Origin of the sequence: Sphingomonas eleionomae, assembly GCF_049889035.1 — a bacterium.
Lineage (GTDB): Bacteria > Pseudomonadota > Alphaproteobacteria > Sphingomonadales > Sphingomonadaceae > Sphingomonas.
Window position 1 is genome coordinate 738517 of record NZ_JBLTWP010000001.1, and the last position, 111777, is coordinate 850293.

The 111777-nt window shown below is 64.9% G+C and carries 113 protein-coding genes and 1 tRNA gene (2 of these 114 cut by a window edge); 55 read left to right on the top strand and 59 right to left on the bottom strand.

Annotated features, from left to right (window positions below; all coding sequences use genetic code 11):
* Together ahcY and ACNI3Q_RS03320 are read right to left on the bottom strand one after the other, a co-directional pair.
* Positions 1 to 705, bottom strand: partial view of an adenosylhomocysteinase gene (gene ahcY, locus ACNI3Q_RS03315; protein ID WP_426274194.1) — the 5' portion only. Its footprint begins 690 nt before the window's first position; the window shows 705 of its 1395 coding nt (coding positions 1-705); it begins with the start codon at positions 703 to 705; its stop codon lies off the left edge, out of view.
* Between the two features lie 151 nt (positions 706 to 856).
* Positions 857 to 1417 carry a YqgE/AlgH family protein gene (locus ACNI3Q_RS03320; protein ID WP_426273993.1) on the bottom strand — a complete coding sequence of 187 codons (561 nt, stop codon included), beginning with the start codon at positions 1415 to 1417 and terminating at the stop codon, positions 857 to 859.
* Positions 1418 to 1440: 23 nt separating this feature from the next.
* On the opposite strand from ACNI3Q_RS03320, the gene ACNI3Q_RS03325 reads away from it, so the two are divergent.
* The 4 genes from ACNI3Q_RS03325 to ACNI3Q_RS03340 all read left to right on the top strand — a co-directional run bounded on the left by ACNI3Q_RS03325 (position 1441) and on the right by ACNI3Q_RS03340 (position 5037).
* Positions 1441 to 2394, top strand: coding sequence for a glycosyltransferase family 2 protein (locus tag ACNI3Q_RS03325; protein WP_426273994.1), 954 nt, complete (start codon positions 1441 to 1443; stop codon positions 2392 to 2394).
* Between the two features lie 74 nt (positions 2395 to 2468).
* Positions 2469 to 2951, top strand: coding sequence for a peroxiredoxin (locus tag ACNI3Q_RS03330; protein WP_426273995.1), 483 nt, complete (start codon positions 2469 to 2471; stop codon positions 2949 to 2951).
* A gap of 102 nt (positions 2952 to 3053) precedes the next feature.
* Entirely contained in the window at positions 3054 to 3506 is a 453-nt protein-coding gene (locus ACNI3Q_RS03335) for a hypothetical protein (protein WP_426273996.1), read from the top strand.
* Between the two features lie 91 nt (positions 3507 to 3597).
* Entirely contained in the window at positions 3598 to 5037 is a 1440-nt protein-coding gene (locus ACNI3Q_RS03340) for an AMP nucleosidase (RefSeq protein ID WP_426273997.1), read from the top strand.
* Positions 5038 to 5085: 48 nt separating this feature from the next.
* On the opposite strand, the gene ACNI3Q_RS03345 is transcribed toward ACNI3Q_RS03340, so the two are convergent.
* The 13 genes from ACNI3Q_RS03345 to ffh form a co-directional block, all read right to left on the bottom strand.
* Positions 5086 to 6945, bottom strand: a complete 1860-nt coding sequence (locus ACNI3Q_RS03345; protein ID WP_426273998.1) for a M2 family metallopeptidase — start codon at positions 6943 to 6945, stop codon at positions 5086 to 5088.
* Between the two features lie 64 nt (positions 6946 to 7009).
* Positions 7010 to 7771 (bottom strand): alpha/beta fold hydrolase, encoded by a 762-nt coding sequence (locus ACNI3Q_RS03350; protein ID WP_426273999.1) that lies wholly within the window; start codon positions 7769 to 7771, stop codon positions 7010 to 7012.
* An 11-nt stretch (positions 7772 to 7782) separates the two neighbouring features.
* A complete protein-coding gene (locus ACNI3Q_RS03355; protein ID WP_426274000.1) occupies positions 7783 to 8808 on the bottom strand; it encodes an aspartate-semialdehyde dehydrogenase in 1026 nt (341 codons plus the stop codon).
* A gap of 95 nt (positions 8809 to 8903) precedes the next feature.
* Positions 8904 to 10307, bottom strand: a complete 1404-nt coding sequence (locus ACNI3Q_RS03360; protein ID WP_426274001.1) for a DUF1501 domain-containing protein — start codon at positions 10305 to 10307, stop codon at positions 8904 to 8906.
* Positions 10308 to 10321: 14 nt separating this feature from the next.
* Complete coding sequence (locus ACNI3Q_RS03365) at positions 10322 to 11911, bottom strand: DUF1800 domain-containing protein (RefSeq protein WP_426274002.1); 1590 nt, start codon at positions 11909 to 11911, stop codon at positions 10322 to 10324.
* 58 nt (positions 11912 to 11969) lie between these two features.
* The gene (locus tag ACNI3Q_RS03370; protein WP_426274003.1) at positions 11970 to 13427 is read right to left on the bottom strand and encodes a helicase HerA domain-containing protein; all 1458 of its coding nucleotides are present in this window, start codon (positions 13425 to 13427) and stop codon (positions 11970 to 11972) included.
* A 49-nt stretch (positions 13428 to 13476) separates the two neighbouring features.
* Positions 13477 to 15702: a DPP IV N-terminal domain-containing protein gene (locus tag ACNI3Q_RS03375; RefSeq protein ID WP_426274004.1), complete on the bottom strand. Its 2226-nt coding sequence runs from the start codon at positions 15700 to 15702 to the stop codon at positions 13477 to 13479.
* Between the two features lie 262 nt (positions 15703 to 15964).
* Positions 15965 to 16354, bottom strand: a complete 390-nt coding sequence (gene rplS, locus ACNI3Q_RS03380; protein ID WP_260019467.1) for a 50S ribosomal protein L19 — start codon at positions 16352 to 16354, stop codon at positions 15965 to 15967.
* Position 16355: 1 nt separating this feature from the next.
* Positions 16356 to 17084, bottom strand: a complete 729-nt coding sequence (trmD, locus tag ACNI3Q_RS03385) for a tRNA (guanosine(37)-N1)-methyltransferase TrmD (protein WP_426274005.1) — start codon at positions 17082 to 17084, stop codon at positions 16356 to 16358.
* 41 nt (positions 17085 to 17125) lie between these two features.
* Complete coding sequence (locus ACNI3Q_RS03390; RefSeq protein WP_426274006.1) at positions 17126 to 18622, bottom strand: serine hydrolase domain-containing protein; 1497 nt, start codon at positions 18620 to 18622, stop codon at positions 17126 to 17128.
* A gap of 293 nt (positions 18623 to 18915) precedes the next feature.
* Entirely contained in the window at positions 18916 to 19395 is a 480-nt protein-coding gene (gene rimM / locus ACNI3Q_RS03395; RefSeq protein ID WP_426274007.1) for a ribosome maturation factor RimM, read from the bottom strand.
* Positions 19396 to 19399: 4 nt separating this feature from the next.
* Positions 19400 to 19870, bottom strand: a complete 471-nt coding sequence (rpsP, locus tag ACNI3Q_RS03400) for a 30S ribosomal protein S16 (RefSeq protein ID WP_426274008.1) — start codon at positions 19868 to 19870, stop codon at positions 19400 to 19402.
* A 27-nt stretch (positions 19871 to 19897) separates the two neighbouring features.
* The gene (gene ffh, locus ACNI3Q_RS03405; RefSeq protein WP_426274009.1) at positions 19898 to 21382 is read right to left on the bottom strand and encodes a signal recognition particle protein; all 1485 of its coding nucleotides are present in this window, start codon (positions 21380 to 21382) and stop codon (positions 19898 to 19900) included.
* A gap of 242 nt (positions 21383 to 21624) precedes the next feature.
* On the opposite strand from ffh, the gene ACNI3Q_RS03410 reads away from it, so the two are divergent.
* The gene (locus ACNI3Q_RS03410; RefSeq protein WP_426274010.1) at positions 21625 to 23244 is read left to right on the top strand and encodes a putative bifunctional diguanylate cyclase/phosphodiesterase; all 1620 of its coding nucleotides are present in this window, start codon (positions 21625 to 21627) and stop codon (positions 23242 to 23244) included.
* Here the strand turns inward: ACNI3Q_RS03410 and ACNI3Q_RS03415 are convergent.
* Positions 23219 to 23794 (bottom strand): DUF924 family protein, encoded by a 576-nt coding sequence (locus tag ACNI3Q_RS03415; protein ID WP_426274011.1) that lies wholly within the window; start codon positions 23792 to 23794, stop codon positions 23219 to 23221. The two genes, ACNI3Q_RS03410 and ACNI3Q_RS03415, sit on opposite strands and share 26 nt — an antisense overlap.
* Here ACNI3Q_RS03415 and mtaB point away from each other — a divergent pair.
* The 3 genes from mtaB to ACNI3Q_RS03430 are packed head-to-tail and all read left to right on the top strand — an operon-like array spanning position 23793 to position 26613.
* Positions 23793 to 25037: a tRNA (N(6)-L-threonylcarbamoyladenosine(37)-C(2))-methylthiotransferase MtaB gene (mtaB, locus tag ACNI3Q_RS03420; RefSeq protein WP_426274012.1), complete on the top strand. Its 1245-nt coding sequence runs from the start codon at positions 23793 to 23795 to the stop codon at positions 25035 to 25037. The genes ACNI3Q_RS03415 and mtaB overlap by 2 nt on opposite strands.
* Positions 25034 to 25957 (top strand): signal recognition particle-docking protein FtsY, encoded by a 924-nt coding sequence (ftsY, locus tag ACNI3Q_RS03425; RefSeq protein WP_426274013.1) that lies wholly within the window; start codon positions 25034 to 25036, stop codon positions 25955 to 25957. The genes mtaB and ftsY overlap by 4 nt, the downstream gene beginning before the upstream one ends.
* Positions 25958 to 25983: 26 nt before the next feature.
* The gene (locus ACNI3Q_RS03430; protein ID WP_426274014.1) at positions 25984 to 26613 is read left to right on the top strand and encodes a septation protein A; all 630 of its coding nucleotides are present in this window, start codon (positions 25984 to 25986) and stop codon (positions 26611 to 26613) included.
* A gap of 120 nt (positions 26614 to 26733) precedes the next feature.
* Here the strand turns inward: ACNI3Q_RS03430 and ACNI3Q_RS03435 are convergent, their stop codons facing one another.
* Positions 26734 to 27357 (bottom strand): superoxide dismutase, encoded by a 624-nt coding sequence (locus ACNI3Q_RS03435; RefSeq protein ID WP_260019456.1) that lies wholly within the window; start codon positions 27355 to 27357, stop codon positions 26734 to 26736.
* A 231-nt stretch (positions 27358 to 27588) separates the two neighbouring features.
* Here ACNI3Q_RS03435 and ACNI3Q_RS03440 point away from each other — a divergent pair, with 231 nt between their 5' ends.
* The 9 genes from ACNI3Q_RS03440 (at position 27589) to ACNI3Q_RS03480 (ending at position 35651) form a co-directional block, all read left to right on the top strand.
* On the top strand, positions 27589 to 28458 hold the full coding sequence (locus ACNI3Q_RS03440; RefSeq protein WP_426274015.1) for a DUF4349 domain-containing protein: 870 nt from the start codon (positions 27589 to 27591) through the stop codon (positions 28456 to 28458).
* Between the two features lie 109 nt (positions 28459 to 28567).
* Positions 28568 to 29347 carry a phosphoribosylaminoimidazolesuccinocarboxamide synthase gene (gene purC, locus ACNI3Q_RS03445; RefSeq protein ID WP_260019454.1) on the top strand — a complete coding sequence of 260 codons (780 nt, stop codon included), beginning with the start codon at positions 28568 to 28570 and terminating at the stop codon, positions 29345 to 29347.
* Between the two features lie 79 nt (positions 29348 to 29426).
* Positions 29427 to 29657 carry a phosphoribosylformylglycinamidine synthase subunit PurS gene (gene purS, locus ACNI3Q_RS03450; RefSeq protein WP_260019453.1) on the top strand — a complete coding sequence of 77 codons (231 nt, stop codon included), beginning with the start codon at positions 29427 to 29429 and terminating at the stop codon, positions 29655 to 29657.
* Complete coding sequence (gene purQ, locus ACNI3Q_RS03455; RefSeq protein ID WP_426274016.1) at positions 29654 to 30322, top strand: phosphoribosylformylglycinamidine synthase subunit PurQ; 669 nt, start codon at positions 29654 to 29656, stop codon at positions 30320 to 30322. The genes purS and purQ overlap by 4 nt, the downstream gene beginning before the upstream one ends.
* Before the next feature lie 358 nt (positions 30323 to 30680).
* Positions 30681 to 32060: a class II 3-deoxy-7-phosphoheptulonate synthase gene (locus ACNI3Q_RS03460; protein ID WP_426274196.1), complete on the top strand. Its 1380-nt coding sequence runs from the start codon at positions 30681 to 30683 to the stop codon at positions 32058 to 32060.
* A 98-nt stretch (positions 32061 to 32158) separates the two neighbouring features.
* Positions 32159 to 32683 carry a gamma carbonic anhydrase family protein gene (locus ACNI3Q_RS03465; protein WP_426274017.1) on the top strand — a complete coding sequence of 175 codons (525 nt, stop codon included), beginning with the start codon at positions 32159 to 32161 and terminating at the stop codon, positions 32681 to 32683.
* Between the two features lie 49 nt (positions 32684 to 32732).
* A complete protein-coding gene (locus ACNI3Q_RS03470; RefSeq protein ID WP_426274018.1) occupies positions 32733 to 33686 on the top strand; it encodes an NAD(P)H-dependent flavin oxidoreductase in 954 nt (317 codons plus the stop codon).
* A gap of 57 nt (positions 33687 to 33743) precedes the next feature.
* Positions 33744 to 35504 (top strand): single-stranded-DNA-specific exonuclease RecJ, encoded by a 1761-nt coding sequence (recJ, locus tag ACNI3Q_RS03475; protein WP_426274019.1) that lies wholly within the window; start codon positions 33744 to 33746, stop codon positions 35502 to 35504.
* 72 nt (positions 35505 to 35576) lie between these two features.
* Positions 35577 to 35651: transfer RNA gene (locus tag ACNI3Q_RS03480), tRNA-Glu, on the top strand.
* A 253-nt stretch (positions 35652 to 35904) separates the two neighbouring features.
* Here the strand turns inward: ACNI3Q_RS03480 and ACNI3Q_RS03485 are convergent.
* Positions 35905 to 37029: a glycoside hydrolase family 130 protein gene (locus ACNI3Q_RS03485; protein ID WP_426274020.1), complete on the bottom strand. Its 1125-nt coding sequence runs from the start codon at positions 37027 to 37029 to the stop codon at positions 35905 to 35907.
* Between the two features lie 258 nt (positions 37030 to 37287).
* Here ACNI3Q_RS03485 and ACNI3Q_RS03490 point away from each other — a divergent pair, with 258 nt between their 5' ends.
* Genes ACNI3Q_RS03490 through ACNI3Q_RS03505 form a run of 4 tightly spaced genes read left to right on the top strand, consistent with a single transcriptional unit; the run spans position 37288 to position 43654 of the window.
* Complete coding sequence (locus ACNI3Q_RS03490; RefSeq protein ID WP_426274021.1) at positions 37288 to 38490, top strand: efflux RND transporter periplasmic adaptor subunit; 1203 nt, start codon at positions 37288 to 37290, stop codon at positions 38488 to 38490.
* Between the two features lie 4 nt (positions 38491 to 38494).
* Positions 38495 to 41683 carry an efflux RND transporter permease subunit gene (locus ACNI3Q_RS03495; protein WP_426274022.1) on the top strand — a complete coding sequence of 1063 codons (3189 nt, stop codon included), beginning with the start codon at positions 38495 to 38497 and terminating at the stop codon, positions 41681 to 41683.
* Positions 41680 to 43140: an efflux transporter outer membrane subunit gene (locus ACNI3Q_RS03500; protein ID WP_426274023.1), complete on the top strand. Its 1461-nt coding sequence runs from the start codon at positions 41680 to 41682 to the stop codon at positions 43138 to 43140. The genes ACNI3Q_RS03495 and ACNI3Q_RS03500 overlap by 4 nt, the downstream gene beginning before the upstream one ends.
* A gap of 55 nt (positions 43141 to 43195) precedes the next feature.
* The gene (locus tag ACNI3Q_RS03505; RefSeq protein ID WP_426274198.1) at positions 43196 to 43654 is read left to right on the top strand and encodes a MaoC family dehydratase; all 459 of its coding nucleotides are present in this window, start codon (positions 43196 to 43198) and stop codon (positions 43652 to 43654) included.
* Here ACNI3Q_RS03505 and ACNI3Q_RS03510 read toward each other — a convergent pair.
* Together ACNI3Q_RS03510 and ACNI3Q_RS03515 are read right to left on the bottom strand one after the other, a co-directional pair.
* Entirely contained in the window at positions 43651 to 44112 is a 462-nt protein-coding gene (locus tag ACNI3Q_RS03510; protein WP_426274024.1) for a DUF1465 family protein, read from the bottom strand. The genes ACNI3Q_RS03505 and ACNI3Q_RS03510 overlap by 4 nt on opposite strands.
* Before the next feature lie 85 nt (positions 44113 to 44197).
* A complete protein-coding gene (locus tag ACNI3Q_RS03515; RefSeq protein WP_426274025.1) occupies positions 44198 to 44395 on the bottom strand; it encodes a YdcH family protein in 198 nt (65 codons plus the stop codon).
* A 142-nt stretch (positions 44396 to 44537) separates the two neighbouring features.
* Between ACNI3Q_RS03515 and ACNI3Q_RS03520 the strand changes: the two genes are divergently transcribed.
* The gene (locus ACNI3Q_RS03520) at positions 44538 to 44693 is read left to right on the top strand and encodes a YdcH family protein (RefSeq protein WP_260019323.1); all 156 of its coding nucleotides are present in this window, start codon (positions 44538 to 44540) and stop codon (positions 44691 to 44693) included.
* Between the two features lie 103 nt (positions 44694 to 44796).
* Here ACNI3Q_RS03520 and ACNI3Q_RS03525 read toward each other — a convergent pair whose 3' ends face one another.
* From ACNI3Q_RS03525 to ACNI3Q_RS03535, 3 genes are all read right to left on the bottom strand, one after another.
* Positions 44797 to 45186: a PilZ domain-containing protein gene (locus ACNI3Q_RS03525; protein ID WP_426274026.1), complete on the bottom strand. Its 390-nt coding sequence runs from the start codon at positions 45184 to 45186 to the stop codon at positions 44797 to 44799.
* Between the two features lie 54 nt (positions 45187 to 45240).
* On the bottom strand, positions 45241 to 45708 hold the full coding sequence (dksA, locus tag ACNI3Q_RS03530; RefSeq protein WP_426274027.1) for an RNA polymerase-binding protein DksA: 468 nt from the start codon (positions 45706 to 45708) through the stop codon (positions 45241 to 45243).
* 575 nt (positions 45709 to 46283) lie between these two features.
* Entirely contained in the window at positions 46284 to 46943 is a 660-nt protein-coding gene (locus tag ACNI3Q_RS03535; RefSeq protein WP_426274028.1) for a hypothetical protein, read from the bottom strand.
* A gap of 315 nt (positions 46944 to 47258) precedes the next feature.
* Here ACNI3Q_RS03535 and serS point away from each other — a divergent pair, with 315 nt between their 5' ends.
* The 5 genes from serS to ACNI3Q_RS03560 are packed head-to-tail and all read left to right on the top strand — an operon-like array spanning position 47259 to position 51833.
* Positions 47259 to 48539: a serine--tRNA ligase gene (gene serS / locus ACNI3Q_RS03540; protein ID WP_426274029.1), complete on the top strand. Its 1281-nt coding sequence runs from the start codon at positions 47259 to 47261 to the stop codon at positions 48537 to 48539.
* Positions 48539 to 49303: a 5'/3'-nucleotidase SurE gene (gene surE, locus ACNI3Q_RS03545; protein ID WP_426274030.1), complete on the top strand. Its 765-nt coding sequence runs from the start codon at positions 48539 to 48541 to the stop codon at positions 49301 to 49303. The genes serS and surE overlap by 1 nt, the downstream gene beginning before the upstream one ends.
* A 20-nt stretch (positions 49304 to 49323) precedes the next feature.
* Positions 49324 to 50448, top strand: a complete 1125-nt coding sequence (locus ACNI3Q_RS03550) for a peptidoglycan DD-metalloendopeptidase family protein (protein ID WP_426274031.1) — start codon at positions 49324 to 49326, stop codon at positions 50446 to 50448.
* 35 nt (positions 50449 to 50483) lie between these two features.
* A complete protein-coding gene (locus tag ACNI3Q_RS03555) occupies positions 50484 to 51467 on the top strand; it encodes a potassium channel family protein (RefSeq protein ID WP_426274032.1) in 984 nt (327 codons plus the stop codon).
* A 12-nt stretch (positions 51468 to 51479) separates the two neighbouring features.
* The gene (locus tag ACNI3Q_RS03560) at positions 51480 to 51833 is read left to right on the top strand and encodes a DMT family protein (protein ID WP_426274033.1); all 354 of its coding nucleotides are present in this window, start codon (positions 51480 to 51482) and stop codon (positions 51831 to 51833) included.
* Between the two features lie 6 nt (positions 51834 to 51839).
* On the opposite strand, the gene ACNI3Q_RS03565 is transcribed toward ACNI3Q_RS03560, so the two are convergent.
* The 3 genes from ACNI3Q_RS03565 to ACNI3Q_RS03575 form a co-directional block, all read right to left on the bottom strand.
* Positions 51840 to 52388 (bottom strand): hypothetical protein, encoded by a 549-nt coding sequence (locus tag ACNI3Q_RS03565; protein ID WP_426274034.1) that lies wholly within the window; start codon positions 52386 to 52388, stop codon positions 51840 to 51842.
* Between the two features lie 182 nt (positions 52389 to 52570).
* On the bottom strand, positions 52571 to 53194 hold the full coding sequence (locus ACNI3Q_RS03570; protein ID WP_426274035.1) for a response regulator transcription factor: 624 nt from the start codon (positions 53192 to 53194) through the stop codon (positions 52571 to 52573).
* A 56-nt stretch (positions 53195 to 53250) separates the two neighbouring features.
* A complete protein-coding gene (locus ACNI3Q_RS03575) occupies positions 53251 to 54021 on the bottom strand; it encodes an enoyl-CoA hydratase-related protein (protein WP_426274036.1) in 771 nt (256 codons plus the stop codon).
* 93 nt (positions 54022 to 54114) lie between these two features.
* Here ACNI3Q_RS03575 and ACNI3Q_RS03580 point away from each other — a divergent pair, with 93 nt between their 5' ends.
* The gene (locus tag ACNI3Q_RS03580) at positions 54115 to 54876 is read left to right on the top strand and encodes a class II aldolase/adducin family protein (protein ID WP_426274037.1); all 762 of its coding nucleotides are present in this window, start codon (positions 54115 to 54117) and stop codon (positions 54874 to 54876) included.
* A gap of 41 nt (positions 54877 to 54917) precedes the next feature.
* Positions 54918 to 55421, top strand: a complete 504-nt coding sequence (locus tag ACNI3Q_RS03585) for a (2Fe-2S)-binding protein (RefSeq protein ID WP_426274038.1) — start codon at positions 54918 to 54920, stop codon at positions 55419 to 55421.
* A 31-nt stretch (positions 55422 to 55452) separates the two neighbouring features.
* On the opposite strand, the gene ACNI3Q_RS03590 is transcribed toward ACNI3Q_RS03585, so the two are convergent.
* Positions 55453 to 56082 carry a hypothetical protein gene (locus ACNI3Q_RS03590; RefSeq protein WP_426274039.1) on the bottom strand — a complete coding sequence of 210 codons (630 nt, stop codon included), beginning with the start codon at positions 56080 to 56082 and terminating at the stop codon, positions 55453 to 55455.
* Positions 56083 to 56085: 3 nt separating this feature from the next.
* Here ACNI3Q_RS03590 and ACNI3Q_RS03595 point away from each other — a divergent pair, with 3 nt between their 5' ends.
* Positions 56086 to 56511 carry an RcnB family protein gene (locus ACNI3Q_RS03595; RefSeq protein ID WP_426274040.1) on the top strand — a complete coding sequence of 142 codons (426 nt, stop codon included), beginning with the start codon at positions 56086 to 56088 and terminating at the stop codon, positions 56509 to 56511.
* 83 nt (positions 56512 to 56594) lie between these two features.
* A complete protein-coding gene (locus ACNI3Q_RS03600) occupies positions 56595 to 57272 on the top strand; it encodes a prolyl hydroxylase family protein (protein WP_426274041.1) in 678 nt (225 codons plus the stop codon).
* Between the two features lie 51 nt (positions 57273 to 57323).
* Here the strand turns inward: ACNI3Q_RS03600 and ACNI3Q_RS03605 are convergent, their stop codons facing one another.
* Genes ACNI3Q_RS03605 through ACNI3Q_RS03630 form a run of 6 tightly spaced genes read right to left on the bottom strand, consistent with a single transcriptional unit; the run spans position 57324 to position 65446 of the window.
* Positions 57324 to 58709, bottom strand: a complete 1386-nt coding sequence (locus ACNI3Q_RS03605) for an alpha,alpha-trehalose-phosphate synthase (UDP-forming) (RefSeq protein ID WP_426274042.1) — start codon at positions 58707 to 58709, stop codon at positions 57324 to 57326.
* Positions 58706 to 60508 carry a glycoside hydrolase family 15 protein gene (locus tag ACNI3Q_RS03610; protein ID WP_426274043.1) on the bottom strand — a complete coding sequence of 601 codons (1803 nt, stop codon included), beginning with the start codon at positions 60506 to 60508 and terminating at the stop codon, positions 58706 to 58708. The genes ACNI3Q_RS03605 and ACNI3Q_RS03610 overlap by 4 nt, the downstream gene beginning before the upstream one ends.
* Positions 60505 to 61275, bottom strand: coding sequence for a trehalose-phosphatase (gene otsB, locus ACNI3Q_RS03615; RefSeq protein ID WP_426274044.1), 771 nt, complete (start codon positions 61273 to 61275; stop codon positions 60505 to 60507). The genes ACNI3Q_RS03610 and otsB overlap by 4 nt, the downstream gene beginning before the upstream one ends.
* Positions 61276 to 61332: 57 nt before the next feature.
* Positions 61333 to 62799, bottom strand: coding sequence for a flavin-containing monooxygenase (locus ACNI3Q_RS03620; RefSeq protein WP_426274045.1), 1467 nt, complete (start codon positions 62797 to 62799; stop codon positions 61333 to 61335).
* A 54-nt stretch (positions 62800 to 62853) separates the two neighbouring features.
* A complete protein-coding gene (locus ACNI3Q_RS03625; protein ID WP_426274046.1) occupies positions 62854 to 64950 on the bottom strand; it encodes a malate synthase G in 2097 nt (698 codons plus the stop codon).
* A gap of 43 nt (positions 64951 to 64993) precedes the next feature.
* Entirely contained in the window at positions 64994 to 65446 is a 453-nt protein-coding gene (locus ACNI3Q_RS03630) for a MarR family winged helix-turn-helix transcriptional regulator (protein WP_426274047.1), read from the bottom strand.
* 56 nt (positions 65447 to 65502) lie between these two features.
* Between ACNI3Q_RS03630 and hppD the strand changes: the two genes are divergently transcribed.
* The 4 genes from hppD to ACNI3Q_RS03650 are packed head-to-tail and all read left to right on the top strand — an operon-like array spanning position 65503 to position 69237.
* Positions 65503 to 66564 (top strand): 4-hydroxyphenylpyruvate dioxygenase, encoded by a 1062-nt coding sequence (gene hppD, locus ACNI3Q_RS03635; protein ID WP_426274048.1) that lies wholly within the window; start codon positions 65503 to 65505, stop codon positions 66562 to 66564.
* Between the two features lie 44 nt (positions 66565 to 66608).
* On the top strand, positions 66609 to 67895 hold the full coding sequence (gene hmgA / locus ACNI3Q_RS03640; RefSeq protein ID WP_426274049.1) for a homogentisate 1,2-dioxygenase: 1287 nt from the start codon (positions 66609 to 66611) through the stop codon (positions 67893 to 67895).
* A gap of 47 nt (positions 67896 to 67942) precedes the next feature.
* Positions 67943 to 68632 carry a guanitoxin biosynthesis heme-dependent pre-guanitoxin N-hydroxylase GntA gene (gene gntA / locus ACNI3Q_RS03645; RefSeq protein ID WP_426274050.1) on the top strand — a complete coding sequence of 230 codons (690 nt, stop codon included), beginning with the start codon at positions 67943 to 67945 and terminating at the stop codon, positions 68630 to 68632.
* A complete protein-coding gene (locus tag ACNI3Q_RS03650) occupies positions 68629 to 69237 on the top strand; it encodes a DUF1989 domain-containing protein (RefSeq protein ID WP_426274051.1) in 609 nt (202 codons plus the stop codon). The genes gntA and ACNI3Q_RS03650 overlap by 4 nt, the downstream gene beginning before the upstream one ends.
* Before the next feature lie 146 nt (positions 69238 to 69383).
* Here ACNI3Q_RS03650 and ACNI3Q_RS03655 read toward each other — a convergent pair whose 3' ends face one another.
* The 3 genes from ACNI3Q_RS03655 to ACNI3Q_RS03665 are packed head-to-tail and all read right to left on the bottom strand — an operon-like array spanning position 69384 to position 71841.
* Positions 69384 to 70799, bottom strand: a complete 1416-nt coding sequence (locus ACNI3Q_RS03655; protein ID WP_426274052.1) for a coniferyl aldehyde dehydrogenase — start codon at positions 70797 to 70799, stop codon at positions 69384 to 69386.
* A gap of 33 nt (positions 70800 to 70832) precedes the next feature.
* Positions 70833 to 71585, bottom strand: a complete 753-nt coding sequence (locus tag ACNI3Q_RS03660) for a prepilin peptidase (RefSeq protein WP_426274053.1) — start codon at positions 71583 to 71585, stop codon at positions 70833 to 70835.
* Positions 71578 to 71841: a hypothetical protein gene (locus ACNI3Q_RS03665; protein ID WP_426274054.1), complete on the bottom strand. Its 264-nt coding sequence runs from the start codon at positions 71839 to 71841 to the stop codon at positions 71578 to 71580. Before ACNI3Q_RS03665 ends, ACNI3Q_RS03660 begins: the two co-directional genes overlap by 8 nt.
* 121 nt (positions 71842 to 71962) lie before the next feature.
* Here ACNI3Q_RS03665 and ACNI3Q_RS03670 point away from each other — a divergent pair, with 121 nt between their 5' ends.
* Positions 71963 to 73150 (top strand): acetyl-CoA C-acyltransferase, encoded by a 1188-nt coding sequence (locus ACNI3Q_RS03670; protein ID WP_426274055.1) that lies wholly within the window; start codon positions 71963 to 71965, stop codon positions 73148 to 73150.
* Between the two features lie 42 nt (positions 73151 to 73192).
* Here ACNI3Q_RS03670 and ACNI3Q_RS03675 read toward each other — a convergent pair whose 3' ends face one another.
* The 4 genes from ACNI3Q_RS03675 to ACNI3Q_RS03690 all read right to left on the bottom strand — a co-directional run bounded on the left by ACNI3Q_RS03675 (position 73193) and on the right by ACNI3Q_RS03690 (position 77282).
* Positions 73193 to 73657 (bottom strand): SH3 domain-containing protein, encoded by a 465-nt coding sequence (locus ACNI3Q_RS03675; RefSeq protein WP_426274056.1) that lies wholly within the window; start codon positions 73655 to 73657, stop codon positions 73193 to 73195.
* A 53-nt stretch (positions 73658 to 73710) separates the two neighbouring features.
* Positions 73711 to 75114 carry an NAD(P)H-dependent flavin oxidoreductase gene (locus ACNI3Q_RS03680; protein ID WP_426274057.1) on the bottom strand — a complete coding sequence of 468 codons (1404 nt, stop codon included), beginning with the start codon at positions 75112 to 75114 and terminating at the stop codon, positions 73711 to 73713.
* A 111-nt stretch (positions 75115 to 75225) separates the two neighbouring features.
* A complete protein-coding gene (locus tag ACNI3Q_RS03685) occupies positions 75226 to 76365 on the bottom strand; it encodes a glycosyltransferase (RefSeq protein WP_426274058.1) in 1140 nt (379 codons plus the stop codon).
* An 8-nt stretch (positions 76366 to 76373) separates the two neighbouring features.
* Positions 76374 to 77282, bottom strand: a complete 909-nt coding sequence (locus tag ACNI3Q_RS03690) for an alpha/beta fold hydrolase (protein ID WP_426274059.1) — start codon at positions 77280 to 77282, stop codon at positions 76374 to 76376.
* A gap of 18 nt (positions 77283 to 77300) precedes the next feature.
* Here ACNI3Q_RS03690 and ACNI3Q_RS03695 point away from each other — a divergent pair, with 18 nt between their 5' ends.
* The 7 genes from ACNI3Q_RS03695 (at position 77301) to ACNI3Q_RS03725 (ending at position 84223) form a co-directional block, all read left to right on the top strand.
* Positions 77301 to 78695: a protein adenylyltransferase SelO family protein gene (locus ACNI3Q_RS03695; RefSeq protein WP_426274060.1), complete on the top strand. Its 1395-nt coding sequence runs from the start codon at positions 77301 to 77303 to the stop codon at positions 78693 to 78695.
* Between the two features lie 85 nt (positions 78696 to 78780).
* Positions 78781 to 80193, top strand: a complete 1413-nt coding sequence (astD, locus tag ACNI3Q_RS03700) for a succinylglutamate-semialdehyde dehydrogenase (RefSeq protein WP_426274061.1) — start codon at positions 78781 to 78783, stop codon at positions 80191 to 80193.
* A 73-nt stretch (positions 80194 to 80266) separates the two neighbouring features.
* The gene (gene cobA, locus ACNI3Q_RS03705; RefSeq protein ID WP_426274062.1) at positions 80267 to 81067 is read left to right on the top strand and encodes a uroporphyrinogen-III C-methyltransferase; all 801 of its coding nucleotides are present in this window, start codon (positions 80267 to 80269) and stop codon (positions 81065 to 81067) included.
* Entirely contained in the window at positions 81064 to 81357 is a 294-nt protein-coding gene (locus ACNI3Q_RS03710) for a DUF2849 domain-containing protein (RefSeq protein ID WP_426274063.1), read from the top strand. Before cobA ends, ACNI3Q_RS03710 begins: the two co-directional genes overlap by 4 nt.
* A gap of 41 nt (positions 81358 to 81398) precedes the next feature.
* The gene (locus ACNI3Q_RS03715; protein WP_426274064.1) at positions 81399 to 83030 is read left to right on the top strand and encodes a nitrite/sulfite reductase; all 1632 of its coding nucleotides are present in this window, start codon (positions 81399 to 81401) and stop codon (positions 83028 to 83030) included.
* The gene (locus tag ACNI3Q_RS03720) at positions 83023 to 83448 is read left to right on the top strand and encodes a DUF934 domain-containing protein (RefSeq protein WP_426274065.1); all 426 of its coding nucleotides are present in this window, start codon (positions 83023 to 83025) and stop codon (positions 83446 to 83448) included. Before ACNI3Q_RS03715 ends, ACNI3Q_RS03720 begins: the two co-directional genes overlap by 8 nt.
* Entirely contained in the window at positions 83441 to 84223 is a 783-nt protein-coding gene (locus tag ACNI3Q_RS03725; protein WP_426274066.1) for a phosphoadenylyl-sulfate reductase, read from the top strand. Before ACNI3Q_RS03720 ends, ACNI3Q_RS03725 begins: the two co-directional genes overlap by 8 nt.
* A 12-nt stretch (positions 84224 to 84235) precedes the next feature.
* Here the strand turns inward: ACNI3Q_RS03725 and ACNI3Q_RS03730 are convergent, their stop codons facing one another.
* Positions 84236 to 85726, bottom strand: a complete 1491-nt coding sequence (locus tag ACNI3Q_RS03730) for a replicative DNA helicase (RefSeq protein ID WP_426274067.1) — start codon at positions 85724 to 85726, stop codon at positions 84236 to 84238.
* 109 nt (positions 85727 to 85835) lie between these two features.
* Here ACNI3Q_RS03730 and ACNI3Q_RS03735 point away from each other — a divergent pair, with 109 nt between their 5' ends.
* The 4 genes from ACNI3Q_RS03735 to dcd are packed head-to-tail and all read left to right on the top strand — an operon-like array spanning position 85836 to position 88046.
* Positions 85836 to 86318, top strand: a complete 483-nt coding sequence (locus tag ACNI3Q_RS03735) for a UPF0262 family protein (RefSeq protein ID WP_426274068.1) — start codon at positions 85836 to 85838, stop codon at positions 86316 to 86318.
* A gap of 5 nt (positions 86319 to 86323) precedes the next feature.
* Positions 86324 to 87016, top strand: coding sequence for a GH25 family lysozyme (locus tag ACNI3Q_RS03740; RefSeq protein WP_426274069.1), 693 nt, complete (start codon positions 86324 to 86326; stop codon positions 87014 to 87016).
* Between the two features lie 8 nt (positions 87017 to 87024).
* Entirely contained in the window at positions 87025 to 87495 is a 471-nt protein-coding gene (locus ACNI3Q_RS03745) for a cytidine deaminase (RefSeq protein WP_426274070.1), read from the top strand.
* Positions 87492 to 88046, top strand: coding sequence for a dCTP deaminase (dcd, locus tag ACNI3Q_RS03750; protein ID WP_426274071.1), 555 nt, complete (start codon positions 87492 to 87494; stop codon positions 88044 to 88046). Before ACNI3Q_RS03745 ends, dcd begins: the two co-directional genes overlap by 4 nt.
* Positions 88047 to 88100: 54 nt before the next feature.
* On the opposite strand, the gene ACNI3Q_RS03755 is transcribed toward dcd, so the two are convergent.
* The 5 genes from ACNI3Q_RS03755 to ACNI3Q_RS03775 form a co-directional block, all read right to left on the bottom strand.
* Positions 88101 to 88475, bottom strand: coding sequence for a tetratricopeptide repeat protein (locus ACNI3Q_RS03755; RefSeq protein ID WP_426274072.1), 375 nt, complete (start codon positions 88473 to 88475; stop codon positions 88101 to 88103).
* Positions 88476 to 88771: 296 nt separating this feature from the next.
* A complete protein-coding gene (locus ACNI3Q_RS03760; RefSeq protein ID WP_260019276.1) occupies positions 88772 to 89203 on the bottom strand; it encodes an ExbD/TolR family protein in 432 nt (143 codons plus the stop codon).
* A gap of 12 nt (positions 89204 to 89215) precedes the next feature.
* Positions 89216 to 89695, bottom strand: coding sequence for an ExbD/TolR family protein (locus ACNI3Q_RS03765; RefSeq protein ID WP_260019275.1), 480 nt, complete (start codon positions 89693 to 89695; stop codon positions 89216 to 89218).
* A 91-nt stretch (positions 89696 to 89786) separates the two neighbouring features.
* The gene (locus tag ACNI3Q_RS03770; protein ID WP_260019274.1) at positions 89787 to 90548 is read right to left on the bottom strand and encodes a MotA/TolQ/ExbB proton channel family protein; all 762 of its coding nucleotides are present in this window, start codon (positions 90546 to 90548) and stop codon (positions 89787 to 89789) included.
* A 76-nt stretch (positions 90549 to 90624) separates the two neighbouring features.
* Entirely contained in the window at positions 90625 to 91266 is a 642-nt protein-coding gene (locus tag ACNI3Q_RS03775) for an energy transducer TonB (protein WP_426274073.1), read from the bottom strand.
* A 482-nt stretch (positions 91267 to 91748) separates the two neighbouring features.
* Between ACNI3Q_RS03775 and ACNI3Q_RS03780 the strand changes: the two genes are divergently transcribed.
* Positions 91749 to 92390: a hypothetical protein gene (locus tag ACNI3Q_RS03780; RefSeq protein WP_426274074.1), complete on the top strand. Its 642-nt coding sequence runs from the start codon at positions 91749 to 91751 to the stop codon at positions 92388 to 92390.
* A gap of 7 nt (positions 92391 to 92397) precedes the next feature.
* Here the strand turns inward: ACNI3Q_RS03780 and ACNI3Q_RS03785 are convergent, their stop codons facing one another.
* The 3 genes from ACNI3Q_RS03785 to ACNI3Q_RS03795 form a co-directional block, all read right to left on the bottom strand.
* Entirely contained in the window at positions 92398 to 93168 is a 771-nt protein-coding gene (locus tag ACNI3Q_RS03785; protein ID WP_426274075.1) for an SDR family oxidoreductase, read from the bottom strand.
* The gene (locus ACNI3Q_RS03790; RefSeq protein WP_260019270.1) at positions 93165 to 93533 is read right to left on the bottom strand and encodes a dihydroneopterin aldolase; all 369 of its coding nucleotides are present in this window, start codon (positions 93531 to 93533) and stop codon (positions 93165 to 93167) included. The genes ACNI3Q_RS03785 and ACNI3Q_RS03790 overlap by 4 nt, the downstream gene beginning before the upstream one ends.
* Positions 93534 to 93615: 82 nt before the next feature.
* Positions 93616 to 94248, bottom strand: coding sequence for a glutathione S-transferase family protein (locus ACNI3Q_RS03795; RefSeq protein WP_426274076.1), 633 nt, complete (start codon positions 94246 to 94248; stop codon positions 93616 to 93618).
* A gap of 98 nt (positions 94249 to 94346) precedes the next feature.
* Here ACNI3Q_RS03795 and ACNI3Q_RS03800 point away from each other — a divergent pair, with 98 nt between their 5' ends.
* Genes ACNI3Q_RS03800 through ACNI3Q_RS03815 form a run of 4 tightly spaced genes read left to right on the top strand, consistent with a single transcriptional unit; the run spans position 94347 to position 97314 of the window.
* Positions 94347 to 94871, top strand: a complete 525-nt coding sequence (locus ACNI3Q_RS03800; protein ID WP_426274077.1) for a GNAT family N-acetyltransferase — start codon at positions 94347 to 94349, stop codon at positions 94869 to 94871.
* Between the two features lie 39 nt (positions 94872 to 94910).
* Positions 94911 to 95474, top strand: coding sequence for a DUF1285 domain-containing protein (locus tag ACNI3Q_RS03805; protein WP_426274078.1), 564 nt, complete (start codon positions 94911 to 94913; stop codon positions 95472 to 95474).
* Complete coding sequence (locus ACNI3Q_RS03810; RefSeq protein WP_426274079.1) at positions 95471 to 96082, top strand: CoA pyrophosphatase; 612 nt, start codon at positions 95471 to 95473, stop codon at positions 96080 to 96082. The genes ACNI3Q_RS03805 and ACNI3Q_RS03810 overlap by 4 nt, the downstream gene beginning before the upstream one ends.
* Complete coding sequence (locus tag ACNI3Q_RS03815) at positions 96079 to 97314, top strand: CCA tRNA nucleotidyltransferase (protein WP_426274080.1); 1236 nt, start codon at positions 96079 to 96081, stop codon at positions 97312 to 97314. The genes ACNI3Q_RS03810 and ACNI3Q_RS03815 overlap by 4 nt, the downstream gene beginning before the upstream one ends.
* Here ACNI3Q_RS03815 and ACNI3Q_RS03820 read toward each other — a convergent pair.
* The 3 genes from ACNI3Q_RS03820 to ACNI3Q_RS03830 all read right to left on the bottom strand — a co-directional run bounded on the left by ACNI3Q_RS03820 (position 97254) and on the right by ACNI3Q_RS03830 (position 102499).
* Positions 97254 to 98879, bottom strand: a complete 1626-nt coding sequence (locus ACNI3Q_RS03820) for a putative bifunctional diguanylate cyclase/phosphodiesterase (RefSeq protein WP_426274081.1) — start codon at positions 98877 to 98879, stop codon at positions 97254 to 97256. The two genes, ACNI3Q_RS03815 and ACNI3Q_RS03820, sit on opposite strands and share 61 nt — an antisense overlap.
* A 135-nt stretch (positions 98880 to 99014) precedes the next feature.
* Positions 99015 to 101249 (bottom strand): DNA topoisomerase IV subunit A, encoded by a 2235-nt coding sequence (parC, locus tag ACNI3Q_RS03825; protein ID WP_426274082.1) that lies wholly within the window; start codon positions 101247 to 101249, stop codon positions 99015 to 99017.
* 53 nt (positions 101250 to 101302) lie between these two features.
* A complete protein-coding gene (locus ACNI3Q_RS03830; protein ID WP_426274083.1) occupies positions 101303 to 102499 on the bottom strand; it encodes a bifunctional alpha/beta hydrolase/OsmC family protein in 1197 nt (398 codons plus the stop codon).
* A 264-nt stretch (positions 102500 to 102763) separates the two neighbouring features.
* On the opposite strand from ACNI3Q_RS03830, the gene ACNI3Q_RS03835 reads away from it, so the two are divergent.
* From ACNI3Q_RS03835 to ACNI3Q_RS03845, 3 genes are read left to right on the top strand one after another with little or no spacing between them, the layout of a single operon-like run.
* Complete coding sequence (locus tag ACNI3Q_RS03835; protein WP_426274084.1) at positions 102764 to 102976, top strand: helix-turn-helix transcriptional regulator; 213 nt, start codon at positions 102764 to 102766, stop codon at positions 102974 to 102976.
* Entirely contained in the window at positions 102966 to 103403 is a 438-nt protein-coding gene (locus ACNI3Q_RS03840; protein WP_426274085.1) for a hypothetical protein, read from the top strand. Before ACNI3Q_RS03835 ends, ACNI3Q_RS03840 begins: the two co-directional genes overlap by 11 nt.
* A gap of 37 nt (positions 103404 to 103440) precedes the next feature.
* Positions 103441 to 104379 carry a TraB/GumN family protein gene (locus ACNI3Q_RS03845; protein ID WP_426274086.1) on the top strand — a complete coding sequence of 313 codons (939 nt, stop codon included), beginning with the start codon at positions 103441 to 103443 and terminating at the stop codon, positions 104377 to 104379.
* 56 nt (positions 104380 to 104435) lie between these two features.
* Here the strand turns inward: ACNI3Q_RS03845 and ACNI3Q_RS03850 are convergent, their stop codons facing one another.
* The 7 genes from ACNI3Q_RS03850 to ACNI3Q_RS03880 all read right to left on the bottom strand — a co-directional run.
* Positions 104436 to 105164, bottom strand: a complete 729-nt coding sequence (locus ACNI3Q_RS03850) for a metallophosphoesterase family protein (RefSeq protein WP_426274087.1) — start codon at positions 105162 to 105164, stop codon at positions 104436 to 104438.
* Positions 105161 to 106000, bottom strand: a complete 840-nt coding sequence (locus ACNI3Q_RS03855) for a diacylglycerol/lipid kinase family protein (RefSeq protein ID WP_426274088.1) — start codon at positions 105998 to 106000, stop codon at positions 105161 to 105163. Before ACNI3Q_RS03855 ends, ACNI3Q_RS03850 begins: the two co-directional genes overlap by 4 nt.
* Before the next feature lie 51 nt (positions 106001 to 106051).
* Complete coding sequence (locus ACNI3Q_RS03860; protein WP_426274089.1) at positions 106052 to 107296, bottom strand: NAD(P)/FAD-dependent oxidoreductase; 1245 nt, start codon at positions 107294 to 107296, stop codon at positions 106052 to 106054.
* 51 nt (positions 107297 to 107347) lie between these two features.
* On the bottom strand, positions 107348 to 109255 hold the full coding sequence (locus ACNI3Q_RS03865; protein WP_426274090.1) for an acetyl/propionyl/methylcrotonyl-CoA carboxylase subunit alpha: 1908 nt from the start codon (positions 109253 to 109255) through the stop codon (positions 107348 to 107350).
* Between the two features lie 169 nt (positions 109256 to 109424).
* The gene (locus tag ACNI3Q_RS03870) at positions 109425 to 109895 is read right to left on the bottom strand and encodes an endonuclease domain-containing protein (RefSeq protein WP_426274091.1); all 471 of its coding nucleotides are present in this window, start codon (positions 109893 to 109895) and stop codon (positions 109425 to 109427) included.
* Positions 109896 to 109900: 5 nt separating this feature from the next.
* Positions 109901 to 111514, bottom strand: a complete 1614-nt coding sequence (locus ACNI3Q_RS03875) for a carboxyl transferase domain-containing protein (protein WP_426274092.1) — start codon at positions 111512 to 111514, stop codon at positions 109901 to 109903.
* Positions 111511 to 111777, bottom strand: the 3' end of a protein-coding gene (locus ACNI3Q_RS03880) for an acyl-CoA dehydrogenase family protein (protein WP_426274200.1). 843 nt of this gene lie beyond the right edge of the window; 267 of the gene's 1110 nt are visible here — the last part of the coding sequence; its start codon lies off the right edge, out of view — the gene reads right to left on this strand; it ends in the stop codon at positions 111511 to 111513. Before ACNI3Q_RS03880 ends, ACNI3Q_RS03875 begins: the two co-directional genes overlap by 4 nt.

A 111777-nucleotide genomic window follows, 5' to 3' on the forward strand; every position in this document is an offset into this window, starting at 1 on the left:
GTCAACCAGCGATTCCTTGCAACCATACAGGTTGTCGAACTTAGACTTGGTGACGCTGTCGTTCACGTTGATCGCGGGGAAGGGCAGCTCGCCCTTCTTGGCGATGTGATACAGGCGATGGACGCCCGTAGTGGTCTCTTCCGACACGCCCTTAATGTTCTTCACCGTCTCGGTGAGGTAACCGGGCTTGCGAGCTATGAATTCCTTCACCGCGCGCTGCATCTCGACCTCTTCCTCATTTTCCGGTTCGCCGAAGCTGTGGCCGGCCTCAAGCTTGGCGCCCCACAGCGCGAACATGGTGGCATCGCCGCCATCGTCCAGGATCATGTTGCAGGTTTCGTCGCCCCAATCGAAGATGCGGCCGACATAGTCCCAGTAATCGGCCAGGCTCTCACCCTTGACCGCGAACACCGGGATGCCGGCGGCGGCAATGGCGGCGGCGGCGTGATCCTGCGTGGAAAAGATGTTGCAGGTTGCCCAGCGCACATCAGCGCCCAGCGCGGTCAGCGTCTCGATCAGCACGGCGGTCTGGATGGTCATGTGCAGCGAACCGACGATCTTCGCGCCCTTCAGCGGCTGCGAAGGACCGAATTCCTCGCGCAGCGCCATCAGGCCGGGCATTTCGGTTTCGGCGATGTCGATTTCCATCCGGCCCCAGTTGGCAAGGCCGATATCGGCAATCACATAATCCTTGGCGGCGTCGATCGTCGCGGTGGCCACAGTCAAATCTCCTGGTCGGCAAAAAGGGCACAGCGCCTCCGCCATGCCGTCTGCCAGCCCCGATACAGGGGGACGAGGGCGAACGCAATCGCCGTATAAAGAATCCTTTATATCCCCGTGATCCGACCGGCGGGAATCAGGCGTTGCCCCCGCCGGGCGCCAGCAGTCGCGGGTCGATCCCCGCCCGCTCGAACCCGTTCGTCCATCGGATTTCGGCCGGCATGTCGAACACGATTTCGGTATCGCCGCCGACATTGAACCAGCCATGGCGGGTCATCTCGTCCTCCAACTGCCCCTCGCCCCATCCGGCATAGCCAAGCGCGACCAGCCAGCGAGACGGCCCCCGCCCCTCTGCAATCGCCCGCAGCACATCAACGGTGCCCGACAGCGCCCAGTTGCCCGCAACATCGATCGTGTCCTGCCCGCTCCAGTCCAGGCTGTGCAGCACGAAACCGCGTCGCAGCTCGACCGGCCCGCCGAAATGGACGGGCCCGTCGGGGCAATCGCGCGCCTCGATCTCCAGCTGATCGAACAGGTCGTACAGCGACAGCCCCTCGATAATCGCGCCGATGCCGATGCCCAGCGCGCCTTCATCATTATGCGCGCACATGGCGATCACCGCCTGTTCGAAGCGGGGGTCGCCGATGCCCGGCAGGGCCAGCAGCAACTGGCCGACAAGATAGGGTGGCGCCTCCATGACGGCCGACTATAGTGCGCCGCATGGCAAACCCAAGCCCGCCCGCTGTTTCCGTGATCGTTCCGGCATATGGCGTTGCGGATATGGTCGGCGAAACGCTTGCCTCGCTGCAGGCGCAGACGCTGACCGATTGGGAGGCGATTGTGGTGGACGACGGCGCGCCGGACGATGTTGCCGGTGCCGTTGCCCCTTTTCTGGCCGATCCGCGCATTCGGCTGCTTCATACCGATAATGGCGGACTTGCCCTGGCCCGCAACCGGGCGATTGCGGCGGCGCGCGCGCCCATCCTGTCGTTGCTGGACGGCGACGACCTGTATGAGCCGGATTATCTGAGCGCGATGCACGCGGCGCTGATCGCCGACGATCGGCACGGTTTTGTCACCTGTGATGCGACCTATTTCGGAGACTCGCGGGACGGAGAGCGGTTCACGGATTATTTTCCGCAGGTCCTGCCGATCACGCTGGACCGAGTGCTGGCCCGGCAATTCTACGTCTTTGGCGCGGGGATGTTTCGACGTTCCGCTTTTGATGCGATCGGCGGGTTCGACGCTTCGCTTCGTTCGGCGGAGGATCTGGATTTCTGGGTTCGGATCCTGTCGGCCGGGTTCAGCGGCGGGTATGTGCCCCGGCCCCTGCACCGCTATCGTCGTCGATCCGCCTCCCTGTCGCGCAATTCGGCGACGCTGTTCCGGTATGAAGCTGCCGTGTATCGCAAGGCGCGGGCGGCGCTGACCGGGCGGCCGGAGGAAGCGACCGCGGCACGCATGGCGGCGTTGATCGAGCAACGGCTGGCCCGGGCGGAAGGGGAATCGCTGATCCTTTCGGGGGATACGTCCGCTGGGCTGGCCCGGCTGAACGACGGGCGCATGGCGGACGAGTCGCTGAAATGGCGGATTACCATGGCGCTGATGACGATGGTCCCCCCGCTCGCGCGGCCGATCCTTTCTGCCCGGGCACGCAACAATCAGCGGCCATGATGGTTCGCCTTTCAATGTCGCGCCATGCATCCTAGATCACGCGCGCATTCGCACCATCAGAGGAGGAACACGTCATGAGCATTCAACCCGGCGACAAGCTGCCCGACGTCACGCTGATCAAGGCGACCCCGGACGGCCCGGACGCCGTCCAGTCCAGCGACTTCTTTGCCGGACGCAAGGTTGCGCTGTTTGCCGTTCCCGGCGCGTTCACCCCGACCTGCTCGGCCAAGCACCTGCCCGGTTATCTGGAACAGGGCGATGCGTTGAAGGCCAAGGGCGTCGATGAAATCGCCTGTGTTTCCGTCAACGACCCGTTCGTCATGGGCGCCTGGGCCAAGGCGAACGAGGCGCAGGGCAAGGTAACCATGCTGGCCGACGGCAATGGCGAGTTTGCGAACGCAATCGGCCTGACCATGGACGGTTCGAAGTTCGGCCTGGGCATACGCAGCCAGCGTTATTCGATGATCGTCAATGACGGCGTCGTGGAAGCCCTTAATGTCGAAGCGCCCGGCGAGTTCAAGGTGAGCTCGGCAGAGCACCTGCTCGAAACATTGTAATTTCCCGGTCGCCCCCGCAACGACCCTTGCGGGGGCGCACCTTATGGTGGAACCATCGCCGCCTGACAGTCGTTCCTTGTCCCGAACTCACGGAGGATTGCGATGACGACAGATAGCGGCCCGGACGCGGCCACCAAGACCGCCAACGCCAGCGATATTGCCGTGCCCGCCAAAAAGGCACCGGCGCGCAAGCCCAGTGCAACCAAGACCGGCACCGCGGCGAAAACGGCGGCCACCAAGGCGCCGACGACGCGGAAGCCCGCCTCCAGCGGTACCGCGGCAAAGACCACGGCGTCATCTGCAAAGCCCAAGACCGCAACCAAGCCCAAGACGGCCGCTGCCAAGACCAGCCGCAAGAAGAGCGAATCCGCCGTCGAAAAGACGGTCAAGGCGGTGAAGGCCAACCCCGGCACGATCGCTGCCATCGCCACCGGCGCTGCAGCCGCGGTTGCCGGTGCAATCTTTGGCGCGACCAAGCTGCGCAGTAAGGGCGCGAAGACGGGCGGATCGTCGAAGGACGCATCGCCCGCAAAGGATAGCAAGTCGGACGTCTGACCACCGGCGCCCGGTTTGAAAATGCCACGGATGAAACGATCCCTCGGCGACGGTCTTGTCAGGTTCACATTGTCGGCCTAGCCCGGTCGGCATGAGACAGGCATCAGAGATCGTCGCCGAGCTGGAACGGCTGTACCAGCAATCCGTCCGCAATCTGAAGGAAGCGCTGACCCGCTACCTGGACGATGCGACCGTTCCGGCGCCCGGCGTGCGGACGGACGGCAGTTTTGCCTATCCCGAAATACGCTTGACCTATCACGGCGAGGATCAGCAGCGGCCGGCACCGCTCCGGTCCTTCGGCCGCCTGAGCGAATCCGGCGATTACCGCATCACGGTGACCAAGCCGGCGGTGTTTTCCGATTACCTGACCGAACAGCTCGATCTGCTGATCCAGGCGTATGACGTCGATATCGATGTGGGCCTCAGCCAGCAGGAAATCCCATTTCCCTATGTGCTTGACCCGGGCCATGCGCTGAGCCTGGATCAGGTGTCGGCCATCGAGCTTGCCCGCCATTTCCCGGCGACCGAACTGGCGCATATCGGGGACGAAATCGCCGACGGCATCTGGGACGACGGAACGGGCGTCCGCCCGCTTGCCCTGTTCGATGCGCTGCGCACGGATTTTTCGCTGGCCCGCCTGCGCCACTATACCGGGACGCCGGCCGAGCACGTTCAGCACTATATCCTGTTCACCAACTATCATCGCTATGTCGATGAATTCGTTCGCTGGGCCTGCGATCAGTTGGGACCGGACAGCCCCTATACCGGCGTATCCGCGGCCGGCGGGGTGATGATCCGGGCGGGGGATGATCCGGAACGACTGGTCAGTGACAGCGCATGGCGGCGACATCAGATGCCGGCCTATCACCTGATGGCCCCCGGCGGCACGGGCATCACGCTGGTCAATATCGGCGTCGGGCCATCCAATGCCAAGACGATCTGCGATCACCTGGCGGTGCTGCGTCCCCATGCGTGGCTGATGATCGGCCATTGCGGCGGCCTGCGCCCCAGTCAGCGCATCGGCGATTACGTGCTGGCCCATGCCTATCTGCGGGACGACCATGTGCTGGACGACGTGCTGCCGCCCGAAATTCCGGTTCCGGCGATTGCGGAGGTACAGCAGGCCCTGGCCCGCGCGGCACAAACCGTATCGGGCGAGGATGGCGAAGAGCTGAAGCGTCGCTTGCGCACCGGTACCATCGTCACGACCGACGATCGAAACTGGGAACTGCGCTTTTCGAAATCGGCTCTGCGCTTTTCATTGAGCCGCGCGGTCGGCATCGACATGGAGTCGGCAACCATTGCAGCGCAGGGTTTCCGCTTCCGCGTTCCCTATGGCACGCTGCTCTGCGTGTCGGACAAGCCACTGCATGGCGAACTGAAGCTGCCGGGCCAGGCGAACCGCTTTTACGAGCGCGCCATTGCCGAGCATCTCAAGATCGGCATCGAAACCTGCGAAGAGCTGAAGCGTGAGGGGTCAAAGCTGCACAGCCGCAAGCTGCGCGCATTCAACGAGCCGCCGTTCCGCTGACACCCGCCGCGCCCTCCCCGGACGGGAGGGCGCGTGCCGGCACCCCGGTTACCAGCCGTCGGCCTCCCCCTTGATCTGCTCATCCAGCCACGCCTTCAGCGGGGCGAAATATTCGGCCATCGCCTTGCCCGACATTTCACGGCTGCCGGTAAACGCTTCCAGCGCGTCAGGCCATGGTTTGGACGCGCCCATTTCCAGCATCGCATTCAGCTTCGCGCCGACTTCCTTGTTGCCATAAAAGGAACAGCGGTGGAGCGGCCCCTTCCACCCCGCCTGCTCACACGCCGCCTTGTAGAACTGGAACTGAAGCAGCCGCGCCAGGAAATAGCGAGTATAGGGTACGCTGGCGGGCACGTGATACTTCGCGCCCGGATCGAACTTGTCGCTGCCGCGCTCCTCGGGGGGCACCAGCCCCTGATATTGCAGGCGCAGCGCATCCCACGCCGCCTGATACCCGTCCGGCTTTACCGAACCCGAAAACACTGCCCAGCGCCATTTATCGATCAGCAGGCCGAACGGCAGGAACGCCACCTTGTCCATCGCCTGCCGCAGCAACAGGCCGATATCCTTGTCCTCGCTCGGCACCTTGGCCGGATCGAGCAGGCCGATCTGGACGAGATAGTCGGGCGTGATCGACAGCGCGACGAAATCGCCGATCGCCTCATGGAACCCGTCATTGGCGCCGTTCAGATACAGATAGCTCTGATCCTTGTACGCGCGCTGGTAATAATTGTGGCCCAGCTCATGATGGATCACGACGAAATCGTCGCCATTCACCTTGATGCACATCTTGATGCGGATATCGTCCTTCTGATCGATGTCCCAGGCGGAAGCGTGGCACACGACCTCCCGATCCGCAGGCTTGACGAACATCGATCGCTGCCAGAACGTTTCAGGCAATGGCGTGAAGCCCAGCGAGGAATAGAAGCCCTCGCCGATCTTCACCAAGCCGACCGGATCGGCCTTTTTCGCCTCCAGCAGTTTCGTGACGTCATACCCGATATCGCCCGCACCCTGCGGCGCGACGACGTCATAGATGTTGCCCCATTCCTGTGCCCACATATTGCCCAGCAGGTCGGCACGGATCGGCCCGGTGCGCGGCTGAACCGCATCGCCATATTTCTCATTCAGCTTCTTGCGGGTGTAGATGAAGAGCGAGCGGTACAGTGGCTCGACTTCCTTCCACAATTTGTCGGTCAGCCGGGCAAACTCGGCCGGGTCCATGTCATAATTGGAACGCCACATCGCGCCGACGTCGCGAAAGCCCAGTTCCTTGGCACCCAGATTGGCGATCTCGACGCTGCGTGCATAATCCTGGCCCATCGGCGCGCCGACATTGTCGTGCCAGCTCAGCCACATTTCCTTTAGCTTTGCCGGATTGCGTTCGGTGCCCATTGCGGCCTCGATATCCGATCCGTTGATCGGCTTGCCGTCCAGCGTGCCGCGACCCTTGCCATAGGCGGACGACATCTTGGTCACCAGGGTAGCCAGCTCGTCCGCCGCGCCCTGCGTCGTCGGCGCGGGCAAGGTCAGGCTGGAGCGCAGGATATCTAGCTTGCGCTTCGTATCGGGCGACAGGCCGTGGATTGCGGCATATTTCGCCGCCTCCAGCGCGTATTTCACGGCCATTTCCGTGCCCTCGGCACCACTCTGTGCAGCCAGCGCGTCGGTGTCGTCGGTGATGTAGGTGGCGTTCACCCACTGGATCCGGCTCGCTTCGACCGAAAAGTCGAACGCTGCCTTTTCCGCGGCCGCGACAAAGGCGTCGGCATCGGCGGGGGTCAGCGCCTTTTCCGGAGCAGGCTTGGCTTCGGCAGCAGGCTTGGCAGGCGCAGTTTTCTGCTGTGCCAGCGCGGGCGTCGCCAGCAGGCAGGCAAGGGCAAGGGCGGATACACCGGTACGGATCATGATGGCTGGTCCTTTGGACGCGACAGACGAATGCGCGTCTTGTGAGCCAGCGTATCGCAACCCGTCAAGCAGTCAGGAAATCCCGGATCGCCTCGCCCAGCTCCCGCTTGGTGACCGCGCTCATGTGATTGCCCGGCACCTCAACCAGCCGCGCATCGGGCAGGAGGTCGGCAAGCGCCGCGTGCGAGCCATTGTCGTCGTCGTCAACGCCCGCGGCAACCAGCACGGGCTGACCGATCCCGGCAATGGCATCGTGCGGCGTATCGACGAATGTGTCGAGGATGCCGAGCAGCGCGACCGGATCACCGCCGGTCGTCTTGAGGAACGCCTCAGCCATCCATTCGGGCGTGCCGCGAGCATGGCTGCCAAGACCGGTCAGCACGCGGCGAAAATGGCCAGCGCGCGCGCCGGTGTCCAGCAACCCCTCAAGGCCCATGCCCGACAGGATAACCCGGCGGGGCGCAGGGGCATGGCCGCGCGCCAGCACCCGCACCACGGTTCGCGCGCCAAGGGAATAGCCGCCAAGGTCGTAGCCGCCTGCATCAAGGTTCAGATGCGCGATCAGCGCCTCTGCATCCATCGCCAGCGCGTCGGCTGGATAGGCAGCGGCATCGTGCGGCCGCCCGCTTTGCCCATGCGCGCGCAGATCGGGCATGATCACCCGGAACCCCGCCTCTGCCAGAATGGCGGCATGGCCGTACTTGATCCAGTTCGTATTCGCGTCGCTGAAATAGCCATGGATCAGCACCAGCGGCCGCCCCTCGCCCAGCTCGTGCCAGACGATGGAGGTGCCGTCGAAACTGTCGAACCGCCGGGTGCCGTCCATGGCGATGCGCCTCAGCCCTTTTTCAGGTGGCGGCGGCCCAGCAGCTCCGCGATCTGCACCGCGTTCAGTGCCGCCCCCTTGCGCAGGTTGTCGCTGACGCACCACAGCGACAGGCCGTTGTCGACCGTCGAATCCTCACGGACGCGGCTGACGAAGGTCGCATAGTCGCCGACGCATTCGATCGGCGTCACGTATCCGCCGTCCTCACGCTTGTCGACCAGCATCACGCCGGGCGCTTCACGCAGGATATTCTGTGCCTGTTCGGCCGAAATCTCGTCCTCGAACTCGATATTGATCGCTTCCGAATGGCCGACGAACACCGGTACGCGAACGCAGGTCGCCGTCACCTTGACCTTGGGATCCAGGATCTTCTTGGTTTCGGCCACCATCTTCCATTCTTCCTTGGTCGACCCGTCGTCCAGGAAGCTGTCGATGTGCGGGATCACGTTGAACGCGATCTGCTTGGTGAACTTCTTCGGTTCGGCCTGATCACCGACAAAGATATTGCGGCTCTGTTCGAACAATTCGTCCATGCCCGCCTTGCCCGCGCCGGAAACCGACTGATAGGTGGCGACGACGACGCGCTTGATCCGGGCGGCATCATGCAGCGGCTTCAGCGCGACGACCATCTGGGCGGTCGAACAGTTGGGATTGGCGATGATGTTGCGCGCCTTGTACCCGTCGATCGCCTCCGGATTCACTTCCGGCACGATCAGCGGCACGTCCGGGTCCATGCGATAGAGCGAGGCATTGTCGATGACGACGCAGCCGGCAGCGGCAAAGCGCGGCGCGTGCAGCTTGCTGCCATCGCTGCCGATGGCGAACAGCGCCATGTCCCAGCCGGTGGGATCGAAATGCTCGATATTCTGGACTTTCAGTTTCCGGCCTGTCTCACCAAACTCGATCTCGTCGCCCTGGCTGCGTGCAGAGGCCAGTACAGCGATCTCGTCGATCGGGAATTCCCGCTCGGCGAGGATGTTCAGCATTTCGCGGCCCACATTGCCCGTGGCACCCGCGACGACAACCCGATAACCCATGATGACGTCCAGTTCCTTGAAAGCTCCCGCTCGGTGATTGAGCGCGGCTCCTTTAGCGCCTTTGCGCCGCGTTGAAACCCAAGAAAGCCTGTCCGTTACACGAAGCCAAGGTTGCGCGACGCAAAGTTGCCGAGATTGGGCAGGATCGCGCCCAGCTCCGCATCCGGCACCCCGAACCACCGCGCCAGCGTCGCCGCATATTGATCGGTCGCGGTCGAAGGCAACAACCGCCCCTGCCCCACCTGATCGTCCGTCTCGATCGAGATGTGCGGCGCCGTGCCGTAATAGCGCCCGCCCTTCACCGCCCCACCCATCACGAAATGATGGCTGCCCCAGCCATGGTCGGACCCGTCGCCGTTATTGACCAGCGTGCGACCGAAATCGGATGCGGTGAACGTCGTCACCTGTTGCTGCACGCCCAGTTCGACCAGCGCCATGTAGAATGCCGTCATGCCCTCATCCAGCTTGGCCATCAGATCGGCGTGCTTGGCCGACAGGTCGTTGTGATGATCGAACCCGTCCAGCGAGACAAAGAACACCTGACGCCTTGACCCCAGCTCGCCGCGCGCGCCGATCAGCCGGGCGACGATCCGCAGCTGATCGGCCAGCTTGTTCTCGCCCGGCACGACGTCGAAACTGGTTTTCAAATCCACCTTGGCCAGCGCCGAATTGACGATGCCCTCCATCCGCATCGACCGACGGGCAAGCATGGCCAGTTCGTTTTCCATCGCGTGGTCGCGCTGTGCCGTCATCAGCGTGTCGAGCGCGGCCGCGATGGCGGGCGAGCCATAGGCCGATTTGTGAATGGGCTGCACCTGGATCGCGCCCTTTGGGCTGATCTGATATTGCAGCGCCTTGTCGCCCGACACGAACACCGCATTGCCGCTGGCGGAAATGCAGGTGAGCAGCGAATGCTGGTTCCGCTCCATCGCCCAGTCGCCCAGCCGCCCGCCCCAGCCGACCACCGCCCCTTCACTGCCCAGCGCCTGCCACACCGATTGCTGGTCATTGTGGCTGAACAGCTTGGGCGGCAGTGGATGGCGCGACCGGTCGTTCCCGTCGAACTGCGCCCGGGTCAACGGCGTGATGAGGGGGCCGACGTTCAGCACCGGCGCGATCTTGCCGGCATCGAACAACAGCTTCACGCGCGGCATCTGCGGCGCGACGGCATAGGCGATGTCGTCGGTCAGCGTTTGAGCCACGCGCGGTTTGAGCGTCGTTGCCTCAAGATCCTTGCGGCCATAGCCGATCGTCCCGCGGATCTTCAGATACCGGCTGTGATTGACGGGATCGACCGGGATCAGCGTATTGCCGTGATCATTCCCGCCATATAGAAAGATGCAGACCAGCGCCCGATAATCGTCCGCCCCCGGCGCCGCCGCCTCCGCCATGTGGCCGAGGCTCATGGCCAGCGGCGCGCCCGCCCCGATCGCCGTCAGCTGCGATGCGCGGGCAAGCAGGGTCCGGCGGCTGACGGGCGTGGTGATGATGTGGGCCATGGACCGCCTCCCCCCTATTTCTCGACCAGATATTCGGGCGACGCCATCACGAGCAGACAGGCGCTGGCCAGCCGGTCGAGCTTGCGCTCCTCCGGCGCGTCGATCGTCAGCGGGGTGTCGGCCAGCGCATCGGCGATCAGCGTCACCGATGCGTCGGACAGTCGCCCGGCGGCCAGATGCAGATTGAGCCATTCGGTGACCGCCCGGGCGTCATGCGCCATCGGCAACAGTGCGGCATAGCTGGGGCGGATGCCCCGCGTGCCCCAGCGGATCGTCCATTGCAGAAAGTTCAGATAACCGGCGATGCTGGTTTCATTGGCAATCTGAAACTCCGGGGCCAGCTTGTCCGCCCGCGCAATCTCGGTCTGCGGCGGGCGATAGCCGGAGCGAAAGAAGTTGAACACCGATGGCGACCGCAACGGGCTTTGCGCCAGCGCCTCGTCATTGCGGCTGGTGTCGAACATCTCGAACGGTTCATCGACCTGTTTCAGGCCCACCGTGCGCGCCCAGCCGACATAGCGTAGGACCGGCTCCCTGACCTTTCCGGAAAGGCGGTCGTCGGGCCGGGGCGGCGCCATCGCCTCCGGGTCGGTCAGCACGGCGCGCCACACCGCTTTCAGATCACCGCGCAAGCCCTTGCCATTGTCGGCAAATGCTGCCGCGACGCGCCCGACATAGGCGGGGGTGGGATTGCTCGTCACCAGTCGCTGGATCATCTGCCGGCCAAAGAACGGGCCGACATTCGGATGGTTGAACAGATGGTCATGCGCCATGGTCAACGCCGTCTCGCCCGGCGTCCCTTCCGGGATGGTCAGGCCGAGGAAGGTGACCGCCAGCGTCGAATGCTTGGCGGAATCGAGCACCATCGGGTCAAGGCAGAACTCCTGACTGATCACCGGATAATCCTGCCACGCCACATCGGTCCGTTTCACCCGGCGCATGTCATGGTCGTACCCGGTAAAGACACGCGCCAGATTGGTGACATCGCTCTGCGTGTAGGTCTCGATCGGTTTGCCGGCCGCATCTAGCCGCTCGGTCCCGTCGGGGTTCAGTTCATACAGGCCGATGGTGAACAGCTGCATGATTTCCCGCGCGTAATTCTCGTCCGGCTGGCGGCCGGTGGCGGGGTCTTCCTTCAGATTGCCCTTGGTATTGAGGTACATCCCCATCGCGGCGTTCAGCGTCACCGCCTGCATCAGATCGCGGAAATTGCCAAAGGCATGGCGAGTCAGCACCGACCAGTAACCCGCCATCATGTACGGCGGCCAATATCCGTCGATCGGGTTCAGCGACACGACGAAGAATTGTGACAGGGCAAAGGCTAGCCGCTGTCGCATCTCGTCCGGCTGGGCGATCAGCTGGTTCCAGATCATGTGATCGCCCGCCTGGGGCCAGAAATATCGCGCCTCGCTGGTCACCGCGGCATGGCCGTTCGCCGTCAGCCATTCGGCCCCGCTCTGCCCAGGCGCGGCAGCGAAATGCCGGTCCAGCCAGCGGTCCGGCCCAATGCTCAGATAGTCGGCAATGTCATCGGGGGTGGCGGCGAACTTGGCGCGCTGAATGAACCGGGCCGCCAGTGCTGCATCGCTGGTCGCGGTCGCCACCAGGCTCCTCCCCCTGCTTTCGTTAGCGCAATCATACGCCAAGCAGTGGTCCGGTCAATCAGGCTGCCTCGCTGGGCATGGTGGTCCAGCCAAGCCGGGGAATGGCGATCGATCGCCGTCCCGAAAGGTCGGTGCGCACGACGAACAGATCGCGGCTTTCGATATAGCCGATCAGGCGGCGGACCCGGCCGAGCGATGCCGTGCCATAGACGCGGGCGAGTTCCTCATCGGCCGGACAGGCCACCCCTTCGCGCGCGGCACGGGCAATCAGCAGGAACGGCCCCAGCATCTCGTCGGGCAATTCCCTGGCCAGCCGGAATGCCGGTGCCCATTCAGCATCCAGCCCGTCAATGATCCCGGCGCGGGCAGCGGACAGGCGCCGCGAAAACGCCGCCAGATCGACGGGCGGCTGTTTCAGCCCCTGCATCCGGCACCGCACCTGGAAATCCTGAAACAGTACGGCCGCCGGGCGGGTCGCGGAATCCGCCTCCTCCACGATTGCCTTCAGCACATCAGCAATCACTGCCTCTGCATCCAGATCGGCAAACAAATCCGGCTCCGGCTCCGGCGCATCTTCGGGCCGGGGGGCCTCGATCACGGCGAGCACATCCTCGGCCGACGCGGGTTCCGGTTCCGGTGCGCGCACGATCTGGGGCGCGTGGTCGACCGGCGCGAACAGCAGGTCCTTCATATCGCCGGCGGGCGCATCGGGAAGCGGGACCAGCTTGGGGCTGCCGCTGCGGGCACTGGTTTCGACCGAGCCGATGGTGACCGCAACCGGGCGACGCGACACGGCCGGGCCAAGGGCAAGGAAATGCCCGCGCGCCAGATCGCGGATCGCCTCGGCCTGCCGCCGTTCCATGCCGAGCAGGTCGGCTGCGCGCGCCATGTCGATATCGAGAAAGGTGCGGCCCATCAGGAAATTGGACGCTTCTGCGGCGACATTCTTGGCCAGTTTGGCCAGCCGCTGGGTGGCGATCACCCCGGCCAGGCCGCGTTTGCGACCCCGGCACATCAGGTTTGTCATTGCCGACAGGCTGGCCCTGCGCACCTCTTCGGCCACTTCGCCGCCACCGGCCGGGGCAAAAAGCTGTGCCTCGTCCACCACCACCAGCGCGGGATACCAATGGTCGCGCGGTGCATCGAACAGGGCATTCAGGAACGTGGCGGCACAGCGCATCTGCCCCTCGGCCTCCAGCCCCTCAAGGCTGAGCACGACAGAGGCGCGATGCTGGCGGATGCGCTCCGCAAACCGCTCGATTTCACGCTCGGCATGGTCGGCGGCCTCGATCACCACATGGCCATAAGTATCGGACAGGGTGACGAAATCGCCCTCCGGGTCGATCACCACCTGTTGCACACGGCCGGCACTTTTTTCCAGCAACCGGCGCAGCAGATGCGATTTGCCCGAACCGGAATTGCCCTGAACCAGCAGGCGCGTCGCCAGCAATTCCTCAAGGTCCATCACCACCGGCCTGCCCGCCGGATCGACCCCCATGTCCACGCCAATCGTCATGCCGTCGGCCATGGCGGATCGAATCGGACTGCGGCAAGGGGGGAGTGGATCACTCCGGCTGTTTGGCAGCGGCGCGGCCCGTTACCCGGTCGGCAAAATCCAGAATGGTCGTCCACAAATGCTCGCTGATCCCCGGCCCCGCAACGCGGTGCGTCTGGCCGGGATAGAGCATCAGTTCGAACGGCACTGCCGCCTTCTGCATCTCTGCCATCATCACCGTGGAATGGTCCAGAACGACATTGTCGTCGGCCATGCCGTGGATCAGCAACAGCGGATCGGCGATCTTCCCCGCATTCACCACCGTGTTCGACGTCTTGTACGCCTCCGCCACCTGTCGCGGGTTGCCCATGTACCGCTCAGTATAATGAGTATCGTACAGTTCCCATTTGCTGACCGGCGCACCCGAAATGCCGCCGGCGAAAACATTCTGTCCCGCCTCCAGCATCTTCAGCGTCATATAGCCGCCATAGGACCAGCCATAGGTGACGATGGCGTCCGGATCGACGAATGCCTGCGTCTTCAGCCATTGCGCGGCGGTCAGCTGATCCTGCACCTCGACGCTGCCCATCGCCTGATACAGGTGATCCTCGAACGCCTTGCCGCGGTTGGCCGCGCCGCGATTGTCGATCTGGAAAAAGATATAGCCGCGCTTCACCAGGAACTGCTGCAGCGCGCCCGACCATTGCCGCGCCACCGTCTGGCTGTGCGGGCCGCCGTAGTGCTGAAAGAACACGGGGTAACGCTTGCCCGGCTCCAGCACCGGCGTGACCATTTCCCAATGCAGCGTGGTGCCGTCGGCCGCCTTCAGCGTGCCGAACCGCTTTGGCCGGTGGCTTGCAACATAGGGGAAATAGGGATGCGCAGCATCGAGCGCGTTTTCATTGACCCACGCAATGCGCTTGCCATTGGCATCGGCCAGCCAGGTCTGGGGCGGCTGATCGGGGTTGGATCGAGTGACGATCATCCGGCTGGCATCGCCATTGCCCGACGCACCATGCCACCAGCCCGCCTCGGTCAGGCGCACGGGTTCGCCGCCCGCCAGCGGCACTGTGTATAAATGCCGTTCCAGCACGCCATCCTTGTTGCCGGAAAACACGATCCGGCCTGCCCGTTCATCAACGCCGACCAGGCCAGATACCTCCCAGTCGCCGCGGGTCAGCTGTTTCCACTGTCCCCGGTCGAAGCGATAGAGATGGCCGTGACCGTCCCGCTCCGACCTCCAGACCAGTGTTCCGTCCTTGAGGAAGCGATAGGCGTTGGACAGGTTGACCCAACTGCGCTCGCCCGCCTTTTCCGTGAACAGCACGCTTGAAGCACCGGTCTGCGGATCGACCGCCAGCATATCCAGGACCTTCTGGTCGCGGCTCTGCCGCTGGACATACAGCGTCTTGCCATCGGGTGCCCAGTCGACCCGCGCCAGATAGATGTCGCGGTTTTCGCCCAGATCGACCTTTACCCGGCGCTTTCCGCCATCGTGCAGGACATAGAGGTCGACCAGCACATTGTCCGTGCCAGCCTTTGGATAGCGTTGGTCATAGACGCGGGTGCCGTCCGCACCGATCGCGGCGCGGCTGACGACGGCCACGGGTGCCTCGTCAAAGCGTTCCACCGCGATCATGCTGTCATCGGGCGACCACCAATAGCCCTGGGTCCGGTCCATTTCCTCCTGCGCGACGAACTCCGCCTCGCCCCAGTGAACCGTCTCGCTGGATTCCTCCGGCGTTGCCGCCACCGCCTTGCCGCTCGCCTGATCCAGCAGCATCAGGCGTCCGTTCTGGATATAGCTGACCACAGAGCCGCGCGGGCTGATTTCCGGGTTCAGTTTCGGACCCGTGCCGGCGGGAAGCTTTTCAGAGGTCCCATCCAGTCCCGCCCGGTACAACTCGCCATCCAGCGGTACGAGGATCGACTTGCCGTCCGGCGCCCAGTCATAGGCGACGATGCCGCGGGTGCCGCCGATGCGGGCACGCTCGCGCTGCATCTTTTCCGCCTCGGACAGTTCGCCGCCGCTCGACAGCTTGGCGGAATCGACCAGCATCCGCCATTCGCCGCCGCCGGTGTCCATGGCCCACAGGTCATAGCGATCCCGCTCTTCCGGGCGATTGCGCAGGAGCGTCAGCCATTTGCCATCGGGCGATAGGCGCGCGGTGCGCGGGGAACTGCCATTGAGGTCGGGGGAGGCAAAGACCCGTTTCAGGGTCAGGTCGGCGGGCGCTTGCGGGCTGGCCGGGGTCGCTTGCGGCTGGGCCGGGGTGGCCTGCGGCTCAATGGCCATGGCGGCTGTTCCCAGCGAAAGAGCGGCGATCGCGACGGCCCATTTGCCCATCCTTGTTACTCTCCAAAAACATCCCTGCACCGACGGCGGATACCGGCGCATTCAAAACGACAATTCAGGACCAAAGGCAACCCGAACCGGCAGATCGGCGGTGCGCAGGGATTTCCGCGGAGGAGCATGGCGCACCAAAGGCGCTGTAGGCAAGAAAGGCGCCCGACAGGGTCGGACGCCTTTCTGTTTACCAACCGATCCGGCCAGCCAATTATTCGGCGGCGGCGGTTTCCGTCGGACGCGGGTCGCGGCGTTCGGCGATACGAGCCGACTTGCCGGTGCGGCCGCGCAGATAATAGAGCTTGGCACGACGCACGACGCCGCGACGGACGACTTCGATGCTGTCGACATTGGGCGAATAGAGCGGGAAGACGCGCTCGACACCCTCACCGAACGAAATCTTGCGGACGGTGAAGTTGCTGCCCATGCCCTTGTTCGAGCGGGCGATGCAGACGCCTTCAAAGTTCTGAACGCGGGTGCGTTCGCCTTCGACCACCTTCACGCCGACGCGCAGGGTGTCGCCGGGGCGGAAATCGGGGATTTTCTTCGCTTCGTTGAACTTGGCGATGTTCTCGGCTTCGATCTGCTGGATGAGGTTCATCTCATTCTTCCTTCTGTCGCCGCGCGCCAGAGGGCGACTGGACCCGAGCGCCCTCATGGCGCTCCCACAGGTCCGGCCGCCTTAGCCGTGTATCGGTTTCGGCCATCGACTTTCGCCATGCCGAAATCCTCGCATGATCCCCCGATCGCAGCACTTCGGGGATCGTGCGCCCTTCCCATTCGACGGGTCGGGTATAATGCGGGTATTCCAGAAGGCCGCTTTCGAAGCTTTCCTCATCCCCGCTTTGGGTCGCGCCCATTACGCCGGGAATGAGCCGAATGCAAGCGTCCAGCGTGACCAGGGCGCCCATTTCCCCGCCGGAAAGCACATAGTCCCCGATGCTGACCGGTTCGATTGGCCGGGCATCGAACAGGCGTTCGTCAAACCCCTCAAACCGGCCGCACAGGATCGACACACCCGGCCCGGCGGCGAGTTCGCGGACGCGGGCCTGGGTCAGCGGACGACCGCGGGGGGACATGGCCAGCATCGGACGGTCATAGCCGACGCTGTCACAGGCGGCGGCAAGCACATCCGCCTTCAGCACCATGCCCGCCCCGCCCCCGGCCGGCGTGTCGTCGACGGTACGGTGCCGATCCGTGGCAAAGTCGCGGATCTGCACGGTTTCCAGCGCCCACTTCCCCTTCGTCAGCGCCCGTCCGGCGATGGAATGGCCAAGCGGCCCCGGAAACATGTCGGGGTAGAGGGTCAGAACGGTCGCGCGAAACGTCATGCCAGCCCCCCTATGCCAGTTCGCACCGAACGCCAATCCGATCAGGGCTGGCTGATCTGGCGCAGCTGTGGCTGGAACCGAAGTGCCTGGATGGTCAGCGGATCGGTGGGCGCGAGCAGCACCTGTCCATCCAGCAGACCGCGTTCACAATTCCAGCGGAAGCTGGCCTGCATCCGCGTCTGCACCGCCAGCGGCTCGGCGCTGGTGCAGGCACCGAGTTGCCGTTTGAGCCGGGCAAGCTCTAGCGCCCAGTTTTCGGACGATCGGTCCATCAGGAAGTTCATCGCCAGCTTGCCCTCAAGCGGTTTGAGGGTGCCGGCCGCATAGGCGGCGCGGGCGGCATCGACGAACCCGGCAAGGTGCGGCGCCTCAACCGGCGGCCCTGGCGGGGCGGCACCGTTGCGGGCCAGCGCATAGAGGCTTTGCCAGACGGCAACGGCCGGCGCCTGATAGGTGCGGCTGGCAAAGGCGAAGGCGGCGACGCCGCGTTCAGGGGCCAGCACGACGAAGCTGCCATAGCCCGGATAGCCGCCGCCATGGCTGAGCGTCAGGCCCAGGTCGCAATCGGGCGTCGTGCGCATCCCCATGCCATAGGCGATGGCGTGGACGCAGCGGTCGTCCGCCCCCTGTCCCGGTCGGGGAGAGATGCGGACGAAGTTCAGCCCCTGCGCCATTTCGCGCACCGTGGAGCGGCGGACCGGACCCGTTTCCGCGCCATCCCGTTCCGGCCAGGCGGACAGGAGGAAGGACAGCCATTTGGCATAATCGATGGCGGTGGTGTGCAACCCGCCCATTGCACCGAATGCGCCATCACGCATCGACGGTTCGGCGACCCAGCGGTCATTTTCCCAGCGATAGCCGACGGCCAGCTTTTCCGGCGGAACATCGGCGATTTCGTACCCCGACTGGTTCATGCCGAGCGGCGTCAGGATCGTGTCGCGGATATAGGCCTGATAGGGCTTGCCCGACGCGTTGGTGATGATCCGGCCGAGCAGCGCATAGCCGTAGTTGGAATATTCATGCGCCAGTTGCGGCGTGCGGCTGAACGGGACACCGCGGGCGATCATGGCGGTGAAATCCGGCTCGCTCAGCACCTGTTGCCGGTCGCCCCAGGGATCGTCGGTCACCATGCCGGTGGTGTGGGCCAGCAGGTCGCGGATGCGGATGCGCGGGGCATCGGTGGTGGGATAGGCCCATCCCTTCATTTCCGGGACATGGGTTTCAGCCAGATCGTCGAGGCGCAGCTTCCCCGCATCGCGCAGCGACAGGATGGCGAGCGCAGTGAAGGCCTTTGACATGGAGGCGATGCGGAACCGGGTGTCCGCTTCGACGGCACGCGGGCTGCCCCAGCGCTGCACCCCTTCGGCCCGAACCAGGTCGAGCCGGCCATTGCGGACGACGCCATAGACGAGGCCGGGCACCGGCGTTGCCTGTTGAAAGGCATCGAAGGCGGCATGGATCTGCGTTTCCGCGTCCGGCGGGATCGCCTGCTGCGCGGCCGCTGCTGATGCCCAAAAAAGCAGCAGAACACCGGTCAATCGGCTGACAGTTTTGACAGAATGGCTGTGTTTCATGCGCGGCGGTCGCGAGCGGTCAGGCGCGAAAAGGGCTGAAATCGGCATATCCGCAGCCAATCAGAAGTCAGGCGGTTAGGAAAGCGAAAAGCGAATCGCCCCGCTGCGCAACGTGCAGGGGAAATGGCCCGGAAACCGGCCCACGGATTTAGGCAGATCCGTGAAGCCGGAGCGTCGTTGCGAGCGATGTGACGCAATCCAGATGCGGATGCTGGATTGCTTCGCTGCGCTCGCAATGACGGAAACGCAAGGCGGTTTCAGGCGTCGATCCAGGCAGCGTTGATGACCAGCCGGTCGTCATTCCAGTCCGGCACGGCGGCGGGCGTCATGGGGATCATGAAGCGTTTGGCGTCGGGCCGTTCGATTTCGATGACATCGCCCGCGCCGAAATTGTCGATTGCCACCACCGATCCGACCGCGACGCCATCGTCAGTGACAACGGGCAGGCCGATCAGGTCGACATGGTAATATTCACCCTCGCCCAGCGGCGGGAGAGCGGCGCGCGGCACGGTGAGTTCCGTGCCGCGCATCGCCTCTGCGGTGTTGCGGTCGCGCACCTCAGCAAAGCGGGCGATGGCGCCATTGGGGCCATCGCGCAGCGCCTTCAGCGTCAATGCGCCGCCATTGAAGCTGGCGAAACCGGCCAGCGTATCGGCAAACACCTTTAACCGGACCTCGCCCGTCACGCCATGCGCGCCGATGATGACGGCCAGAGTGACGGGGCGGTCAGCCGGCAAGGGTTCAGCCCTCTGCCTGTTCCTCGGCGGCTTCGGCAGCCGGGGCTTCCTCGCCCGCAGCTTCTTCGGCCGGGGCTTCGGGTTCGGCGGCCTTGGCTTCGGCTTCCGCCTTGGCAGCGGCAGCGGCTTCTTCCGCGGCCTTCAGCTTTTCGGCACGCTCTTCGGCGCGCTCCTTGGCCTTTTCACCCGGCTCGGCCTTTTTCGGGTTGCTGCGGGCCGCGCGCTCCTTAATGCCGGCGGCGTCGAGGAAACGGGCAACGCGGTCGGTCGGCTGCGCGCCGACGCCCAGCCAATGCTTGGCGCGATCGGCGTCGAGCTTCACACGCTCCGGCGAATCCTTGGCGAGCAGCGGGTTGTAGGTCCCGATCTTTTCGATGAACTTGCCGTCGCGGGGCGAACGGGCGTCAGCGATGACGATCCGGTAATAGGGCCGCTTCTTGGAGCCGCCGCGCGACAAACGCATGGAAATTGCCATTTAACTTCGTCCTTCTATCTGAAACAGTTACTTCTTCTTGTTCAAAAGCCGTGCGAGCTCTGGCGGGATGTTCCCCCCGCCCGGCCCGCCGGGCAGACCGGGAAGCCCGCCGCCCATCTTGTCCATCATCGCGCCCATGTCCGGGCCGCCGAGCGCGTTGCCGACGCCGCCCATGCCGCCCTTGCCAAGCATGCCCAGCATCCCCTTGAGCCCACCCATCTTTTTCAGCCGCTTCATCGCGGTCTGCATCTCCTGATGCATCTTGATGAGCTTGTTCACGTCCTGAACCGTGACACCCGCGCCCTTGGCAATGCGGATCTTGCGCTTGGCATTGAGCAGTTCCGGCTTGGCGCGTTCCTTTGGCGTCATCGATCCGATGATCGCATCCATCCGCACCAGCACCTTGTCGCCGCCGACCTGATCGACCTGCGCCTGCGCCTTTTTAAGGCCGGGGATCATGCCGGCCAGCGCGCCAAGGCCGCCCATCTTGCGCATCTGCGACAACTGGCTGCGCAGATCGTTCATGTCGAACTGACCCTTGGCCAGCCGCGATGCCATGCGCTCGGCATCTTCCTGTTCGATCGAGGCCGCGGCCTTTTCGACCAGCGACACCACATCGCCCATGCCCAGGATGCGACCCGCCACCCGCTTGGGATGGAACGGTTCGATCTGGTCGAGCTTTTCGCCCATGCCGGCAAACTTGATCGGCTTGCCGGTAACGGCGCGCATCGACAGCGCAGCGCCGCCGCGGGCATCGCCGTCCATCCGGGTCAGGATCACGCCGGTCAGCGGCACCTGAGCCGAGAAATTCTCTGCGACGTTCACCGCATCCTGACCGGTCAGGCTGTCGACGACCAGCAGCGTTTCGGCGGGCATCGCCACGTCCGACACCGCCCGCATTTCGTCCATCAGCGCCTGATCGACGTGCAAACGGCCCGCGGTGTCAAGCATCAGGACGTCGAAACCCTGAAGCTTTGCCGCCTGAAGCGCGCGGCGGGCAATATCCACCGGCTGCTGACCCGGCACGATCGGCAGGGTCGCGATCTCTGTCTGCGTGCCCAGAACGGCCAGCTGTTCCTGCGCCGCCGGACGATTGACGTCGAGCGACGCCATCAGCACGCGCTTGCGCTCTGTCCTGGTGATCAGCTTAGCCAGCTTGGCCGTGGTCGTCGTCTTGCCCGACCCCTGAAGCCCGACCAGCATCACCACGGCGGGCGGCGTGACGCCAAGGTTCAGTTCGGCCGTATCCGCGCCCAGCATGTCGACGAGCGCGTCATTGACGATCTTGACGACCTGTTGCCCCGGCGTGACCGAGCGCAGCACCTGTTGCCCGATCGCCTGTTCGGTCACCTTTTCCACGAAATCGCGGGCAACCGGCAGCGCGACGTCCGCCTCCAGCAGCGCCACGCGAACCTCGCGCATCGCGGCGCGCACGTCGGCCTCGGTCAGGGCACCGCGGCCCCGCAGCCGATCGAAAACACCGCCAAGGCGATCGCTGAGACTTTCGAACATCATCACTCCAGACCAGCGTCGGGACGTCAATGCAAGAAACGCCGGCGGACGAAACCTCGTCGGCCAGCGTCACCCCGCAGGGTGTGCAAAGATGTCCGTTTCGCTGAAACGTCGCACGCCCCCTATGCCCGGCGGCACAAAAACGCAAGTCCCGCGCGCATTAACCCGATGGTTACCCCCGCTGCACCATGACCGGGCGTTGATCGATCGAATGGGGCATTGCGCGCATGGCGCTTGGGCGGATGGATATTGAGAGCATGATCGGCGCCGCACGGCGCAACGGCTGGATATCCTCTCTGGTCAGCCTGGCGGCGATCCTGTTGTTCGTCGGCATCGGCAGTTCGGTGCTGACATCCACCATCGGCCATTATCTGCGCGATGCCGCCCCGACGGAGCGGACGCTTGCCATCGCACTGATGCTGAACGTCGCGCTGATCCTGCTTGGCTGGCGGCGGCAATCGGCGCTGCGGCGCGAGGTGAAGGTGCGGGCCGAAGCGGAAGAGCGGGCGCATCTGCTGGCCAGCCGGGATCCGCTGACCGGGTTCCTGAACCGCCGGGCATTGGGCGAGGAAGGCGCGAACCTGCTGACCCAGGGCGAGCGGCGGCACAAGGCGATGGCGCTGATCCTGCTCGACCTCGATCATTTCAAGACGATCAACGACATGTACGGCCATTCGGTCGGCGATGCGTTGTTGCGGCAGGTGGCGTCGGAAATCCGCGATGCGATGCCGCACGTCGCGCTGACCGGGCGACTGGGCGGCGACGAATTCGCCTGCGGCTTCCTGTTCGACGGCGATCATCCCCAGCCGGTCGAGCGCGTGGCCGAACGGCTGGTCACCCGCATGGCCCAGCCATTCGACGCCGATGGCATCGTGTGCCACGTCAGCTGCTCCATCGGCATCGCCCGGTCGGACGTGGATTGCCGCAGCATGGACGCGATCCTGCGCCGCGCCGATATCGCCATGTACGCGGCGAAAAAGGCCGGGCGGAACCGGTTCGCCTGGTTCGACACGTCGATGGAGCGGGAACTGCACGCCCGCAACGACCTGGAACTCGGGCTGCGCAACGCGATCCCCGCCGGGCAGATCGTCCCGTATTTCGAGCAGCAGCGCGACCTGACCACCGGCGAACTGGTCGGGTTCGAGGTGCTGGCGCGGTGGGAGCATCCCCATCACGGCCTGATCAGCCCGGAACGGTTCATTCCGATTGCCGAGGAAACCGGGATGATCGCCGACCTGTCCATGTCGATCATGCGTCAGGCGTGCCTGGCCGCGCGCGACTGGGACCCGTCGCTGACGCTGTCGATCAATGTTTCGCCGTGGCAGCTGCGCGATGCGTGGCTGGCGCAGAAGATCATCAAGGTGCTGACCGAAACCGGCTTTCCGGCCGAACGGCTGGAGGTGGAGATCACCGAGACCGCGCTGTTCGACAATCTGGCGCTGGCGCAGTCCATTGTCGGCAGCCTGAAGAACCAGCGGATCCGGCTGGCGCTCGATGATTTCGGGACCGGCTATTCCTCGCTGGCGCACCTGCGCGCGCTGCCGTTCGACCGGATCAAGATCGACAAGAGTTTCGTCACCTCGCTGAACGAAAGCCTGGATTCAGTCGCCATCGTCAATGCGATCGTCGGCCTGGGCGAGAGCCTGAACCTGCCGATCACGGCCGAGGGGATCGAGAATGAGACGATCCTGGAGCGGCTGCGCGCGCTGGGCGTGGCAAAGGGTCAGGGCTGGACGTTCGGGATGCCGATTTCCGCGGGCGCGGTTCGCCGGATGCTGGCCGAACTGGACCTGATCGTCACGGCGATCCCGACGCCGGTCCATCCCGGCGAGCAGCCTACCACCCGGCATCAGGCCCGCTGAGCCACGCTTCCTCGGCCGGGGTGCTGGACCGGCCAAGTGCCGCATTGCGCGATGGAAAGCGGCCAAACCGTTCGATCACGGCCAGATGCGCCTGGCCGTAGCGCACCTGTTCCTCCAACCCGGCCGCCTGGAAACAGTCGATGGCGAAGCGTTGCAGCACAAGGTGTTCGGCGTGCATCAGCGGCATCAGCAGGAAGGTCGCCCGCATCCCCCGTTCCTGAGCATGCCAGCCGCGACGGATCGCCGACAGGCACAGTTCCAGCGCCAGATCATCGGCGGCAAATGCCTCTGCCCGCCCGCGATGGATGTTGCGCGAAAACTGATCGAGCAGGATGATCGCCGCCAGCAATGCGTCCCGATCGTCGCGCCAGCCCGCCGCATCGCTGGCCAGCACCCGGTCGCGCAGGGCACCGAAGCGTTCGGCAATTTCCCGGTCGAGCACCGGATCGACGGCGAATTGCCGTTCCTTTGGCTGATTCAGCCAGAAATCCAGCACCACGCGGGCGCCCGCGTGGACTTCATCCGTCACTGTCCCTAAGTCGCCGCTCATGTCCGTCCAAGGCTCCCCTGTGCCAGAGATCGTCAGTCTCGGCTGTCGGCTCAACATCGCGGAAAGCGAAACGATCCGTGCCATGGTGTCGGGCCGCGACATGATCGTCGTCAACAGCTGTGCCGTGACGAACGAAGCAGTGAAATCGACCCGCGCCGCCATCCGCCGCGCGCGGCGGGCACGGCCGGACGCGGAACTGGTCGTTACCGGATGCGCGGTGCAGGTCGATCCGGCGAGTTTCGCCGCGATGCCGGAGGTGGACCGCGTGATCGGCAATGCCGAAAAGCTGCTGCCCGCCGCCTGGGCCGGGACGGATGCTGTCCGGGTTTCGGACATGATGGCGGTGCGCGACACCGCGCCGCACCTGTCCGCCAGCTTTTCCGAACACGCCCGCGCGTTCGTGGAGGTGCAGAATGGCTGCGACCATCGCTGCACCTTCTGCATCATCCCCTATGGCCGGGGAAACAGCCGGTCCGTCCCGGCAGGCGCGGTGGTCGATCGCATCGCTGCGCTGGTCGATCAGGGGTATCGCGAGGTGGTGCTGACCGGCGTCGACCTGACCAGTTATGGCCCCGACCTGCCGGGATCGCCGACGTTGGGCGCGCTGGTCGAGCGCATCCTGACCCACACGCGCGTCGAGCGGCTGCGCCTGTCATCGCTGGATTCGGTGGAGATCGACGACCGGCTGTTTGCCCTGTTGACGCAGGAACAGCGGCTGTTGCCGCACGTCCATCTGTCGTTCCAGGCGGGCGACGACATGATCCTGAAGCGGATGAAGCGCCGCCACAGCCGGGCACAGGCCGTGGCGATCGTTCGGCGGCTGAAGTCCGCGCGGCCGGACATTGCGATCGGTGCGGACCTGATTGCCGGGTTTCCGACCGAGGATGACGTCATGGCGGCGAACACGCTGGCCCTGATTGATGATTGCGATATCGTTCATGCCCATATCTTTCCGTTCAGCCCGCGCGACGGCACGCCCGCCGCCCGGATGCCGCAGGTGCCGCACGCGATGATCCGCGAGCGCGCCGCCGCACTGCGCGCCCGCGCCGCCGAACGCCGCGCCGCATGGCTGCGATCGCTGATCGGGACGCGCCAGTCGCTGCTGGTCGAACGGCCCGGCGACCGGGGCCATGCCGGCAATTTCGCAGAAATCCGCCTTGCCTCTCCGCTGCCGATCGGACAGATCGAAGCGGTGACCATAACCGACGCCACCGACACCCATTTGATCGGAACCCCTGAATGAGCTGGTCCGACCGCCTGTTTGGCGGCTTTCGCAAGACATCCGACCGTCTGCTCGGCAACCTGGCCGGCCTGTCCGCCGCGCGGCTGGACGAGGATCGGCTGGAGGAAATCGAAGAGGCGCTGATCGCGTCCGACCTTGGCCCGGAAACGGCGGCGCGCGTGCGCACCCGGCTGGCCGACGGGCAATATGAGCGCAACCTGGAGGAGCTGGGCATCCGGCTGGTCGTGGCGGAGGAAATCCAGCGCGCGCTGGAACCGGTGGCCGAGCCCCTGCCCATTCGTACCGGCCTGAAGCCTCAGGTCGTGCTGGTGGTCGGCGTCAACGGGTCGGGCAAGACGACGACCATCGCCAAGCTGGCCAAGACGGTGAAGGATCAGGGGTTTTCCGTGATGCTGGCCGCGGGCGACACGTTCCGGGCGGCGGCCATCGGCCAGCTGAAAACCTGGGCCGAGCGGCTGGGCGTGCCCATCGTTGCGGGGGCAGAGGGCGGCGATGCCGCAGGCCTTGCCCATGATGCGGTGCGTCAGGCGATCGAGCGCGGTGTCGACATGCTGATCATCGACACGGCCGGGCGGCTGCAGAACCGCCGCGAACTGATGGACGAGCTGGCCAAGGTGAAGCGCGTGATCGGCAAGCAGTTGCCCGATGCGCCGCACGACGTGCTGCTCGTGCTGGATGCCACCACCGGCCAGAACGCGCTGTCGCAGATCGAGGTGTTCAAGGACGTGGCGGGCGTGACCGGCCTGGTCATGACCAAGCTGGACGGAACCGCGCGGGGCGGCGTGCTGGTGGCGGCGGCCGAGCGGTTCCGCCTGCCCATTCACGCCATCGGCGTCGGCGAGACGGCAGAGGATCTGCGCGCGTTCGATGCCAATGAAGTCGCCCGCGCCATCGCCGGTGTCGAGCGCATCAGTCGTTGAACGGACCAACCAGGATTGCCGCCCCGATGAACACCGCGTCCCCTGCCCGCGAGCCTATTTCGCCGCTGCTGCGCATGGCGATCGATTACGGGCCGCTGATCGTGTTTTTCGCGGCCAACAACCTGACGCGCGGGCCGGAGCTGGCGCGGCTGCTGTATGCGACCGCAGCGTTCATGGTGGCCACCGGCATTTCAATCACGTTTTCGTTCATCAAGACGCGCCATGTGTCGCCGATGCTCTGGATCTCGGGCGGCCTTGTCCTGATCCTGGGCGGTCTGACCCTTTGGCTGCAGAACGAGACGTTCATCAAGATGAAGCCGACCCTGGTCTATCTGACCTTTGCGGTCGTGCTTGGCTATGGTTTGATGACGGGTCGTCCGCTGCTCAAGCTGTTGCTGGAAAGCGCGTATCCCGGCCTTACGGAGCGCGGATGGCGTCAGCTGACGATCAACTGGGCACTGTTTTTCGTCGTGATGGCTGGCGTGAACGAAGCCGTATGGCGGACGCAATCGACCGATTTCTGGGTCAGCTTCAAACTGTTCGGCACGATCCCGCTGACCCTGATCTTTGCCGCGGCGAATATCCCCATGCTGCTGAAGCACGGTCTTCAGGCAGGCGAGGCGGCAAAGGATCCGCCGGTGCCGCCGGAGGGGTGAGCCAAAAGGAACGGCCCTCACCCTTCCCACCGCTACGCGGCGGGCCCCTTCCCTCTCCCGCAAGCGGGAGAGGGAGGGAGCGGCGTCAGCTGCGGAAGGGTGAGGGTTCCTTATCCGTGATCAGCCCTGATCGGCGCGGCTGACGCCTTCGCCGTCGAGGTTCTGAGCGACGAACGCCCAGTTGATCAGCTTGTTGGCCACGGCCTCGACATAGGCCGGGCGGGCATTGCGATAATCGACATAATAGGCGTGTTCCCACACGTCGATGGTCAGCAGCGGCTTCATGCCGTCATACGCAACCGGCGTGTCGGCATCGTGGAGCGACGTGACCTTGAGCTTGTCGCCGTCGAGGACCAGCCAGCCCCAGCCGCTGGCGAAATGGCCGACGCTTTCGGCGACCAGCTTGCTGACCAGCGCCTCGGTCGACCCGAATTCGTCAGCGATCATGTCGGCCAGCTTGCCGGTGGGCGCTTCGTAATCGGGGGTCAGGCACTGCCAGAAAAAGCTGTGGTTCCAGATCTGGGCCGTGTTGTTGAACAGGCCCTTGTTGCCCTTTTCCTTGGCGAACAGGATCGCGTCGGACAGCTTGGCCTCTGCCACTTCGGGGATGTCGGCAATCAGCTTGTTGGCGTTCACGACATAGGCATTGTGATGCTTGCCATGATGGAACTCAAAGGTTTCCGCCGACATATGCGGCGCCAGCGCGTCCTTTGCATAGGGCAGTTCGGGCAGGATATAGGCCATGTCGTCGCTCCTCTTCGCTGATGGCAGATCATTCCGCCGCTCCAACGCGCCAGTCGGACAAGAGGTGCACGTCCCCCTTGCACGGCCGGCGCATCGTTCCGGCACGCGGCGCATATCGGGCCGGACGCGGCCGGGCGCAACGCCTTGCCGCCACCGGACCGATGAAAATAGCGATTGCCAATTCCCATCGGGCAGATAGTCATATCCTGTCTTCCACGGAGGAGCGATGCCATGCGGACCGGCCGACTGCTGTTGATGACCGTCGCGATCCTGGCAATGGCAGGATGCTCGGCACCGGAGAGCGCCGAACCGTCCGGCAAGATGGAGGTTGCCGAACCACCGGCACAGGCACGGGCAAAGAGCGCGACGGGTGCGGCGCCGGTGGATGTCACACTGCCCAAGATCGCTTACGTCTATTCACTGGGATTCCGGGTTCCAGCGGGTGCGGTGGCAAAGGTGCAGGACGCCCATCTGGCGCTGTGCGACCGGCTTGGCCCCGCCCGGTGCGTGCTGAGCGGGATGAACCGCAGCGACGGCGAAGGAGAACGCGCCGAAGCGGCGATGACGCTGCGTGTGGCCACCCGCGATGCGCGGCCCTTTGCGCGGGCGCTGGAGCAAGCCGCGGCATCGGGCGGCGGGCGGATGGCGGAAACCGAGGTCGAGGCCGAGGATGTGTCCAAGGCCATGGTCGATGCCGATGCCCGCATTCGCCAGCGCGAATTGCTGGTGGCGCGGCTGACCGAAATCCTGCGGGCGAGGACGGGCAAGGTTGCCGAACTGGTCGAGGCCGAGCGCAGCGTGGCGCAGGCGCAGGAGGAACTGGATCAGGCGCGCGGCCTGCTGGCCGAATTGCGCCGCAGGGTTGCCTATTCGACCTTTACCCTGCGCTACACCGGCGCTGCTGCAGCGCCGGGCGGCGCGATGAGCGATGCGATTGTCGACAGTGCGGCGTCCTTTGGCGCGGCGATCCGCAGTATTGCCGTGGCACTGATCTATCTGTTCCCATGGCTTGTGATCGGCGGGCTGGCCTTTTTCGGGTGGCGGCGCTGGCTTGGCCCGCTGGTCCGGCGGCGGCAGAGAGAGGAGCGCTCGCCCGGCTGATTGCGCCCCCGCCCCCCTTTCGGTATAGGCCCGTGAAACGCCCCGGCTCTGGCGGTTGCTATGGCATCCGTTCGGGCCGGGGCCGATCGTTTTTGAAGGATATCCCGCCATGGCACGCCGCCGCCAGATTTATGAGGGCAAGGCCAAGATCCTGTACGAAGGGCCGGAACCCGGCACCTTGATCCAGTATTTCAAGGACGATGCGACCGCCTTCAACGCCCAGAAAAAGGGCACGATCAACGGCAAGGGCGTCCTGAACAACCGGATTTCCGAGCATGTGTTCACGCTGCTCGGCTCCATCGGCATTCCGACGCATTTCATCCGGCGGCTGAACATGCGCGAACAGCTGATCCGGCAGGTCGAGATCGTGCCGATCGAGGTCGTCGTGCGCAACGTCGTGGCCGGGTCGCTGGCCAAACGGTTGGGGATCGAGGAGGGGCAGCAGCTGCCCCGCACCATCGTCGAATATTATTACAAGGACGATGCGCTGGGCGACCCGATGGTCACCGACGAGCATATCCTGGCTTTCGGCTGGGCCGCGCAGGAGGAATTGCACGACATGGCCGACATGGCCATTCGCGTGAACGATTTCCTGACCGGACTGTTCGCTGGCATCGGCATCCGGCTGGTCGACTTCAAGCTGGAGTTCGGCCGCATCTGGGACAATGATTACAGCCGCATCATCCTGGCCGACGAGATCAGCCCGGACGGGTGCCGGTTGTGGGACGTGACCACCGGCGAAAAGCTGGACAAGGACCGGTTCCGCCGCGACCTGGGCGGTGAGGTGGAGGCGTATCAGGAAGTTGCGCGCCGCCTTGGCCTGTTGCCGGAAGGCGCGGATTCCGACGTGCTCGACCTGGACAGCCATCGCAAGAAGCTGGGCAAGTAAAGCGCGGGTTGCGGGGCAGGCCATCGCCCGCCATAGGCCGGGTGAAACCGACTCAATCGACAATGCCGGGGACCTGCCCATGAAACTTCGCATCATCGTCACGCTGAAGAACGGCGTGCTCGACCCGCAGGGTCGCGCGATCCAGCACGCGCTGGGATCGCTGGGGTTCGAGGGCGTGGACGATGTGCGCGCCGGCAAGCTGTTCGAACTGGAAGTCGCCGACAGCACCAGCGACGAGGCCATTGCCGGCATGTGCGAAAAGCTGCTGGCGAACACGGTCATCGAAAATTACCGGGTGGAAAAGCTGTGACCGCCGCCGTCATCGTCTTTCCCGGTTCCAACTGCGACCGCGACATGGCGGTGGCGCTGGAGGCCGTGACGGGCCGCAAGCCGAACATGGTGTGGCACCGCGAGAGCGAATTGCCCGCCGGTACGGATGTCATCGCCCTGCCCGGCGGTTTTTCCTATGGCGATTATCTGCGCTGCGGCGCGATTGCCGCGCGGTCGCCTGTCATCCAGGCGGTGATCGAGGCGGCAGAGCGCGGCGTGCCCGTGCTGGGCGTGTGCAACGGATTTCAGGTGCTGACCGAAACCGGCCTGCTGCCCGGCGCGCTGATGCGCAATGCCGGCCTGGATTTCGTATGCCGCGATGTCGCGCTGACCGTCGAGAACAGCCAGAACCTGTTCACCGGCAGCTATTCGGCGGGTGAGCGGATCACCATTCCCGTGGCGCACCATGACGGCAATTACTTCGCCGATGCCGAGACGCTGGACCGGATCGAAGGCGAAGGCCGCGTGGCATTCCGATATGCGGAGGACGTCAACGGTTCCGCGCGCCAGATTGCAGGCGTGCTGAACGCGGCCGGCAATGTGCTGGGCATGATGCCGCACCCCGAACGGCGGATCGAGGCGGCCCATGGCGGCACCGATGGTCGCCGGCTGTTCGAAGGGATGCTGGGACTGGTGGGGGCCTGAGCACCGCGTCATGGCGAGCCGCGCGGCGGCGCGGCAACCCATGGCGACCGGCTGATTTGCTTTGCTTCGCTCGGCATGACAGGCAATTTACCCTGATCGGGAAATAGCGGTTGCGGAGATTACCCGGCCCGGGTAAACGGGCCGGGCTATGACGACTCTTGCAGGACAAAAAATCCGCCGCTTTCGCGAGGAGCGCGCCCTATCCCGATCCGCATTCGGCGCGTGGTTCGGCACGCCCGGTTCCACGGTTCAGGGGTGGGAAGAGGATGGCAAGCGCGCGAACGCGGCCACCGTCAATCAGATCGCGGCAAACGGCATTGCCCATCATCAGGACTGGTACGTGCTGGCCCCCGAGCCGATGAGCGGCGCGGCATGGTCGCCGGACAGCTGGACCGGCGATGCGTTTCAGGCGCTGCAGCTGCCGATTTACCCCGATGCCGATGCGCTGAATGCGGCAACGACCCAGATCGCGTCGTTCCCCCCGCTGGTCTTCGCAGGCGAGGCGCGCAACCTGACCGCCGAATTGGCACGCGTGGCAGAGGGCAAGGCGTTCCTGTTGCAGGGCGGCGATTGCGCGGAAAGCTTTGCCGAGTTCCATCCGAACAACATCCGCGACACGTTCCGCGTCATCCTGCAGATGGCGGTCGTGCTGACCTTTGCCTCCAAGCTGCCGACGGTGAAGGTCGGGCGGATGGCAGGCCAGTTCGCCAAGCCGCGTTCGGCCAATACCGAGACGATCGATGGCGTCGAATTGCCCAGCTATCGCGGCGACAATGTCAACGACATTGCCTTTACCCCGGAAGCACGGATCCCCGATCCGCAGCGGATGATCCGCGGCTATTCGCAATCGGCGGCGACGCTGAACCTGCTGCGCGCCTTTGCCGGCGGCGGCTACGCCAATCTGCATCAGGTGAATCGGTGGACCCACGATTTCATGGGCAAGAGCCCCTGGGCCGAGCGGTACCGCGACGTTGCCGATCGGATCGGCGAGGCGCTGGAGTTCATGGCGGCGTGCGGCATCGATTCGGACAGCGTGCCGCAGCTGAAGGCCACCAGTTTCTACACCAGCCACGAGGCGCTGCTGCTCCCGTACGAACAGGCGATGACGCGGCAGGATTCGCTGACCGGCGACTGGTACGACACCAGCGCGCATATGCTGTGGATCGGCGACCGGACGCGGTTCGAGGGATCGGCCCATGTCGAGTTCCTGCGCGGGATCGGCAATCCCATTGGGATGAAGTGCGGACCGAGCCTGGAGCCGGACGCCCTGTTGCGGCTGCTCGACGTGCTGAACCCCGGCCGGGTGCCGGGCCGGATGACGCTGATCACGCGGTATGGCCATGACAGGATCGAGGCCGCCCTGCCCGCGCTGGTCCGCGCGGTGAAGCGCGAGGGGCATCCGGTCGTGTGGAGCTGCGATCCGATGCATGGCAACGTCATCAAGGCCGCCAACGGATACAAGACGCGGCCGTTCGACCGCATCCTGGCCGAAGTGCGCGGCTTTTTTGCCGTCCACCGGGCAGAAGGCACCCATGCCGGCGGCATTCACACCGAGATGACGGGACAGAATGTCACCGAATGCACGGGCGGCGGCGTGGAAATCACCGAACAGGGGCTGGCCGATCGCTATCACACCCATTGCGACCCGCGCCTGAACGCCGGACAGAGCCTGGAGCTGGCATTCCTGCTGGCCGAGATGCTGAACGACGAAATGGGCCAGCGGCGAAAGGCTGCCTGAGGGTGCCGTGTCGATCGTCATTGCGAGCGTAGTGAAGCAATCCGTTCCTGTCGCTGGATTGCCTCGCTGCGCTCGCAACGACGAAGGTTGGAGAGACCATGCCGCTATACGCTATTGACGGTAAGGCCCCGGTGCTGGGCGCGGACGCATGGGTTGCGCCGAGTGCGGACCTGATCGGCGATGTGCGGCTGGGCGACGGCGCGAGTTTCTGGTTCGGGGCGGTGGCGCGCGGCGACAACACGCCCATCCTGATCGGCGCGCGCAGCAATGTGCAGGAGGGCGCGATGCTGCACAGCGATCCGGGCGCGCCGCTGACCATCGGGCAGGATTGCACCATCGGGCATCACGCCGTGCTGCACGGCTGTACGATCGGCGACCGGGTGCTGATCGGCATGGGCGCCATCGTCCTGAACAACGCGCATATCCCCGATGATTGCATCGTGGGTGCAGGCGCACTGGTGACAGAGGGCAAGACGTTCGAGCCGGGCACGCTGATCGTCGGTTCCCCTGCCCGCCCCGTGCGGCCCCTGAACGATGCGGCGCGGGCCGGGCTAATCACGTCTGCTGCGCATTATGCTGCACGCGCGCGGCATTATGCGGCGGCGCTGACGCGGGTGGATTAGCTTGCCGTAACGGAGTCGACAGCCCCATCCGGTGCGCTATCCTTGCCCGATGGCTCTTCCCTCGATCTTCGCTCGCTTGCGGCTTCCGGTGATCGGTTCGCCGCTGTTCATCATTTCCGGACCCGACCTGGTCATCGCCCAGTGCAAGGCGGGGATCGTGGGGTCGTTTCCCGCGCTGAACGCCCGGCCGCAAAGCCTGCTGGACGAATGGCTGCACCGGATTACCGAGGAACTGGCGGCGTGGGACCGGGACCATCCCGATACGCCCGCCGCGCCGTTTGCGGTCAACCAGATCGTCCACCGGTCGAACGACCGGCTGGAGGCGGATCTGATGACCTGTGCCAAATGGAAGGTGCCGATCGTCATCACATCACTGGGCGCGCGCGAGGAATTGAACACGGCGGTCCATGGCTGGGGCGGCATCACGCTGCACGACGTGATCGACGACCGGTTCGCGCACAAGGCGGTGGAAAAGGGCGCGGATGGCCTGATCCTCGTCTGTACGGGTGCCGGCGGCCATGCCGGAAGGCTCAACCCCTTCGCCTTTACGCAGGAGGTGCGGCAATGGTTCGACGGGCCGGTCGCGCTGTCCGGTGCCATCGCCAATGGCGGCGCGGTGCTGGCGGCACAGGCGGCGGGCGCTGACCTTGCCTATATCGGATCGCCCTTCATCGCCACGACCGAGGCCAATGCGGTCGAGGCGTACAAGCAGGGCATCGTCGACGGCCGGGCGGCGGACATCGTCTATACCAACCTGTTCACCGGCGTTCATGGCAATTACCTGCGCCAGTCGATCGTTTCGGCGGGCCTGGACCCCGATGCGCTGCCCGAAAGCGACCCCAGCGCGATGAATTTCGGCGGCGGCGCGGCCAAGGCATGGCGGGATATCTGGGGTTCCGGACAGGGCATCGGCGCGGTGACGGCGGTGGAAAGCGTGGCGGACCGCGTTGCGCGCCTGTCGTCGGAATATCAGGCGGCGCGGGCGCGGGTGTGCGCGGGCTGACCGGTCGGCAAGACTACTGGCGCGGGCACCCGGCATGGGACTAAAGACCATGGGATCATGTCCATTGTCTGCAACGTCCATTCCTCCGTCCTTGGCCAGCCGTGGCGCTGGCGATCCCCGGCCAACGCAGCCGATCAGGGATTTTCGCCCGACGATCTGACCACGCGCCTGTTGATGGCGCGGGGATGCGCACGCGAGGATGTGGAGGCGCACAAGTCGCCGTCGATCCGCGGGTTCATGCCCGACCCCTCCATCTTTCGCGACATGGACCGGGCGGCCGAGCGGCTGGCCGATGCGGTCGAACGGCGCGAACAGGTGGCGGTATTCGGCGATTACGACGTGGATGGCGCAACATCGGCCGCGCTGCTGATCCGCCTGCTCCGCGATCTGGGGCTGGCTCCCCGCCCCTATATCCCCGACCGGCTGATGGAGGGATATGGCCCGTCGGGCGAGGCGCTGGTCCGGCTGAAGGGCGAAGGGGCAGACCTGATCGTCACGGTCGATTGCGGGGCACAGGCGTTCGACGCCCTGGCCATGGCGCGCGATGCGGGTGCAGAGGTGATCGTGGTCGATCATCACAAATGCGCGACCGAGCTGCCCGCCGCCTATGCACTGGTGAACCCCAACCGGCTGGACGAGGGCGAAGGGGCGGCGCATGGCCATCTGGCGGCGGTCGGTGTTGCGTTCCTGCTGGGCGCGGCGCTGGTCCGCGTTCTGCGCGCACGGGGATGGTTCAACGGGCGGGCGGAGCCGCGCCTCCTGGACCTGCTCGACATCGTGGCGCTGGGCACCGTAGCCGATGTCGCTGCGCTGCGCGGCCTCAACCGCGCATTCGTGGCACAGGGGCTGAAGGTGATGGCCGGTCGCCGCAACATCGGCCTGAACGCGCTGATCGAAGCATCGCGGCTGACACGGGCACCGACCTGTTCCGATCTGGGCTTTGCGCTGGGGCCGCGAATCAATGCGGGCGGGCGCGTCGGGCGCGCTGATCTGGGCGTGCGGCTGTTGACCACCACCGATGCTGCCGAGGCGCGCCGGATCGCCGAGGAGCTGAACCAGCTGAACGAGGAACGCCGCGCGATCGAGGCGATGGTTCAGGAAGGCGCAGAGGCAGAGGCCGCCCGGCACGGCAGCGGCGCAGTTGCCGTGATCGCGGGCAATGGATGGCACCCCGGCGTCATCGGGATCGTCGCCGGGCGGCTGAAGGAAAAGCTGAACCGGCCGGTCATCGTGATCGCGGTGGACGAATCGGGCATCGGCAAGGGGTCGGGACGCAGCATCGCGGGCGTCGACCTGGGCGCGGCCATCCTGGCGGCGAAGGATATGGGGATCCTGATCGCCGGCGGCGGGCACGCCATGGCGGCAGGCGTGACCATCGCGGCCGATCAGGTGCAGGCACTGGCCGATTTCCTGCACGAACGGCTGGCGGTGGCGGTGGAACGGGCGATGGGCGAGCGCGCGCTGCTGGTCGATGCGATGGTTTCGCCGCGCGGGCTGAACCCCGCGCTGGTCGATGCGATGGAGGCAGCGGGCCCCTATGGCATGGGCTGGCCGGCGCCGCGCGTCGCCACCGGGCCGGTCCGCATCGTGCGATGCGACGTCGTCGGCAACGGCCATGTCCGCGCCATCATCAGCGGCGAGGATGGCGCGAGCCTGAAGGCGATGGCGTTCCGGTCCGCGGACACCCCGCTTGGCCAGGCGCTGCTGGGGGCGCCGACGCACCGGCGGCTATGGCTGGCAGGACGGGCGAAAACCGACGATTGGGGCAGCCGACCGGCCGCAGAACTGCACGTGGACGATGCGGCATGGGCCGATTGAACGAAAATTTCGCAAGACCGCTTGACCCCCGCCCGCCCCTCGCATAGTGAGCGCCTCCGTCGTCATCGACACGGCCCCTTCGTCTAGCGGTTAGGACGCGGCCCTTTCACGGCTGAAACACGGGTTCGATTCCCGTAGGGGTCACCATCGTCAAACAGAAAATGGCGGAACTGCGCCATTTCCGACGATCGGGTGAAACGGGCTCCCACTTTTGCACCATCGTTTTTCGTCGCTCGAGGGGCATGGATTGAAATGCCCCCCGAACTCGTTACGATTTGCCACCAGGACCGACTTTGAAATAGTCGCGCACACCGGTGCACGGCCCATGGCAGGGTTACGTCACTGTGGAGATCAGGGGCACCTGCCTCCTCCCGTTGAGCGCAAGAAGCGGCACGATGTGTTAGCTCAGCCCGAACGTCGACTTTGGTATCGCCGTGATGCGACAGGCAAGGTCGGCCTCTCCCGATGCAACGATGAAATGATCGGCCGCATCCACGATGCCCGTGGTGAACACGATGTCGCGCAGATACATCCTGTCCTCCATCGGCGCGGTCAGCGCGGGCGCGGCCTCCAGCAGCGGCTGGTCGTCGCTGCGAACGATCAGCGACGGGTCGTGGCGGTCAAGGATTGACCAGTATGTCCGGTAAATGCCGACCTTTCCGCTCGGCTCGACACCATGCCACAGGGTCAGCCAGCCATCGTCCGTCAGGATCGGCGGCGCGCCGCCACCCATGCGTGCGGTTGCAAGGGTGGACGCGCCGGGCCGGATGCCGGGGCGGCAATGCGGTTTCCAGTGCCGCGCATCGGGGGACACCGCCAGATTGATGGACGGCCCCGGACGCCACGCGCTGCCCGGCGGATAGGCGAAATACAGGTCGCCAAGCGGCCGCGTCTGCGCCCAATAACGCCCGTCGATCTGCCCTTCAAAGATCAGCATATCCTTGTTCTGATGGTCGAGCACGATGTCCTCGAACGCGAAATCAAGACCGTTATCGGAACGGTACAGGGTCGTGCAGTGCCGTTCCGGGCTGACGGAACACGTCGTCATCAGCCAGTGATCCCCACAGCGCGATACCCGTGCATCCTCAATACCATAGCATTGAAAGCTCGCATGCGGCGCAATCGCCCGGTCATAATGAAAGGCGACGACGCGCTGCCCGTCGGCATCCAGTTCGACCGGCAGGATCCAGGACAGCGACGTCAGCGCCATGACCGTCCATTGCTCCCCCCGGATCAGGAACTTGCGCGGATCGGCCATATCGACGCCGTCCAGCGGCCAGGCATCAAGGACATAGCTGCCGTCGTTCCAGCGGATCGCATGGACATGACCATCGACGATCGGGTGGCGCAGCGCCTCTGCCACCCGAACGAACAACACAAGATTGCCATTGCGCAACCGGGTCAGCCCGGGATTGAACGCACCCAGCACATAGGTTTCGGCATCCAGCTTTCCGGCCAGGGGGGACCGGGACAGATCGACATCATCGGGGCCGAAGATCAGTCGGTCGGCAGGAAATCCGGTCATTCATCCTCCATGTCGATGCGGGCAACGGCGGACGCCCTTAAACCACTCTATCCCCTTGATTGGCACCGGTTCCAAGCGTTGCCACGGATCATCGGGAAAACCCCGCCGAACCGCGGCGCGCATAAAAAATGAACGGCATTGTTCAATAATTATTGCCACCGCCCCTTGAAGCTGCTTCTTCGCAGGTGCACCTAAGTGTGATCGCGTAGAAATGAGTCGCCCGGCCAGGGGGCGACCAGAGACAGGGATAAATGGGATATGAACGGGTTTGGCATCAGCCGGGCAGCGGCGATTTTCGGTGCGCTGGCTATTTCCGGATGTTCTTCCCAGCCCGCGCCGCAAGCTCCCCCACCCCCGACGGTCACCGTGTCCACGCCGCTGGCGCGCGATGTCGTCGACTGGGATGAGTATACCGGTCGGTTCGAGGCGATCCAGGACGTGGAGCTGCGCGCCCGGGTGTCCGGCACGATCGAGCAGATCCTGTTCACTGATGGCCAGAATGTTCGTTCCGGCCAGCCCTTGTTCGTGATCGACCCCCGCCCCTATCGCGCCGCGCTGGCCCAGGCACAGGCACAGGCACAGCGCGCCCAGGCCGCGCTGTCCAATGCCCGTTCTGAGCTGTCGCGCGCCGACAAGCTGGTTGCCGCACAGGCGATCAGCCGCGAGGAGTTTGAAACCAAGCTGGCAGCGGTCCGCACGGCGGAGGCGGATCTGGCATCGGCACGGGCCAATGTCAGCACCGCGCAGCTCAACCTCGGGTTCACCACCGTACGGGCACCGGTCAGCGGGCGCGTGTCCAACCGCCGCGTCAGCCGGGGCAATTTCGTCGCAGAGGGTCAGACCGTGCTGACCCGCGTCGTTTCCGTCGATCCCATCTGGTTCACCTTTGACGGGGCAGAAAGCTTTTACCTGAAATATCTGCGGCAGGACCGATCGGGGGAGCGCGGTTCGTCGCGCAGCACGCCGAACCCGGTTGAAATTCAGCTGGCCGATGAGAGTGGCTGGAACTGGCGTGGCAAGATGGACTTTGTCGACAACGCCATCGACCCCGGTTCGGGCACCATCCGCGCCCATGCGGTCATCAGCAACCCGGGCGGATTCCTGACCCCGGGCATGTTCGGCCGCGCCCGGCTGCTCGGTTCCGGCACGTACAAGGCGATGCTGGTGCCGGAAGAAGCGGTGATTACCGATCAGACGCGCAAGCTGGTTTACGTATTGGGCAAGGGTAACAAGATTGAACCGCGGCCCATCGAAACGGGCCCGCCGGTCGAGGGGCTGCGCGTGGTCAAGGAAGGCCTGACGCTGCAGGACAAGGTGGTCACGACCGGCATCACCGCGCTGCAGCCGGGCATGGTCGTCACGCCGAAACAGGTTCCACTGAAGCCGCGCGCCGCGAACGCCGCGCCTGCATCCCAGCCCGTAACCACACCGCCAGCATCCGAAGCCAGCGCGGCGGAGTGATCCCATGAAGTTCCCCCACTTTTTCATTGACCGGCCCATCTTTGCGGCGGTCCTGTCAATCCTTGTGCTGGTATTCGGCCTTGTGTCGCTGCCGGTGCTGCCCGTGACGCAATATCCCGACATCGCGCCGCCGACGGTGGTGGTGTCGGCCAGCTATCCCGGCGCCAGCGCCGAAACCCTGGCCGAAACCGTTGCCGCTCCGCTGGAAGAAGCGATCAACGGCGTCGAAAACATGATCTACCTCCAGTCCTCGTCCACGGGCGACGGACAGGTACAGATCACGGTGACGTTCGCGCAGGGGACCAACGCCGATCAGGCCCAAGTGCTGGTGCAGAACCGCGTGGCCTCGGCTGAACCCCGCCTGCCGGAACAGACGCGCCAGATCGGCGTCACGGTGCTGAAAAACTCGCCCGACTTCCTGATGGTGGCGATGTTCTATTCGCCGGACGGGTCGCTTTCCGAACAATATGTATCCAATTATGTGGGCACCCAGGTTATCGATCGCGTGGCGCGCGTTCCGGGCGTCGGCAATGCCCAGGTATTCGGTGGCCGCGATTACAACATGCGCGTCTGGATCGATCCGGATCAGGCCGCTGCCCGCAACCTGACGGTGGACGAGATCATCGCCGCGGTTCGTGCACAGAACGCGCAGGTCGCCGTCGGCGGTGTCGGTCAGCCGCCCTTTACCAAGGATTCCGCCACCGCGTTTCAGCTGGGCATTCAGGCAAAGGGTCGCCTGACCACGCCGGAGGAATTCGGCGGCATCATCGTCAAGCGCGACGATGCCGGGGCGCTGACCCGCCTGCGTGATGTTGCCCGGATCGAGCTGGGTGCCGAAAACTACAACATCAACGCGTTCCTCAACAACCGGCCGACGGTTGCGATCGCCGTCAGCCAGTTGCCGGGATCGAACGCGCTGACCACAGCAGAGGCGGTTATCAAGGAACTGGACACCGCCAAGAAGAGCTTCCCACCGGGGATGACCTATTCCATCCCCTATAACCCGACCGAATATATCTCGGCGTCGATCGAGGCGGTGCAGCATACCCTGATCGAAGCCATCGTGCTGGTGTCGCTGGTCGTGCTGTTGTTCCTGCAAAGCTGGCGTGCGGCGATCATTCCGATCATCGCGATCCCGGTATCGCTGGTCGGCAGTCTCGCGGTGCTGTTTGCCTTTGGCTATTCGATCAACAACCTGTCGCTGTTTGGCATGGTGCTGGCCATCGGTATCGTGGTCGATGACGCGATCGTGGTGGTGGAGAATGTCGAACGTCTGATGGAGGAAAAGGGGCTGTCCCCGCTTCAGGCCGCCCATGAGACGATGGACGAGGTGTCGGGCGCGCTGATCGCGATTGCGCTGGTGCTGTGCGGGGTGTTCATCCCGACCAGCTTCATTCCGGGCATCTCGGGCACCTTCTATCAGCAGTTCGCGCTGACCATCGCCTCGGCAACCGCCATTTCGGCCTTTGTCTCGCTGACCCTGTCGCCGGCGCTTGCAGCGATCATCCTGAAGCCGAAGCATGATGCCGAGCCGAAGCCCGGCTGGCGCGGATGGGGCACGCGCTTTGCGCGCGGCTTCAATCGCGGCTTTGACTGGCTGTCAAATCGCTATGGCCGCCTGACCGCGCGCGCGGTGCGGACGCTGGCGATCGTCGGCATTGCCTATGTGCTGCTGATCGCAGTGACCGGGTGGCGGTTTGCCGCGACGCCCGCGGGATTCATCCCGCCGCAGGATCAGGGCTATGTGATCGTCGCTGCCCAGTTGCCGCCGGGTTCATCGCTGGAGCGGACAACTGCGCTGATGAAGCGGGCTCAGGAAATCGCGCTGGCCAACCCGGCCGTGCGTGACACCCCGGCCTTTGTCGGCCTGGACGGTGCCAGCTTCTCGACCGCGCCCAATACGGCCGCGATGTTCGTGGCATTCAAGGATCACAGCGTTCGCCCCCACGCCGATGTCGTGGCCAACGAGCTGCGCGCCGCCCTTGGCGAGTTGAACGAAGGGCTGTTGCTGGTCATCCCGCCGCCGCCCGTCCAGGGGATCGGCACCGGCGGCGGCTGGAAGATGATGATCGAGGATCGCGAAAACCGGGGCTATGCCGCGCTGGAACAGGCCACCTTTGCCATGATGGGTGCGGCAGCCCAGGCCGACGGGATTGCAGGGGCATTCAGCCTGTTCAACACCCGCACGCCGCGCCTGTACGCCGATGTCGATCGCGAACGGGCGGAACAGCTGGGCGTGCCGGTGCAGAACGTGTTTTCTACGCTCGGCACCTATCTCGGCTCCACCTATGTCAACGACTTCAACTTCCTCGGCCGCACGTTCCGTGTGACGGCACAGGCCGACGCCCCCTATCGCGATGAGATGGCGGATATCGGCCGGTTGAAGACTCGGTCCGCATCGGGGCAGATGGTGCCGCTGGACGCGGTGCTGACCGTCCGCAATGACGCTGGCCCGTATCGCGTGGTTCGTTACAACCTGTATCCCACGGCAGAATTGCAGGGCGATACGGTTCCCGGTTTTTCGACCGGACAGAGCCTGGCGACGATGGAAGCGCTGGCGGACAAGGTGCTGCCGGACGGGTTCAGCTATGAGTGGACCGAGCTGGCCTATCAGCAGAAACAGGCGGGCAACACGGGCATCATCGCCTTTGCGCTGGCCGTGCTGTTCGTGTTCCTGTTGCTGGCGGCCAATTACGAGAGCGTCGTGCTGCCGTTCGCGGTGATCCTGATCGTGCCGATGTGCCTGCTGGCCGCGATCATCGGGGTCAACATCATGGGCATGGACAACAACATCCTGACCCAGATCGGCCTGGTCGTGCTGATCGGTCTGGCGGCCAAGAACGCCATTCTGATCGTCGAGTTCGCCAAGCATAACGAGGATTCGGGCATGGGCACGCTGGAAGCGGCCGAGCACGCAGCGGCGCAGCGTCTGCGCCCCATCCTGATGACGTCGATCGCGTTCATCCTGGGCACGCTGCCCCTGGTGATCGGATCGGGTCCGGGTGCGGAGCTTCGCGCCGCACTGGGCGTTGCGGTGTTCTTTGGCATGATCGGCGTGACCGTGTTCGGCCTGATCTTTACGCCCGCATTCTATGTCATGAGCCGCAAGCTGGGCGATACCGTCGGCCGCAGGTTCAAGCGGCGGAAGGGCACCCCGCCCCCGCCCGCACAGGAACAGGAGGTGCCGGCATGAACCGCGCGCTCATCACCCTGATCCCGCTGTCCATGCTGGCAGCGTGCGCCGTCGGCCCGGATTACGCGCCGCCGACCACGCCTGGCAGCACGGCGGGAACCGGCACCGGCCAGTTTGCCGAGACGGCATCGAACACGGGCGTCGCACCGACGCCGCCGCCCGACCAGTGGTGGCGGCTGTATGACGACCCCAATGTCGACCGGCTGGTGACGGATGCGCTGGCGCACAACACCGACATTCGCCAGGCTGTCGCCAACCTGTCGCGTGCCCGCGCGGTGCTGATCCAGGCGACCGGCCGGCGGTTTCCGACCACGGACCTGTCGACCCAATATACCCGTCAGCGGACCGGCGGAAACCAGATCGGCGCGCAGTTCGGCGGACAGACCATTCCGTCGTTCGAAACCGATTTCTACCGTGCGGGTATCGATGCCAGCTATGAAATCGACCTGTTCGGGGGCGTCACCCGCGCGGTCGAGGCTGCGCGCGGCGATGTGGGTGCGGCACAGGCGCAGGTCGACGCAGCCCGCGTCTCGGTCGCGGCCGAAACGGCGCGGACCTATGCCCAGATCTGCAGCAACGCCAGCCAGATTGCCGTCGCACGCGAAACGGTGAAGCTGCAGCAGCAGACCGTCGATCTGACCAGGCGACTGTTCGACGCCGGGCGAGGCCAGCGCCGCGACCTTGATCGCGCAACGGCGCTGCTTGCGCAGAGCGAATCGCAGCTCCCTTCGCTGGAGGCGGAGCGCCGGGCCGCGCTGTATGCGCTGGCGACACTGACCGGCAAGCCGCCCGCCGAGATCGATGCAGCGGCCAACGGCTGCACCACCGCACCCCGCCTGAACCAGCTGATCCCGGTCGGCGACGGCGCCGCACTGCTTGCCCGGCGGCCGGATGTGCGCGCGGCCGAACGCCAGCTGGCAGCCGATACGGCACGGGTGGGGGTTGCCACGGCAGCCCTGTATCCGTCCATTTCGTTGCTCGGTTCGGTCAGCCTGGGTTCGCAGCAGCTCAACAACCTGGTCCAAAGCGACAGCGTGTCCTTCTCGCTCGGCCCGCTGATTTCGTGGAGCTTTCCCAACCAGTCGGCGGCGCGCAGCCAGCTGCGTCAGGCAGAGGCGGGTGCCGAAGGGTCACTTGCCGCCTTTGACGGGGCGGTCCTGACGGCCCTGCGCGAAGTGGAGCAGGCGCTTGCCCGTTATGCCGGCGAACTCGACCGCAACCGTGCGCTGCGCCGCGCGGTGGATTCGTCCGGCAATGCGGCCCGCCTGTCCAAGCTGCGGTTCGATTATGGCGCCGACAGCTTTTTGCAGCTGATCGCATCCGAGCAGGAGCGGGCCGAGGCGCGTGCAGCACTGGCGCAGTCCGACGCGGCGCTGGCCGATGCTCAGGTGACCCTGTTCAAGGCACTGGGCGGCGGCTGGGAAAATGCACCGGAGGCAAAGCGCCGGGAACCCTGATCGGCCCCTTTCACCCCGCCCTGCCCTGTGGCAGGGCGGCGGCGGGAGAGTGATGATGGCCGGACGCTATTTCGACGAATGGAACATCGGGGAGCGGATTGAACATCCGATCCGTCGCACGGTTACCGAAACCGACAATCTGTTGTTTTCGACGATGACCCATAACCCGCAGCCGCTGCACATCGATGCAGAAGCGGCGCGGGCCAGCGAGTTCGGCCAGATCCTGGTCAACGGCACCTTCACATTCGCACTCATGATCGGCGTGACGGTTGGGGAAACCACGCTGGGCACCCTGATCGCCAATCTGGGCTATGACGAGGTGCGGATGCCAAAGCCGGTGTTCATCGGCGACACGCTGCGCGCGGTCAGCGAGGTGAAGGCATTGCGGCCCAGCGCGTCGCGCCCTGGCCAAGGCATCGTCATCTGGCGCCATGAATTGTGGAATCAGCGGGACGAAATCGTCTGCCAGTGCCTGCGCAGTGCCCTGCTGCGCAGCAGGGCGCCCAGCGCCTAGAACGACGCCGCCAGCCGGTCCATCATCGCGCGGGCGGGGCTGGATGGCGAACGCTTTTCGACGCGCCCCTGCTCGATCCGGGCGACACGCCGGTGCAGGTCGATGCTGGCGGACACGAGGCCGGCGGCAACGGGGGGCAGGCGATCGAGCAGCGCGGGATCGGTCACCGGCGCACTGCCCAGCCGTCGCGACTGATCCATCGCATCCCGCTCCGGCAGTTCCCCGGTCAGCACCGCCCGCTGGGTCAGCAGCCAGGCGATGACGTGCATCAGGCGCGTCGTCACCTTCAACGATTCGCAGGAAAAGGATACCCGGTCGATCGGGTCCAGTCCGTGCCGGTCATCGGTGCCATACCGGTCGAAATAACTGCGCGCGTCGTCAGCCAGAACCATCGCCTCGGTATACAGGCTGTCGATCAGCCGGGCGTGAATTTCCGTCGTCGTTTGACCATCGCTCATCGGCGATCGATGCCATAATAGGCCCCGCCACTCCAACGCTTTCATCGCTGCCCATGTCTCAATCCGGCGCGATGCAGACCGCGCGTCAGGCGATGATATCCGGCACCAGCCAGTCCTCGATGATCGCCATTTCGTCCTTGAGCCGCAGCTTGCGCTTTTTCAGCCGGGCAAGCTGCAATTGATCCGACGACCCGGCATCGGTGAGGGCGTTGATGGCCGCATCCAGATCGCGATGCTCGATCCGCAGCGCTTCCAGTCGCCGGGTCAGCTCTGTTTCGTCCATCGACACGCAATCTCCCCCCGCCCGATCACCGCCGGTCGCATCCCCGCAACCATATATCGAAGGCGCCGAATCAGCACGCGACAAAGCTGCGGACCCGTGATTTACTCAATGACCCGGCAACACAAGCAAGGAGGTCTGTTCTATGCAGAACGCACATCACGCCGCGCTGGAGCAAAAACACGCATTGCTCGACCGCAGGATTGCTGACGAGGCACAACGACCCAGGCCGAACACCGGACTTCTCGCCGACCTTAAGCGCAGGAAATTGCGGGTGAAAGAGGAACTGGAGGGCATCTGACCCACCAGCTTCCGGTAACGAAGGGGCGCGGACGCGATGGCGTTTCGCGCCCAATTCGTGTCCGGCGAGCTATATTGCGAGTCGGCCAACCGACCGCGGCAGGTCAGCCGAACGGGATCAGCGGTTTCGGTTTGGGCTTGGTCCCGGCCCTGGCCTGGCCGCCGACAGGCTTGCGAGCCGAGAGCGGATCAACCTTGTTGTCAAAGGCGATGCCCAGCCGGCCGTCCGTTGCCCAGGCCACGGAACCCTTGATCCAGCCGATGCCCCGGATTTCGATTTGCACAGGGGTTCCGATGGCAGCCATGGCGGGATATTCGGCCATCAATCCGCCTTCCGACAGATTGCGGATCCGCACCTGCGTTTCCGAGCGGCCGTCCACCTTCAGCTTGGCGGTCAGCAACAGGCTGTCGCGCGCGGCATTGCGTTGCCCGGCCGACATTGCCGCGTTGCCATTGCCATTGTCGAACGACTGCCGTTCCATCAACCCGACCAACTGTTATTGTTCGGGAAGAAGCTAACGCAAAGGCTTATCCAAAGCGTTAACGGATCACTCGTCCCGCGAAATCTTCTCGTTCCGCTCGTGCCGTTCCTGCGCCTCGACGGTCATCGTGGCGATGGGGGGCGCCTCCAGTCGGCCGAGCGAAATCGGCTCGCCCGTGACTTCGCAATAGCCATATTCGCCATCGTCCAGCCGCCGGAGCGCCGCGTCGATCTTTGACACCAGCTTGCGCTGCCGATCGCGGGTCCGCAGTTCGATCGACCAATCGGTCTCGCTGGACGCACGATCGGTCAGGTCGGCCTCGCGCAGCGGTTCGGATTGCAAGGTAGAGAGCGTGCCCTGCGCTTCCCGGTGGATGGCTTCTTTCCACGCCAGCAGCTTTCGGCGGAAATAGGCCTGTTGCCGCTCATTCATGAACGGTTCGTCCGGCGACGGCCGATAGCCGTCATCCATGCCGTCATTCGCTACTAGGGGTACACCCTCCGGCCCGCCCGCGTCGCCCAACACAGTCGCCATAAACTCTCTCCACACTGGCGCTGCCCCGCCCGGCGGCGCCGTTCGATGGCGCGCCTATAGGGGTGCTGACAGCGCGCGACAAGGCCGCGAATCTTCCGATACCGCGAACGCATCAATGCAGCGCACCATTTGCGTCGCCGGATAGATGGCGGCCATTTTCACGCCGCACGTCGTTAACTTTCGCCGCATTGCTTTCGTTTCAAAATCGGACGTTAACCATAATAATCACCAAGGTTGGTCATAGAATTGATCTGTTTCGGTTGAACTGATGGTTAACGAACTTGCGCTTAATGTTTTGTTCTGCACTTCATTCTATCGAACGGCGCACATGCCGTTGCGACCCATCCGCACATCGGGGGCCGCGGCATAAGGGAAGTGACGATCATGTCTGTGAAGATGGCCTTGGCAAAACTTTGTGCCTGCGCAGCGGGCGGCGCTCTTGTCGGCGGCGGTGCAGTCCATATGGCCGACCAGGCCCAGGCGGAACGCGGCGCATCCTACAGCGTCGGCGCGGGCGAGATTGCCAAGAAGCGCGTGGTCAAGCGCCAGGTCGAGGGCAGCGAGGCGCGCCGCATCTATGCCGAGGGCGGCAGCAAGATGACGCGCCGGATCATCAAGAAAGGCCGGACCGAAACCGCCTGCGTTCCCGCAGTCGTCACGATGACCAGCCAGGGCGCGCCGGTGCCGCTGGGCGGCGAAGTGCCGATGGTGTCGGGCGGCGGCGGCTTTGCGGCGCCGGTAATGGTCGGCGGCACGGGCGGCTTTGTTGGCGGCGGCGGCTTTTTCGGCGGCGGCTTCTTTGGCGGCGGCGGTGGCGGTGGTGGCGGCGTCGTCATCTCGTCAACCTCGAGTTCCAGCGGCGGCTCCACCAGCACCAGCGGCGGGTCGACCAGCACGGGCGGCTCGTCCACCTCGACGGGCGGGTCCTCCACGTCCACGGGCGGCTCTTCGACGTCGACCGGCGGCTCCTCGACTTCCACGTCGTCGGGTGGATCGAGCGGCGATGTGTCGTCCTCTACCTCGACGGGCGGATCGTCCACGTCGACCTCGACGGGTGGCTCCTCCACATCGACGTCCACGGGCGGTTCTTCGACGTCCACGTCCAGCGGCAACGTGTCCTCAACGTCCAGCTCCAGCGGCGATGTGAGTTCATCGTCCAGCGGCAATGTGTCGTCTTCGACCTCGACCAGCTCGAGCGGCGACGTTTCTTCGTCCACGTCGACGTCATCGTCCACGTCCTCGTCCAGCTCGACCAGCTCTTCGACGTCGAGCGGGTGGAGCTCGAACGGGGGCTATCATCCCCCGTCCAGCAGCGGCGGCGACAATCCCGGCGATCCGGGTGGCCCGGAACCGGTTCCGGCACCGCCGATGCTGTTGCTGTTCGGCGGCGCGGCTGGCGCGCTAGTCCTGCGCAAGCGGTGGCAGCGTCGCCGGGAAACGGCCACGGCCTGATCCCGTCCGGCGGGCCGGCATGGGCCGACTGGTCCGGCCAGCCGCATCCGGGCAAACCCCGGCTTGCCTAGGGACGGCACGCGCGCCATAGCGCGGCCATGCATGACCTACGCCTGATCCGCGAAAACCCTGCTGCATTCGACGCCGCGCTGACGCGGCGCGGGGCAGAACCGCGCTCCGCCGAAATCCTGGCGCTGGACGAGCGCCGCCGCGCGCTAACCACGGAATTGCAGACGGTTCAGTCGCGCCGGAACGAGGCGTCGAAGCTGATCGGCGCAGCCATGGCAAAGGGCGATCCGTCCGCTGCCGAGGCGCTGAAGGCAGAGGTCGCGGCGCTGAAGGACCGGATGCCCCAGCTGGAGGGCGAGGAACGCCGGGCGGGCGAAACGCTGGACGCGCTGCTTGCCGGCATCTCCAACCTGCCCGCCGACGATGTGCCGGAGGGCGCGGACGAGGCCGGCAATGTCGAGCAAAAGCGCTGGGGCACCCCGCCGTCGTTCGACTTTGTACCGCGCGAACACGCCGATCTGGGACCGGCGCTGGGCATGGATTTCGAAGCGGGCGCGGCGATCAGCGGCGCGCGCTTCACGGTCCTGCGCGGTGCCATGGCCCGGCTGCACCGGGCGCTGGGCCAGTTCATGCTGGATCATCAGACCGCCGTGCATGGCTATCAGGAAATGGCCCCGCCGCTGCTGGTGCGCGATCACGCGGCCTTTGGCACCGGCCAGTTGCCGAAGTTCGAGGAGGATTTGTTCAAGACGACGGACGGCCGTTACCTGATCCCCACGGCTGAGGTCAGCCTGACCAATCTGGTGCGCGAACAGATCCTGGCCGCCGATGCCCTGCCACTGCGCTTTACGGCGCTGACGCCCTGTTTCCGGTCGGAAGCGGGCGCGGCGGGGCGCGACACGCGCGGTTTTATCCGCCAGCATCAGTTCGAGAAGGTCGAACTGGTCGCCATTGCCACGCCGGACCAGTCCGAGGCGGAACATGAGCGGATGGTGGCGGCGGCGGAAAGCGTGCTGGAGGCGCTGGCCCTGCCCTATCGCCGGATGCTGCTGTGCACGGGCGACATGGGCTTTGGCGCGCGCAAGACGTGGGACCTGGAGGTATGGTTGCCCGGACAGGGCGCGTATCGCGAGATTTCCAGCGTATCGAACTGCGGCGATTTCCAGGCGCGCCGGATGAACGCGCGCTATCGGCCGGAGGGTGAGAAGGCGACACGGTTCGTCCACACCCTGAACGGTTCCGGCCTGGCGGTCGGGCGCACACTGGTTGCGGTGATCGAGAATTACCAGAACGCCAATGGCAGCGTGACCGTGCCCGAAGTACTGCGGCCCTATATGGCGGGGATCGAGCGGCTGGACCCGGCCAACTGATGCGCATCCTGCTGACCAATGACGATGGCTATCATGCCCCCGGCCTGTCGGTGCTGGAGGAGATTGCGGCCACCCTGTCCGACGACGTGTGGGTGGTGGCACCGGCCGACGAGCAATCGGGTGCCGGCCATTCGCTGACGCTCACCCGGCCGCTCCGGGTGCGCCGGTTCGGCGAGCGACGCTTTGCGGTCAGCGGGACACCGACCGATGCTGTGATGATGGCGGTTGCCAAGCTGATGAAGGACAGTCCGCCCGACCTGATCCTGTCCGGCGTCAATCGCGGTGCCAATCTGGGCGAGGACGTAACCTATTCGGGCACCGTATCGGCGGCAATGGAGGGCGCGCTGGCGGGCATCCGGTCGATCGCGCTAAGCCAGGTCTATGCGCGAGAGGCGATGGGCGATGCCGTGCCGTTCGATGCGGCCAGGGCATGGGGCGAACGCGTGCTGCGCCCGATCATCGCAGCAGAATGGACGCCGCGAACGCTGGTCAACATCAACTTTCCCGCCCTTCCCGCCGCCGATGTGCGCGGCGTGCGCGTCGTCGAACAGGGGTTTCGCGACTATGGCCGGTTGAACATCGTGACCAACCGCGATCCGCGCGGGTATGAGTATCACTGGTTCGGTCTGGGCGCGGTGCCGAGCACGCCGGCGCACCATACCGACCTTGAGGCGGTGGCGGATGGCTATGTTGCTGTAACGCCGCTGCATTTGGACCTGACGCACCGGGAATCCATGGCTATGCTGGCACAGGCTTTGCGCTGAAGCCGGAACGGGGGGACGCCATGGATCGGGGCATCTGGATTACCGTGCTGTTGCCATTGTTGGCGACGACGGCGGGCTGCATCCCGCGCCAGGCATACCGGCCCCCTGCCCCGCAAGTCAGCGGGCCAATCGACCCCGCGCCCCTGCCCGAACCCGGTTACGAACGGCAGGATGCGGATGTCGTCGCACTGCCGACGGCAACACCGGCATGGGAAGCGCGACCGGTCGTCGCCGATGCGCGGACGGTGGCCGGATCACGCTATACCGTTGCGCCGGGCGATACATTGCGCTCGATTTCGGCAAAGACCGGTGCGGGGTCAGAGGCGATTGCGCGGGCCAACGGCCTGACCCAGCCCTACACCATCCGGCGCGGCCAGACGCTGACCATCCCCGCGGGCCGATATCACCGCGTCAAGGCGGGCGAGACCGGCATTGCGATCGCGCGTGCCTATGGCGTGCCATGGCGCGACGTGCTGGCCGCCAATGCGCTGGAGCCGCCCTATCTGCTGCGCGTCGATCAGCGCATCCTGATCCCCGATGCGGCAACGGCCGTCGTCGCGCCGCCGCCCGCTCCTCTGCCCGCAGTAGCAGGCACCCCGGCATCGGCACGGCGGCAGGCGGCGTTCGAACTCGATATCGACTCCCTTGTCACCGGGGGTGAGCCAGCCCTTGGCCCGGCCGAAAAGCCTGCCGCGGCGACGGCGTCGTCCGCTCGCATCCTGCCGCCGTCAGCGGCCGTCGCGGACACCGCGCGGTTCAATGGCCGGTTCGACTGGCCGGTCGACAATGGCGCCATCGTCAAGCGGTTCGGCCCCGGCGCATCGGGCGAGCGACTGGACGGGGTCAAGATCGGCGTTCCGGCCGGCACCCCCATCCGGGCGACCGCAGACGGCGTCGTTGCCTATACCGGCACGTCGGTCGCGACGCTGGGCGGTATCATCATGGTCAAGCACGGGTCGGAATGGACCAGCGTCTATGGCCATGCCAGCCGGTTGTCTGTGCAGCGGGGCCAGGCGGTGAAACGCGGCCAGATCATCGGATATACCGGCAGCACCGGTCAGGCCGACCGGCCGCAGCTTCATTTCGAACTGCGCAAGGGCCGCGATCCGGTCGACCCCGCCAAGCAATTGCCGTCCCGCAAATGAGGTTGCCGCCCGGCGACCGCCGCACGGGCCAGGCGATGCGACGTGCATCCCGGATGCCGGTCTGGCTGTCGATCGCATGGCGGGTGGCAGGCGTGATCGGGATGGTGGGCCTGGCCATTGCCGTCCACTGGTTCGATCGCGCCGGGCTTCGCGACAATTATGACGGCCAGATCAGCTTCCTGGACGTCGTCTATTTTACGATGATCTCGATCACCACCACGGGTTATGGCGACATCGCCCCGGTGACGACACAGGCGCGGATGTTCGATGCACTGATCGTGACGCCGATCCGGGTGTTTATCGTGCTGCTGTTCATCGGCACCACCTATGATTTCGTGATCCGCCGCACATGGGAGAAATGGCGCATGGCGCGACTGCAACGGACCCTGACCGGGCATATCGTCGTCGCCGGATATGGCACGACCGGATCCGAAGCGATCTGCGAGTTGATCGCGCGGGGCCACGACGCGGGCCGGATCGTGGTGATCGACAGCGATGCCGATGCGCTGGCCGCCGCAGAGGCGATGGGCTGCATCGTCCTGCCCGGTGATGCGACCCGCGATCAGACGTTGATGGACGCCCGCATTGCGGATGCCTGTTCGATGATCGTGTCGGCAGGACGCGACGACACATCGATCCTGATTACCCTGACGGCTCGCCACCTTGCGCCAGAATTGCCAATCAGCGTGATCGTGAAGGCAGAGGACAATGAACTGCCCGCGCGTGCCGCCGGGGCAACGACGGTCATCAATCCAGTAAGCTTTGCCGGACTGTTGCTGGCCGGATCGTGCCAGGGCGGCCATGTGGCGGAATATCTGCTCGACCTGGCATCGGTCAGCGGAAAGGTGGCGCTGGCCGAACGTCCGGCACGGGCGGACGAGGTTGGAAAGCCGCTGTCGGCGATCACCACCGGCCTTGGCCTGCGGCTGTACCGCGACGGTGCGCCCCATGGCTTTTTCGAAGATGCAGCCGCCCGGATCGAACCAGGCGACATCATCGTGGAAATCGTCCGGCCGTAAGGAACGCCGATCATGTCCATCCCGCCCCGGATCCTGACCATCGCACTGCTGATCGCATCGAACGTCTTCATGACCTTCGCGTGGTACGGCCATCTGAAATACAAGCAGGTGCCGATCGTGATCGTCATCCTGGTCAGCTGGCTGATCGCGCTGCCCGAATATTTCCTGGCGGTGCCGGCCAACCGAATCGGTTCCGCCGTCTATTCCACCGCACAGCTCAAGGGCATTCAGGAAGTGATTTCGCTCAGCGTCTTTGCGCTGTTTTCGATCCTGTATCTGGGCGAACGGATCACGGCCAACCACCTGATCGGCTTTTCGCTGATCGCTGCCGGAGCGTTTTTTCTATTTCGCGGCGCCGGCAACTGACGCCGGTCAGCGGGCGTCCGCCTCAACGATCCGTTCCCGCAGCGACCGGACGAATATCCCTGCGCGCGTGACCTGATTGCGCGCGGCGCCGGCCATCTGGATCAGCGCAGGATCCGCCTCGGACTGTCCGGCAACCATTTCCAGCGCCGCCAGATAATTGCTGGCCGCGGCAAGGGGCTGAGCGATATCGTGGGTAAACTGACGAGCAGCCAGAACGGGCGACCGGGCGATGTCCTCTGCCTCGACCTGCGCAATGTCAAAGACCACGCCGCAGATCAGGCCATCGACCCAGTCGCCGCATAGCTGCAGCGGACGGACGCCACCGGCCTTTTCCTGCTGATGAACGACAAGCCGAACGGGGTCCGGCCTTTCGCGGGACGATTCAGCGATCACACGCGCCGCATCCATCCGGGATTCCTGCGCCCAATGCGCGGACCAGCGCGTCAGACTGTCCAGCTGATCATTGGCAAGCCCAAGCTGCGAAGCGGCATTGCCGTCCCAGCGGAGCTGGTCGGTCGTCGGCTCCCACGTAAAATATGCGATTGGAAACGTCATGCCTGGACCGCCGGGCTATGCCCGCCCGGCGAGCCCGATCGTCCCGCCGGGCGGGCGGATGCAAGGCTGGCAGTCCCCCCGATCGCCGCCATCGCACCCATACGAACTCGCCCCGACAAACAACGCTTGACTCACCATCCCTATAACCGGGTCACGGGACAAGATCAGTATTTTCCACATTTTCAAAGCGTGTCGTCGGCGACCAGACCCGCATGAAAGGCAAGGCGAAGGACAGTGGAAAGCGAACGCGCCTCCAGCTTGTCCATCAGGTTGGCCCGGTGCACTTCGACCGTCCGGACGCTGAGGCCGAGGCGGTCGGCAATCACCTTGTTCGGCGCGCCATCGATCAACAGGTCGAGCACAGCCCGCTCGCGCGGGGACAACCGGCCGATCAGCGCACGGGCATCGCCGCGGATCTGCTCACGCGCGCGCGCTTCCTCCAGCGCGGCAAAGCCCAGCTCGATCGCGTCGAACAGCTGCTCCGGCTGATACGGCTTTTCGACAAACTCGACAGCGCCCAGTTTCATCGCCTCGACCGCGGAGCGGATGTCGCCCGAACCGGTCACCATGACGACGGGAAAGCGTGCGGCCATCGGCTGCAATTGTCGCAGCACGTCGATGCCCGACGTGCCTGGCATCCGGATATCCAGCAACACGACGCCGTCGTCGCGCCCGTCGATGCCGTCCAGAAACGCATCGCCAGTGGGATAACCGGTAACCATCCAGTTGGGACGAGTACCCATCAGTGCCCGCAACGAATTGCGGACCTCTTCTTCATCGTCAACGATGTAGACGAAACGAACCATGGCCCAACTCTACGCAATATCCACAGGGTCGCAACAGCAATCAGGGCCGTTCACCATTAATTACCGCGAAAGCATGGCTTTCTTTTCTGAAGAAATGCCGCCCCGCCCTCCAGTGCGTCAGATGTGCCGCGCGCGGTGCGCTGATCCGCGGCTTCCCTGGCCAGCGCACCGGCATAATCCTGCTCAAGCGATGCCTGTACCCCGCGCCGGATCAGGCCAAGCGCAACCGTCGGCCCGGCAGCCAGCCGATGCGCCAGCGCCAAGGCGGCCTTGTCCAGTTCGTCATCAGCGACGACCGTGTGAATCATCCCCCAGCCAAGCGCCTTGTCCGCCGCAATCCGTTCGCCCAGCATCATCATTTCCAGCGCACGAGCGCGCCCGATCTGGCGCGGCAACATCCAGCTTGCGCCGCCATCGGGCACCAGACCGATATTGATGAACGCCTGCAGGAAATAGGCGGTGTCGCTGGCCACACAGAAATCGGCGGCCAGGGCAAGGCTGCATCCGATCCCGGCTGCGGCGCCGCGAACGGCGCTGACCACGGGCACGGGCAGATCGGCGATGGCGGCCATCGTGGGATGATAATGATCGGCCAGCGCGCGATGCGTCGCCTCGCCCGGGTCACCGCCAGCCATCGCCGCACCGGCCACATCCGCGCCGGAGCAGAAGGCCCGCCCCGCCCCCCGGATCAGGACAGCGCGCGCATCGCCACGGTCGGTCAGTGCCTGACGCAGGGCATCGAACAGTTCCGGCGGCGCGGCATTCAGCCGGTCCGGGCGGTTCAGCGTCAGCACCAGCACGGCCCCGTCGCGTTCGTTGATCAGCATTGTCACCCGCCCCCTGCAACCCCGCCCCGGCCATTGCGCAATTGCCGGCCTGTGGCATACTCGATGTTCGAAACATGGCGGATGGATCGAATGATGGCAACGGCGCTGGATATGAAATCGCGGATCAGCGATGCCGAATGGCAAGCGCGGCAGCAGCTGGCCGCGTGTTATCGGGTTTTCGACATGCTCGGCTGGTCGGAAATGATCTACAACCACATCACGCTGAAAGTGCCGGGTGAGGATACCGCATTCCTGATCAACCCCTTTGGCCTACACTTCAGCGAGGTGACGGCATCCAAGCTGGTCAAGATCGACATTGACGGCAACACGCTGGATGGCAGCCCCTATCCGGTCAACCGGGCGGGCTTTACCCAGCATTCGGTGTTCCACCGCAACCTGCCCGACGCGCATTGCATCATCCATACGCATACCACGGCGACCATGGCCGTCTGCGCCTCTAGCGCCGGGCTGCGCCCGACCAATTTCTATGCCTGCTCGCTGATCGGACAGATCACCTATCATGATTTCGAAGGGGTGACGGTGCGCCCGGACGAAGGCGAGCGCCTGCTGGCGAGCCTTGGCGACAAGCGGGTGATGCTGCTGCGCAATCACGGTCCGGTGGTCATGGGTCGCACCCTGCCCGAGGCGTTCCTGACATACTGGTCATTGCAGCGCGCCTGCGAGATCCAGCTGGCGACGGGGTCGCTGGGCGAGGCGATCGAGGTGCCGGACGCCGTCATTGCCGTTCACCAGCGCGACCTGAGCCTGGTTCAGGCGCCCGGCGGCACCGGCGCAGCGGACTTTGCCGCCATGGTGCGCCTGGTCGACCGGATCGATCGGAGCTGGCGTGACTGAACGCTCGACAAATGCCCGGCGGCAATTAGGGTCCGTCCGTCATGACCCGCTTTACCGTCAATAATCAGCCTGTTGAATATCGGCTGGACCCCGCCACGCCCCTGCTCTGGGCACTGCGCGATGCATCCAACCTGACGGGTACGAAATATGGCTGCGGCACCGGGCATTGCGGCGCGTGCACCGTGGATATCGACGGCGATGCGCGGCGGTCCTGTCAGGTGCCGATCGGCAGCATCGAAGGGGCATTCGTGACCACGATCGAAGGGCTGTCGCGCGACCGCAGCCATCCGGTGCAGCAGGCACTGCTGGCATCGAACGCGCTGCAATGCGGATATTGCGCACCGGGGATCGTCATGGCCGCAGCGGCGCTGATCCGCGCACGGCCCGATCCGTCGGACGAGGAGATTGTCGAGGCATTGGCTCATCTGTGCCCTTGCGGCAGCTATCCGCGCATCGTCCCTGCCATCCAGCAGGCGGCAAGGGTCGCCCGCGGTGATGAAACGATTGAGCCGTTCGGCACGGTGCCGACAGGGGATGCTTCCTGACAAACCGCTTTCAGCGCAATTCAGCCACGGCTCATCCTGGCGCGCCTAGATCGGGGTCATAGCCGGACTTCCGGCCGCAGGAGAGCCAATGATGCGCCATTCCCTTTTGTTCGGCCTGATCGCCGCCACTGCCCTGTGGCCCGTCCCGGCTAGTGCCGCCACCGGATCCGATCCGCGCAAGACAAGTCCGTCGGCCCTCAACACCCTGCCCTTGCCCGTCGGCGTGGCAGCGGAGCCTGAACTGTTCATGCAGGACCGGGAACGCGGCCAGCGAGGCCAGCGGGGGAACTGGGGCAATGGCAATCGCGGCGGCCGGAGTGGCGGCGAAAACCGCCAGCGTTGGGGCGGCGGCGAGGGTCAGCAGCGCCAGCCCCGGCCGGAGTTCCGGCAGGAACGCCGGGACGACAGGCAGGAGTTTCGTGGCGAGCGTCGCGACGACCGCCGGGAGTTCCGGGTCGACAGGCGCGATGATCGCCAGGATTTCCGGCAGGAGCGGCGCGAGGATCGCGGTGCGTTCCGCAATGGTCAGGTGACTCAGGAACAGTTCCGCCGGGATCGCCGCGACGATCGCCAGGATTTCCGGCGCGACCGCAATGACGACCGGCGCGATTTCCGGGTGGACCGGCGCGAGGATCGCCGTGATTTTCGCATGGATCGCCAAGACTTGCCCCGGGATCGCAACGACGATCGCGGCTGGGACCGAAACGGCAATTGGGGCCGCAACTATGGCGACTGGCGTGACAATCAGCGGTATCGCCAGGGATGGGACGACCGGCGCGGCTGGAATCGCGGCTGGAGCCGGGACAACCGCTATAACTGGCGCTGGTACCGCGAGCGCAATCGTCAAGCCTATCGCCTGCCGCGATATTACGCACCGCAGGGCTGGGGCTATGGCTATCGCCGGTTTTCGGTCGGCATAACGCTGGGGTCGTTCCTGTTTGCCCCGAATTACTGGATCAACGACCCGTTCAGCTATCGACTGCCGCCGGCATACGGCGCGTTCCGCTGGGTCCGTTATTATGACGATGCGCTGCTGGTCGATCTGCGGACCGGTCAGGTGGTTGATGTGGTCTATGACATCTTCTGGTAAGCGGATGCCCGATTGAACCAGAGAGGCCGGGGGCGACCCCGGCCTCTTGCGTTTCGGGACCCATCGGGGGCAAGACCGGCATCGTGAAGACGACGACCCGACGCCCCCCGGAGCCGAGCCCCGTCCGTGCCGAGATCGGCGCGCACGTCAAGGCGCGGCTTGACGCCAATCCCCGACTGAAACGCGCCAATATCCCCAATGCCGACATTTATTTCGGCGCGGATTTCATTCCGCAGGCGACGTGCGACCTGATGATTGCGCGGATCGATGCGGGCAGCCGCAAATCGACGCTGCTGTCCGACAGCGCCGACCCCTATTTCCGCACCAGCGACAGTTGCGACCTCGATCGCTGGGCGCCGGATATCCAGCCGGTGGACGAGGCGATTGCCGACCTGTTGGGCATCCATCCCAATTATGGCGAAACCATTCAGGGCCAGCGATATGCGCCCGGCCAGCAATTCCGCGCGCACCACGATTTCTTTCATTCCACCGAAAGCTATTGGGCGGACATGCAGAAATCGGGCGGCCAGCGCACGTGGACGGCGATGATCTTCCTGAATGACGTGGAAGAAGGGGGCGCCACCTGGTTTCCGCTGGCCGGGGTCAAGTTTCGGCCGAAGCGCGGGTTCCTGCTCGCGTGGAACAACATGCTGGCCGATGGCAGCCCCAATTACGACACCCTGCACGAAGGGATGGCGGTGACGCAGGGCACCAAATACATCATCACGAAATGGTTTCGCGAAGGGCCGTGGATCCGTTGACGGCGTGATTGCCACGTCCGTCGTCGCTTCGCAGCGAGAACAGAGCCAGGATCAGGCGGCTACCGGCTCCTGGACCAGGGCATCGGTAAACCGCTTGCGCCACCACAGCACATCCTCGCGCTCCACATTGTCCATCATGGACCGCCAGCGCGCCTGTCGCTCATCCAGCGGCATCCGCAGCGCACGCAGCAGCGCGTCCGACATTTCATCCGCGCTGAACGGATTGACCAGCACGGCCCCCTCGCCGAGCTGCGCTGCGGCGCCCGCAAAGCGCGACAGGATCAGGACACCGGGATCGTCGGCGTTCTGGGCTGCGACATATTCCTTGGCCACCAGGTTCATGCCGTCGCGAAGCGGCGTGACCAGCCCGATCCGCGCCGCGCGGTAAATGCCGGCCAGCACGTCGCGAGGATACCCCTGATTGACGTAGCGGATCGGCACCCAGTCCATATCGGCATAGGCCCCGTTGATGTGACCGGCCAGCCCCTCCAGCGAGGCGCGGATTTTCCGATAGCTCTCGACAGCGCCGCGCGACGGGGGCGCGATCTGCAACAGGAACACTTCCTTGCGCTCCTCCGGATGGTCGGCAAGGAACCGCTCATAGCCCAGAAACCGTTCTTCCAGCCCCTTGGAATAATCGAGGCGGTCGACCCCGACGATCAGGTCGCGGCCAACGGCACTGTCCTTCATCCGGCGATAGGTCAGGCGGGCATTGGTCGTCTGTGCGGCCGCAACAAACTCTCGCGTGTCGATGCCGATGGGACAGGTCATCACCCGGACGTGCCGGTCGCCAAGGGTCAGCAGGTCGCCATCCAGTTTCGCGCCAAGATCGCGGACTGCAAAATCGACGAAGCTGTCCAGCCATTCCTCGGTGTGAAAGCCGATCAGGTCATAGGCGAACATCGTCCGACCCAGATCGGCGGCTTCCGGCATCGTGTTGAGTAGCCGGCGGGGCGGCCATGGGATGTGCAGGAAAAAGCCGATCCGGTTGGTGCAGCCGCGGTCGCGCAGCATCTGGCCCAGCGGGAACAGATGATAATCCTGAACCCAGACCAGATCCGATTTGTCGATCAGCGGCCGGACAGTTTCGGCAAACCGATCATTGACCCGCTGATAGCCGCCGGCAAACCCCCGCTCATATTCGGCAAGGTCGATGCGATAGTGGAACAGCGGCCATAGCGTTCGGTTGGCATAGCCGTTGTAATATTCCTCGATATCCTGCGGCTCCAGGTCAACCGTGGCGCTGGTAACGCCCTGCGCCCGCTGAAAATGGATATGCCCGTTGAAGCTGTCCGTTGTCTCCCCAGACCAGCCGAACCAGATGCCGCCCATTTCGCGCAGCGCCGCAGACAATGCCACCGCCAGACCGCCCTGCGCTCCGTTCTGACCGTCACGCGGCGCCGAAACGCGGTTCGAAATGACGATCAGGCGGCTCATCTTATGGCACTCCATGGTTTGCTGAGCAGAACAGCGCAGTTGATCATGCCGACCAGCGAATAGGTTTGCGGGTAATTGCCCCACAATTCCCCGGTCGCCGGATCGATATCCTCGGACAGCAGGCCGGCGGCGGTGCGGCGGCTGAGCATTTCGTCAAACAATGCCCGCGCATCGGCGTCGCGGCCGGTGAAATGCAGCGCCTCGATCAGCCAGAAGGTGCAGACGTTGAACGCCGTTTCGGGCAGGCCGAAATCATCCTCCGTGTCATAACGCAGCATATGGCTGCCCCGGCGCAGACCCTGTTCCACGGCGGTCAGCGTGTCCTGAAAGCGGGGATCGTCCGGCGTCAGGAACCGAAGGTCCAGAAGCTGAATCAGGCTGGCGTCCAGATCATCGCCGCTGAACGTCGCCGACATGCGCCGGGTGTCCGGCCGCCAGGCCGCGCCCTCGATCGTTGCGCGCATTGTATCCGCCCGACCGGCCCAGAAGGTCGCACGATCACCAAGGCCCAGCCGCTCCCCCGCCTTGGCCAGCCGGTCGCACGCCGCCCAACACATGGCGGCGGAATAGGTGTGGACAGACTGGCGGGTGCGCAGTTCCCAAAGGCCCGCATCCGGCTGATCATACACGGCAAAGGCGCGTTCGCCGACCCGTTCCAGCGCGGCGAAATCCTCCTCGCCCGCCATACGGAGCAAGCGCTCGTCGAAAAATGCCTGCACGTTGGACAGGACGATCTGGCCATAGGCGTCGTGCTGAACCTGTTCATAGGCCTGATTGCCGACGCGCACCGGCCCCATGCCGCGATAGCCGGACAGGCGGGGCGCCTCTGCCTCGATCAGCGTCTTTTCGCCGAGCAGGCCATAGAGCGGCTGGATCGCACCACCCTTGGCATCGTCGACGATGTTGCGCAGATAGCCGAGATACCCCTCCAGCACGTCCAGCGCACCGACGCGGTTCAGCGCCTGAACCGTGTAATAGGCGTCGCGGATCCAGCAATAGCGATAGTCCCAGTTGCGCTGCGATCCGGCATGTTCCGGGATCGACGTGGTCAGCGCGGCGACGATCGCCCCGGTTTCCTCATATTGGCACAGCTTCAGCGTGATCGCGGAACGGATGACGACATCCTGCCATTCCAGCGGGGTGGCAAGGCCGCGCGCCCAATGCTGCCAGTGATGGGTGGTATAGGCGAGCATTTCGTCCATCGTGGTCGCAATGTCGCCCGAAAAACTCTCATCCGGACCGAGGAAGAAGTGCAGCGGGCGCTCGACCCGATACCAGCGTTCCTCCTGCGTCAGCCCGACCGGCGCGTTGGTGGACAGGCGCATCGTCTGCCCGGCCAGCAGATAGCGGATATGGTTCGATCCGCTGGTCGTGATAACCGCGCTGTCGCCCCAGTCGCGCGTCGGGCGCAACCGGACGCGGATACGCGGGCTTCCCGCCAGCGGGCGAACGATGCGGGCAAAGGAGACGGGGCGATAGGTCCGCCCCAGCCGTTCGAACCGGGGACAGAAATCGAGGATTTCGATGGCGTTGCCCGCCTGATCCCGCAACCGGCTGCGCAGGATCGCGGTGTTGCGGACATACGCCTGTTCGACCTCAGCGCAGTCTTCCAGATCGATTGCCCACAGGCCGACAGCATCACCCGATGCGGGATCCCGCCCGTCGATCAGGGAGCTGAACAGCGGATCTCCGTCAAAGCGCGGCGCACAGCCCCAGACAAGCCGTGCCTGCCGGTCGATCAGCGCGGCGACCTGACAATTGCCGATGGGCCACAGGTCCAGCGTTGTCCGATCCATCATTTCGCCTGATCCATCGCGTCCAGCCAGGCATGGACCGCATCAACATCAGGCAGACGGTATGTTGCAGCGGTCGGCCGCGCCTCTCCCACCAGCACAGCGCCGCCGCCAAGGTCGCGCGCGGCGATGAATGCCGGCTCGTCCGTCACGTCATCGCCGACGAACCAGGGAAGCGCACCGGCAAAGACCGGATCGTCCATGAACCGGCGCAGCGCCGTTCCCTTGTCCGCTCCGCGCGGGCGCAGTTCGAACACCATCTTGCCCCGCTGCACCTTTAGCCGGTGAATAGAGGCGAGGCATTCGACCAGTTGCTCGGCCTCGTCCGCCTGTTCGGGTGCGCCGCGATAATGGATGCCGACGCCCAGCGGCTTGCGCTCGACCAGCATCCCCGGCCGCTGTCCGGCAAATACCTCAAGCTCGCACAGCGCCTCGTCCAGCGTATCGGGACGGGTTACGGCCGTGATCGTGCCGTCCGTGTTGCGAAGCTCCAGCCCGTGGCTGCCACTGGCGGCGATCATGCCCAGCCCCAGCAGCGAATCGATGGTGGCAAGCGAACGCCCGCTGATGATGGCAAGCCGTCCGTCCAGCCGTTCGGCGAGACGGGCCAGCAGCAACGGCAACGCGTCAGGCACGACCACCGCATCCGGCCGATCTGCAATGGGGATCAGCGTGCCGTCGAGGTCCAGGAACAGCGCAAACGGCCCGTCGGGCGACGGGGGCGGCACGAGGTTGGTAAGATTATGGGCGTTTTCCGCCAAAAGTTCATGCATGCAACGATCGCCTCCCACTCCCCAACGAACAGGGGCTGGTTGCGTTGCACCAAAAATTCAGGCGGCGGCGCGTGCCGGGACCGGATTGGAAAATTCCATCTCGCGGTCGACCGACCCGTATTTCAGCGCGAGCAGGTCGAGCAGATAATTCTGGTGCAGCCGCCATGGCTTGCGGGTCCCCTGTTTGGGGAATTGTGCCATGGCGCGCTGAACATACCCCGATGTGAAATCCAGAAACGGCGCCTCGCCCGTCGCCTCTGCCGAGACGCGCGGCGTTGCCTGCCGCATTCCGCGCGCGCGCATGGCGTTCAGCAGGCGGCAGACATAGGCCGCTGTCAGGTCGGCCTTCAGCGTCCAGCTGGCATTGGTATAGCCGAAACAGATCGCCAGATTGGGCACGTCCGACAGCATCATGCCCTTGTAATTCAACGTATCGGGCAGGTTCAGCCGCACGCCGTCCACGCTGACCGCAATGCCGCCCATCAGCTTCAGTTCCAGCCCCGTCGCCGTCACCACGATATCGGCGGGCAGCATCCGCCCATCAGTCAGGCGGATGCCATCCGCCGCGAACCGATCGATCCGGCCGGTCACCACCCCCGCCCGCCCCTCGCCCAGCGCGGTGAACAGGTCGGCATCAGGGACCAGGCAGACCCGCTGATCCCACGGTTTGTAGCTGGGGGTGAAATGCGTCTCGACATCATAGCCCGCGGGAAGCGCATCGCGGACCATGCCGATCAGCCGGTCGGCAAACTGACGCGGCCGGGCACGGGCCAGCTTGTGGAATATCTGCTGCAACAGGACGTTGCGCCAGCGGGTGATGCCATAGGCGAGCTTTAACGGCAGATGATCGCGCATCCAGTTGGCAAGGGCATCCTCAGACGGGCGCGACGCCATATAGGTGGGCGATCGCTGCAACATCGTGACATGGCCCGCCTGTTTGGCGAGTTCCGGCACCAGCGTCACTGCGGTTGCCCCGCTGCCGATCACCACGATCCGTTTGCCGGAATAATCCAGTTCCTCCGGCCAGAATTGCGGGTGGATCACCTGCCCCGCAAACGCCGCCTGTCCCGGAAAATCCGGGGTGTGGCCACGCGCATAGTCGTAATAGCCCGATCCAAGGAACAGGAAGCTGCATTCGATCAACGATTGCGCCCCGCCCTGCTCGACCGTCACCCGCCACAGCGCATCGGGCGTCGACCAGTCGGCAGCGATGACCCGCGTGCCCGTGCGGATATGTCCGTCCAGCCCCTCGTCCCGCACCGTGTCGTGCAGATAGCGCAGAATGGACGGACCATCGGCAATCGCCTTGCTGTCCGTCCACGGGCGAAAGGAATAGCCCAGCGTGAACATGTCGCTGTCCGACCGGATGCCGGGATAGCGGAACAGGTCCCAAGTGCCGCCAATCCGATCCCGCCCCTCCAGGATCACGAAGCTTCGATCCGGGCAGCGATGTTTCAGGTGAACGCCAGCGCCGATGCCGGAAATCCCGGCACCCACCACGACCACGTCAAACCGCTCGGCCATCGGCACTCCTCTCTCCTGCCGGAGAGGCTAGACCATGGCTTACTGACAATCCAGTCAGTAAGCGCCCGCCTTGACCCGAAGGCGCCAGGCATGAAGCAGCGGCTCGGTATAGCCATTGGGCTGCGCCATGCCATCGAACACCAGCGCGCGGGCTGCGCGAAAGGCGGCACTGTCCGGCGTCAGTGGCCGGTACAACGGATCGGCCGCATTCTGGGCATCCACCTTTGCCGCCATGCGGGTCAGCGCGGCATCGACCTGATCCGGCGTGGCAACACCGTGATGCAGCCAGTTCGCCATGTGCTGAGCACTGATGCGCAGGGTCGCCCGATCCTCCATCAGGCCGATATCGTTGATATCCGGCACCTTTGAACAACCGACCCCCTGATCGATCCAGCGGACGACATAGCCCAGGATCCCTTGAGCATTATTGTCGAGTTCCCGCGCCACTTCCCCGGCCTTCCAGTTGCGCCCGGCAGCGACCGGGATGGTCAGCAGCCCGTCGAGGCCGGGGATCGCCTCACCCGCGATGTCCCGGTGCCGCGCAAACACGTCGACCGCATGATAGTGCATGGCGTGCAGCGTGGCGGCGGTGGGCGACGGGACCCAGGCGGTGTTGGCGCCGCTCATCGGATGGCCGATCTTCTGTTCGATCATGTCCGCCATGCGATCGGGCGCGGCCCACATCCCCTTGCCGATCTGCGCCCGGTCGGACAGACCGCAGGCCAGGCCGATGCGGACATTGCGATCCTCATAGGCCCTGATCCAGGCGCTTGCCTTCATCTCCGCCTTGGGGATCATCGCGCCGGCGTGCATCGCGGTGTGCATCTCGTCCCCCGTGCGATCGAGGAAGCCGGTGTTGATGAACACGATCCGGTCACGCACCGCATGGATACAGGCGGCGAGGTTGGCGCTGGTCCGCCGTTCTTCATCCATCACGCCCACCTTGATCGTGTGGCGCGGCAGGACGAGCAGATCCTCCACCGCGTCGAACAGCGCGTTGGTGAAGGCGCATTCGGCGGGACCGTGCATCTTCGGCTTGACGATATAGACGCTGCCCGTGCGGCTGTTGCGATGCTGGCCCAGCCCGCGCAGGTCGAACAGCGCGATGGTCGAGGTAACGATCGCGTCGAGGATGCCCTCTGGCACCTCGCTGCCGTTGGGCAGATGGACGGCCGGCGTCGTCATCAGGTGACCGACGTTGCGCACGAACAGGAGAGCGCGGCCCGGCAGTCGATAGGGCGCACCATCCGGCGCGGCATAATCGCGGTCGGGGTGGAGCCGCCGGGTCAGGCTGCGCCCGCCCTTGTCGAACGTTTCCGACAGATCGCCGCGCATCAGGCCGAGCCAGTTGGCATAGCCCAGCCGCTTGTCGGCCGCGTCCACGGCTGCAACCGAATCCTCCAGGTCGATGATCGCGGTCAGCGCCGATTCCAGGACCACATCGGCGATCCCGGCCGGATCGGTCGCGCCGATGGGATGGGCGCGGTCGATCACAACCTCGATATGCAGTCCATGGTGACGGAACAGCAGATTGTCGCCCGCAGAGCCGACGAACTGGCCCGGATCGGCGAGCGGCAGCGTGCCACCCGACCAGTCTGCCCAGCTCAGCCCGGTCAGCGGCACCGCCTGATCCAGCAAGGCCTTTGCCCGCGCAATCACTTGCGCGCCGCGGTCCACATCATATCCGCCCGGCCTTGCCCCGCCCGGAACCGCATCCGTTCCGTACAGCGCATCGTACAGGCTGCCCCAGCGGGCATTGGCGGCATTCAGCACGAACCGGGCATTGAGCGCGGGGACGACAAGCTGCGGCCCGGCCATCGTCGCGATTTCTGCGTCCACATCAGTGGTGCCGATGGCAAAGGGGGTGGGCTCATCGACCAGATAGCCGATCTGACGCAAGAACGCCTGATAGGCTGCCATGTCGGCAATCGGTCCGGGATGGTTGCGGTGCCAGTCGTCCAGAGCGGCCTGAATCCGGTCCCGCTCCGCCAGCAGCGCCCGGTTTTCGGGTACGAACCGGGCAAGGATCGCAGCAACGCCGGACCACCAGCCATCGGCGTCCAGCCCCAGCGGGGTCAGCACCTCGCCCTCCAGAAACCCGGCCAGCGCGGCATCGATCGACAGGCCCGCGCGCACGACGGCATCGGTCATTCGCATTCCCCCATAATCGGGCCATGATCGGTTCTGGCGGGATTCAGCTGTGGCCCGTGCCGATCCGCTCCGCCGCCTGCTCTAACCGCACCAGATAGCCGGTCAATCGCTCGCGTTCGGCATCAGTGAAACCGGCCATCAATTCCGCCTCCATCGCCAATGCCTTTGGTGCGATCTCATCATAGAGTTGCCGGCCGGATGCGCTCAGCGATAGAAGCTGCGACCGCTGATCGGCCGGATTGGCCTTGCGCGTCACCAGCCCGCGTTCGACCAGCGTCAGCGCAGCGCGGCTGACCGTCATCTTGTCCATCCGCGTGCGCACGCCCAACGCCTGCTGACTGGCCGCCCCCTCTTCCGCCAGCACGGCGACCAGCCGCCATTCGGGGATTTTGAGGCCGAACAGCGCCTGATACGCCGTCGCAATCGCCGCCGATACGCGGTTCGACGCGATGGACAGGCGATAGGGCAGAAACTGATCGAGACTGAGCCTTGGCATCCAAGCTTGGTTCCGCTATTTAGTAACCGATGTTACCAGTTATACCGGAGAGCGCAATGTCTGATCTGCCCAACCCGATGGGTCTCGATGGCTTTGAATTCGTCGAGTTCACCGGCCCCGATCCGCAGGCGCTGGCCGGATTGTTCACCGCAATGGGCTTTACCCATGTCGGCACGCACCGGTCCAAGAATGTGCGTCATTATGCTCAGGGTGACATCAATTTCATCCTGAACATGGAGCCAGCGGGCCAGGTCGCCGATTTCCGGGAGCAGCACGGGCCGAGCGCCAATGCCATGGCCTTTCGCGTCAAGGACGCGGCCGCTGCACTCAAACTCGCCGTCGAGAAAGGCGCCGTGCCGGTGGAGGGCAAGGTCGGCCCGGCCGAGCTGAACATCCCGGCGATCGAGGGGATTGGCGGGGCGAACCTGTATCTGGTCGACCGGCGCGGCGCGGCCACGATCTATGACATCGATTTCGAGCCGACCGGCGCCAGCGCGGACGATCATTCAGTCGGTCTGCACACGCTCGACCACCTGACCCACAATCTGAAGCGCGGGCGGATGGATTACTGGGCGGATTATTACGAGCGCATCTTCAACTTTCGCCAGATCCGCTATTTCGACATCGAAGGTCAGGCGACGGGCCTGTTTTCCAAGGCGATGACCGCGCCGGACAACAAGATCCGCATTCCCTTGAACGAAAGCCAGGATGAACACAGCCAGATCGAAGAGTTCATCAAGGACTATAAGGGCGAGGGCATTCAGCACATCGCGCTGGCGACCGACGATATCTTTGCCACGGTCGATGCCCTGCGCGCACGCGGCATCCGGTTTCAGGACACACCCGACACCTATTTCGACCTGATCGACAAGCGCCTGCCCGGCCATGCCCATGACGTCGAGGAGATGCGCAAGCGCAAGATCCTGATCGACGGGGCGCCGGAAACCGGTGGGGGATTGCTGCTGCAGATCTTTACCGAAAACATGGTCGGCCCGATCTTTTTCGAGATCATCCAGCGCAAGGGCAATGACGGCTTTGGCGAGGGCAATTTCAAAGCGCTGTTCGAAAGCATCGAACTGGACCAGATCCGACGCGGCGTCGTGCCCGCAAAGGCTTGATGGACACTTCCCCTCTCTTTCAGGAGAGGGGGCATGGAGCAACCATGACCGATTATCTGTCCGGTTTCGGCAACCATTTCGCGACGGAGGCAATGCCCGGTGCGCTGCCCGTCAACAGCAATTCGCCGCAGCGACCCGCATTCGGCCTGTATGCAGAGCAGTTGTCGGGCACCGCCTTTACCGCGCCACGGCATGAAAATCGCCGCAGCTGGCTATATCGCCTGCGACCCAGCGCGGCGCACGAACCCTTTGCGCCCTATGCCGGCGCACCGCTGTTTGTCGCCGATACCGGGGACGCGCCGCTTGCGCCGAACCGGCTGCGCTGGTCCCCGCTGACGATCAGCGAAGGGGCCGATTGGCTCGACAGCCTGACCACGATGCTGGTTGCCGGATCGCCGGGGGATCAGCATGGCGCGGCGCTCCATATCTGGCGCGCGGACAGGGACATGACCGCCCGCGCTTTCGTGAACGCCGATGCGGAAATGGTGCTGGTGCCGCAACAGGGCGGGATCGCGGTGCTGACCGAGCTTGGGCGGATCGAGGCCGCGCCGGGCCATATCGTGCTGATCCCGCGCGGGGTGCGGTTTCGCGTGACACTGACCGATGGTGCCTCGCGCGGTTATGTCTGCGAAAACTTCGGCTCGCCCTTCCGCCTGCCGGACCTGGGGCCGATCGGCGCCAATGGCCTGGCCAATCCGCGCGATTTCGAAACGCCCATTGCCTGGTTCGAGGATGAGGAGGGACCGTTCGAGCTGATCCAGAAATTCGACGGCACGCTCTGGTCGACCGACCTTGGCCGCAGCCCGCTGGATGTGGTCGCCTGGCACGGCAATTATGCGCCATGCCGGTATGATCTTTCGCGGTTCAACACCATGAACACGGTGAGTTTCGATCATCCCGATCCGTCGATCTTTACCGTGCTGACCAGCCCGAGCGATGTGCCGGGCACGGCCAATGCCGATTTCGTGATCTTTCCACCCCGCTGGATGGTGGCGGAGGACACGTTCCGGCCGCCCTGGTTCCATCGCAACTTCATGTCGGAGGCGATGGGCCTGATCCATGGCGTGTATGATGCCAAGGAGGGCGAAGGCTTTGGCCCCGGCGCGATTTCCTTGCACAATCAGATGGCCGGGCATGGGCCGGACGTCACCAGCTGGCGCAAGGCGAGCGAGGCAGAGCTGACGCCTCACAAGATCGAAGGCACCATGGCATTCATGCTGGAAAGCCGATGGGTCTATCGCCCCACCCGCTTTGCGCTGGGCCACGCCCAGCCCGACTATGACGCTGCCTGGACGGGATTTGCCAAGGCAAAGCTGCCCGGAACCGTTTGATTTGCCGAAGGTTACCCCCTCCACGGTAAAAGGAGGGGCCGACCGGAATGTTCAATTGGCAACATAGCGCGCAGCATGAGCTGGAACAGCGCCTGTTTGCGCATGTCGAGGAACGATCCTTTCCCTGTGTCGGGGCAAAGGCGGCATTGGCACGGGGAACGCTGTCTGTCCTGGCTTGCGACCGGATCGACAGCGCATGGGACGATGTGCGCATTCACGACAGGCTGATGGCATTTGTCGAGGAGTATCGCCGCGACCGCGCCTTGTATCGCAGCATGGCAGTGGTTTTCGACGGACCGGCGGAACTGGACGAGCCGGCGTTCGAGGGCGCCCTGTGGCGCCGCGTCCAGTCGCTGTCGGACAAGGATGTGTGGCGCGGCCAAACCTATGATCCGCGGGTCAGCGCCGATCCCGACAATCCGCATTTCTCGCTGAGTTTCGGCGGAGAGGCGTTCTTCATCGTCGGCCTGCATCCCGGCGCCAGCCGCCCCGCCCGCCGGTTCGCGAGGCCAGCGATGATCTTCAATCTGCATGATCAGTTCGAACGGCTGCGTGCGGAGGGAAAATATGAGGGGATGCGCGAAAAGATCCTGGCACGGGACGAAGCACTGGCGGGCAGCCGCAATCCGATGCTCGCCCGGCATGGAGAGGTCAGCGAGGCACGGCAATATTCGGGCCGCGCCGTCGACCCGGAATGGGAATGCCCGTTCAGCTATGCCGGCGGGGAAGCCAAGTGACGGCGACCGCACAAGAGCCGCCACTCAACCTAATCCCCGAGCGCAGCGGCACCGCCTTTTCCCTCGAACAAGGTCAGGTGCTGGAGGTCGTCGATCCAAAGGGGGTTCAGGTTTCAGACCTGCTGGCGTTCAACGCGCATGACCTGGATGAAGTCATCTCGTCCGGCCGAACGCTGGATTATGCCGAGACGCTATTCCTGACGACCGGGCACCAGCTGTTTTCCAACCGTTCCAATCCGATGCTGACCATCATTCACGATGATGTCGGCCGTCACGACTTTCTGCTGACCCCCTGCTCCGAGGGTACGTTTCGCCACTTCTATCCGGACCTGCCGGTGCATCGCGGGTGTTTCGGCAATCTGGCCGCGGCGCTGGCACCCTGGGGCATTGCCCCGGACCGGATCCCGGTTGCCTTCAATATCTTCATGCATGTCGCGGTCGATGGCGAAACCGGCAGGCTGTCCGTCCTGCCGCCGATCAGCCGGGCGGGTGACGCGATTCGGTTCCGTGCCGAAATGGACCTGGTGATCGGACTGACCGCCTGCTCTGCCCCTGCCTCCAACGGCGGAAGGTTCAAGCCGATTGGCTGGCGCGTTCACGCATAGAAACCATGAGTTGCAGAATATGCAATGATAGCGATATCATTTTGCACTTGCGAACAAACGCGCTGCACTGCATATAAACCATGCCTTTCAGGCATCCTCTCCTAAAACTTGTCACAGGCCGCTTCTTCGTGAGGCGGCCTATTTTTTTATCCAAGCTGGCGGCGGATCGTCGCGCGGATCGTCTTTCCGTATGGGGGCTTCAGCCCGGCGAGCTTGGCGACGTCCAACCTCGATTGCTTCAGGATGGCGCGGGCGTGGCTGAATGTCCGGAACCCGTCCAGGCCATGATAGGCCCCCATCCCCGATGGCCCGATGCCGCCAAAGGGAAGATCCTCCATCGACACGTGCAGCACCACATCGTCCAGTGTCACGCCGCCGGAAATAGTGCGATCCAGCACGCGCCGCCGCTCTGCAACGTCCGGCCCGAAATAATAGAGGCCCAGCGGCCGGTCGCGCCGGTTCACCTCGGCAATCGCGTCATCAATGGCGGCATAGGTGCGTACCGGCAGGATCGGACCGAAAATCTCTTCCTGCATCACGGTCATCGCATCGGTTGCGCCGCGTACAATGTGGAGCGGCATCTTGCGGCTGTTGCTGGCCCCGAAATCCTCATTGGCGGGATTGACCGTCTCGATCCGCGCGCCCTTTGCCCGGGCATCGTCCAGCCATTCGGTCAGGCGCTGATGGTGCCGGTCGTTGATGATCGCGGTATAATCCGGATTGTCGATCAACCGGGCATACATGGCGCTGGCCGCAGCCTTCAGGCCATCAACGGCGGCCTGTTCCTGATCCTCGCGCACCAGCAGATAATCGGGGGCAAGACAGATCTGTCCGGCATTCAGCATCTTGCCGATCGTCACCCGCTCGGTCGCCCGCGCCATGTCGACGCCCTTGCCGAAAATGACGGGCGATTTGCCGCCCAGCTCCAGCGTGACGGGGGTCAGGTTATCGGCGGCGGCGTGCAGGATGTGGCGGCCGATCCCTGTCGCGCCGGTAAAGATCAGGTGGTCAAAGGGCAGCGCGGCGAATGCCTTGCCCACATCCGGCCCGCCGGACACAAAGGCCAGCTCCTCGGCCGCGAAATAGCGGGGACAGACCGCCTCGAACAGCGCCGCCGTCGCGGGCGTGAACTCGCTGGTCTTGACCATCGCCCGGTTACCGGCGGCCAGGATCCCGGCCAGCGGGGCAATGCACAGCTGCACCGGAAAGTTCCAGGGCGAAATGACGCCGACCACGCCCTTTGGCTGATATTCCACCCAGGCGCGGGCACCGAGCAGGCCGAGCGGGAACTGCACCTTTCGCGGGTCGGGCCGTGCCCAGCGGTCGAGCGATTTAAGCGCATGGCCAAGCGGCGCAACCGATGCGACGATATCGGTCAGCATGGACTGATCCCGGCTGCGATGCCCGAAATCCTCCGACAGCGCGTCGCAGAACGCATCAGCATTGTCGCGGATCATGGCGATGGCGCGGGTCAGCCGGTCCTTGCGGACCCCAAGCGATACGGGCATTTCGGCCTGAAACGCCGTGCGCTGGGCCGCCAGCAGTGCCGTCAGGTCGCTCATCGCCAGCCCTCCTCTTTTTTCCGTTTCGATTTGCTATCGGATAGCGTCGATCATCCAGATGGGGAATGCCGAAAGCGCCAGCAATGCCCCAAAGGGCAAGCGGCTGCCCGAATGGACATTCCGCCCGCTGACCAGCATCGCCAGCACGACGATCAACCCGATGATGCACGCGCCGAGCAGAACCAAGGGCAGCGCCTGCCACCCCAGCCACAGGCCGATCGCGCCGAACAATTTGGGATCCCCGCCGCCAAGCCCCATGCGGCCGCGCGCCCGCCGATAGCCCTGCGCCACTGCCCATAATGCGACAAAGCCGGCAACGCCGCCGATCGCGCGATCGATCAGCGGCGGGTCCAGCCCGACAAGTCCCGCACCCAGCCCAATCATGGCCAGCGCGCCGGTGCCCCAATCGGGCAGCCAGAACGCCGCGACATCCAGGCTGGCCAGCAGCAACAGCATCCAGCCAAAGACCGCGCCAGCCGCCCCGTCCATCCCCGGTGCCTCCATCCCCGCAATCACGCCGATCAGCATGGCCAGCGCCTCGATCAGCGGATGAATCCAGCTGATCCGCCCGCTGCACCGGCGGCATCGCCCGCGCAGCCACGGGAAACCGATCAGCGGGATCAGTTCGACCGGGCCAAGCGTCGCTGCACAGTGATCGCATGCCGACCGACCAGCCATGGGTGAGCGTCCGGCGGGCCAGCGGATCGCCGCGGTCGCAATGAAGCTGCCGAACACCAGGCCCAGCAATCCCAGTCCGAACGGCCATATCCAGTCCAGTTCAGCCATCGGCATCGGCGGCTTTCCGGATTAGGTACCGGTAGACCCCGAAGATATTGATCGCCAGCAGGACGCCGTTCTGCGTGCCGAGCGCAGGATCGCCGGCCAGCACCGACACCGTGATCCAGGCGATGGACGAGGCCACGAAAATGACGAACCCCCATCCCGTCACGCGCCGCCCGCTGTCCAGCGACACCATCAGCGCGGCGATCACGCCACTGGCGGTCGCAATCCATTTGATCGCCTCGACAAAGGGGCCGTCCATCGTAATCTCCCTGTCAGCGGCCGCCTTTGCATATCTGCCGCCGCGCGCCTAGTTTGCTGTTTTCGCCATCTGCCCGGCACCTTGTCCTGCCGGGCCGCTACATCAACGCCGGAGCGCACCAATGTCTTCCGATCCGATCGTTATTCTTTCTGTCGCGCGCACGCCGATGGGCAGTTTCCAAGGCAGCCTGTCCGGGACCAGCGCGACGGCGCTGGGCGCGACGGCCGTCGGTGCGGCCGTGGAGCGTGCCGGCCTGTCGGGTGCGGCGGTGGAGCGCATCTATATGGGCTGTGTCCTGCCCGCCGGCCTTGGCCAGGCACCGGCACGCCAGGCGGCACTGGGGGCCGGCCTGCCGCTGCATGTCGAGGCGACTACCGTGAACAAGATGTGCGGGTCTGGGATGCAGGCCGCAATCATGGCCGCCGAGACGCTGGGCGCCGGATCAGCCGATGTCATCGTCGCAGGCGGCATGGAGAGCATGACCAACGCCCCCTATCTGTCGATGACCCATCGTTCGGGCGCCCGCATCGGGCATGATGCGATGAAGGATCACATGTTTCTGGACGGGCTGGAGGACGCCTATGAGCCCGGCCGGCTGATGGGCAGCTTTGCCGAAGAGGCAGCACGCGATTACCAGTTCACGCGGGAAGATCAGGACGCCTATGCCATCGCATCGCTGGAACGCGCGCGGGCGGCTCAGGCATCGGGGGCGTTTCGTGCGGAGATCGTCCCGGTCGAGGTGAACGGGCGCAAAGGCGTAGTGACCGTCGATACCGACGAACAGCCGCTCAAGGCCGATTCGGCAAAGATCCCGACGCTGAAGCCCGCCTTTGCCCGTGACGGCACAATCACGGCCGCCAATGCTTCGTCCATTTCGGACGGCGCAGCCGCGCTGGTGATGACGCGGGCCAGCGTGGCCGACCGGCTGGGCCTGGACCCCGTCGCCCGGATCGTATCCCATGCTGCGCACGCCCATGCCCCCGCCCGGTTCACGACCGCACCCGTCGATGCGATGCGCAAGGCGCTGGACAAGGCGGGGTGGCAGACCGGCGATGTCGACCTGTTCGAAGTGAACGAAGCTTTTGCCGTCGTTGCGATGATCGCGATGCGCGACCTGTCGCTGGATCACACCGTGGTCAATGTCCATGGCGGCGCATGCGCGCTGGGTCATCCCATCGGTGCGTCGGGCGCGCGCATCCTGGCCACGCTGATCTCTGCCCTGCGCCGCAATGGTCAGAAGCGCGGCCTGGCATCGCTGTGCATCGGCGGCGGCGAGGCAACGGCGATGGCGGTGGAGCTGATGAACTGATCCGCCGTCGATCGGACCCGGCGCAGACGGATCAATCGACCGTCAGAACGTCTCGCCGGGATCGACGCCCCACAGCTTTGCCTGTTCGACATAGCCGCCGCGGCCATTCACATCGAGATAGCACCAGCTGCCGCGGCACTTGCTGACCTTGCCCACGACGCCGCGCTGGGCACGCCACGACACACGGGCGGTCGTGCTGGCCGATGCGCGCAATTCGGCGACATCGGCCGTGACCATGGCCGTCCGGCTGGCGCTCAACAGGGATGAGAATACCCAGCCCTGCGTGCCGCCCGGATCCTCGACCTTTCGCCAATCCTTGTAGATGGCGACGACGCGGACGGGTAGGTTTCTGCGGACGTAAAGCCAGCTGGCCGGATAATTCTGCCCCGGCCCGGTCCGCATCCGCGCCTCCTGCGCCGCGATGGACGCGTAATAGGGGGTTTCCCTGCGCTGCGCCTCGGCAACGCCGGCTGACAAGGCCAGCGCGGCAACCATGGCTGCGGCCATCCGCCTGTCGATCCGCATTCCGTTCACGCCCCCTCTTCCCCGCAACCGGTCGCTCAGTCGCCAGTCAGGATGCGGTCGACCAACTGCTTTACCGACGGCACGAAACCATTGGAGTAAAAGGGGTCACGCTTGAACTTGTAGGCCGCATGGCCAGCGAACATCAGGTTGCGGTCGGTTTCCCCGCCATGGGCGATGTCCTGCAACGTCTTCTGGATGCAGAAGCTGCGCGGATCGGCCAGGCGACCCGTCGAATTGGTCTCTGTATCGGCCCAGCTGGAAAAGCTGCACTGCGACAGGCAGCCCATGCAATCCGCCTGATCCTTCCGGATTTCCTGCTTTTCGGCGGGCGTGACAAACACCAGCGTGTTGTCGGGCGTTTTCAGCGCATCGGTGAAGCCCTGGCCGAACCATTCCCGCGCGCGGAGAAGATCGCCGCGCGTCACCCAGAAATTCTTGCCCTTTACCCCCACGTCCAGCTGGAAGGTGTGATCCCCCGCTGCCTGTGTGGAAAAGGGGATCTGGCGTTCCGAACGCGCTTCCAGATTACGCAGGAACGGATTGCGGACGGCCGAGGAATAAAAGCCGGTCGGCGAGAAGCGGTGAAGCAGCACATCGCCCTCCTCGATCTCCATCAGCTTCTGCTTCCATGCCTCAGGAATCGGGCTTTCCTTGGTCAGCAGCGGGCGCGTACCGAACTGAAAGGCGATCTGACCCAGTTCAGGATTGTCGATCCAGTCGTTCCAGTCGCGCAGGTGCCAGACGCCGCCAGCCATCACGATCGGCACGTCGTCGGAAATCCCGCCCTCGCGCATCGTTTCGCGCAGCGCCTGCACGCGGGGATAGGGATCCTGCGGCGCGCGCGGATCCTCTGCGTTGGACAGGCCGTTATGCCCGCCGGCCAGCCAGGGGTCTTCATAGACCACGGCCGACAACAGCTCTGCCGCCTTGGAATAGGCGCGCTTCCACAACGCGCGGAACGCCCGGCCGGATGACACGATCGGCAGGTAGGACACGTTGTAATGCGCGGCAATTTCCGACAGCTTGTAGGGCATTCCCGCGCCGCACGTGACCCCGGCCACCATGCCGCGCGTCCGTTCCAGAACGCCGTGCAGCACCCGCTGAGCACCGCCCATTTCCCACAGGACGTTGATGTTGATCGCGCCCTTGCCCCCCGCAAGTTCCCATGCGCGCTGCACCTGTTGAACCGCGCCTTCGATGGCGTATTCGATCAGCTCCTCATGCCGTTCGCGGCGCGTGAGCGCGCGGTAGACCTGAGGGATGATGCGCCCTTCGGCATCATAGCTGTCTGCGTTGACGGCGGAGACGGTACCGATGCCGCCCGCCGCGGCCCATGCCCCGGCGCTGGCATGATTGGTGGCGGCGACGCCCTTTCCCCCTTCGATCAGCGGCCACACTTCCTGGCCGTTATAGATGATCGGCTTCAAACCCTTGAACACTCTGCCTCCGGTACAGCAAACAACCTTCCCCGCCCCGTCACTAGCGGATGCCGCGCAAGAGGGCGAGCATTTCCTTGACGCGTGCTGCTGGGGCAACACGCATGACCGGCGTCAGCCCAATATTCCGGGCCTGCCCATCGCGCCGGCATAGAGCGCGGCATAGGCCGCAATCATCCGGTCTTCATCGAACAGCGCCCGCGCCTGCGCCTGATTGGCGGCACCGATCCGGCGGCGCGCATCGGCATCCAGCGCCATCACCTGAATCCGGTCGCGCAGATGCACCGGATTGTGGTCGATGCTGATCAGCGGTTCGTTTTCCGGCGCCACCATCCGGGCGATGTCGCCGACCGGCGTCGATACGACCGGCAGGCCGGCGGCCATCGCCTCCATCACCGCGATCGGCTGCTGCTCGCTGCGGGAGGACAGGGCGAAAATGTCGAACAGGCCCATATAGCGCCAGGGGTCGGGCAGAAATCCGGGCAGGTGGACCATATCGTCCATGCCGTTCAGTTCGGCCGCATCCATGATCGCCGGGCGTTCAGGCCCTTCTCCGACGATCACCAGCCGGACCCGGGCATGGACGACGCCGGCCACCGCACGGACCAGCATCGGCAGGTCCTTGACCGGCCGCATTCCGGCCAGCGTGCCCACCACCACCTCGTCGGCGCGGCGGACGAATCCGGGAATAGCTTTTGCCGAACACGCCTGTGCATAGCGGGCGACGGGAATGCCGTTGGCGATGCGATGCACCCGCATTGCCGGCTGTTTCCAGGTGCCGAGCGCGATCTTTTCCAGGATGTGGCTGGGCACCACTAGCGCATGGGCAGCGCCAAGGGCAAAGCGGCGATAGACATTGCGGATCGGGTTGAGGCCGCTTGCCTCGTCCTCGTTGAACCCGTCCTCATGATGCACCACCGGCGGTGTCCCCTTCGGAAACACGCGCTTGGCCATCACCCCGTCGATCGCACCCCAGTTATAGGTCAGCACCAGGTCGAACCGGCGCATGAAGCGGGCAATCGCCTCATAGCGAGCAACCGAAGGCTTGCCCGTCAGGGGGGGCGGATCCTGAGCAACCTCGTACCGCACGCCCTTGGGGATTGCAGCGCGGGCGCCCAGCGCATCGGGCACGCCCGAAACGATGGTGTGGCGTGCTCGGTCGCCGAATGCGGCCATCAGCCGAACGGCGCGCGCTTCCTTGCCGCCAAGGTCGAAACTGGAATGAAGATGCAGGATATGAACGGGCTGGGCCATGCGCGCGGCTAGACGGTGCCGGTGATCCGGGTCAACAGCGCATCGATCGCGGCCACCGCCTCCGGCTCGTCCAGCGTCGGGGTATGGCCGACATCCGGCACGGTGACCGCTATTGCTCCGGGCAGCCGTTCCGCCATGCGCCGCTGGGCATCGGCGCCCAGAATGTCGGACAGCGCCCCGCGCAGCACCAGCACCGGCACATCGCCCAGCGCGTCATAGGCGCCCCACATATCGGGTCCGGCCTCATTCCCTGGCACGCGGAACGGCTCTGCGATCTTCATGTCGTAATCCAGGACAATGCGCCCCTGACTGTTCAGCCGGAACAGGCGCTTGGCCATCGTCAGCCATTGGGGGATGTCATACCGGGGATAGATGTCGCGATTCGCATCGGCCAGCGCGCGGGCGGCGTGAATCCAGGTGGGATGCCAGACGGCCCGGCCGACATAACCGCGAATCCGGGAAAGCCCCGCTGCCTCCAGTTCCGGACCAACGTCATTCAGCATCGCGCCGACAATCCGCCCCCGCTCCGCCGTGGCCAGCAGCATGGTCAGGATGCCGCCCAGCGAGGTGCCAAACAGGATCATCCGGTCCAGCCCCAGTTCGCCGATCAGGGCATCCAGGTCCTGAAGATAGGTGAGCGGGACATAGGTCATCGGATCGCGGGCATAGGCGCTTTCGCCCCGGCCGCGCAGGTCGACGGCGATGATGCGCCATTCCCCCGCCAGCCGGGCAGCCAATCCTTCGAAATCACGGGCATTGCGGGTCAGGCCCGGAATGCAAAGGATCACCGGCCGGTCGGCACGCCCCGGATAGTCGCGATAATGCAGGCGCAATCCGTCCTTTGACCACCAATAGCCATCGACATAGGCCGGGGCCTGGCCGCCATGTTCCGTGACCGGGTTGTTTCGATCCGCCATCTCCCCCCATATCCACGGATGACCATTGCGCCGCAAGCCGCCATCGTGCCGCCCCGCCCGTCCCGCTATCATGCCGATCCGCAATTCCTGACGCTGGGCGAGGGATTTGCCGATCCCGTCCATGCCGCCGCCTTTCCACAGGCCATCGTGCGGTTCAGGAACGATCGCTGGGCCGATGCGGTCGGCCTGGCCGGCCTGGATGATGCCGAATGGACCCAGCATTTCGGGCAGTTTCGCCCGTTGCCCAATAATCTGCCGCAGCCGCTGGCCCTGCGGTATCACGGGCATCAGTTCCGCGTGTACAACCCGGAAATCGGCGATGGTCGCGGCTTTCTGTTCGCCCAGCTGCGCGATGGTGCGAACCGCTTGCTCGACCTTGGCACCAAGGGATCGGGGCGCACGCCTTATAGCCGGTTCGGGGACGGGCGACTGACGCTGAAAGGCGGGGTTCGCGAGGTGCTGGCCACCGAAATGCTGGAGGCGCAGGGCGTCGATACCTCCAAAAGCTTTTCCCTGGTCGAAACGGGCGAGGCGCTGGAGCGCAATGACGAGCCCTCCCCCACTCGGTCCGCCGTGCTGGTGCGGTTGAGCCACGGGCATATCCGGATCGGGATGTTCCAGCGGCTGGCGCATGAGCGCGATGCCGAGCGGATGCTGAAGCTGACCCGATATGTCCTGGCGACCTATTTCGGGGAAGCGCCGGGCGATGCGCCGGCCGCCCGCCTGCTGGCGCTGGTTGTGCAGCGGACGGCCCGGATGGCAGCCAGTTTCATGGCGTCGGGATTTGTTCACGGCGTGCTGAATTCGGACAATATCAATGTCACGGGCGAAAGTTTCGATTACGGGCCATGGCGCTGGACGCCGCAATGGGACCCCGGCTTTACCGCCGCCTATTTCGATCATGCGGGCCTGTATGCCTTTGGCCGCCAGCCAGAGGCGATCCATTGGGACGCCATGCAGCTGGCCGTCGCGCTGCGGACGATCAGCGAGGCACCGCCCCTGATCGAGGCGCTGGAACAATTTCCTGAGGCGTATCAGGAGGCGATCGCCGCCGGCTTCCTGTGGCGGCTGGGGCTGAAATCGGGCGACCTGTCGGGCGACATTGCCCTGGTCGAAGCGGCCGAGGGGGCACTGCGGGAATCGGGCATCGGGATCGACCGGTTCTTTTTCGACGGGTTCGGCGGCACGTTGCCGGACAGCTATGCCGCGCCGTTCGATCCGGTCAGGGCTGCCCTAGCCGGTCGCGCTCCCCGCAAGCAGCGCGATCATCCCTATTGGTCGGACGCCGCACCCTGTTCGATGCTGATCGACGAGGTCGAGGCAATCTGGGCCGCGATTGACCGGGACGACGACTGGGAACCGTTCAACCGGAAGATCGCGGCCATCCGGCGGATGGGCCAGGCGCTGGCATGACGTCACCGGGCATGAAAGCGAGGTGTGGCGCACGCCGCCGATTTCTGGCAAGCGCAACGCCGGCAAGGGGTTGGATGCGACACGGATGAGCGCCAAGATCGTTTCTTTTGAGCCAGCGACCGGGGCGGCTCTGTGGGAAGGTGAAATCGGCAGTGCCGATGCCGAAGTTGCTGCCGCGCGACAGGGCTGGGCCGCCTGGGCGGCGCGCCCCGTCACCTATCGCATCGAAACGCTGCGGCGCTTCGCCAATGTGGTGCGATCGCGGCACGAGGCGTTTGCCGATCTGATCTCGCGCGAAACGGGCAAGCCCCTGTGGGAAGCGCGGACCGAAGTCGATACGGTCATCGCCAAGGTCGATATTTCCGTCACCGCCTATTCCGACCGGACCGGCCAGCGCCGGATCGAACAGGCGATGGGCGGCCGGCTAGCGGTGCGGCACAAGCCGCATGGCGTGCTTGCGGTGCTTGGCCCGTACAATTTCCCGGCGCATCTGCCGAACGGCCACATCGTCCCCGCTCTGATCGCCGGCAATGCCGTCGTGTTCAAACCATCGGAGAAGACCCCGGCGACCGGCGCATTCCTGATCGACTGCTACCGCGAGGCGGGGGTGCCGGAGGCGTGCGTGCGGCTGCTGATCGGCGGGCCGGACGAGGGGCGGGCCCTTTCTGCCCATCCGGATATCGACGGCCTGTTGTTCACCGGATCGGCGCGAACGGGCATTGCGCTGAACCGTCAGTTTGCCGAGCGGCCGGAGAAAATCCTGGCGCTGGAAATGGGCGGCAACAATCCGATCGTCGTGTTCGACACGCCCGACCTTTATTCCGCAGCGGTATTGGTGGTGCAATCGGCCTTTACCTCCGCCGGGCAGCGTTGCACGGCGGGCCGGCGCCTGATCGTCGATCAGAAGCTCTATGATCCGCTGATGACCGAAATCGACCGGCTTGCCGGACGGCTGATCTTCGGCGAGCCGCATTCCGACCCGCAGCCCTTTATGGGCCCGGTGATCGACAATGACGCCGCCGATATGCTGCAGGAGAACTTTTTGTCGCTGCTGACGCGCGGCGGAAAGCCGGTGCGCTACCTTGAGCGGCCAATGGACGACCGGCCATTCCTGTCGCCCGCGATCATCGACATGACGGACGCCGCCGACCGCCCGGATGTCGAATTGTTCGGCCCGATCCTGCAGGTATCGCGCGCCGACAGTTTCGAGGCCGCGATCCGGGAGGCGAACGCGACCCGCTATGGCCTGTCCGCCACGCTGATCAGCCAGAACCCCGCCCTGTACGACCAGTTCTGGGCAAATATCCGGGCGGGCATCATCAACTGGAACCGGCCGACCAATGGCGCATCCTCAGCCGCGCCCTTTGGCGGTATCGGATGGTCCGGCAATCATCGCCCCAGCGCCTATTACGCCGCGGATTACTGTGCCTATCCGGTGGTGTCGTCGGAGGTGGATCAGGCGCGGGCATCGATCGGCATAGGCCTGCGCGACGGTTAAGGCATAGCTGGGCTAAACCCGGTCAAAGCAACCTTGCGTTGCGGAATGCCTCGCCCAAACGCATCTCGCAGCGATGGAAAGCAACGCTCCCAAGCGGTTGAACCACGATGGTGTTGGCCAGGTGATCCTGGTCGGAGCAGGTCCGGGCGATCCGGACCTGCTGACCATTGCTGCGTATCGCGCACTGACCACCGCCAGCATCGTCGTGCATGACGGCCTGGTCGGTGGCGGCATCATGGCGTTGATCCCCGAAACGGCGCGCAGGATCAGCGTCGCCAAGCAGCGTTCTCGTCACGCCCTGCCACAGGAGGGGATCAACGCCCTGCTCGTCTCGCTGGCAAAGGACGGTCATGATGTCGTTCGGCTGAAGGGCGGGGACCCGTTCATCTTTGGTCGCGGCGGCGAGGAATTGGCCGAGCTTCATGCCGCAGGCGTTCCCGTTAGGGTCATTCCGGGCATTTCGGCGGCCATCGGCGGCGCGGCAGAGGCACTGTTGCCACTGACGCACCGCGATCACGCAAGCGCCGTGACCTTTGTTGCCGGGCAATGCCGCGGCCTGTCGGATCAGGACTGGTCCGGGCTTGCGGGCAAGGGGCGGACGCTGGTCATCTATATGGGCGTTGCGACCGCCACGGACATTACGGAAAAACTGATTGCGGACGGCGTGTCGCCGGGCATTCCCGTTGCGGTGATCGAACGGGCGACACGGCCCGACCGCCGCGTGCTGCGCACGCTGCTGACTGACCTGGGCGACATGATCGTGCGGGAAGGCGTGGCCAGCCCCGCGATCATTGTGGTGGGCGAAGTCGCTGCGCTTGCCCGCGCGACGGAAGCGCTGCACCAACTGGCCAATCAAGCGGAGACGATTGCGTGAAATTGCTGACCGGAAACGACCTGGCATCGGGCGATGTGATCTGGTGGACCGGATCGGGCTGGTCGCGCCATGTCGCCGACGCGGTGGACGTCGCGACAGAGGGCGAGGCCGTGCTGAACGCCGAACAAAGCGCCCGCCGGGTCAACGCCGGCTATCTGATCGACGCGGTCGAAACGCCCGACGGCCCCCGACCCGCGCATATCAAGGACCGGATCCGGGCGCTTGGCCCGACGGTGCGCCTTGACCTTAGCCTTTCGCCGGACGCCGATCTGGCAGCGGTGGTGAAATGAAAATCCGCAATCCGGCATGTGCCGGCGCGACGAGGTAAGCGATGTACAAGTACGACCAGTATGACCAGGCGATCGTCGATGCGCGGGTTGCCGAATTCCGGGATCAGGTGCGCCGCCGCCTTGCCGGAGAGATTACCGAGGATCAGTTCAAGCCGCTCCGCCTGATGAACGGCCTGTATCTTCAGCTGCATGCCTATATGCTGCGCGTGGCCGTCCCCTATGGCACGATGGACAGCCGCCAGATGCGGATGCTGGGGCACATCGCGCGGAAATATGACCGCGGATACGGCCATTTCACCACACGCCAGAATATTCAGTACAACTGGATAAAGCTGGAGGATGCGCCCGATATCCTCGCCGATCTGGCCAGTGTCGAGATGCACGCCATCCAGACCAGCGGTAACTGCATCCGCAACATTTCGTCCGACCAGTTTGCCGGTGCTGCTGCCGATGAGGTGACGGATCCGCGGCCATGGGCCGAACTGCTCCGCCAGTGGAGCACGTTCCACCCCGAATTCAGCTATCTGCCGCGCAAGTTCAAGATCGCGGTCATCGCATCGCCCACCGACCGGGCGGCAATGCGCCTGCACGATATCGGCATCGAGATTGTCGAGCGGAACGGCGAGCATGGCGCCCGGGTGTTCGTGGGCGGCGGCATGGGCCGAACCCCGATGATCGCGCCGGAGATCAAGGGTTTCGTGCCGCTGGCCGACCTGCTCAGCTATCTTGAGGCGTGCCTGCGCGTCTACAACCGCTATGGCCGGCGCGACAATATCTACAAGGCGCGGATCAAGATCCTGGTCCACGAAATCGGCGCTGACGAATATCGCCGTCAGGTGGAGGACGAGTTTGTCGCGGTGAAGGCGCTGGGGATCGACCCGCCACAGGCCGAGTTCGATCGCATTGCCGCCTATTTCGCCCCGCCCGCGTTCGAGCAGGGGCTGACCGATACGCTGGACCGGACCGATCCCGATTTCGCGGTTTGGGTGGACCAGAATGTCGGCGCGCACAAACAGCCCGGCTATGCCGTCGTCACGATCAGCCTGAAGCCCGCAGGTGGCATCCCGGGCGATGCGACCGCCGATCAGATCGATGTGATGGCCGCCCTTGCCGAACGCTACAGCTTTGACGAGCTGCGCGTTACGCACAGCCAGAACATCGTGCTGCCGCATGTGCGCAAGAGCGACCTTCAGGCGCTCTGGCAGGCGCTGACCGAGGCGGGGCTGGCTGAGCCCAACCTCGACCTGATCAGCGACATCATCGCCTGCCCCGGTCTGGATTACTGCTCGCTTGCCAATGCCCGGTCGATCCCCGTAGCGCAGAAAATCGCTGCGCGATTTGCGGATATCGGTCGTCAGCGCGAATTGGGCGAACTGAAGCTGAAGATTTCGGGCTGCATCAATGCCTGTGGGCATCACCATGCCGGGCATATCGGCATTCTGGGCGTCGACCGGAAAGGCGTCGAGAATTACCAGCTGCTGCTGGGCGGATCGGGTGCCGAGGATGTCAGCTTGGCGGCGATCACCGGGCCGGGTTTCGACGAAGATGGCATCGTCGATGCCGTTGAGAAAGTGACTGACGTCTATCTGCGCGACCGAGTTGAGGGCGAACGTTTCGTCGACACCTATCGCCGCGTCGGCATGGCCCCGTTCAAGGAAGCGCTTTATGGTTGAGCCCATCCGTTTCCGCGACGAAGCGGCCGTGCAGCAGACGCCCGTTCCGCTGGACGCCTTCCTCGGCGAATCCAATGCCAACGCCGTTCGGATCGAGCCGGGCGAGGACGCGCGTGCCCTGATCCCGCATCTTGGCCGGCTGGCGCTGGTCGAGGTGGCGTTTCCCACGTTCCGCGACGGGCGCGGCTATTCGTCTGCCCGCATCCTTCGCGAGGCTGGCTATGCCGGCGAATTGCGTGCCGAAGGCGACGTTCTGATCGATCAGGTCAATTTCATGCGCCGCTGCGGGTTCGACAGCTTTGCCCCGCGCGCGCCGATCGACCCCGCCGTGCTCGATCATGCGCTGACCGTCTATCCTGCGGTGTATCAGGCAGCGGCCGACCCCGCCGTGCCGGTGTGGAAACTACGCCATGGCTAAATCCGTTGCCACCCGCCCCATTGACCGGATCGACACCGCGCCGCGGTTCACGGCGGCGGATGCGCATCGGTTGAACAACCTGTTCCGGGGCACCGACACGCTGGAGATGCTGCGCACCGTGCTGGGTGAGCGGATGCTGGGCGATGTTGCCGTGGTTTCTTCTTTCGGCGCGGAATCGGCCGTGCTGCTGGACCTGATCGCGCGGGTCGATCCTGCGACGCCGGTCATCTTCCTTGAGACGCTGAAGCATTTTCCGGAGACGCTCGCCTATCGCGACACGCTGGTCGCGCACCTCGGCCTGACGGACCTGCGCATCATTCAGCCCGATCCGGAAACGCTGGCGAAAAAGGACGAAAGCGGCCTTCGCTGGTCCTATGACCCGGATGGCTGCTGCGAGATTCGAAAGGTGATCCCGCTGGCCCGGGCGCTGGCCGATTTCGATGCCAGTATCACCGGGCGAAAGGCGTTTCAGGCATCGACGCGAGCGGCCCTGCCCCGGTTCGAACTGGACGCATCGGACACGCAGGGCCGGATCAAGTTCAACCCGCTGGTCACATGGACGTCGGCGGATTTACAGGCCTATCTGACCGAACATGACCTGCCCCGGCATCCGCTGGTCGAACAAGGTTATCCGTCGATCGGCTGCGCGCCGTGCACCGCGCGTGTCGCCCCTGGCGAAGATCCGCGATCGGGGCGCTGGTCCGGCTGGGACAAGACGGAATGCGGCATCCACCTGCCCGTGCCCGACGGCGACCCTGAACAGCCCAGCTTCTGATCCGGGCGCGGCTTACTCGCCGCTACCCGAATAGCCGGGGCCGTCATAATCGCTGAACTTGGTGATGTTCGATTCAAAGCGCAGCATGACGCGGCCGGTGGAACCATGGCGCTGCTTTGCCACGATCAGTTCGGCAAGGCCGTGGACCCGTGCCATATGTTCGGCCCAGGCATTGTGTTTGTCATCGCCCGGCTCGCCCGGTTCGCGCATCGCGACGTAGTAATCCTCGCGATAGACGAACCAGACCATGTCGGCGTCCTGTTCGATCGAGCCCGATTCGCGCAGATCCGACAGCTGAGGCCGCTTGTCCTCGCGGCTTTCGACCGCACGGCTCAGCTGGGACAGGGCAATGACCGGCACGTTCATTTCCTTGGCCAGCGTCTTCAGCCCGCGGCTGATTTCAGAAATTTCCTGAACCCGGTTGTCGCCCGAATTGCGGCCCGACCCCTGAAGCAGCTGAAGATAGTCGACGACGATCAGGCCAAGCTGAAAGTTCAGTTTCGATTGCAACCGGCGCACGCGGGTGTGGAGACCGGAAATAGTCAGGCCCGCCGTGTCATCGATATAGAGCGGCAGATTGGCCAGATCGACCGACGCATCGGCCAGCTTTGCGAACTCCAGCTTGCCGATGTTGCCCATGCGCAGGTCTTCGGAATTGATCCCGGACTGTTCGGCAAGAATACGCATCGCCAGCTGATCGGCCGACATTTCCAGGCTGAAAAACGCAACCTTCGCCCCGGCCGACTTTGACGGTTCGATGCCGCGCCGCTCGTCCTCCATCCACCGATGCGCCGCGTTGAACGCGATGTTGGTGGCAAGCGACGTCTTGCCCATGCCGGGACGACCGGCCAGGATGATCAAGTCCGACCGCTGAAGCCCGCCCGTCCGGGAATTGACCGAATCGAACCCCGTGGTGATGCCGGACAGGCCGCCCCCGGCGTTACGAGCGCGGGTGATCAGGTCGATGGCCGCATTGCTGGCCGCGCTGAACGATTTTACCGTCTGCAGCGCCGTGCCCTCGCCCGCGACGCCGAACAGGGCGGCCTCGGCCTCCTCGATCTGCTTGCGGGGGTCGACGCTCTCGCTGGTGTCCATCGCGCGATCGACAAGGCCGCGCCCAACCTGAACCAGCGCGCGCAGCATGGCTAGGTCCTTGATCTGCTTGGCGAACTGCTTGGCCCCGATCAGCGCCGCGCCGCTGCCGGTCAGCTGGGCCAGATAGCCCGGACCGCCCAGTTGCGCCATGCCTGGGTCATCGGCGAACAGCGGCCGCATCGTCACCGGATTGGCCAGCATGGAATCCCGGCGCAGGCCGGCGATCCGTTCAAAAATGCGGGCGTGGACAGGCTCGAAGAAATGCTGCCCCTCCAGCATTTCGATGATGTCGTCGGCCAGACTGTTGTCGATCATCATCGCACCGAGCAGCGCAGCCTCCGCCTCCACATTCTGGGGCAGGCGCGGCGCATCGGCGGCGGGGCGAACGGGGGAATCGATATCGGCCATGGGATATCCTTTAGACTGCCGCCACGCTGGCTCAAGCACCCTGCCCTGTGGAACACAGGCAAAACCCGCGATTGATTTTGCGCGCCGATCGCGGCACGGACAATGCCCCATGGCGGACCCGCGCATCATCGATATCACGCTGGACGAGCGAACGATCCTGTGGCGCAGTGCCGAGATCGAGCAGGAGCGGCGTATCGCCATGCTTGACCTGATGGAATCGAACCATTTCCGCCCTGCCCGCGCCTATCCCGACCAGTATGCGGGACCGTTCCGGATTGCGCTCCGGGTCGAGGACGGGCGGCTGGCCATCGAAATTCAGCGGACCGATGGGACGATGCTGGAAATGATCCTGCTCGGCCTCGCGCGGTTCCGACGGATTATCCGCGATTATTTCGCCATCTGCGACAGCTACTACAAGGCGCTGCGCAGCGCGAGCCCGGACCAGATCGAAACCGTCGACATGGCCCGACGCGGCATCCACAATCAGGGCGCGGAACTGCTGATCGAGCGGCTGACCGACAAAATCGAGATTGATTTTGATACCGCGCGCCGCCTGTTCACGCTGATCTGCGTCCTGCACATCCGGGCATAGGGCCGATGACGGGGGGACAGCTTCACTGGCGGCGTTGGGCGCTGATCCTGGCTGTGCTGGCGGTGCTGCTCGCCGCATTGGTCGTCTGGATCGCGGTTGCCCGCTGGCATCCGTCGGCCAGGGATTTTCCAGTTCAGGGCGTCGCTGTCGACGCAGCCAATGGCGAGGTAGACTGGTTCGCCGCGCGCACCGACGACGTCGCCTTTGCCTATGTGCTGGCCACCAGCGGCGCGGGGGAGCGGGATCCGATGTTCGACCGCAACTGGCGCGGCCTGTTCGACGCCGGCATCCGCCGCGGCGCGATCCACCGATTTTCGCTGTGCCAGCCTGCAGCCGAACAGGCAGCGTTGTTCATCAGCACGGTGCCCCGCACCGCAGATAAGCTGCCCGCGATGCTGGTAATCGACAGTTCCGCCGCCTGCCCGGCTCCGGTTGATCGCACCGCGGCGATCGCGGCGATCCGCGAGTTCCTTACCCTGGCCGAGGCGCATGAGGGCACGCCGATGCTGCTCGCGATCAGCCCGGACGCCGAATCCGACTATTCGATTAGTGCGGCGATCGAGCGGCCGCTGGTCGGGCAGCGACTGCTGATTGAGCCGGGCTATCTTTCCCGGCCCTGGCAGATCTGGCAAGCGAGCGACCTGCGCCGGATCGCGGGCGCGAAAGGGACTGTTCGCTGGCTGGTGGTTGCGCCATGACAGGCCCGATGACCAACGCAAGCATTGACCCCGAACAGCTGATTGCCGCCGCCCGGACCGCAGCCGAACACGCCCATGCGCCCTATTCCGGCTTTGCCGTCGGCGCGGCGCTGGCGATGACCGACGGGTCGATCGTCACCGGTAGCAACTTTGAAAATGCCAGCTATGGCCTGTCGCTGTGCGCGGAAACCGTTGCGACGGCCAAGGCATCGAGCGAGGGACGGCTGGGGCAGGTCGTGGCCGTCGGCATTGTAGGCGGCATGATTGCCGGCGGCGGCACAGCCCCGATCCGGCCGTGCGGACGGTGCCGTCAGGTGCTGAACGAAGCGGCGCAGATGGGCGGGCGCGACCTGGCCGTCTATTGTTCCGGGCTGACCGGCGGCGCGATCGAGCAACACCGGCTGTCCGATCTTCTTCCCCATGCCTTTGGGCCGGCCGATCTGGGGATCGGTCTTGCCCCGACAGCGGAGCAATCATGACCATCCTGTCCGACATCTGGATCCGCGAACAGGCCCAGCGGCACGGCATGATCGAGCCGTTTGTCGAAGGGCAGCGGCGCGAAGGCTGCATCAGCTATGGCCTGTCCAGCTATGGCTATGACGCGCGCGTGGCGGACGAATTCAAAATCTTCACCAATGTCGACAGCGCGGTCGTCGATCCGAAGAACTTCGACGCCAACAGCTTTGTCGATCGCAAGACCGATGTGTGCGTCATCCCGCCCAACAGCTTTGCCCTGGCGCGAACCGTGGAATATTTCCGCGTCCCACGGGACGTGCTGGTCATCTGCCTTGGCAAATCGACCTATGCGCGCTGCGGGATCATCGTGAATGTCACGCCGCTCGAGCCCGAATGGGAAGGGCATGTGACCCTGGAATTCTCCAACACGACTCCCCTGCCCGCCCGCATCTATGCGAACGAAGGGGCGTGCCAGTTCCTGTTCCTGAAGGGCGATCAGGCCTGCGAGACGAGCTATGCCGACCGCGCGGGCAAATATATGGGGCAGCGCGGCGTCACCCTGCCTCGACTGTAAACGGCGTGCCGCCCTCCCGCTGACGTAGCCGGAGGACGGATCGCTACGGTTGGGTCAGCGGGAGGCGACGGCCTGGCGCTCCGGCTTGTTCGCCATGGCAATGCCGCGCGCCGCAATGGCGTGCGCGGTGGTAACGCGCCCCCGCGTCAATTCCATGTCGGCATTCGGGCCGGCCAGTACGGCATCATACAGCTTGCGGGCTTCGGCATAGCGGCCGGTCTGCACCATGATCGCCGCCAGGTTCAGCTTGATTTCCGGGCTGTCGGGATTGAACTGTGCCTCACGCAGCAGCGCGCGTTCAGCGCCGGCGTAATCACCCTCGATGATGCTGTCATGCGCCGCCGGCACCGCGGCGTTCTGCGCGGCAACCGGCGCGGCCAGCGCCAGCGCGAATACGGCCGCCGGGGCGAACAATGAACTGCGAACCATGGCCATCCTTCCCGTCATTACGTTTTGATGGCGCAAGCATGACAGTTTGATGACTCCCTGCCAAGCAAAATGTCATCAAGGTGTAACATATGCACTTTGAAGGCCCGGCGAATCGCTGCGTGGCGCGGCCAGGTGTCTTCGGTACGGACAGCGCAGTCAGCGCGAGCGGCAGGCGGCGGGCTCAACCGAGCGAAACGACGTAAGGCGATCCGCCTGACGCCGCAGCGAACCCATGTACGGCAAAAAAAAGAGGCGCCCGAAGGCGCCTCTTGATCCGTTCTGTCGAAGTCAGCCGATCAGAAATCGTTGCGATACTGTTCGTTGCCGACAAAGCCGAGCTTGGTGACGTTGGCGCGCTTGATGATCGCCAGCACTTCATCGACCTTTTCATACCGGGCCGAGGCATCCGGCTGGAAATGCAGTTCCGGTTCGGGCTGCATCCCCTTGGTCTGCTCCAGATAGGTCGACAGCGTCGCCTCGTCGATCGGCGTGCCGTTCCACAGAATGGTACCGGCGGGATCGATGACGATCTTGTTCTTCTGCGAATCAATCTGCTCGCGGCGATCATTGGGATCGGGCTGCGGCAGGTCGATCTTCACCGCATGGGTCTGCGGCGGGATCGTGATGATCAGCATGATCAGCAGCACCAGCATGACGTCGATCAGCGGCGTCGTGTTGATCTCCATCATCGGATCGCTGGAACTTGCGTTCCCTGTGCTCATCGCCATGGGATCGTCTCCTTACTGGGCACTGGCGCCGACGGGCGGCTGCGAAATGAAGCCGACCTTCGGGAAACCAGCCGACTGCATGGTGTAGATGGTGCCCCCGATGCAGCGATAGGGTGTGTTCACGTCGCCGCGAATGTGCACTTCCGGCAATTCCAGATTGGGATTGCCCTTGCCACCTTGCTTTTCGACCTCAGCCTCCAGCGACTTGACCGCGCGGTCGAGCAATTCCTTGCTGTCGACGCGGGTCTGCAGCCAGTAGACCTCGCACCCCGACCCATCGGGCGCGCCGCGAACGGCGAGCAGCACGTTTTCCGGCTTGGTCAGCGTCGGCTCGAACGCCGTCTTGGGCAGCTGGAGTTCAACCGACTGGATCGCAACCGGGATCGCGATGAGGAAGATGATGAGGAGCACGAGCATCACGTCCACCAGGGGGGTGGTGTTGATGTCGGACATCGGCGCGCTTTCGTCGCCTCCGCCTACACTCATTGCCATTTAACGTTTCCTATCCTGATCGCATCGGCGCCCGGGCGCCGCGGCGATACCGGGGCAGACCAGGATCGGCGCTGCCCCGGCGTTTCCGTCATTACGCGGCGGGCTTGGCAGCCGGAGCGACCGGCTTGGCGGCAGGAGCCGGAGCCTTCTTCGCAACTTCGGGGCGCACCGCACCGTCCGAAGCCAGGAAGCCCAGCACGTCATTCGAGAACGCGCTCAGCTGCTCGGCGATGAACTTGTTGCGACGCTGCAGCCAGTTGTAGGCCATAACCGCGGGAACGGCGACGACCAGACCCAGCGCGGTCATGATGAGTGCCTCACCGACCGGACCGGCGACGGTGCCGATCGACGCGTCGCCTTCTGCACCGATCTTGATCAGAGCGCGGAAGATGCCGACGACGGTGCCGAACAGGCCGATGAACGGCGCGGTCGAACCGACGGTGGCGAGGAACGCCAGACCGGTGCCGAGCTGCGAGTTGATCATGCCTTCCGAACGGGCCAGCGAGCCGTGCAGCCAGTCATGCGCTTCGACCGGGTCGGTCAGCTTCTTGTGCTGTTCCTGAGCGGCGATGCCATCGTCGACGATCTGGCGGAACGCGGTGTTCTTTTCCAGCTTCGCTGCGCCTTCACGCAGGTTCGAGATGTTGGACCAGAAGGTGCCCTGCACGCGCTTCGCCTGATTGATCACCTTCTGCTGCTCGAACAGCTTGGTGAACATGATGAACAGCGAGAAGAACAGCATCACCGTCAGAATGATGGCGGTGGACCACGAAATCAGGCCCCCTTCGTTCAGCGCATGGAAAACGTCGAAATCGCTGGAGGCGGCGCCCTGCGACAGAATGGTGGTCAGCATGTTCGGTATTCCTCTGAAAAGTCGATCGTGAGAAGCAGGGGCATTGCCCCGGGTTCAATCCGTGAATGGCAATAGCTTATTGCGGGATTTTCCAGACAACGCGGCGGGACGACGACGACCGGATGGGGTTGCCGTTCTGATCCTTGGCCGGTTCATAGCGGCCGCGCCGGGTGATGGCCGAGCAGGCCGCCCGATCAAGCGCGGAAGATCCGCTTGAGCTCGTCACGCGGCAGTTTTCCACGCGGCCAGCCTCATTGATGTCCCACGAAATCGCGGTGACGCCTTCTTCACCCGAATCCAGCGAGCGTGCCGGATAATCGTCGGTCGTCACCCACTTGCTCGGGTCGCCCTTCGCGCCGGCGGCCTTGCTGACCACGGGCTTGGGAACCGGCGGCGCGACAGGTGCAGCGGGCACCGGCGGCGCAGCAACGGGAACCGGCGCGTAATTCGGCGGCGGCGTCGTCACGGACTGAATGATGTTCGGCGGCGGCGTGTTCGTCTGAACAATCGGCGGCGGCGTCACAACCGGTGGCGGCTGGGTTACCTGTTGAGGCTGTTCCGGCGGCGGCGGAGGCACTTCCTCCGGCGGCGGCGGCGGTTCTGCCACTTCGAAGACGTCGAGCTCAGTCGCCGCCTCCTTCACGAATTTGGTGGCCAGGCCGGTAATGAACGCATAGCCAAGTATGGCCATGAGTATGGACACCGTGACGATTGCCACGATCCGGCTGCCACCTGTGTCCCGGTCAGCATATGCCATTCCGCAACCACACTCCCTCTAAACCAGACATAAAAAAGGCGTAAGCCACCGATGCCGGATCGATGTCCCCGCCCCCTGCGCGTCACAAGCCCTGATGGTTCGTTAACGCGACCCCATTTCTCTATCGTGCCGTCCCACATGACGCAAACGCTTTGTCGGACGTAATAATTGTATAAGGTCCGGTTCATTCCCATTCTGACATTTCCCGGCGGTACCCGGCGTCCATTGAGGTGAAAATGCACGGATTTACAACGTCTTTCGCGGCTGCGTCCCTTGCCCTCGCCTTGCCTGCGGGGGCCGGTGCTCAGCCGGTTCAGACTGTGGCTGAAATGGGGCAGGCACCGTCGCCCTATCCCGAAATTGTCGACCTTGCCCTGCGTTCACCCGTTGTCGTTGACGCAACGATTCGGTCGCTGGCCCGAATCACCGGCCCAGAAGCAGCCATGGTTCCGCCCGGTTGGCACCGTTATTATGTCACAGTTGATGTGGCTGCCCTGCTGCGCGGTGCGGACGGGTCTGTCCTGCCCCGGGTCGGCTATGTCCTGGACGTTCCGCTGGATGCCCGCGGCCGCCCGCCGAAGTTGCGGAAGGCGCGGGTAATGCTGTTTGCGCGCGCGGTGGCGGGGCGGCCGGATCAGATCCAGCTGGTCGGCCTGAATGCGCAACAGCCATGGACGCCGGCGATCGATGCGGCCACGCGCCAGGCCGTGCGCGAGGTGATCGATCCATCCGCGCCGCCCGCGATCACCGGCATCACCAACATCTTCCACGTCCCCGGCATTCTGCCTGGCGAAGGCGAGACGCAGATCTTTCTGGCGACAGAGACGGGCGCGCCGGTATCGCTGCTGGTCCAGCGGCGTCCCGGAACGGAACGGCGATGGGCGGTCGCGCTGAGCGATATCGTGGATCAGGCCGCCGGGCCGCCGGAGCGGGACACGCTGTTGTGGTACCGGCTGGCGTGCGGCCTGCCCGCCCAGCCCACGGACGAGAACATTGCGACCGACAATCCTGCCGAGGCCCAGGCCGCGAGGGAGGATTATGCCCTGATCCGCGAGGCGCTGGGCCCCTGTCCCACCCGACGCTGACGCTGGATCAGTCAGCAGCCATGTGCACGAAATCCCGGTCGAACACAGTCATCGCCGCCCCGCCGTCGACGAACAGGGTTTGACCGGTCACGGCCCGCGCCTGAACCAGGAACAGGACCGCATCTGCGATATCCTGTGGCGTGGCGAGCCGACCGAGCGGCATCATGGCGCCCAGCCGCTGCATCTGCGCGTCGCTGTAATCCCCGGTCGGCAGGGTCAGGCCCGGCGCAACGGCATTGACCCGCACGCGCGGAGCCAGGGTGATGGCCAGCGTCCGGGTCGCTTCGGCCAGCGCCTGTTTGGACAGGGTATAGGCCAGCTGGTCCCGCGGCGGATGAGCAATCCGCTGATCCAGGATATTCACGATCGCCGCGCCCCGCTTTGCATCCGCAGCGGCCGCCACCGCTTGTGCCAGCAGGACGGGGGCAGCCATGTTGACCGCAACATGGGTCAGGATGTCCCGATGATCGGTCGTATCCCCGTCATGCGCGGAAAACAGCGAGGCGTTGTTGACCAGCACCTCGACCGGCCGCCCGAAATGGTGCGACACCCGATTGATCAGGCCCGCGACATGATCGGCATTCGCCAGATCGGCAGCGAACCAAGCATGACCATGGCCATGACGAGTTAGCACGTCAGCCAGTTCAGGATCGGCCGGCCCGTCCCCCTTGCCATGCAGGGCGATCGCATGGCCCGCCGACGCCAGACGGGCGGCGATCGCTGCGCCCAGCCGCCTTCCGCTGCCGGTGACCAGCGCGACGGGCGGCACGGCCGTCACCGGCGATGCCGGACCAGCGTGATGCCGATTGATTCGCCCGCCTCTGCAATGGCGAGTTTGACGATGCGGATTTCCACCCGGCGTACCCGTTCATCCTGGGTGAACAGGGTCTGGGCGATATGATCGGCCACGCCCTCGATCAGCGTAAAGTGAACGCCCTGGGGCAGCATGGTCGCCGCCTGTTTCAGGTCGAGATAGCTTTTGGACGCATCCAGCGGCGTATCGGGCGCATAGAAATCCGGACATTCCAGATCGACCGAGATTGAAATGCGCAGCGGCTGGGCCAGATGCGTTTCCTCGGAATAGACGCCCGTCAGGACATCGACCTCCAGGTCCGACACCTGCAACTGCAAACGATCCTGCACCAATACGACCCTTTTACCCAATGAAGCTGTGGTGCGCCCCATAAGCGGCGGCGCGCCCGGCCGCAATGGCGCAGCGGTCGGTTCAGGCGGATGCGCTGGGCCGCGCGCCGACCGCCGCCAGCCAGCGTTGCAGATTGGCGGCCGTATCGGGCACAGGCAGACGTGCCGGCCTTGCAAAACCAATGGTCACGAATGCGGTGATATCGGCATAGCTGAAGGCCTCGCCCGCAATCCAGCGCGAGGCCGACAACCGCTGATCAAGCAACTCGACAAAGCAGGTCCACATCGTCGCTGCTCGCGCAACCAGTTCCTGAATCTGCGGCATCGTCGGCCACGCACCCGACAGGGCGCGATCGGCAAAGGCGGCGTTGCCATTGCGAAAAGCATAGACGCAGGCGGCATAGCCTTCCTGCTCGACACGGCGGGTCCAGCGTTCGATGCGCGCAACCGAGCGGGCATCGGCGCCGAAAAGCGTAGCGTCGGGATGCAAAGCCTCAAAATACCGGCAGATTGCGGTGGCTTCGGTCAGCACCTCGCCATCATCGAATTGCAGGGCGGGCACGGCTCCGGTGGGATTGATGAGGAGATACTCGCTGTCCAGCTGCTCGCCGGTGCGCAGATCGACCGTGCGGGTTGGCACCTCTACCCCCTTTTCCGCCAGAAACATCCGCACCTTTCGCGGACTGGGCGCCCAGGCGGAATCATGCAGCAGCATCGCGTTTATCCTTCGCACCAAGACGCTTTCGTTCGGAACGACGACACGCTAAGGCGCGCCGCCGCCCGCGTCCATGCGGGCCAGCAAAGGCGTTGTTGATGACGGTGTCGGCCCTGTCCCCCCTGTCCGATTTTTCCGATGATCAGGTCGATGCCCTGCTTGACCGGGCGTTCGGCAGCGATCGGCGCAACCGGACGGCCTATCACATCCGTCAGGGCGCGCCCGTCATCGATCCGTTCAGCATGGGCATTGCCGATGCGGACGGGGCGCTGATCGGATCGATTCAGGCCTGGCCCGTGGCGCTCGCGCTGGATGGTGGCGGAACTGTGCCAATGACCATGGTGGGCCCGGTTGCCGTCGATCCCGGTATTCAGGGGCGCGGGCTGGGTCAGCGGCTGATGACGGCGTGCCTCGATGCGGCGGGCCGGTCGGACCTGCCGGGTGCCGATGCGCTGATGCTGATCGGCGATCCCGAATATTATGGTCGGTTCCACGGTTTTTCCGACGAGCGGACGGGCGAGTGGCGGTTGCCCGGCCCGGTCGAGCGCCGCCGTCTGCTGGCACGCGGACCAGGCGTGCCTGCGGGTGCCGGAATGGTGATCGCACGAACCGGCATCCGCTGACCCTTTCGCCCGGCCGCCGCACGCGATAACAGGCAGGCCATGCCGATGCCCCCGCCCCCCGATCTCGACCGCCTGTCGATGGCCGAGATTGCCCGGCTTGTCGCCGAACGCCGCTTGCCGCCGGTGGAACAATGGAACCCGCCCCATTGCGGCGACAGCGAGATGCGCATCGGGCGGGACGGCACATGGTATCATCAGGGCAGCCCGATCGGACGGGAAGCAATGGTCCGCCTGTTTTCCACCCTGTTGCGGCGAGAGGCCGATGGCAGCCACGTCCTGGTGACCCCTGTCGAAAAGCTGGACATCGCCGTGGAGGACGCGCCTTTTGTCGCGACGGGCATGGCGCGCGAGGGGGATGGACGGGGGGCCTCAATCGCGTTTCGATTGAACACCGGGGATCTGGTGCCGCTGGACGCGCAGCACGGTTTGCGGGTTGCCGATGCCGTGGATGGGCCGCGCCCCTATCTGCACGTCCGGTCGGGGCTGGAGGCATTGATCGCGCGTCCGGTTTATTACGAGCTGGCCGAACTGGCGGTCAGCGGGGATGGCGACATTCCCGGTATCTGGAGCAACGGGGTGCATTTCCCTCTGGTCGCGTCATGACTGCACTGCTTGCCGAACGATTAGGGCGGGCGCTGGCGGAGACGGCCGACGATGTTTTCCCCGGCCCGCATGGCGATGATGCGCCATCGCCGGTGCGCGCACAGGATGCCGTTCCCGCTGCGGTGCTGATCGCGATTACGGATCGGCCGCGACCCGGCGTGATCCTGACCCAGCGGACGTCGACGCTGAGCCGTCATGCCGGGCAGGTCGCCTTTCCCGGCGGCCGGATCGACCCGGATGACCGCGATGCTGCCGCAGCCGCGCTGCGCGAGGCGCAGGAAGAAATCGCGCTGCCGCCATCGCAGGTGCGGCTGGTGGGCGAACTGTCCACCTATCGCACGGTCACCGGCTATGCCGTCAGCCCCATCATCGGCGTTACCCCGCCAGACCTGCCGCTGGTACCCGCCGAAGCCGAGGTCAGCGACTGGTTCGAGGTACCGCTGGATATCGCGATCGACCCGGCCCGGCATCGCCGCGCAAGCCGGATGTGGCAAGGCATGGAACGGCATTATGTCGAGATCGACTGGCCTGATCGCTATATCTGGGGCGCAACCGCCGCCATGCTTGTCGCCCTATCCCGCCGATTGCGGACGTTTCGATTGTCATGACCCCCACCCATCTTCCCCCAGCCCGCTGGCGCGAGCGTTCCGACCTTGCCGCACTCACGCGGATCATCGGCGCCGAACAGGGCGAGTGCCGATATGTCGGCGGCGCTGTTCGCGACACCATCCTGGGTTTGAACGTGGCCGATATCGACATTGCCACCAGCCTGTTGCCCGAAGCGGTGATTGCGCGGCTGAACGAGGCCGATATCCGTGTCGTACCGACCGGCATCGCGCATGGCACTGTGACGGCCGTGCTTGACAGCGGGCCGATCGAGATCACGACGCTGCGGCGCGACGTATCCACCGACGGGCGCCATGCCACCATCGCTTATTCAACGGACTGGCGGGAGGACGCGGCGCGGCGCGATTTCACGATCAACGCCCTGTACGCCGATCCGGTATCGGACGAGATTCACGATTATTTTGGCGGGCTGGACGACCTGGCCGCGCGGCGGGTGCGGTTCATCGGCGATGCGTTGACCCGCATTGCCGAGGATCATTTGCGCATCCTGCGCTTCTTCCGCTTTCTGGCGCGGTTCGGGGATGCGCCGGATGCCGAGGGCTTGGCGGCGTGTGTGGCACGGGCCAACGACCTGATGGCCCTTTCCCGCGAACGGGTGGCGGCAGAGATGCTGAAGCTGCTCGTCGCGCCCCGGGCGGCGGAAACCATGACGCTGATGCACGGCAATGGCATTTTCGCACCGGTACTGCCGGAAATCGATGCCAGCGGGATCGCGGCGCTGTCCAGCCTGATCGCGGCTGAGGATGCAGCGGGGGTGGCTCCCGATCCGGTGCGCCGGCTGACGGCTGTGCTGCCTCGCGATGCAAAGGCGGTCGAAGGCGTGGCGGCCCGGCTGCGGCTATCCAATGCTCAGCGCAAGCGCATGGCCAGCGCCATCGCCCCGCTGGATGATGCCCCGCGGCCGCTGGCGTCGCGGATCGGCGTGGAACTGGCGACGGACCGGCTGCTATTGAACGACGATGCAGAGGGCGCGCGCGCAATTGCGGATTGGACGCCGCCCCGCCTGCCAGTGTCGGGCGGCACGCTGATCGAATTGGGGTTGAGCCGGGGGCCGGACGTTGCGGCTGCGCTCAAGCGGACCGAGCGGCGCTGGCTGGACGAAGGGTTTCCCGATGACGAGCGGGCCATTGCCATCGCCCGCGATGTGGTGGATCAGCTGTTGCGGGAACGCAGGAACGACAGCGCATCGTCCGGGGGCAACGGGCGGGAATAATAGAAACCCTGTCCCATGGTGCAGCCTAGCGCCGCCAGCGTCTGTTCGACCTCGCGGTTTTCGATACCCTCGGCGGTGGTCGTCATGTTCAGCGTCTGGGCCAGCGACAGGATGGCGCGAACGATGGCGACCTTGTCCCGGTCGGTCAGCATGTCGGTGATGAAACTGCGGTCGATCTTCAGCGTGTCGATGGGCAGGCGCTGCAGATAGGCAAGGTTGGAATAGCCCGTGCCGAAATCGTCCATCGCCAGTGACGCGCCCAGCGATTTCAGGCCGTCCAGCGTATCGATCGCCCGGTCGGGATCGGTGATGATGGCGCTTTCGGTCAATTCGATGGTCAGGCGGTTGCCCTCGACCCCGTGCCGGCTCAGCGCCTGACCGACCAGGGGCACAACCTCGTCCCGGTGGATCTGGATGGCCGACAGGTTGACGGCGACATTCACGCCGGCATCCCGGCCCAGCGCCGCATCCCATTCGGCGATCTGCCGTACGGCCTCGTCGATCGCCCAGCGGCCAAGCGGCACGATCAGACCGGATTCCTCTGCCACCGGAATGAAGTCTGCAGGTGAAATGGGGCGCCCGTCCTCGTCCGACCATCGGGCCAGCGCCTCGAACGACCGGATGCGGCCGGTCGCCAGGTCGCAGATCGGCTGGAACGCCAGGGTCAGGCCGCCATGGTCGATCGCACGGCGCAGTGCGGTTTCGATGCTGAATTCCGTGCGCACCACATCGAACGCGCTGGGCGCGTAAATCTCGGTCGAGCCCGTCTTTTTCGACCGCTTGACCGCGAACTGGGCGTAGCGGATCAGCGTTTCGCCATCGCCATCGCCCATGTCCCCCATCGCGATCCCGATGGAACACGCCACCCGGATATCGAAATCGGACAGGCGGAACGGAGTCGACAGCGCGCTTTCGATGCGTCCGGCAACCCGCATCGCGTCGGCCGGGCCGTCATCCAGACGCATCAGGATGGCAAATTCGTCACCGCCCGTCCGGGCCAGCACGTCGCCTGCCCTCAACGCGCCCTTGAGCCGCCGGGCGACCGAAATGAGCAGTTCGTCGCCGACAATGCCGCCCATGCAGGCGTTGACGCGGCTGAACCTGTCGAGGTTCAGGCCGAGCACCGCATAGCGTCCACCCGCCTCGCTCAGCGCCCGCTCGTCCAGCAGATCGGCGAACCCGGCCCGGTTGGGCAGTCCGGTCAGGCTGTCGGTCATCATTTCCCGGCGAAGCGACCGCTCCGTCCGCAATTCGGCAGTCCGGTCGAGCAGGGTTACAAGGCAACGGTCCGCAATGTCCGGCCCCATCCGGGACAGAGTCACCTCATAATGCCGGCTGTCGACGGGATCCCCGGTCTGCCAGTCGAACCGTTCGAACGCCCGCGCGCCATGGAGCAGGCGGTCGAACCGGTGCCGCTGGCCGTCCAGCAGCGAACCGAGCCGCGCCTCATCCGAGAAGACATGCTGGAACAGCGGATTGCGCGCCGTCGCCGACAGCGCGTCCGAATTGCGGAATACGATAGCCGCCGGAACCGGCAGCAGATCGATGAAGCTTGTGGCCGGCAATGGCGCAGGCGACCGTAGGGACCCGCCCGCAACAGGTGCCGGGGGATCTGCGGACTTTGCGCCGATCAAGCCAAACAGGTTCATCACCATGCCCTGTTAGCGTTAAATGGTTAAAGCGGCCTGAAGCCCGCCCATTCAGCCAAACCGGTTGTCCCTCGGAAATCCGGTCGGCGGAGCACGACCCGCCGCACCGCGTGCTGCGCGCCAGGGGCCAAGGTCGGATTCGGTCCGTGTTCGCCCCTGTTCGCCGCCCATCGTCCAGCTGAGGCCCTGTTCAAACCGGAAGGTGCGGGCATCAGCCATCCCGCCGTCCCGGTACCGTTGAAGCTGTACACCCTGCCCCCGCGTCATTTCGGCCAGTTCGGACAGGGGAAAGACCAGCAACCGGCGATTATCGCCCATCACCGCGACATAATCGTCATCCGGCCCGACAGGCCGCACGACCACAAGGGTGGCACCGGCACGGGGGGTCACCACCTGCTTGCCCTTGCGCGTTTCGGCCAACACCTCGGCCGAACGCACGACGAAACCGCGGCCATCGTTAGCGGCCAGCAGCAATCGTTCGCCCGCGCTGGCCGGCAGCAGCGCCGCAATCTCGCCCTCCAGATCGATCATCAGCCGCACCGGCTCGCCAAAGCCCCGGCCACCGGGCAGCTTGTCCGCCGCCAGCGTGTAGAACCGGCCCCGATCGGATGCGAGCAGCAGCTTGTCCGTTGTCTGGGCATGAAACGCCAGACGGGGGCCGTCGCCTTCCTTGAACTTCAGCGCGTCGGACGAGCCGAGATCGACATGGCCCTTCATCGCCCGGATCCAGCCGCGCTGCGACAGGATGACGGTAATCGGCTCGCGCTCGATCATCGCCTCCAGCGGGATTTCGCGCGCGGCCGCTGCCTCCTCGATCACGGTTCGGCGGCGGCCAAGCTCGGTGTCGGGGCCATAACGACCGCGGATCGCAGCCATGTCCCGCTTCATCCGGGTCCGCTGGCGAGCCTCGCTGCCGAGTAGCAGGTTCAGCTCCGCCTGTTCCTTTTCCAGCGCCTCCCGCTCGCGCCTCAGCTCCATCTCCTCCAGCTTTCGCAAGGATCGAAGGCGCATGTTCAGGATCGCCTCCGCCTGACGATCGGTCAGGTCGAACTCAGCCATCATCACAGGTTTTGGCTCATCTTCGGTCCGGATGATCTCGATCACCCGGTCAAGATTGAGGAAGGCGATGATGTACCCGGAAACCAGTTCCATCCGGTCGGCAATCCGCGTCAGCCGATGTTCGGTCCGGCGGCGCAGCACCACGAACTGATGATCGACCCAGGCGCGGATCGCCTGAGCCAGGCTCATCACGCGCGGCGTGCGATCCTTGTCCAGCACATTGAGATTGAGCGGAAACCGGCTTTCCAGATCGGTCAGCCGGAACAAGCCGTCCATCATCATCGCGGCATCGACCGTCCGGCTGCGCGGTTCCAGCACGATGCGGATATCCTCGGCGCTTTCGTCGCGCACATCGGCCAGGATCGGGAATTTGCGGTCGTTGATCAGCGCCGCAATCTGTTCGATCAACTTGCCCTTCTGCACGCCATAAGGGATTTCGGTGACGATCGCGACCCAGGTGCCCCGGCCCAGTTCCTCCACCGACCAGCGCGCCCGCACGCGAAAGCCGCCGCGCCCGGTGGCATATGCCTCGGCGATCATCGCCGGACTGTCCACGATCTGGCCGCCCGTGGGCAGATCGGGGCCGCGCACATGGTCCAGCACATCGGCGTCGGGATTGTCGATCAGCGCAATGGCGGCGTCTAGGATTTCGGCGGCATTATGAGGCGGGATGCTGGTCGCCATGCCGACCGCGATGCCGGCCGCACCATTGGCCAGCAGATTGGGGAACAAGCCGGGGAACAGTTCGGGCTCCTGTTCCTCGCCATTATAGGTGGGGCGGAAATCGGCCGCATCCTCGTCCAGCCCCGCCATCAGGTCGATGGCGACCTGCGTCAGCCGCGCCTCGGTATAGCGATAGGCGGCGGCGTTATCGCCGTCGATGTTGCCGAAATTGCCCTGTCCGTCGACCAGCGGATAGCGAAGCGCGAAATCCTGCGCCAGTCGCACCATGGCGTCATAGACCGACTGGTCGCCATGCGGGTGATATTTGCCGATCACGTCGCCCACGACGCGGGCCGATTTCTTGTACGCCTGATTGGGATCGAGGCGGAGCTGACGCATCGCCCAGAGCAGGCGCCGATGCACCGGTTTCAACCCGTCGCGCACATCCGGCAGGGAGCGCGCCGTGATCGTCGACAATGCATAGACCAGATAGCGTTCGGACAGCGCGCTGTCGAACGGATGGTCGATGATGTGATTGAAGGGATCGGTCAGGTCACTCGGCATCGTACCGGAGCCCTAGCAGGCGATGAAGCGATGCGCGAGGGGGCGCCGGTGGCTCAGTCCGCGATATCGGTGTGGATATGCAGTTCGCCGGTCAGCGTTCGGTGCACCGGACATTTGTCGGCAACCTCGATCAGCCGCTGGCGCTGCTCCCTGGTCATCGTGCCGTGCAGCGACAGGGTGCGCCATATTGCCTGCATCCGCGCGGACGGATCGGCAGGCGCCATCTCGCTGTCATGTTCATGGTCCCGCTCGTGCCGCAGCCGCACTGTCACCTGTTCAAGCGGGATCCCCTCGCGATCGGCAATCAGCTTGACCGTCATGCTGGTACACGCGCCCAATGCGCCGAGCAGCAGGTCATAGGGGCCCGGTGCTGCGTTTTCGCCGCCCACCGCCTCCGGCTCGTCGGCCAGCCAGTGGTGGTCGCGGGTCCGGATGGTCGTGCCAAAACGGCCATCGCCATTGCCGACCAGCACCTCGCCCGGTTCAAGATCGACCGTATCTGCCTGAACGGGCACGTAGCGCATCGCCCAGGCGGCAATGATCGTTGCGACGTACGCGGCATCCGCCCGGTCGGTCAGCAGATGATCGGCCCGGTCGAGCGTCACGAAGCTTTTGGGATGGCGCGCGGCCTCATAGATCTGCCGGGCATTGTCGATGCCGACCAGTTCGTCCGTCGGGCTGTGCAGGACAAGCAGTGCCCGCTCCAGCGCGCCGATGCTTGCCGCCGGATCGGTATCCCGCACCCCATGGATGAACTTGCGGCTGATCGTGAACTGCCTGCCCGCGATCGTCACCGGCCCCGCCCCGTCCCGCTCAATCGCGGCAAGATCGCCGTCGATACGGTGCAGAACATGCGCCGGATCAAAGGGCGCGGCGATGGTTGCGACCGCCAGCACCGACGGGATCCGTGCCGCCGCCGCCAGCACCGCCGCGCCGCCAAGCGAGTGACCGATCAGAATGGAGGGCGCGCCCAGCGTTTCATCAAGATAGTCGGCCGCCGCGACCAGATCCTCGACATCCGCAGCGAACCCAGCCTCGGCCAGTGTCCCCTCGCTGCCCCCCAATCCCGTGAAGTCGAACCGCATCGTGGCAATGCCTTGTGCGGCAAGTGCGGTTGAAATGCGGGTCGCGGCATGGCTGCGCATCGTGCAGGTAAAACAATGTGCGAACAGCGCGATGGCTCGCACCGGGCCAATCGGCATTTCAATGGAAGCCGCCAGCATTGTCCCGCTGGCGCCCGCGAATCGCACTGTCCTGGTTGCCATCGACCCTGCACCCCGATTGCTTCGCCCTCGCCGATATGCAGGGCACTATTGCCACCATCGACCGGTTTGCCGGTCACGCGCAATCCCCGAATTCTCAACGCGTTGGACCAACCGGCCATGCCCGGGTGTCGCCTTTCCATGGCATTATGTCATGAGTTGTTGACATGGACATGGCTCGCTGTCATTTAGTCAGTGTTACCTGACATATGGTCAGGTGATAACGACACCGGAGGGATCGTTGAGGGGTGAATGAAAAATCGGCTGAAAGTCCTGCGCGCCGAACGCGACTGGAGCCAGGCGGAGCTGGGCGGTCGGCTGGGCGTGTCGCGCCAGGCCGTGAACGCGATCGAAACGGGGAAATATGATCCCTCGCTGCCGCTTGCTTTCCGGATCAGCCGCCTGTTCGACATGAGGATCGAGGAGATTTTCGAGGATGAGGGAAACAACAGCCATGGCCTCTGACCGCTTCGATCCCACGCCGGGCATCGGCGAATTGGCTCAGCGGGCGCGCCAGCGCCGGCTGCGCTGGATCATCCTTGCCCTCGTCACTGCAGGCTTTTTCACCGGCTTTCTTGCTGCGCGGGTGGAAGACGAAGGCGGTGGGTTCCTTGACGGCATCCCGCCTGAATTCGCCATCGGCTTTGCCGTGGTGTGGACACTGGCCATCTGTTATGGCGGATGGCGCTATCACAAGGCGACGGATGAGGTGGAACGCGCGAACAATCGCTTCGCGGCGGTCTATGCCTTCAACGCCTATCTGACCGGTTATCCCGTCTGGTTCGTGCTGTGGAAGGGCGGGCTGGTGCCCGAACCGGACCATCGGGCGATCTTTGTCGGGCTCTATGTGCTGATGATCGTGCTGTACCTCTGGAAGAAGTTCCGCCCCTGACGGGTGCGGCCGTGATAACAATCCGTAAGACTGGAGAATGACGATGCTTCGTACGCTGCTCAACACTGGCGTCGCTCTGACGCTTGCCTACTGCCCGCCCGCCATCGCCCAGCAGGCCGCGCCTGCCGCACCGGCCTCCCCCGCTGCTGCCGCCACTCAGGATGCAGACCCCGCCCTGTGGGTGGTCAAGGACGAGGATACGACCATCTATCTGTTCGGCACCGTCCATGCTCTGAAGCCGGGCCTCTCCTGGTTCGACGAAGCGGTGAAATCCGCCTTCGACAAATCCGACGAGCTGGTCCTCGAAATCGTCATGCCGGGACCCGAAGACGCGCAGAAGCTTCAGCAGATCGTTATGGAAAAGGGCGTCAACATGACCGGCCCGTCGCTGACCGAAAAGCTGCCGGCCGAAAAGCGCGCTGCCTATGCCGAAATGCTAAAGGAGCTGGGCTTGCCGGCCGAGGCGCTGGACCGTCTGGACCCCTGGTTCGCGTCCATGTCGATCATGCAGATCATGATGCCGAAGATCGGGTTCAGCCCCGAAAATGGCGCCGAGGCCACGCTGACTGCGGCGGCCAAGTCGGCGGCCAAGCCGATCAGCGGCGTCGAGACGGTCGAACAGCAATTCGGCTTTTTCGACGGCATGAGCGAAAAGGCGCAGATGGACATGCTGGTCGGCATGATCGACGAACGGAACAAGACGCAGGAAGTGCTGGAACAGATGCTCGCCCTGTGGAAGGCGGGCAAGCCCGACGAGCTGGCGGCGCTGATCGAACAGTTCGATGCCGAATCGCCCGAGATGCACAAGGTGATCTTTACCGATCGCAACGCGCGCTGGGCGGACTGGATCAAGGGGCGGATGGCCAAGCCGGGGACGGTGTTCATGGCCGTGGGTGCGGGCCATCTGGCCGGGGACGACAGCGTTCAGGCGATGCTGAAGCCCATGAAGATCGAGGCCACCCGGATCGCTTACTGATCCACGGATTCACACTGACAGACAGGCGCCGGGAACGCTGCTTCCCGGCGCTTTTTTCAGGTCATCCGGCGGATTTGGGTGTGGATTTCGCCGCGTTCGATGCGCAGTTCGTTGAAGCTGGGCGGTTCGCTGCGCAGCCGCTCCGACAGGGTGCCTGCGCCGATCAGGCGGATAGTCCGCCCCTCCAGCTGGTATGGAATGTCGAACGGGTCGTGGACATGGCCGGTCAGCACCGCATCGGCCCCGGCACGGGCGAGCGCGGCCAGCGCCTCCGGCCCGCGGCGGGTGCGCGCGTTCATTACAGTCCCGGCTTCCACCAGCGGATGATGCGCGGTGACCAGCGACACCGCGCCCTGCGGTCGTGTGCCGAGATGCGAGACCGCCTGTGCCAGATGTCGGCGCGACACATGACCCTTTGCCCAGTTCAGTCGCCACTGGAAACGCGCAGTGGTGCGCAGGGGTACGATAGCCACCCCCTCGATCTGCAGCGGCCGCTCGATCAACCGCTCAAGCTTGAGGAAGCGGCGGTAGGGCATGGTCATTCGCGCCACCGGATTCAGCACCGGCAGGTCGTGGTTGCCCACCTCTACTGTAACCGGCACGCCCAGCCCCTCAAGCCATTGCGTTGCCGCGGCAAACTCGCGCGACCGGGCGGACTGAGTGAGATCCCCGGTCATGACAACGGCATCGGGCGCCTCTGCCGCGACGGCCCGGGCGAACCAGTCCAGCGCCACGCGATCCTCTCGCCCGAAATGCAGGTCGCTGACGTGGAACAGACGGATCATCCTGCGGCCTCGGTATCCCGGGTCGACAGGAACCGTTCCTTGCTCATCGCCCAGCGGATCGGCGCACCGGGGGGCAACGAAACCGGCTCGCCATCGAATAGTGCAAGGACGGGGCGACGACCCGCCACGCGCATTTCCCGCACGATCTGTTGCGTCACCGGACGGGCGGCCACCCATTCGCCGGTCAGCCAGTTCCAGCCGAGATCGATGATCGAGCGCCAGTCGCGCGCGTCGATCGCGGCAACGTCCAGCCCCTCCATATCAGGCCGGACGAACACCGCCTGATAGCTGTCGTCCATGCCCGGCACACCCCGCACCCGGATGCCCCGACCAAAGGTGCGACGCCAGGCATAGCGGATGGCGGCAACCATCTGGCCAAAGCGGCGATGCCGCACGCCCTCTCGGGCACGATACCATTGCGCAGCCGGGCCAAGGATCAACCCGACAAAGGCGCGACCGGCATCGGTATCGACCCAGGGCAGCGCGACCTTGCGGGCCCCTTCATGCGCGGCATGGATGATGGCCGCGGGGTCGAGGCTGTCGTGCAGCCCCTTTGCCAGCAAATTCATCGTGCCGCCGGGCAGGATCAGGAAGCCGCCATCCCAGTCATGCAGGGCACAAAGTGCGGTGTTGATGGTGCCGTCACCGGCGAACAGGACGATCGTGTCGATGCCATCGCGTTCCAGATCGTCCGGTGTCGGCATGGCCTGTTCCGGAAAATCGGTGCGCCCGGCAAGCGTCAGGCCGCGTTCCGCGAAGACCGCCACGATCGCCTCGCACTTTTCGGCGCTGGTCGTGCCCGATCCGGGATTGGTGATGAACCACAGTCGTTTCATGTCGGCCCAACGCATATTGGCACAGCTGGTCGCATCACGATCGAAACAATCCTATTCCGCCGCGATCATCTCCTTCAGCGCAACATCGGCATCGGCCAGCCGATCGGGCGGAATGATGGCCCCGGTTTCGACAAGCTTGCGCCCCTGTACATAGTCCTTCGTCATGTTGACGCAGTCGAGTGCGATCACCCGACCCTGACGCAGATAAATGAGGGAGAAGCGCCCGCCGGCCGGATCACCGCGGGTGACCGTGGTGTCATGGCCCGTGGAGAGGCCCACTGTCTGCAGCTTCAGGTCATATTGGTTCGACCAGAACCAGGGGACGGCATCATAGGAAAGCCCCGTGTCCCCCGTCAGCAGCCGTGCGACCAGATTGGCCTGATCATGCGCATTTTGAACCGATTCCAGACGGATCGGCGCTTCACCCGCGGCAAAGCGGTTCACATGGGCGGCGCAGTCGCCAATGGCAAAGACATCAGCCATGTTGGTGCGGCATTCGCCATCCACCAGCACGCCCCCCGCCCCGCCCTGTGCCCCAGCGGCCAAGAGCGGTTCGACGGCCGGCACGATGCCGATGCCGACAACAATCATCTGCGCCGGGACGATTTCCCCATCGGCCAGCCGGACACCCGTCGCCCGTCCATCTGCCCCCTCGATACAGGCAACGGCACTGTTCAGGCGGAGATCGACGCCATGGGCGCGGTGTGCATCCTCGAAAAAGCGGGACAGCGGTTCGCCAGCAACGCGGGCGAGCACGCGGTCCAGCGCCTCGATCAGGACCACCCGGCGACCCAGCTTGGTCAGCACCGCCGCGGCCTCCAGCCCGATATAGCCGCCACCGATCACCACCACCTGCTCGACCCCCGGCAGGGCGGCGATCATCGCATCGGCATCGGCGCGGGTGCGGACGGTGAACAGGCCCGACAGGTCGGCCCCGTCGCAGGCGAGCCGCCGGGGCGCACCGCCCGTGGCCCAGATGAGTTGGCCATAGCCGATGGATGCGCCATCAGCGGTCGCCAGCTGATTCGTGACAGGATCGACCGAGACAACGCGGTGGCCGGTCAGCATCGCGATCTGCCGTTCCTCCCAGAAAGCGGGCTGGCGGATCAGCATCCGTTCCCAGGGCTTTTCGCCGGACAGATATTCCTTGCTGAGCGGCGGGCGCTCATAGGGCTGTTCCGGTTCCTCCCCGATCAGGGCGATGGTCCCGTCATATCCGCGCTGGCGAAGCGAAATGGCGAGTTGCGCGCCGCCATGGCCCGCACCGACAATGGCGATGTCGTAATGGTCCTGCATGACGCTCGCCTAGCCAGACTTGGTGGTTCGTGTCGAGATTCGAACCAGAGCCTATTCCCCTGCCCGTTCCACGCGGACCAGCACGGTCCCCTCCGTCACCTGACCGTTTTCGGCGACGTTGAGTTCGGCCACCGTCCCGTCGAACGGCGCAGTCAGCGCGTGTTCCATCTTCATCGCCTCCAGCGTCAGCAGGCGCTGGCCCTTGGTGACGGATTGACCGGCGGTGACTTCGACGGCGGTGACCCGTCCCGGCATAGGCGCGAGGATTGCACCGTCGGCGGCCATTCCCGCCCCCGACAGGAACGCTGGGCGCAGGCTGAACCGATGCGTCGCACCGCGTTCAGTCACCAATATCTGTCCATCGGGCATCATGGACGAGGCGATTCCGAACGAGCGGTCGAACCCATCCGTCGAGCCAGTAACCTGATCGCGGCCGGAGAACAGGGCGACAATCCGGCGTGCAGGGCCGTTCATCCGGAAGCCAAACAGGCTGGCCAGCATTTGTCCCTCATGACCAAAAGGTCCCGGGTTCCAATCAAGCCAGTCCCTCCGATACCGGCGCGCTGCTTCGTCGATCGCTGCGGTTGAAGGATGCTCCGGCGGCAGCAGCGTGTCGCCTGCCCGCGCAATCAGCCCCGTGTCGGCGGTACCGGAACGAAAATCGGGATGATCCAGCGCCGCCCAAAGGAAGCCCGCATTGGTACGAAGCGGTGCAACATAGCTATTGTTCAGCCCCTGCATGAGCTGTTCGCGGGCCGTTTCCCGGTCTGTCCCATGAGCAATCAGCTTGGCGATCATCGGATCGTAGAATGACGAAACCGTCCCCCCTTCATTCACCCCGGTTTCCACGCGAAGGTCGGGATCAAGCATCAGATCGTCGATCCGGCCGGGACTGGGCAAAAAGCCCTTTGCCGGATCCTCTGCATAGAGCCGTGCTTCGATGGCATGGCCGTTGATCGACAGGTCCTCCTGCCGCTTTGGGAGCGGTTCACCGCTGGCGATGCGGAGTTGCCATTCAACCAGATCGACGCCGGTAATCTCCTCCGTCACCGGATGTTCGACCTGAAGCCGGGTGTTCATTTCCATGAACCAGGTGCGGTCGGCGCTGAGGCCGTCGCTGGCGTCGGCAATGAATTCGATGGTGCCAGCCCCGACATAGTCCACCGCCTGTGCTGCGCGAACGGCGGCGGCGCAGATGGCTTCGCGCGCTTCGGCGCTCATGCCGGGCGCTGGCGCTTCCTCGATCACCTTTTGATGGCGGCGTTGCAGCGAACAATCGCGTTCGAACAGGTGGACGACGTTGCCATGGGTGTCGCCAAACACCTGCACCTCGATATGGCGGGGCGACAGGATGTATTTTTCGATGATGACGCGATCGTCGCCAAAGCTGGACGCGGCCTCTCGCTTGCAGCTGGCCAGCGCATCGGGGAAGTCGGCGCTGGCGTCCACGCGGCGCATCCCCTTGCCGCCGCCGCCCGCCACCGCCTTGATCAGCACGGGATAGCCAATCGCATCGGCCTCGGCGTGAAGGCGGTCCGGCGACTGGCCCTCGCCCAGATAGCCGGGGGTGACCGGCACGCCAGCGGCCGCCATCAGCTTTTTCGCGGCGTCCTTCAGGCCCATGGCGCGGATCGAATGGGGCGTCGCACCGACCCAGATCAGCCCGGCGGCGGTCACCGCCTCTGCAAACTCGGCATTTTCGGACAGGAAGCCATAGCCGGGATGGATCGCCTGAGCCCCCGCGGCCTGTGCAGCGGCGATGATGCGTTCACCGACCAGATAGCTTTCGCGGGCGGGCGACGGGCCGATATGCACCGCCTGATCCGCCTGACGGACGTGCAGCGCGGTGGCATCGGCATCGGAATAGACCGCGACGGTGCGGATACCCATGGCCCGGGCGGTGCGGATGATCCGGCAGGCGATCTCGCCCCGGTTGGCGATGAGAAGGGATTGGATCATGGGTTAGCCCCGATCAGATTTGACAGTTTTGACACTAATGGCGTGGTTTGTGAGCGCGGTTGACGGTGGTCGGGCGGGCGCGGCGTGGTCGGGTTGTCCTTATCGAACAGAGGGTTGGCTATCATCGGCCGCAGATTACCGTTCAGGGCGCATGTAGGACAGGGCATCCCTAAACCTCCCCGGCACGGGGAGGGGGACCATCCGCCATCGGAGGATGGTGGAGGGGTCCAGCGGCCTGGCACGCAGTAACGATGGCAACCACGACGTCGTCCAGCGTTAGCATCACATCGCGCGCCGGGATGCGGAGGGTACGAAACCCGTGAGCCATCAGCGCCCTGTCGCGCACCTGATCTTTGTCGGGAGCATCGCCGCGATCATGCGCTTCAGCGTCAATTTCGATGGCAAGCCGGGCGCTGAGACAGGCAAAATCGAGGCTGTAGGGACCAATCGGATGCTGCCGCCGGAACTTGAAGCCCCCCGGCCGGAGTTTCAGCGCACGCCAAAGCAGTACTTCGGGCAGGTTGCCGGATCGGCGCTCGCGGCGCGCCCTATCGATGGTCTGGCGCGTGGTGGAGAAGACCCCTCCACCATGCTTCGCATGGTCCCCCTCCCCGTTCCGGGGAGGTTGGGTGTTGTCCATTGCCATCACATCCGGAAGATGCCGAAGCCGGTGTCGGCGACCGGGGCTTCGCGCGTTGCGGCGAGGGCGAGGCCCAGCACGTCGCGGGTCTGGACGGGATCGATGATGCCGTCGTCCCACAGGCGGCTGGTCGCGTGCCAGGGATTGCCCTCATCCTCGTACCGCTGGCGGATCGGAGCCTTGAACGCCTCCGCTTGCTCGGGCGTCCAGTTATCCGCGTCGCGGTGGACGGTGGCGAGCACGCTGGCCGCCTGTTCCCCGCCCATCACGCTGATCCGGGCATTGGGCCAGGTGAACAGGAAGCGGGGCGAATAGGCCCGGCCGCACATCCCGTAATTGCCCGCGCCGAAGCTGCCGCCGATCAGCACCGTGATCTTTGGCACCGTGGCGGTGGCGACGGCGGTGACCAGCTTTGCCCCGTGCTTGGCAATCCCCTCTGCCTCATACTTCCCGCCGACCATGAAGCCGGAGATGTTCTGAAGGAACAGGAGGGGGATGCCGCGTTGCTGCGCGAGCTGAATGAAATGCGCGCCCTTGACCGCCGCTTCGCTGAACAGCACGCCGTTGTTCGCCAGGATCGCGACCGGCATCCCCCAGATATGGGCAAAGCCGCAGACGAGCGTGGTGCCATAGAGCGCCTTGAACTCGTGAAACTCCGATGCGTCGACAAGCCGCGCGATGACTTCGCGCACGTCATAGGGCGCGCGGACGTCCTGGGGGATGATTCCGTACAGTTCCTCCGCCGGGTATTTCGGCGCGCGGGGGGTTGCACCATGCGACAGGCTCAGGGTGAGCGGGTTGGCGGTGGCGTTTCCCAGATGAGAGACGATATCGCGCACGATGGTAAGCGCGTGTTCGTCATTTTCCGCGACATGATCGACCACGCCCGATTTTCGGCCGTGCAGATCGCCGCCGCCCAGATCCTCGGCACTGATTTCCTCGCCCGTTGCGGCTTTCACCAGCGGGGGGCCGGCGAGGAAGATCGTCCCCTGATTGCGGACGATGACGGTTTCGTCGGACATGGCCGGGACATAGGCGCCGCCCGCCGTGCAGCTGCCCATGACGCAGGCGATCTGCGGGATGCCGCGCGCGCTCATGTTCGCCTGATTGAAGAAGATGCGGCCGAAATGGTCGCGGTCGGGAAACACGTCCGCCTGATGCGGCAGGTTCGCGCCGCCGGAGTCGACCAGGTAGATGCAGGGCAGCCGGTTTTCCAGCGCGATCTCCTGCGCGCGGAGATGCTTTTTGACCGTCATCGGGAAATAGGTCCCGCCCTTTACCGTCGCATCATTGGCCAGGATCATCACCTGACGCCCCGAAACGCGGCCGATGCCGGCGATGACGCCCGCGCCCGGAACTTCGCCGCCATACAGGTCAAAAGCCGCAAGCTGACCGATTTCGAGGAAGGGCGAGCCGGGATCGAGCAGCCGTTCCACCCGATCGCGGGGCAGCAGCTTGCCGCGCGCGCTGTGCTTCGCCCGTGCGGACTCGCTTCCGCCGAGCGCGGCATGGGCGACGTCGGCGCGGAGTTTTTCCGCCAGCGCGCGGTTGTGCGCGGTGTTTGCGCGGAAACCCTCGCTTTCGGGCTGAACGGCGGTGGGCAGGACGGGGGCGGTCATGCGCCGATCAGCTCCCGCCCGATCAGCATCCGGCGGATTTCGTTGGTGCCGGCGCCAATGTCGAGCAGCTTGGCATCGCGCAGATAGCGTTCGACGGGCCAATCCTTGGTATAGCCGGCCCCGCCCAGCGCCTGAACGGCCTCACCCGCCACCTTGAAGGCATTTTCGGATGCCAGCAGGATTGCGCCGGCGGCGTCGAAGCGCGTCGTGCGGCCGGCATCGCAGGCCCGGGCGACGGCATAGACATAGGCGCGGGCGGAATT

Bases quoted from the DNA above. Each gene is read 5' to 3' on its own strand.
- ACNI3Q_RS03325 (WP_426273994.1), top strand. From the start codon at position 1,441: ATGGCAAACCCAAGCCCGCCCGCTGTTTCCGTGATCGTTCCGGCATAT.
- gntA (WP_426274050.1), top strand. From the start codon at position 67,943: ATGTTCAATTGGCAACATAGCGCGCAGCATGAGCTGGAACAGCGCCTG.
- ACNI3Q_RS03350 (WP_426273999.1), bottom strand. From the start codon at position 7,771: ATGGACGGCACCCGGCGGTTCGACAGTTTCGACGGCACCTCCATCGTC.
- ACNI3Q_RS03725 (WP_426274066.1), top strand. From the start codon at position 83,441: ATGGCTAAATCCGTTGCCACCCGCCCCATTGACCGGATCGACACCGCG.
- ACNI3Q_RS03550 (WP_426274031.1), top strand. From the start codon at position 49,324: ATGGATCGGGGCATCTGGATTACCGTGCTGTTGCCATTGTTGGCGACG.
- ACNI3Q_RS03760 (WP_260019276.1), bottom strand. From the start codon at position 89,203: ATGGCGATGAGCACAGGGAACGCAAGTTCCAGCGATCCGATGATGGAG.
- purS (WP_260019453.1), top strand. From the start codon at position 29,427: ATGAAACTTCGCATCATCGTCACGCTGAAGAACGGCGTGCTCGACCCG.
- rpsP (WP_426274008.1), bottom strand. From the start codon at position 19,870: ATGGCAATTTCCATGCGTTTGTCGCGCGGCGGCTCCAAGAAGCGGCCC.
- ACNI3Q_RS03515 (WP_426274025.1), bottom strand. From the start codon at position 44,395: ATGGACGAAACAGAGCTGACCCGGCGACTGGAAGCGCTGCGGATCGAG.
- ACNI3Q_RS03795 (WP_426274076.1), bottom strand. From the start codon at position 94,248: ATGCTGCTGCATGATTCCGCCTGGGCGCCCAGTCCGCGAAAGGTGCGG.
- ACNI3Q_RS03355 (WP_426274000.1), bottom strand. From the start codon at position 8,808: ATGGGTTATCGGGTTGTCGTCGCGGGTGCCACGGGCAATGTGGGCCGC.
- ACNI3Q_RS03805 (WP_426274078.1), top strand. From the start codon at position 94,911: ATGCCGATGCCCCCGCCCCCCGATCTCGACCGCCTGTCGATGGCCGAG.
- astD (WP_426274061.1), top strand. From the start codon at position 78,781: ATGAGCGCCAAGATCGTTTCTTTTGAGCCAGCGACCGGGGCGGCTCTG.
- ACNI3Q_RS03870 (WP_426274091.1), bottom strand. From the start codon at position 109,895: ATGGACAACACCCAACCTCCCCGGAACGGGGAGGGGGACCATGCGAAG.
- ACNI3Q_RS03555 (WP_426274032.1), top strand. From the start codon at position 50,484: ATGCGACGTGCATCCCGGATGCCGGTCTGGCTGTCGATCGCATGGCGG.
- ACNI3Q_RS03440 (WP_426274015.1), top strand. From the start codon at position 27,589: ATGCGGACCGGCCGACTGCTGTTGATGACCGTCGCGATCCTGGCAATG.
- rplS (WP_260019467.1), bottom strand. From the start codon at position 16,354: ATGAACCTCATCCAGCAGATCGAAGCCGAGAACATCGCCAAGTTCAAC.
- recJ (WP_426274019.1), top strand. From the start codon at position 33,744: ATGTCCATTGTCTGCAACGTCCATTCCTCCGTCCTTGGCCAGCCGTGG.
- ACNI3Q_RS03430 (WP_426274014.1), top strand. From the start codon at position 25,984: ATGAACACCGCGTCCCCTGCCCGCGAGCCTATTTCGCCGCTGCTGCGC.
- ACNI3Q_RS03460 (WP_426274196.1), top strand. From the start codon at position 30,681: ATGAGCGGCGCGGCATGGTCGCCGGACAGCTGGACCGGCGATGCGTTT.
- ACNI3Q_RS03520 (WP_260019323.1), top strand. From the start codon at position 44,538: ATGCAGAACGCACATCACGCCGCGCTGGAGCAAAAACACGCATTGCTC.
- ACNI3Q_RS03740 (WP_426274069.1), top strand. From the start codon at position 86,324: ATGACGGGGGGACAGCTTCACTGGCGGCGTTGGGCGCTGATCCTGGCT.
- ACNI3Q_RS03505 (WP_426274198.1), top strand. From the start codon at position 43,196: ATGGCCGGACGCTATTTCGACGAATGGAACATCGGGGAGCGGATTGAA.
- ACNI3Q_RS03575 (WP_426274036.1), bottom strand. From the start codon at position 54,021: ATGCTGATCAACGAACGCGACGGGGCCGTGCTGGTGCTGACGCTGAAC.
- ACNI3Q_RS03435 (WP_260019456.1), bottom strand. From the start codon at position 27,357: ATGGCCTATATCCTGCCCGAACTGCCCTATGCAAAGGACGCGCTGGCG.
- ACNI3Q_RS03630 (WP_426274047.1), bottom strand. From the start codon at position 65,446: ATGCCAAGGCTCAGTCTCGATCAGTTTCTGCCCTATCGCCTGTCCATC.
- dcd (WP_426274071.1), top strand. From the start codon at position 87,492: ATGACCATCCTGTCCGACATCTGGATCCGCGAACAGGCCCAGCGGCAC.
- ACNI3Q_RS03370 (WP_426274003.1), bottom strand. From the start codon at position 13,427: ATGACGATTGGCGTGGACATGGGGGTCGATCCGGCGGGCAGGCCGGTG.
- ACNI3Q_RS03670 (WP_426274055.1), top strand. From the start codon at position 71,963: ATGTCTTCCGATCCGATCGTTATTCTTTCTGTCGCGCGCACGCCGATG.
- ffh (WP_426274009.1), bottom strand. From the start codon at position 21,382: ATGTTCGAAAGTCTCAGCGATCGCCTTGGCGGTGTTTTCGATCGGCTG.
- ACNI3Q_RS03415 (WP_426274011.1), bottom strand. From the start codon at position 23,794: ATGAGCGGCGACTTAGGGACAGTGACGGATGAAGTCCACGCGGGCGCC.
- ACNI3Q_RS03465 (WP_426274017.1), top strand. From the start codon at position 32,159: ATGCCGCTATACGCTATTGACGGTAAGGCCCCGGTGCTGGGCGCGGAC.
- ACNI3Q_RS03715 (WP_426274064.1), top strand. From the start codon at position 81,399: ATGTACAAGTACGACCAGTATGACCAGGCGATCGTCGATGCGCGGGTT.
- ACNI3Q_RS03840 (WP_426274085.1), top strand. From the start codon at position 102,966: ATGGCCTCTGACCGCTTCGATCCCACGCCGGGCATCGGCGAATTGGCT.
- ACNI3Q_RS03335 (WP_426273996.1), top strand. From the start codon at position 3,054: ATGACGACAGATAGCGGCCCGGACGCGGCCACCAAGACCGCCAACGCC.
- ACNI3Q_RS03690 (WP_426274059.1), bottom strand. From the start codon at position 77,282: ATGGCGGATCGAAACAACCCGGTCACGGAACATGGCGGCCAGGCCCCG.
- ACNI3Q_RS03755 (WP_426274072.1), bottom strand. From the start codon at position 88,475: ATGGTTCGCAGTTCATTGTTCGCCCCGGCGGCCGTATTCGCGCTGGCG.
- mtaB (WP_426274012.1), top strand. From the start codon at position 23,793: ATGTCCGTCCAAGGCTCCCCTGTGCCAGAGATCGTCAGTCTCGGCTGT.
- dksA (WP_426274027.1), bottom strand. From the start codon at position 45,708: ATGGCGACTGTGTTGGGCGACGCGGGCGGGCCGGAGGGTGTACCCCTA.
- ACNI3Q_RS03320 (WP_426273993.1), bottom strand. From the start codon at position 1,417: ATGGAGGCGCCACCCTATCTTGTCGGCCAGTTGCTGCTGGCCCTGCCG.
- ACNI3Q_RS03720 (WP_426274065.1), top strand. From the start codon at position 83,023: ATGGTTGAGCCCATCCGTTTCCGCGACGAAGCGGCCGTGCAGCAGACG.
- ACNI3Q_RS03845 (WP_426274086.1), top strand. From the start codon at position 103,441: ATGACGATGCTTCGTACGCTGCTCAACACTGGCGTCGCTCTGACGCTT.
- ACNI3Q_RS03860 (WP_426274089.1), bottom strand. From the start codon at position 107,296: ATGCAGGACCATTACGACATCGCCATTGTCGGTGCGGGCCATGGCGGC.
- ftsY (WP_426274013.1), top strand. From the start codon at position 25,034: ATGAGCTGGTCCGACCGCCTGTTTGGCGGCTTTCGCAAGACATCCGAC.
- ACNI3Q_RS03470 (WP_426274018.1), top strand. From the start codon at position 32,733: ATGGCTCTTCCCTCGATCTTCGCTCGCTTGCGGCTTCCGGTGATCGGT.
- cobA (WP_426274062.1), top strand. From the start codon at position 80,267: ATGGAAAGCAACGCTCCCAAGCGGTTGAACCACGATGGTGTTGGCCAG.
- ACNI3Q_RS03345 (WP_426273998.1), bottom strand. From the start codon at position 6,945: ATGATCCGTACCGGTGTATCCGCCCTTGCCCTTGCCTGCCTGCTGGCG.
- ACNI3Q_RS03580 (WP_426274037.1), top strand. From the start codon at position 54,115: ATGGCAACGGCGCTGGATATGAAATCGCGGATCAGCGATGCCGAATGG.
- ACNI3Q_RS03695 (WP_426274060.1), top strand. From the start codon at position 77,301: ATGACCATTGCGCCGCAAGCCGCCATCGTGCCGCCCCGCCCGTCCCGC.
- ACNI3Q_RS03510 (WP_426274024.1), bottom strand. From the start codon at position 44,112: ATGAGCGATGGTCAAACGACGACGGAAATTCACGCCCGGCTGATCGAC.
- otsB (WP_426274044.1), bottom strand. From the start codon at position 61,275: ATGCATGAACTTTTGGCGGAAAACGCCCATAATCTTACCAACCTCGTG.
- ACNI3Q_RS03485 (WP_426274020.1), bottom strand. From the start codon at position 37,029: ATGACCGGATTTCCTGCCGACCGACTGATCTTCGGCCCCGATGATGTC.
- ACNI3Q_RS03330 (WP_426273995.1), top strand. From the start codon at position 2,469: ATGAGCATTCAACCCGGCGACAAGCTGCCCGACGTCACGCTGATCAAG.
- ACNI3Q_RS03360 (WP_426274001.1), bottom strand. From the start codon at position 10,307: ATGGCCCACATCATCACCACGCCCGTCAGCCGCCGGACCCTGCTTGCC.
- ACNI3Q_RS03495 (WP_426274022.1), top strand. From the start codon at position 38,495: ATGAAGTTCCCCCACTTTTTCATTGACCGGCCCATCTTTGCGGCGGTC.
- ACNI3Q_RS03565 (WP_426274034.1), bottom strand. From the start codon at position 52,388: ATGACGTTTCCAATCGCATATTTTACGTGGGAGCCGACGACCGACCAG.
- ACNI3Q_RS03605 (WP_426274042.1), bottom strand. From the start codon at position 58,709: ATGAGCCGCCTGATCGTCATTTCGAACCGCGTTTCGGCGCCGCGTGAC.
- ACNI3Q_RS03610 (WP_426274043.1), bottom strand. From the start codon at position 60,508: ATGATGGATCGGACAACGCTGGACCTGTGGCCCATCGGCAATTGTCAG.
- ACNI3Q_RS03765 (WP_260019275.1), bottom strand. From the start codon at position 89,695: ATGGCAATGAGTGTAGGCGGAGGCGACGAAAGCGCGCCGATGTCCGAC.
- ACNI3Q_RS03375 (WP_426274004.1), bottom strand. From the start codon at position 15,702: ATGGCCATTGAGCCGCAGGCCACCCCGGCCCAGCCGCAAGCGACCCCG.
- ACNI3Q_RS03730 (WP_426274067.1), bottom strand. From the start codon at position 85,726: ATGGCCGATATCGATTCCCCCGTTCGCCCCGCCGCCGATGCGCCGCGC.
- ACNI3Q_RS03410 (WP_426274010.1), top strand. From the start codon at position 21,625: ATGGATATTGAGAGCATGATCGGCGCCGCACGGCGCAACGGCTGGATA.
- ACNI3Q_RS03625 (WP_426274046.1), bottom strand. From the start codon at position 64,950: ATGACCGATGCCGTCGTGCGCGCGGGCCTGTCGATCGATGCCGCGCTG.
- ACNI3Q_RS03800 (WP_426274077.1), top strand. From the start codon at position 94,347: ATGACGGTGTCGGCCCTGTCCCCCCTGTCCGATTTTTCCGATGATCAG.
- ACNI3Q_RS03660 (WP_426274053.1), bottom strand. From the start codon at position 71,585: ATGGCTGAACTGGACTGGATATGGCCGTTCGGACTGGGATTGCTGGGC.
- hmgA (WP_426274049.1), top strand. From the start codon at position 66,609: ATGACCGATTATCTGTCCGGTTTCGGCAACCATTTCGCGACGGAGGCA.
- ACNI3Q_RS03735 (WP_426274068.1), top strand. From the start codon at position 85,836: ATGGCGGACCCGCGCATCATCGATATCACGCTGGACGAGCGAACGATC.
- ACNI3Q_RS03570 (WP_426274035.1), bottom strand. From the start codon at position 53,194: ATGGTTCGTTTCGTCTACATCGTTGACGATGAAGAAGAGGTCCGCAAT.
- surE (WP_426274030.1), top strand. From the start codon at position 48,539: ATGCGCATCCTGCTGACCAATGACGATGGCTATCATGCCCCCGGCCTG.
- trmD (WP_426274005.1), bottom strand. From the start codon at position 17,084: ATGACGTTTCGCGCGACCGTTCTGACCCTCTACCCCGACATGTTTCCG.
- ACNI3Q_RS03810 (WP_426274079.1), top strand. From the start codon at position 95,471: ATGACTGCACTGCTTGCCGAACGATTAGGGCGGGCGCTGGCGGAGACG.
- ACNI3Q_RS03770 (WP_260019274.1), bottom strand. From the start codon at position 90,548: ATGCTGACCACCATTCTGTCGCAGGGCGCCGCCTCCAGCGATTTCGAC.
- hppD (WP_426274048.1), top strand. From the start codon at position 65,503: ATGTCTGATCTGCCCAACCCGATGGGTCTCGATGGCTTTGAATTCGTC.
- ACNI3Q_RS03585 (WP_426274038.1), top strand. From the start codon at position 54,918: ATGACCCGCTTTACCGTCAATAATCAGCCTGTTGAATATCGGCTGGAC.
- ACNI3Q_RS03675 (WP_426274056.1), bottom strand. From the start codon at position 73,657: ATGGCCGCAGCCATGGTTGCCGCGCTGGCCTTGTCAGCCGGCGTTGCC.
- ACNI3Q_RS03780 (WP_426274074.1), top strand. From the start codon at position 91,749: ATGGTTCCGCCCGGTTGGCACCGTTATTATGTCACAGTTGATGTGGCT.
- purC (WP_260019454.1), top strand. From the start codon at position 28,568: ATGGCACGCCGCCGCCAGATTTATGAGGGCAAGGCCAAGATCCTGTAC.
- ACNI3Q_RS03850 (WP_426274087.1), bottom strand. From the start codon at position 105,164: ATGATCCGTCTGTTCCACGTCAGCGACCTGCATTTCGGGCGAGAGGAT.
- ACNI3Q_RS03340 (WP_426273997.1), top strand. From the start codon at position 3,598: ATGAGACAGGCATCAGAGATCGTCGCCGAGCTGGAACGGCTGTACCAG.
- ACNI3Q_RS03815 (WP_426274080.1), top strand. From the start codon at position 96,079: ATGACCCCCACCCATCTTCCCCCAGCCCGCTGGCGCGAGCGTTCCGAC.
- ACNI3Q_RS03855 (WP_426274088.1), bottom strand. From the start codon at position 106,000: ATGAAACGACTGTGGTTCATCACCAATCCCGGATCGGGCACGACCAGC.
- ACNI3Q_RS03490 (WP_426274021.1), top strand. From the start codon at position 37,288: ATGAACGGGTTTGGCATCAGCCGGGCAGCGGCGATTTTCGGTGCGCTG.
- ACNI3Q_RS03745 (WP_426274070.1), top strand. From the start codon at position 87,025: ATGACCAACGCAAGCATTGACCCCGAACAGCTGATTGCCGCCGCCCGG.
- ACNI3Q_RS03685 (WP_426274058.1), bottom strand. From the start codon at position 76,365: ATGGCCCAGCCCGTTCATATCCTGCATCTTCATTCCAGTTTCGACCTT.
- ACNI3Q_RS03665 (WP_426274054.1), bottom strand. From the start codon at position 71,841: ATGGACGGCCCCTTTGTCGAGGCGATCAAATGGATTGCGACCGCCAGT.
- ACNI3Q_RS03865 (WP_426274090.1), bottom strand. From the start codon at position 109,255: ATGATCCAATCCCTTCTCATCGCCAACCGGGGCGAGATCGCCTGCCGG.
- ACNI3Q_RS03500 (WP_426274023.1), top strand. From the start codon at position 41,680: ATGAACCGCGCGCTCATCACCCTGATCCCGCTGTCCATGCTGGCAGCG.
- ACNI3Q_RS03835 (WP_426274084.1), top strand. From the start codon at position 102,764: ATGAAAAATCGGCTGAAAGTCCTGCGCGCCGAACGCGACTGGAGCCAG.
- ACNI3Q_RS03655 (WP_426274052.1), bottom strand. From the start codon at position 70,799: ATGAGCGACCTGACGGCACTGCTGGCGGCCCAGCGCACGGCGTTTCAG.
- ACNI3Q_RS03620 (WP_426274045.1), bottom strand. From the start codon at position 62,799: ATGGCCGAGCGGTTTGACGTGGTCGTGGTGGGTGCCGGGATTTCCGGC.
- serS (WP_426274029.1), top strand. From the start codon at position 47,259: ATGCATGACCTACGCCTGATCCGCGAAAACCCTGCTGCATTCGACGCC.
- ACNI3Q_RS03560 (WP_426274033.1), top strand. From the start codon at position 51,480: ATGTCCATCCCGCCCCGGATCCTGACCATCGCACTGCTGATCGCATCG.
- parC (WP_426274082.1), bottom strand. From the start codon at position 101,249: ATGCCGAGTGACCTGACCGATCCCTTCAATCACATCATCGACCATCCG.
- ACNI3Q_RS03875 (WP_426274092.1), bottom strand. From the start codon at position 111,514: ATGACCGCCCCCGTCCTGCCCACCGCCGTTCAGCCCGAAAGCGAGGGT.